The sequence below is a fragment of the Noviluteimonas lactosilytica genome, from assembly GCF_020866925.1.
Classification (GTDB): Bacteria; Pseudomonadota; Gammaproteobacteria; order Xanthomonadales; family Xanthomonadaceae; genus Noviluteimonas; species Noviluteimonas lactosilytica.
Genome location: NZ_JAJGAK010000001.1, coordinates 1,649,592 through 1,762,358 on the forward strand (window position 1 = coordinate 1,649,592; position 112,767 = coordinate 1,762,358).

The 112,767-nt window shown below is 68.2% G+C and carries 106 protein-coding genes, 1 tRNA gene and 1 pseudogene (2 of these 108 running past the window's edge); 59 read left to right on the forward strand and 49 right to left on the reverse strand.

Translation table 11 applies throughout. The features are described 5' to 3' along the window. A protein-coding gene (gene xth, locus LK996_RS07925; RefSeq protein ID WP_230526570.1) for an exodeoxyribonuclease III crosses the window boundary here: on the forward strand, nt 1–369 show its 3' end. It extends 399 nt beyond the left edge of the window; only the last 369 of its 768 coding nucleotides appear in the window; its start codon lies off the left edge, out of view; the stop codon is at nt 367–369. 102 nt (nt 370–471) lie between these two features. Here xth and LK996_RS07930 read toward each other — a convergent pair whose 3' ends face one another. Both LK996_RS07930 and LK996_RS07935 read right to left on the reverse strand, forming a co-directional pair. Continuing rightward, nucleotides 472–741, reverse strand: a complete 270-nt coding sequence (locus LK996_RS07930; RefSeq protein ID WP_230526571.1) for a GlsB/YeaQ/YmgE family stress response membrane protein — start codon at nt 739–741, stop codon at nt 472–474. Nucleotides 742–897: 156 nt separating this feature from the next. Further along, nucleotides 898–2,262, reverse strand: coding sequence for an AMP-binding protein (locus LK996_RS07935; protein ID WP_230526572.1), 1,365 nt, complete (start codon nt 2,260–2,262; stop codon nt 898–900). Between the two features lie 91 nt (nt 2,263–2,353). Here LK996_RS07935 and LK996_RS07940 point away from each other — a divergent pair, with 91 nt between their 5' ends. The 9 genes from LK996_RS07940 to rpmG all read left to right on the forward strand — a co-directional run bounded on the left by LK996_RS07940 (nt 2,354) and on the right by rpmG (nt 8,118). Then, nucleotides 2,354–2,926 (forward strand): 4'-phosphopantetheinyl transferase family protein, encoded by a 573-nt coding sequence (locus LK996_RS07940; protein WP_230526573.1) that lies wholly within the window; start codon nt 2,354–2,356, stop codon nt 2,924–2,926. A 12-nt stretch (nt 2,927–2,938) separates the two neighbouring features. Continuing rightward, entirely contained in the window at nt 2,939–3,595 is a 657-nt protein-coding gene (gene rsmG, locus LK996_RS07945; protein ID WP_230526574.1) for a 16S rRNA (guanine(527)-N(7))-methyltransferase RsmG, read from the forward strand. 62 nt (nt 3,596–3,657) lie between these two features. Beyond that, nucleotides 3,658–4,476: a ParA family protein gene (locus LK996_RS07950; protein ID WP_230526575.1), complete on the forward strand. Its 819-nt coding sequence runs from the start codon at nt 3,658–3,660 to the stop codon at nt 4,474–4,476. Further along, nucleotides 4,473–5,396: a ParB/RepB/Spo0J family partition protein gene (locus LK996_RS07955; protein ID WP_230526576.1), complete on the forward strand. Its 924-nt coding sequence runs from the start codon at nt 4,473–4,475 to the stop codon at nt 5,394–5,396. Before LK996_RS07950 ends, LK996_RS07955 begins: the two co-directional genes overlap by 4 nt. Nucleotides 5,397–5,494: 98 nt before the next feature. Further along, nucleotides 5,495–6,487, forward strand: a complete 993-nt coding sequence (locus tag LK996_RS07960; RefSeq protein ID WP_230526577.1) for an NAD-dependent epimerase/dehydratase family protein — start codon at nt 5,495–5,497, stop codon at nt 6,485–6,487. After that, nucleotides 6,484–7,209 (forward strand): glycosyltransferase family 2 protein, encoded by a 726-nt coding sequence (locus LK996_RS07965; protein ID WP_230526578.1) that lies wholly within the window; start codon nt 6,484–6,486, stop codon nt 7,207–7,209. The genes LK996_RS07960 and LK996_RS07965 overlap by 4 nt, the downstream gene beginning before the upstream one ends. A 2-nt stretch (nt 7,210–7,211) precedes the next feature. Next, nucleotides 7,212–7,571 (forward strand): lipid-A-disaccharide synthase N-terminal domain-containing protein, encoded by a 360-nt coding sequence (locus LK996_RS07970; RefSeq protein ID WP_230526579.1) that lies wholly within the window; start codon nt 7,212–7,214, stop codon nt 7,569–7,571. A 132-nt stretch (nt 7,572–7,703) separates the two neighbouring features. After that, on the forward strand, nt 7,704–7,940 hold the full coding sequence (rpmB, locus tag LK996_RS07975; RefSeq protein ID WP_230526580.1) for a 50S ribosomal protein L28: 237 nt from the start codon (nt 7,704–7,706) through the stop codon (nt 7,938–7,940). A gap of 13 nt (nt 7,941–7,953) precedes the next feature. Then, nucleotides 7,954–8,118: a 50S ribosomal protein L33 gene (gene rpmG / locus LK996_RS07980; protein ID WP_036168663.1), complete on the forward strand. Its 165-nt coding sequence runs from the start codon at nt 7,954–7,956 to the stop codon at nt 8,116–8,118. Nucleotides 8,119–8,199: 81 nt separating this feature from the next. Here the strand turns inward: rpmG and acs are convergent. The 3 genes and pseudogenes from acs to LK996_RS07995 all read right to left on the reverse strand — a co-directional run. After that, nucleotides 8,200–10,077, reverse strand: a pseudogene (gene acs / locus LK996_RS07985) (acetate--CoA ligase); the annotation flags it as partial. A gap of 47 nt (nt 10,078–10,124) precedes the next feature. After that, nucleotides 10,125–10,502 (reverse strand): hypothetical protein, encoded by a 378-nt coding sequence (locus LK996_RS07990; protein ID WP_230526582.1) that lies wholly within the window; start codon nt 10,500–10,502, stop codon nt 10,125–10,127. Beyond that, complete coding sequence (locus LK996_RS07995) at nt 10,502–11,695, reverse strand: DesA family fatty acid desaturase (protein ID WP_230526583.1); 1,194 nt, start codon at nt 11,693–11,695, stop codon at nt 10,502–10,504. The genes LK996_RS07990 and LK996_RS07995 overlap by 1 nt, the downstream gene beginning before the upstream one ends. A gap of 151 nt (nt 11,696–11,846) precedes the next feature. Between LK996_RS07995 and mutM the strand changes: the two genes are divergently transcribed. The 3 genes from mutM (at nt 11,847) to LK996_RS08010 (ending at nt 16,158) form a co-directional block, all read left to right on the forward strand. After that, nucleotides 11,847–12,674: a bifunctional DNA-formamidopyrimidine glycosylase/DNA-(apurinic or apyrimidinic site) lyase gene (mutM, locus tag LK996_RS08000; RefSeq protein WP_230526873.1), complete on the forward strand. Its 828-nt coding sequence runs from the start codon at nt 11,847–11,849 to the stop codon at nt 12,672–12,674. A gap of 73 nt (nt 12,675–12,747) precedes the next feature. Further along, nucleotides 12,748–13,311: an ECF-type sigma factor gene (locus LK996_RS08005; RefSeq protein ID WP_036168671.1), complete on the forward strand. Its 564-nt coding sequence runs from the start codon at nt 12,748–12,750 to the stop codon at nt 13,309–13,311. A gap of 12 nt (nt 13,312–13,323) precedes the next feature. Beyond that, the gene (locus LK996_RS08010) at nt 13,324–16,158 is read left to right on the forward strand and encodes a serine/threonine-protein kinase (RefSeq protein ID WP_230526584.1); all 2,835 of its coding nucleotides are present in this window, start codon (nt 13,324–13,326) and stop codon (nt 16,156–16,158) included. Here LK996_RS08010 and LK996_RS08015 read toward each other — a convergent pair. After that, a complete protein-coding gene (locus LK996_RS08015) occupies nt 16,155–16,778 on the reverse strand; it encodes a thymidine kinase (protein ID WP_230526585.1) in 624 nt (207 codons plus the stop codon). The two genes, LK996_RS08010 and LK996_RS08015, sit on opposite strands and share 4 nt — an antisense overlap. 67 nt (nt 16,779–16,845) lie before the next feature. Here LK996_RS08015 and LK996_RS08020 point away from each other — a divergent pair, with 67 nt between their 5' ends. The 5 genes from LK996_RS08020 to plsB all read left to right on the forward strand — a co-directional run bounded on the left by LK996_RS08020 (nt 16,846) and on the right by plsB (nt 24,237). Further along, entirely contained in the window at nt 16,846–18,825 is a 1,980-nt protein-coding gene (locus LK996_RS08020; protein WP_230526586.1) for a UvrD-helicase domain-containing protein, read from the forward strand. Next, nucleotides 18,822–19,310 (forward strand): GNAT family N-acetyltransferase, encoded by a 489-nt coding sequence (locus tag LK996_RS08025; RefSeq protein WP_230526587.1) that lies wholly within the window; start codon nt 18,822–18,824, stop codon nt 19,308–19,310. The genes LK996_RS08020 and LK996_RS08025 overlap by 4 nt, the downstream gene beginning before the upstream one ends. A 69-nt stretch (nt 19,311–19,379) precedes the next feature. Further along, nucleotides 19,380–20,288 (forward strand): 5'-nucleotidase, lipoprotein e(P4) family, encoded by a 909-nt coding sequence (locus LK996_RS08030; RefSeq protein WP_425493717.1) that lies wholly within the window; start codon nt 19,380–19,382, stop codon nt 20,286–20,288. Between the two features lie 179 nt (nt 20,289–20,467). After that, a complete protein-coding gene (locus LK996_RS08035) occupies nt 20,468–21,415 on the forward strand; it encodes a hypothetical protein (RefSeq protein WP_230526589.1) in 948 nt (315 codons plus the stop codon). An 8-nt stretch (nt 21,416–21,423) separates the two neighbouring features. Next, nucleotides 21,424–24,237 (forward strand): glycerol-3-phosphate 1-O-acyltransferase PlsB, encoded by a 2,814-nt coding sequence (plsB, locus tag LK996_RS08040; RefSeq protein WP_343225856.1) that lies wholly within the window; start codon nt 21,424–21,426, stop codon nt 24,235–24,237. A 6-nt stretch (nt 24,238–24,243) separates the two neighbouring features. On the opposite strand, the gene LK996_RS08045 is transcribed toward plsB, so the two are convergent. Then, complete coding sequence (locus LK996_RS08045) at nt 24,244–24,462, reverse strand: YdcH family protein (RefSeq protein WP_425493718.1); 219 nt, start codon at nt 24,460–24,462, stop codon at nt 24,244–24,246. Nucleotides 24,463–24,661: 199 nt separating this feature from the next. Here LK996_RS08045 and LK996_RS08050 point away from each other — a divergent pair, with 199 nt between their 5' ends. The 5 genes from LK996_RS08050 (at nt 24,662) to LK996_RS08070 (ending at nt 28,703) form a co-directional block, all read left to right on the forward strand. After that, nucleotides 24,662–25,366: an NYN domain-containing protein gene (locus LK996_RS08050; RefSeq protein ID WP_230526590.1), complete on the forward strand. Its 705-nt coding sequence runs from the start codon at nt 24,662–24,664 to the stop codon at nt 25,364–25,366. A 61-nt stretch (nt 25,367–25,427) separates the two neighbouring features. Beyond that, nucleotides 25,428–26,327, forward strand: a complete 900-nt coding sequence (gene ttcA, locus LK996_RS08055; protein WP_230526591.1) for a tRNA 2-thiocytidine(32) synthetase TtcA — start codon at nt 25,428–25,430, stop codon at nt 26,325–26,327. A gap of 61 nt (nt 26,328–26,388) precedes the next feature. Then, entirely contained in the window at nt 26,389–27,294 is a 906-nt protein-coding gene (locus tag LK996_RS08060) for a recombination-associated protein RdgC (protein WP_230526592.1), read from the forward strand. 64 nt (nt 27,295–27,358) lie between these two features. Continuing rightward, nucleotides 27,359–28,147: a M48 family metallopeptidase gene (locus tag LK996_RS08065; protein ID WP_230526593.1), complete on the forward strand. Its 789-nt coding sequence runs from the start codon at nt 27,359–27,361 to the stop codon at nt 28,145–28,147. Nucleotides 28,148–28,196: 49 nt separating this feature from the next. Then, nucleotides 28,197–28,703: a hypothetical protein gene (locus LK996_RS08070; protein ID WP_230526594.1), complete on the forward strand. Its 507-nt coding sequence runs from the start codon at nt 28,197–28,199 to the stop codon at nt 28,701–28,703. Between the two features lie 18 nt (nt 28,704–28,721). On the opposite strand, the gene LK996_RS08075 is transcribed toward LK996_RS08070, so the two are convergent. Beyond that, nucleotides 28,722–29,579 (reverse strand): alpha/beta fold hydrolase, encoded by an 858-nt coding sequence (locus LK996_RS08075; protein ID WP_425493719.1) that lies wholly within the window; start codon nt 29,577–29,579, stop codon nt 28,722–28,724. Beyond that, on the reverse strand, nt 29,576–30,532 hold the full coding sequence (gene hemH / locus LK996_RS08080) for a ferrochelatase (RefSeq protein ID WP_230526595.1): 957 nt from the start codon (nt 30,530–30,532) through the stop codon (nt 29,576–29,578). Before hemH ends, LK996_RS08075 begins: the two co-directional genes overlap by 4 nt. A gap of 110 nt (nt 30,533–30,642) precedes the next feature. Here hemH and LK996_RS08085 point away from each other — a divergent pair, with 110 nt between their 5' ends. The 4 genes from LK996_RS08085 to tatC all read left to right on the forward strand — a co-directional run bounded on the left by LK996_RS08085 (nt 30,643) and on the right by tatC (nt 33,214). After that, nucleotides 30,643–31,521, forward strand: coding sequence for a lipid-binding SYLF domain-containing protein (locus LK996_RS08085; protein WP_343225857.1), 879 nt, complete (start codon nt 30,643–30,645; stop codon nt 31,519–31,521). Nucleotides 31,522–31,620: 99 nt separating this feature from the next. Then, entirely contained in the window at nt 31,621–31,860 is a 240-nt protein-coding gene (gene tatA / locus LK996_RS08090) for a Sec-independent protein translocase subunit TatA (protein WP_230526596.1), read from the forward strand. 12 nt (nt 31,861–31,872) lie between these two features. Next, nucleotides 31,873–32,463: a Sec-independent protein translocase protein TatB gene (tatB, locus tag LK996_RS08095; protein ID WP_230526597.1), complete on the forward strand. Its 591-nt coding sequence runs from the start codon at nt 31,873–31,875 to the stop codon at nt 32,461–32,463. Beyond that, nucleotides 32,450–33,214: a twin-arginine translocase subunit TatC gene (gene tatC / locus LK996_RS08100; RefSeq protein ID WP_230526598.1), complete on the forward strand. Its 765-nt coding sequence runs from the start codon at nt 32,450–32,452 to the stop codon at nt 33,212–33,214. The genes tatB and tatC overlap by 14 nt, the downstream gene beginning before the upstream one ends. Nucleotide 33,215: 1 nt before the next feature. Here tatC and LK996_RS08105 read toward each other — a convergent pair whose 3' ends face one another. Next, nucleotides 33,216–34,130, reverse strand: coding sequence for a BPSS1780 family membrane protein (locus tag LK996_RS08105; protein ID WP_230526599.1), 915 nt, complete (start codon nt 34,128–34,130; stop codon nt 33,216–33,218). A 62-nt stretch (nt 34,131–34,192) separates the two neighbouring features. After that, nucleotides 34,193–34,927 carry a glutamine amidotransferase gene (locus tag LK996_RS08110; protein WP_230526600.1) on the reverse strand — a complete coding sequence of 245 codons (735 nt, stop codon included), beginning with the start codon at nt 34,925–34,927 and terminating at the stop codon, nt 34,193–34,195. A gap of 51 nt (nt 34,928–34,978) precedes the next feature. Between LK996_RS08110 and glyQ the strand changes: the two genes are divergently transcribed. The 5 genes from glyQ to LK996_RS08135 all read left to right on the forward strand — a co-directional run bounded on the left by glyQ (nt 34,979) and on the right by LK996_RS08135 (nt 44,235). Beyond that, on the forward strand, nt 34,979–35,902 hold the full coding sequence (gene glyQ, locus LK996_RS08115; RefSeq protein WP_230526601.1) for a glycine--tRNA ligase subunit alpha: 924 nt from the start codon (nt 34,979–34,981) through the stop codon (nt 35,900–35,902). Further along, nucleotides 35,902–37,995 (forward strand): glycine--tRNA ligase subunit beta, encoded by a 2,094-nt coding sequence (gene glyS / locus LK996_RS08120; RefSeq protein WP_230526602.1) that lies wholly within the window; start codon nt 35,902–35,904, stop codon nt 37,993–37,995. The genes glyQ and glyS overlap by 1 nt, the downstream gene beginning before the upstream one ends. A 102-nt stretch (nt 37,996–38,097) precedes the next feature. Further along, entirely contained in the window at nt 38,098–39,831 is a 1,734-nt protein-coding gene (locus tag LK996_RS08125; protein ID WP_230526603.1) for an autotransporter assembly complex protein TamA, read from the forward strand. A 5-nt stretch (nt 39,832–39,836) separates the two neighbouring features. Continuing rightward, entirely contained in the window at nt 39,837–43,646 is a 3,810-nt protein-coding gene (locus tag LK996_RS16675) for a translocation/assembly module TamB domain-containing protein (RefSeq protein ID WP_230526604.1), read from the forward strand. An 82-nt stretch (nt 43,647–43,728) separates the two neighbouring features. After that, complete coding sequence (locus LK996_RS08135; RefSeq protein WP_230526605.1) at nt 43,729–44,235, forward strand: RICIN domain-containing protein; 507 nt, start codon at nt 43,729–43,731, stop codon at nt 44,233–44,235. Nucleotides 44,236–44,349: 114 nt separating this feature from the next. Here LK996_RS08135 and LK996_RS08140 read toward each other — a convergent pair whose 3' ends face one another. The 4 genes from LK996_RS08140 to LK996_RS16755 all read right to left on the reverse strand — a co-directional run bounded on the left by LK996_RS08140 (nt 44,350) and on the right by LK996_RS16755 (nt 51,461). Then, on the reverse strand, nt 44,350–46,599 hold the full coding sequence (locus LK996_RS08140) for a M4 family metallopeptidase (protein ID WP_343225858.1): 2,250 nt from the start codon (nt 46,597–46,599) through the stop codon (nt 44,350–44,352). Between the two features lie 404 nt (nt 46,600–47,003). Then, a complete protein-coding gene (locus LK996_RS08145) occupies nt 47,004–48,383 on the reverse strand; it encodes a hypothetical protein (protein WP_230526606.1) in 1,380 nt (459 codons plus the stop codon). 51 nt (nt 48,384–48,434) lie between these two features. Continuing rightward, entirely contained in the window at nt 48,435–50,321 is a 1,887-nt protein-coding gene (mnmG, locus tag LK996_RS08150; protein ID WP_230526607.1) for a tRNA uridine-5-carboxymethylaminomethyl(34) synthesis enzyme MnmG, read from the reverse strand. A gap of 423 nt (nt 50,322–50,744) precedes the next feature. After that, complete coding sequence (locus LK996_RS16755) at nt 50,745–51,461, reverse strand: hypothetical protein (protein ID WP_425493720.1); 717 nt, start codon at nt 51,459–51,461, stop codon at nt 50,745–50,747. Between the two features lie 114 nt (nt 51,462–51,575). Here LK996_RS16755 and LK996_RS08160 point away from each other — a divergent pair, with 114 nt between their 5' ends. From LK996_RS08160 to LK996_RS08175, 4 genes are read left to right on the forward strand one after another with little or no spacing between them, the layout of a single operon-like run. Then, the gene (locus LK996_RS08160) at nt 51,576–52,559 is read left to right on the forward strand and encodes a pyridoxal-phosphate dependent enzyme (protein ID WP_230526608.1); all 984 of its coding nucleotides are present in this window, start codon (nt 51,576–51,578) and stop codon (nt 52,557–52,559) included. After that, the gene (locus tag LK996_RS08165) at nt 52,556–52,993 is read left to right on the forward strand and encodes a ketosteroid isomerase-related protein (RefSeq protein ID WP_230526609.1); all 438 of its coding nucleotides are present in this window, start codon (nt 52,556–52,558) and stop codon (nt 52,991–52,993) included. The genes LK996_RS08160 and LK996_RS08165 overlap by 4 nt, the downstream gene beginning before the upstream one ends. 36 nt (nt 52,994–53,029) lie before the next feature. Beyond that, the gene (locus LK996_RS08170) at nt 53,030–54,508 is read left to right on the forward strand and encodes an ArnT family glycosyltransferase (RefSeq protein ID WP_230526610.1); all 1,479 of its coding nucleotides are present in this window, start codon (nt 53,030–53,032) and stop codon (nt 54,506–54,508) included. Between the two features lie 59 nt (nt 54,509–54,567). Further along, the gene (locus LK996_RS08175; protein WP_230526611.1) at nt 54,568–55,614 is read left to right on the forward strand and encodes a class 1 fructose-bisphosphatase; all 1,047 of its coding nucleotides are present in this window, start codon (nt 54,568–54,570) and stop codon (nt 55,612–55,614) included. A gap of 1 nt (nt 55,615) precedes the next feature. Here the strand turns inward: LK996_RS08175 and LK996_RS08180 are convergent, their stop codons facing one another. The 3 genes from LK996_RS08180 to LK996_RS08190 form a co-directional block, all read right to left on the reverse strand. Next, nucleotides 55,616–56,035 (reverse strand): response regulator, encoded by a 420-nt coding sequence (locus LK996_RS08180; RefSeq protein WP_230526612.1) that lies wholly within the window; start codon nt 56,033–56,035, stop codon nt 55,616–55,618. Continuing rightward, a complete protein-coding gene (locus tag LK996_RS08185) occupies nt 56,032–56,754 on the reverse strand; it encodes a sensor histidine kinase (protein ID WP_230526613.1) in 723 nt (240 codons plus the stop codon). Before LK996_RS08185 ends, LK996_RS08180 begins: the two co-directional genes overlap by 4 nt. A 128-nt stretch (nt 56,755–56,882) precedes the next feature. Beyond that, a complete protein-coding gene (locus LK996_RS08190) occupies nt 56,883–57,989 on the reverse strand; it encodes a PA0069 family radical SAM protein (protein ID WP_230526614.1) in 1,107 nt (368 codons plus the stop codon). A 52-nt stretch (nt 57,990–58,041) separates the two neighbouring features. Between LK996_RS08190 and cls the strand changes: the two genes are divergently transcribed. The 3 genes from cls to LK996_RS08205 all read left to right on the forward strand — a co-directional run bounded on the left by cls (nt 58,042) and on the right by LK996_RS08205 (nt 60,631). Continuing rightward, nucleotides 58,042–59,475: a cardiolipin synthase gene (gene cls / locus LK996_RS08195; RefSeq protein WP_230526615.1), complete on the forward strand. Its 1,434-nt coding sequence runs from the start codon at nt 58,042–58,044 to the stop codon at nt 59,473–59,475. 113 nt (nt 59,476–59,588) lie between these two features. Further along, nucleotides 59,589–59,846 (forward strand): hypothetical protein, encoded by a 258-nt coding sequence (locus LK996_RS08200; RefSeq protein ID WP_425493721.1) that lies wholly within the window; start codon nt 59,589–59,591, stop codon nt 59,844–59,846. Between the two features lie 29 nt (nt 59,847–59,875). After that, nucleotides 59,876–60,631, forward strand: coding sequence for a pyridoxine 5'-phosphate synthase (locus LK996_RS08205; RefSeq protein ID WP_230526617.1), 756 nt, complete (start codon nt 59,876–59,878; stop codon nt 60,629–60,631). Between the two features lie 69 nt (nt 60,632–60,700). Here the strand turns inward: LK996_RS08205 and LK996_RS08210 are convergent, their stop codons facing one another. The 10 genes from LK996_RS08210 to dnaA all read right to left on the reverse strand — a co-directional run bounded on the left by LK996_RS08210 (nt 60,701) and on the right by dnaA (nt 71,874). Beyond that, nucleotides 60,701–61,120, reverse strand: a complete 420-nt coding sequence (locus LK996_RS08210; protein ID WP_230526618.1) for an ExbD/TolR family protein — start codon at nt 61,118–61,120, stop codon at nt 60,701–60,703. A gap of 20 nt (nt 61,121–61,140) precedes the next feature. Beyond that, nucleotides 61,141–61,566, reverse strand: a complete 426-nt coding sequence (locus tag LK996_RS08215; protein ID WP_230526619.1) for an ExbD/TolR family protein — start codon at nt 61,564–61,566, stop codon at nt 61,141–61,143. 29 nt (nt 61,567–61,595) lie between these two features. Then, nucleotides 61,596–62,366 carry a MotA/TolQ/ExbB proton channel family protein gene (locus tag LK996_RS08220; RefSeq protein ID WP_230526620.1) on the reverse strand — a complete coding sequence of 257 codons (771 nt, stop codon included), beginning with the start codon at nt 62,364–62,366 and terminating at the stop codon, nt 61,596–61,598. Between the two features lie 51 nt (nt 62,367–62,417). Beyond that, nucleotides 62,418–63,071 carry an energy transducer TonB family protein gene (locus tag LK996_RS16635; protein WP_305068722.1) on the reverse strand — a complete coding sequence of 218 codons (654 nt, stop codon included), beginning with the start codon at nt 63,069–63,071 and terminating at the stop codon, nt 62,418–62,420. 149 nt (nt 63,072–63,220) lie between these two features. Further along, on the reverse strand, nt 63,221–64,351 hold the full coding sequence (locus LK996_RS08230) for a tetratricopeptide repeat protein (RefSeq protein WP_230526621.1): 1,131 nt from the start codon (nt 64,349–64,351) through the stop codon (nt 63,221–63,223). Between the two features lie 115 nt (nt 64,352–64,466). Then, on the reverse strand, nt 64,467–65,261 hold the full coding sequence (locus tag LK996_RS08235; protein WP_230526879.1) for a M48 family metallopeptidase: 795 nt from the start codon (nt 65,259–65,261) through the stop codon (nt 64,467–64,469). 211 nt (nt 65,262–65,472) lie between these two features. Next, a complete protein-coding gene (gyrB, locus tag LK996_RS08240; protein WP_230526622.1) occupies nt 65,473–67,947 on the reverse strand; it encodes a DNA topoisomerase (ATP-hydrolyzing) subunit B in 2,475 nt (824 codons plus the stop codon). Between the two features lie 104 nt (nt 67,948–68,051). Then, complete coding sequence (recF, locus tag LK996_RS08245) at nt 68,052–69,146, reverse strand: DNA replication/repair protein RecF (RefSeq protein ID WP_230526623.1); 1,095 nt, start codon at nt 69,144–69,146, stop codon at nt 68,052–68,054. A 73-nt stretch (nt 69,147–69,219) separates the two neighbouring features. After that, complete coding sequence (dnaN, locus tag LK996_RS08250; protein ID WP_230526624.1) at nt 69,220–70,320, reverse strand: DNA polymerase III subunit beta; 1,101 nt, start codon at nt 70,318–70,320, stop codon at nt 69,220–69,222. A gap of 225 nt (nt 70,321–70,545) precedes the next feature. Continuing rightward, entirely contained in the window at nt 70,546–71,874 is a 1,329-nt protein-coding gene (dnaA, locus tag LK996_RS08255) for a chromosomal replication initiator protein DnaA (RefSeq protein WP_230526625.1), read from the reverse strand. Nucleotides 71,875–72,094: 220 nt separating this feature from the next. Here dnaA and rpmH point away from each other — a divergent pair, with 220 nt between their 5' ends. The 5 genes from rpmH to LK996_RS08280 all read left to right on the forward strand — a co-directional run bounded on the left by rpmH (nt 72,095) and on the right by LK996_RS08280 (nt 77,090). Further along, the gene (rpmH, locus tag LK996_RS08260) at nt 72,095–72,235 is read left to right on the forward strand and encodes a 50S ribosomal protein L34 (protein ID WP_028840469.1); all 141 of its coding nucleotides are present in this window, start codon (nt 72,095–72,097) and stop codon (nt 72,233–72,235) included. Between the two features lie 47 nt (nt 72,236–72,282). Beyond that, a complete protein-coding gene (rnpA, locus tag LK996_RS08265) occupies nt 72,283–72,690 on the forward strand; it encodes a ribonuclease P protein component (protein WP_230526626.1) in 408 nt (135 codons plus the stop codon). A 52-nt stretch (nt 72,691–72,742) separates the two neighbouring features. Next, nucleotides 72,743–74,455, forward strand: coding sequence for a membrane protein insertase YidC (gene yidC / locus LK996_RS08270; protein ID WP_230526627.1), 1,713 nt, complete (start codon nt 72,743–72,745; stop codon nt 74,453–74,455). Nucleotides 74,456–74,562: 107 nt separating this feature from the next. After that, on the forward strand, nt 74,563–75,963 hold the full coding sequence (mnmE, locus tag LK996_RS08275) for a tRNA uridine-5-carboxymethylaminomethyl(34) synthesis GTPase MnmE (RefSeq protein WP_230526628.1): 1,401 nt from the start codon (nt 74,563–74,565) through the stop codon (nt 75,961–75,963). A 158-nt stretch (nt 75,964–76,121) separates the two neighbouring features. After that, nucleotides 76,122–77,090 carry an energy transducer TonB gene (locus LK996_RS08280; protein WP_230526880.1) on the forward strand — a complete coding sequence of 323 codons (969 nt, stop codon included), beginning with the start codon at nt 76,122–76,124 and terminating at the stop codon, nt 77,088–77,090. A gap of 88 nt (nt 77,091–77,178) precedes the next feature. Here LK996_RS08280 and LK996_RS08285 read toward each other — a convergent pair whose 3' ends face one another. The 4 genes from LK996_RS08285 to LK996_RS08300 form a co-directional block, all read right to left on the reverse strand. Continuing rightward, complete coding sequence (locus tag LK996_RS08285; protein ID WP_230526629.1) at nt 77,179–78,357, reverse strand: ABC transporter permease; 1,179 nt, start codon at nt 78,355–78,357, stop codon at nt 77,179–77,181. Further along, nucleotides 78,354–79,109 carry an ABC transporter ATP-binding protein gene (locus LK996_RS08290; RefSeq protein WP_230526630.1) on the reverse strand — a complete coding sequence of 252 codons (756 nt, stop codon included), beginning with the start codon at nt 79,107–79,109 and terminating at the stop codon, nt 78,354–78,356. The genes LK996_RS08285 and LK996_RS08290 overlap by 4 nt, the downstream gene beginning before the upstream one ends. Then, a complete protein-coding gene (locus tag LK996_RS08295; protein ID WP_230526631.1) occupies nt 79,109–80,653 on the reverse strand; it encodes an alpha/beta hydrolase in 1,545 nt (514 codons plus the stop codon). The genes LK996_RS08290 and LK996_RS08295 overlap by 1 nt, the downstream gene beginning before the upstream one ends. Nucleotides 80,654–80,729: 76 nt before the next feature. Then, nucleotides 80,730–81,497 carry an FAD-binding oxidoreductase gene (locus LK996_RS08300; protein WP_255656528.1) on the reverse strand — a complete coding sequence of 256 codons (768 nt, stop codon included), beginning with the start codon at nt 81,495–81,497 and terminating at the stop codon, nt 80,730–80,732. Nucleotides 81,498–81,603: 106 nt separating this feature from the next. On the opposite strand from LK996_RS08300, the gene LK996_RS08305 reads away from it, so the two are divergent. The 3 genes from LK996_RS08305 to LK996_RS08315 are packed head-to-tail and all read left to right on the forward strand — an operon-like array spanning nt 81,604 to nt 84,318. Further along, a complete protein-coding gene (locus LK996_RS08305; RefSeq protein ID WP_230526632.1) occupies nt 81,604–82,554 on the forward strand; it encodes an ABC transporter ATP-binding protein in 951 nt (316 codons plus the stop codon). After that, complete coding sequence (locus tag LK996_RS08310) at nt 82,551–83,357, forward strand: ABC transporter permease (RefSeq protein WP_230526633.1); 807 nt, start codon at nt 82,551–82,553, stop codon at nt 83,355–83,357. Before LK996_RS08305 ends, LK996_RS08310 begins: the two co-directional genes overlap by 4 nt. A gap of 46 nt (nt 83,358–83,403) precedes the next feature. Next, on the forward strand, nt 83,404–84,318 hold the full coding sequence (locus tag LK996_RS08315) for a DUF2167 domain-containing protein (protein ID WP_230526634.1): 915 nt from the start codon (nt 83,404–83,406) through the stop codon (nt 84,316–84,318). Nucleotide 84,319: 1 nt separating this feature from the next. Here LK996_RS08315 and LK996_RS08320 read toward each other — a convergent pair whose 3' ends face one another. Next, on the reverse strand, nt 84,320–85,105 hold the full coding sequence (locus LK996_RS08320; protein WP_230526635.1) for a TatD family hydrolase: 786 nt from the start codon (nt 85,103–85,105) through the stop codon (nt 84,320–84,322). Nucleotides 85,106–85,146: 41 nt separating this feature from the next. Here LK996_RS08320 and hrpB point away from each other — a divergent pair, with 41 nt between their 5' ends. Together hrpB and LK996_RS08330 are read left to right on the forward strand one after the other, a co-directional pair. Beyond that, nucleotides 85,147–87,639: an ATP-dependent helicase HrpB gene (gene hrpB / locus LK996_RS08325; protein WP_230526636.1), complete on the forward strand. Its 2,493-nt coding sequence runs from the start codon at nt 85,147–85,149 to the stop codon at nt 87,637–87,639. 104 nt (nt 87,640–87,743) lie between these two features. Then, entirely contained in the window at nt 87,744–88,127 is a 384-nt protein-coding gene (locus LK996_RS08330) for a hypothetical protein (protein ID WP_230526637.1), read from the forward strand. Nucleotides 88,128–88,159: 32 nt separating this feature from the next. Here LK996_RS08330 and LK996_RS08335 read toward each other — a convergent pair whose 3' ends face one another. From LK996_RS08335 to LK996_RS08350, 4 genes are all read right to left on the reverse strand, one after another. Next, on the reverse strand, nt 88,160–89,272 hold the full coding sequence (locus LK996_RS08335; protein ID WP_230526638.1) for a hybrid sensor histidine kinase/response regulator: 1,113 nt from the start codon (nt 89,270–89,272) through the stop codon (nt 88,160–88,162). Between the two features lie 119 nt (nt 89,273–89,391). Next, a complete protein-coding gene (locus LK996_RS08340) occupies nt 89,392–89,931 on the reverse strand; it encodes a pseudouridine synthase (RefSeq protein ID WP_230526639.1) in 540 nt (179 codons plus the stop codon). Between the two features lie 33 nt (nt 89,932–89,964). Further along, entirely contained in the window at nt 89,965–90,879 is a 915-nt protein-coding gene (locus LK996_RS08345) for a class I SAM-dependent methyltransferase (RefSeq protein ID WP_230526640.1), read from the reverse strand. Nucleotides 90,880–90,918: 39 nt separating this feature from the next. Further along, on the reverse strand, nt 90,919–91,803 hold the full coding sequence (locus tag LK996_RS08350) for a LysR substrate-binding domain-containing protein (RefSeq protein WP_230526641.1): 885 nt from the start codon (nt 91,801–91,803) through the stop codon (nt 90,919–90,921). Between the two features lie 108 nt (nt 91,804–91,911). Between LK996_RS08350 and LK996_RS08355 the strand changes: the two genes are divergently transcribed. Further along, the gene (locus tag LK996_RS08355; RefSeq protein ID WP_230526642.1) at nt 91,912–92,160 is read left to right on the forward strand and encodes a hypothetical protein; all 249 of its coding nucleotides are present in this window, start codon (nt 91,912–91,914) and stop codon (nt 92,158–92,160) included. A 60-nt stretch (nt 92,161–92,220) separates the two neighbouring features. Here the strand turns inward: LK996_RS08355 and LK996_RS08360 are convergent, their stop codons facing one another. From LK996_RS08360 to queF, 7 genes are all read right to left on the reverse strand, one after another. Then, nucleotides 92,221–94,449, reverse strand: a complete 2,229-nt coding sequence (locus LK996_RS08360; protein ID WP_230526643.1) for an NADP-dependent isocitrate dehydrogenase — start codon at nt 94,447–94,449, stop codon at nt 92,221–92,223. Nucleotides 94,450–94,516: 67 nt separating this feature from the next. Next, a complete protein-coding gene (locus LK996_RS08365; RefSeq protein WP_230526644.1) occupies nt 94,517–96,625 on the reverse strand; it encodes a hypothetical protein in 2,109 nt (702 codons plus the stop codon). Further along, nucleotides 96,622–97,377 (reverse strand): PP2C family serine/threonine-protein phosphatase, encoded by a 756-nt coding sequence (locus tag LK996_RS08370; RefSeq protein WP_230526645.1) that lies wholly within the window; start codon nt 97,375–97,377, stop codon nt 96,622–96,624. Before LK996_RS08370 ends, LK996_RS08365 begins: the two co-directional genes overlap by 4 nt. A 3-nt stretch (nt 97,378–97,380) precedes the next feature. Further along, nucleotides 97,381–98,064 carry a vWA domain-containing protein gene (locus LK996_RS08375; protein WP_230526646.1) on the reverse strand — a complete coding sequence of 228 codons (684 nt, stop codon included), beginning with the start codon at nt 98,062–98,064 and terminating at the stop codon, nt 97,381–97,383. Between the two features lie 113 nt (nt 98,065–98,177). Further along, nucleotides 98,178–98,687, reverse strand: coding sequence for a hypothetical protein (locus LK996_RS08380; RefSeq protein ID WP_230526647.1), 510 nt, complete (start codon nt 98,685–98,687; stop codon nt 98,178–98,180). Nucleotides 98,688–98,712: 25 nt separating this feature from the next. Continuing rightward, nucleotides 98,713–99,054: a LysM peptidoglycan-binding domain-containing protein gene (locus LK996_RS08385; RefSeq protein ID WP_230526648.1), complete on the reverse strand. Its 342-nt coding sequence runs from the start codon at nt 99,052–99,054 to the stop codon at nt 98,713–98,715. 96 nt (nt 99,055–99,150) lie between these two features. After that, the gene (queF, locus tag LK996_RS08390; protein WP_230526649.1) at nt 99,151–99,966 is read right to left on the reverse strand and encodes an NADPH-dependent 7-cyano-7-deazaguanine reductase QueF; all 816 of its coding nucleotides are present in this window, start codon (nt 99,964–99,966) and stop codon (nt 99,151–99,153) included. Between the two features lie 79 nt (nt 99,967–100,045). On the opposite strand from queF, the gene LK996_RS08395 reads away from it, so the two are divergent. Continuing rightward, nucleotides 100,046–101,383: an APC family permease gene (locus LK996_RS08395; RefSeq protein WP_230526650.1), complete on the forward strand. Its 1,338-nt coding sequence runs from the start codon at nt 100,046–100,048 to the stop codon at nt 101,381–101,383. A gap of 13 nt (nt 101,384–101,396) precedes the next feature. On the opposite strand, the gene zapE is transcribed toward LK996_RS08395, so the two are convergent. The 4 genes from zapE to LK996_RS08415 all read right to left on the reverse strand — a co-directional run bounded on the left by zapE (nt 101,397) and on the right by LK996_RS08415 (nt 104,022). After that, nucleotides 101,397–102,494, reverse strand: coding sequence for a cell division protein ZapE (gene zapE, locus LK996_RS08400; protein WP_230526651.1), 1,098 nt, complete (start codon nt 102,492–102,494; stop codon nt 101,397–101,399). Continuing rightward, complete coding sequence (locus LK996_RS08405; protein ID WP_230526652.1) at nt 102,491–103,213, reverse strand: alpha/beta hydrolase; 723 nt, start codon at nt 103,211–103,213, stop codon at nt 102,491–102,493. The genes zapE and LK996_RS08405 overlap by 4 nt, the downstream gene beginning before the upstream one ends. Before the next feature lie 113 nt (nt 103,214–103,326). Further along, complete coding sequence (locus LK996_RS08410; RefSeq protein ID WP_230526653.1) at nt 103,327–103,842, reverse strand: c-type cytochrome; 516 nt, start codon at nt 103,840–103,842, stop codon at nt 103,327–103,329. 103 nt (nt 103,843–103,945) lie between these two features. Beyond that, a tRNA-Arg gene (locus tag LK996_RS08415) sits at nt 103,946–104,022 on the reverse strand. A 60-nt stretch (nt 104,023–104,082) separates the two neighbouring features. Here LK996_RS08415 and ubiA point away from each other — a divergent pair. Together ubiA and LK996_RS08425 are read left to right on the forward strand one after the other, a co-directional pair. Further along, nucleotides 104,083–104,994 carry a 4-hydroxybenzoate octaprenyltransferase gene (gene ubiA, locus LK996_RS08420; protein ID WP_230526654.1) on the forward strand — a complete coding sequence of 304 codons (912 nt, stop codon included), beginning with the start codon at nt 104,083–104,085 and terminating at the stop codon, nt 104,992–104,994. Then, a complete protein-coding gene (locus LK996_RS08425) occupies nt 104,995–106,434 on the forward strand; it encodes a short-chain fatty acid transporter (protein ID WP_230526655.1) in 1,440 nt (479 codons plus the stop codon). A gap of 32 nt (nt 106,435–106,466) precedes the next feature. Here the strand turns inward: LK996_RS08425 and LK996_RS08430 are convergent, their stop codons facing one another. Then, nucleotides 106,467–107,216, reverse strand: a complete 750-nt coding sequence (locus LK996_RS08430; RefSeq protein ID WP_255656535.1) for a ComF family protein — start codon at nt 107,214–107,216, stop codon at nt 106,467–106,469. A gap of 49 nt (nt 107,217–107,265) precedes the next feature. Between LK996_RS08430 and bioB the strand changes: the two genes are divergently transcribed. The 6 genes from bioB to LK996_RS08460 form a co-directional block, all read left to right on the forward strand. Then, entirely contained in the window at nt 107,266–108,291 is a 1,026-nt protein-coding gene (gene bioB, locus LK996_RS08435; protein ID WP_230526656.1) for a biotin synthase BioB, read from the forward strand. A 2-nt stretch (nt 108,292–108,293) separates the two neighbouring features. Continuing rightward, nucleotides 108,294–109,511 carry an 8-amino-7-oxononanoate synthase gene (bioF, locus tag LK996_RS08440; protein ID WP_230526657.1) on the forward strand — a complete coding sequence of 406 codons (1,218 nt, stop codon included), beginning with the start codon at nt 108,294–108,296 and terminating at the stop codon, nt 109,509–109,511. Then, nucleotides 109,508–110,506 carry a multidrug resistance efflux transporter family protein gene (locus LK996_RS08445; RefSeq protein ID WP_230526658.1) on the forward strand — a complete coding sequence of 333 codons (999 nt, stop codon included), beginning with the start codon at nt 109,508–109,510 and terminating at the stop codon, nt 110,504–110,506. The genes bioF and LK996_RS08445 overlap by 4 nt, the downstream gene beginning before the upstream one ends. Nucleotides 110,507–110,511: 5 nt before the next feature. Further along, nucleotides 110,512–111,288 (forward strand): pimeloyl-ACP methyl ester esterase BioH, encoded by a 777-nt coding sequence (gene bioH / locus LK996_RS08450; RefSeq protein ID WP_230526883.1) that lies wholly within the window; start codon nt 110,512–110,514, stop codon nt 111,286–111,288. Next, nucleotides 111,285–112,187, forward strand: coding sequence for a malonyl-ACP O-methyltransferase BioC (gene bioC, locus LK996_RS08455; protein ID WP_230526659.1), 903 nt, complete (start codon nt 111,285–111,287; stop codon nt 112,185–112,187). Before bioH ends, bioC begins: the two co-directional genes overlap by 4 nt. 72 nt (nt 112,188–112,259) lie before the next feature. Further along, a protein-coding gene (locus tag LK996_RS08460) for a hypothetical protein (RefSeq protein ID WP_230526660.1) crosses the window boundary here: on the forward strand, nt 112,260–112,767 show its 5' portion. Its footprint extends 320 nt past the window's final position; the window shows 508 of its 828 coding nt (coding positions 1–508); its start codon is at nt 112,260–112,262; its stop codon lies beyond the right edge, outside the window.

Below are 112,767 nucleotides of genomic sequence, written 5' to 3' on the forward strand. Positions count from 1 at the left end.
GAATTGATCACGCATCCGAACATGGTCGTGCTCGGCGACTTCAACATCGCGCCCGACGATCGCGACGTGCACGACCCGAAACGCTGGCGCGAAAAGATCCTGTGCTCGACGCCGGAACGCGACGCGCTGCGTTCGCTGCTCGACCTCGGCCTGCACGACAGCTTCCGCCTGTTCAACGACGAGCCCGGCCACCACAGCTGGTGGGACTATCGCCTCGCCGCGTTCCAGCGCAACTGGGGCCTGCGCATCGACCTCGCGCTCGTCAGCGACGCGCTGCGCCCGCGCATCACCGCCGCCGGCATCGACAAGGCGCCGCGCACCTGGGAGCGGCCGAGCGACCACACGCCGGTGTGGTTGCAGACCGACTGACGACAAAGAAAAAGCCCGGCGATCGCCGGGCTTTCTGCTCCATCCCTGTCGCGGAGCCTCGGCCTTCCATGACCGGGCTCCGCATCCCGTGTGTGCGCTGTCTTAGCGCACGCGTCCGCGGCGGAACAGGTTGACGATCGCGAGCAATACCACTGCGCCGATGAGCGAGATGATGAAGCCCGTGACGCTGAAGCCTTCGTTGATGTTGGCGCCGCTGATGCCGAGCATGTTGCCCAGCCAGCCACCGAGGAAGGCGCCGACGATGCCGACGATGACGTTCAGGATGATGCCCTGCTGCGCGTCCGTCCGCATGATCAGGCTGGCGAGCCAACCCACGATGCCGCCCACGATCAACCAGATGATGATGTTCATGCACCCACTCCTTTGATTGGTCAGCTAATCCGATCGACCCCCCAGGGGAGGGGGTTCGGCGGCAGTGTCAACAGGCACGCGTGAAGGTGGAGTCAGAACTCCACAACGCCGGCAAAACGCGGTTTTTGCAGGGGTTTTTCGCTCGTGAAGAGCGTGTCAGAGACCGTGCAGAAGCGCTGCAAGAAGCTCGCGCGGCAGCTTGCCGGTTTCGTTGCGCGGCAATGCTGCAACGCATCGCAACGGCCGCGGAAGGAACACGGGATCGATCGTGCGACGCAACGCCGCGAGGATCGCGGCCTCGTCGAGCGACGGTGCGACGGCGAGTGCGGCGATGCGTCGGACGTTGCGTTCGCCGTCGCTTCCGGGGTGCGTACCGTCGAGTTGGAACACGATCCCGTCCTCGACACCGGGAATCGCGAGCAGCTTGCGTGTCATGTCGCCGAGCGACGCGCGCTTGCCGGCGATTTCGAGCAGGTCGGCGTTGCGGCCGCGCAGCAGGAAGCGGCCGTCGGCGTGGACTTCGACGAGGTCGGCGAGCACGACCGGCGTCGCGAGATGCGGCGCATGCACCGCGGTCCCGTCGGGTTGCGGCACGACGCGCACGCCGGGCAGCGGCGTCCATTCGGATTCGCATGCGGTGCGGCGGCGCGCGATGACGCAGGTTTCGGTGGAGCCGAACACTTCGCGCACTTCGCAGCCGAAGCGCGCTTCGGCGTCGCGCGCGAGTTCGGGCGACAGCGGCGCGGTCGCGGAGACGATCGCGCGCAGCGGCGGCAGTGCGCAGCCCGACACGAGCAGCGCGCGCAGGTGCACGGGCGTCGTCACCAGGATGCGCGGGCCGTGCGCATGCGCGAGCGCGCGCGCGATGTCTTCGGGGAAAAATGGTTTGGCCGCGTGCACCGCGACTTCGCACAGCAACGGCAGCAACACCGACATCTCCATGCCGTACATGTGTTGCGGCGGCACGGTGGCGACGATGTGCGCGTCGCCCTCGGGCCACAGGTCCGCGAGCGCGGCGAGGTTCTGCGCGGTGCTGCGGCGGAAGCTGCCCCACGTTTTTTCGTTCGCCTGCGGGCGGCCGGTGCTGCCGGAGGTGTAGCCGATCGCGACGAGTGCATCGTCGTCGAGCATCGGCGTGACGCCGACGCGCTGCGGCAATTCGTCGGGCAGGCGCAGGTAGCGCGCGGGTGCGGGGGCGAGGGCCGCGTCGCCGATGCAATAACTGTCGGGGTGTTGCGCGATCGCTTCGTCGACCGCGGCCGGCGCGCGCGAAGGCGGCAGCAGGTTCACCTGGCCGCGCATCGCGACGGCGCAGAAGGCGACGAGGAAGCGATAGCGGTCTTCGCACAGGTTGATCGCGTGCATCGACGCGGGAAGCATCGCGGCCACGCCGCGCACCTGGGCGAGGAAGACGTCGAGCGGCACGTCGCCGTGTTCGTCGAACACGATCGGACGCGCGGCGGCGCCCACCGCGATGGGCGTGGTCGGCGCTTGCGCGCCCGGCTCGATGACGGCGGACATGTGACCTGGCGTGTTTTCCGTTCGCGGCCGAGGCCGCCCCCCGTCGCATACTTTACGCCGGGTTCGTTCCGTCCATTCTTCTCCGTCCCGCATGCCGCCCTCCTTCACATCACCGGAACCGCGCTGGCACTGGCGCGATCACCGACGCGGCGATCCGGCCGAGCCGGTGGTGCGGGCGTGGATGACCGACGCGCTCGCCGTGCCGGCCGAGGCCATCGAACTGCGCCGCGACGAATACGGCCGGCCGCGCCTGGCCGGTGCACTGCAGGGCTTCGACGTGAGCTGGAGCCACAGCGGCGACGGCCTGCTGATGGCGCTCGGCGAAGGCGTCGACGTCGGCGTCGACCTCGAACGCGCCCGCCCGCGACCGCGCGCGCTCGAACTCGCCCAGCGCTTCTTCCACGCGAGCGAACACGACTGGCTGCGCGGCCTGCCCGAACCCGACCGCAGCGAAGCCTTCCTCCGCCTGTGGTGCGCGAAGGAAGCCGTGGTCAAGGCGCACGGGCGCGGCATCGCGTTCGGGCTCGACAAGTTCGGCCTGGCCGACGTCGACGGCGGACTCGGCATCGCGCATCCGCACGTGCTGCTCGGCGGGCCGTGGCGCGTGCATGAATGGGCCCCGCGTCCCGGCTACCGCGCGGCGCTCGCGTGGCGACGCCGCTAAGATGCGCGGCCCATGTCGACCACGCCCCCCGACCTGTCGTCCCTGCGCCCCGAACTCGAAGCGGGCCTGCGCGCGCTCGGCCTCGATGCCGCGCTCGCCGCACCGCTGCTCGAATACGTCGCGTTGCTCGCGCGCTGGAACGCCACCTACAACCTGACCGCGATCCGCGACCCGCGCGAGATGGTCGCCAAGCACCTGCTCGATTCGCTGGCGATGCATTCGCATGTCGACGCCATCGCGGCGGCCGGCGGGCGGCTGGCCGACCTCGGCACCGGTCCCGGCCTGCCGGGCATTCCGCTCGCCATCGCGAAACCCGGGCTGCAGGTCACGCTGGTGGAAAGCAACGGCAAGAAGACGCGCTTCCTCCGCGAGGCGGTGCGCAAGCTCGCGTTGGGGAATGTCGAGGTCGTCGAATCGCGGATCGAGGCGTACGACGCGCCCGGTCGTTTCGATGCGATCACCGCGCGCGCGCTTGCCACGCTTCCGCTGATTCTCGAATCCGGCGGGCATCTCCTGCGACCCGGCGGCGTTCTGCTCGCAATGAAGGGCGTCGTGCCCGCCGAGGAGATCGCGGCGCTGCCGCCCGGATGGGAGGTTCGTGAGATGCATCCGATGCGTGTCCCCGGTCTCGATGCCGAGCGGCACCTCATCGTCGTCGCTGCGGCATAATCGGGTTCCGGCGCCCGCGACCCATAGCAGAGCCGATCCATTCCCCGGGGGGATTTCGCGCCGTGACGGCCCGCATCATCGCTGTTGCCAACCAGAAGGGCGGCGTCGGCAAGACCACCACTTCCGTGAACCTCGCGGCTGCGCTCGCGCGCACGCCGAAGCGCGTGCTGCTCGTCGATCTCGACCCGCAGGGCAACGCGACGATGGGAAGCGGCGTCGACAAGCGCGAACTGCGCGCGTCGACCACCGACGTGTTGCTCGAGGAAATGCACGCGCCCTCGGCGATCGTGAAGACGCCCGAGGGGTTCGACATCCTCCCGGGCAACATCGACCTCACCGCCGCCGAAATCGAACTGATGGACGAGGAAGGACGCGAGCAGCGCCTCAAGCGCGCGCTCGAACCGATTCGCGACCAGTACGACTTCATCATCATCGACTGCCCGCCCGCGCTGTCGCTGCTCACGCTCAACGCGCTGACCGCGGCGGACTCGGTGCTGGTGCCGATGCAGTGCGAGTACTACGCGCTGGAAGGCCTTTCCGCGCTGATCGACACGATCGAAGCGCTGAAGCGCAAGCTCAACCCCGCGCTCGAAATCGAAGGCGTGCTGCGCACCATGTTCGACGTGCGCAACAACCTCGCCAACGCGGTGTCGGCCGAACTCACGACGCATTTCGGCGATCGCGTGTTCCGCACCATCGTGCCGCGCAACGTGCGCCTGGCCGAAGCGCCGAGCCACGGGCAGAGCATCGTCGCCTACGATCGCGCCTCGCGCGGCAGCGTGGCGTACCTCGGCCTCGCCGGCGAAGTGTTGCGCCGTCAGCGGGAACGCGAGCAGGCCGCGAAGGCCGCGCCGCAGGAACAGAAGGAAGTGCAAGCATGACCGTCGCGAAGAAGCGCGGGCTCGGACGCGGACTCGAAGCCCTCCTCGGGCCCAAGGCCGCCGCCGAAACCGCGCCGCTGGAAGCGCAGCCGGGCGAAGCCCTGCGCCAGTTGCCCGTCACCCAGCTGCAACCGGGCCGCTACCAGCCGCGCACCGGCATGGACCAGGCGAAGCTCGCCGAGCTCGCCGAATCGATCCGCGCGCAGGGCGTGATCCAGCCGATCGTCGTGCGCGAGATCGAAGGCGCCGCGGCCGGCAAGGGCGCGCGCTACGAGATCATCGCGGGCGAACGCCGCTGGCGCGCTTCGCAGCTTGCGGGCCTGGCCGAAATCCCGGCGGTCGTTCGCGTGGTCGACGACCACGCGGTCATCGCGATGGCGCTGATCGAGAACATCCAGCGCGAAGACCTCAATCCGCTGGAAGAAGCGCTCGCGCTTCAGCGCCTGATCGACGAATTCGACCTCACCCACGCGCAGGCCGCCGACGCGGTCGGCCGTTCGCGCGCGGCGGTGTCCAACCTGTTGCGCCTGCTCGAGTTGCCGTCGGAGATCCGCGTGCTGGTGGAAACGCGCGCGATCGAAATGGGCCACGCGCGCGCGCTGCTGACGCTCGCGCCGCCGGCCGCGGTCGCGCTCGCGCGCCAGGCCGCCGAGCACGAGTGGTCGGTGCGCGAAGTCGAACATCGCGTGCAGCAGCTCACTTCCGGCCAGGTCGCCGGTGCGCCGCTGCGCAAGGCCAAGGCCGCGAAGGCGAAGCCGCAGGCCGACATCGCGACCCTGGAACGCGAGCTCTCCGAGTCGCTCGGCACCCGCGTCAACGTGCTGCACGGCCGCGCGGGCAAGGGCCGGCTGGTGATCCACTATTCCGACCTCGATTCGCTGGACGGCGTGCTGGAACGCCTGCGCGGCAAGGCCGAGTAGGTTGAAACAATTCCGTTGGAGAATGCGGCGGGCGTGAGCCTGCCTGCACGGCCGCGCGGCTAGGCTGCGCGTCTTTTCGCAACCGGAGTCCGACTGCCATGACGGCCACCACCCTCGTTACCGGCGCCGCCGGCTTCATCGGCGCCCATGTCTGCCGCGAGTTGCAGGCGCGCGGCGCGCCGGTCGTCGGCCTCGACAACTTCAACGACTACTACGACCCGCGGATGAAGCGCGACCGCGTCGCGGCGTTGTGCCCCGACGTCGAGATCGCGGAAGTCGACCTCACCGACGGCGCCGGCCTGGCCGCGTTGTTCGACAAGCATGGGTTCACCCGCGTGATCCACCTCGCCGCGCAGGCAGGCGTGCGTTATTCGCTGGAGAACCCGCACGCCTACGTCGACAGCAACCTGATCGGCTTCGTCAACATGCTGGAGCTGTGCCGGCATCGCTTTGTGGAACACCTGGTGTACGCGAGTTCGTCGTCGGTCTACGGCGACTCGGCGACGCCGCCGTTCTCCGAGGAACAACGCATCGATCGGCCGCGTTCGCTGTACGCGGCGACCAAGGCGGCGAACGAATTGATGGCGCATACCTACGCGCATCTCTACGGGCTGCGTTCGACCGGGCTGCGCTTCTTCACCGTCTACGGTCCGTGGGGCCGGCCCGACATGGCGCCGCTGCTGTTCTCGCGCGCGGTCCTCGCCGGGCGGCCGATCCAGGTGTTCAACCACGGCCGCATGCGCCGCGACTTCACCCACATCGGCGACATCGTCGCCGGCGTGCTCGGCGCGATGGACGCACCACCGCGCCCCGCGGGCGAGGACGCCGCGGAAAACGGGCCGCATCGCATCTACAACCTCGGCAACCACACCCCGGTCGAGCTCGAGCACTTCATCGGGGTCATCGAGGAAGCTGCCGGCCGGCCCGCGGAAAAGGTCTACCTGCCCATGCAGGCAGGCGACATGGTCGAGACCATGGCCGATACTGCGCGCGCCCACGCGGACTTCGGTTTCGATCCCGCGACCCCCATCGAGGCGGGCATGCCGCAAGTCGTGCGGTGGTGCCGCGAGTATTTCGGAGACAACGCTTGACCCAGGCCCCGCAGCTTTCCGTCGTCGTGCCGGTCTTCAACGAGCAGGACAACGTCGGTCCCTTGCTGCGGGAAGTCGTGGCCGCGCTGCGCGGCCGCGTGGAGTTCGAAGCGGTGTTCGTCGACGACGATTCGAAGGACGGCACCCTCGCGGCGCTGCGTGCGCTCAAGGCCGAAGTGCCGGAGCTGCGCGTGCTGCACCACACGAAGCAGAGCGGCCAGAGCACCGCGATCCGCACCGGCGTGCGCCACGCGCGCGCGCCGTGGATCGCAACGCTCGACGGCGACGGGCAGAACGATCCGGCCGACATCCCCAAGCTGCTCGCCGCGCGCGCGACCGCGGAGCCGTCGATCCGCCTGTTCGCCGGCTGGCGCGTCAATCGCCAGGATTCCGGCAGCAAGCGCTGGGCCTCGAAGTGGGCCAACAAGATCCGCTCGAACATGCTGCGCGACGACACGCCCGACACCGGCTGCGGCATCAAGCTGTTCGAGCGCGATGCGTTCCTCGACCTGCCCTATTTCGACCACATGCACCGCTACCTGCCCGCGCTGATGCAGCGCGCGGGGTGGAAGACGGTCAGCGTGCCGGTCAACCATCGCCCACGCTCGGCGGGCGTGTCGAAGTACAACAACCTCAATCGCGCACTGGTCGGCATCCGCGACCTGATGGGCGTGGCGTGGCTGATCGTGCGCAGCAAGCGCACCGGGGTCGAGGAGGCCTGAGGATGCTGGAAGCCGCGCCGGTCGCAGCCGACTTCATGAACAGCCCGATCCCGTGGCTCGACTGGACCGGGCTCCACATGTCCCCGTGGAAGGTCATCGGCCTGACCGGGGCGCTGATGTTCGGCGGGCGGTGGCTGGTGCAGTTCGTCGCCTCGCGGCGCCACGGCAAGCCGGTGATCCCGCGGCTGTTCTGGTACATGAGCCTGGTCGGGTCGGCCATGACCCTGGCCTACTTCCTGTTCTCGGCCAAGCAGGACTCGGTGGGCGTGGTCCAGAACCTCTTCCCCGCCTTCACGGCCGCCTACAGCCTGTATCTCGATATCCGCTACCGCGGCTGGCACCGGGACAAGGCGACCCACTGAGTTGTCCGGCCCGGCCCGGGCGGGCATAATGCGCGGCTCGCTGCGGCAGTCCCGGGCCCAAGGCCCCCTTTGCAGCGTGGCCGTCGTACCCCAGGCCATGGGGTGCATCACAGACACCAATCGAGGTGCGCTATGTCCCGCGTTTGCCAAGTTTCCGGCAAGGCCGTGCTGACGGGTAACAACGTCTCCCACGCCAACAACAAGACCCGCCGTCGCTTCCTGCCCAACCTGCACGAGCGTCGTTTCTGGGTCGCCAGCGAAAACCGCTGGGTGAAGCTGAAGGTTTCCGCGCACGCGCTGCGCACCATCGACAAGAACGGTATCGACTCGGTCCTGGCGCAGCTTCGCGCCCGTGGCGAGAAGGTCTGAGGAGTAAACGACCATGGCAAGCAAGCGCGACAAGATCCGCCTGATCTCCTCGGCCAACACCGGCCACTTCTACACGACCGACAAGAACAAGAAGAACACGCCGAACAAGATGGAGGTCAAGAAGTACGACCCCGTCGTCCGGAAGCACGTGATCTACAAGGAAGGCAAGATCAAGTAAGCCTTCCGATCCGTTCGGAATGTTTCGAAGGAACCCGCCGCAAGGCGGGTTTCTTTTTGCCTGCGCGATCTGGCTGACGCGCTACTGCCCGCGTCGGTGCTTCACCAGCGATTCGACCACCGTGGGATCCGCGAGCGTCGACGTGTCGCCCAACTGCTCCGGCGCGCCCTCGGCGATCTTGCGCAGGATGCGGCGCATGATCTTGCCCGAGCGCGTCTTCGGCAGGCCGGGCGCCCATTGCAGGTGGTCGGGCGTGGCGATCGGACCGATTTCCTTGCGCACGTGCGCGATCAGTTCGGCGCGCAACGCATCGTCTTCGGCTTCGCCGTCCATCAGCGTCACGTATGCGTAGATGCCCTGGCCCTTGATGTCGTGCGGGAAGCCGACGACCGCGGCTTCGGCGACTTTCGGGTGCGAGACGAACGCGCTTTCGACTTCCGCCGAGCCGATGCGATGGCCGCTGACGATGATGACGTCGTCGACGCGGCCGGTGATCCAGTAGTCGCCGTCGGCATCGCGGTGGGAACCGTCGCCGGTGAAGTACTTGCCCGGGAACGTCGAGAAGTAGGTCTCGAAGAAACGCTTTTGATCGCCGTACACCGTGCGCATCTGGCCAGGCCAGGAATCCAGCAGCACGAGGTTGCCTTCCGTTTCGCCTTCGAGCACGTTCCCCTTGCCGTCGACGATCGCGGGCAGGATGCCGGGCAGCGGTTTCATCGCCGAACCGGGTTTCTGCGGTCGATCGAGCGGCGGGGCGATGAGCGTGCCGCCGGTTTCCGTCTGCCACCACGTGTCGGTGATCGGGCAGCGCGCGTCGCCCACGACGTCGTGGTACCAGCGCCAGGCTTCCGGGTTGATCGGCTCGCCGACGGTGCCGAGCACGCGGATCGACTTGCGCGAAGTCGCCTTCACCGGTGCATCGCCTTCGCGCATCAGCGCGCGGATCGCGGTCGGCGCGGTGTAGAAGATCGTGACCTGGTACTTGTCGACGATGTTCCAGAAGCGCGAGTAGTCGGGGTAATTAGGCACGCCTTCGAACATCACGCAGGTCGCGCCATTCGCCAGCGGCCCGTACACGACGTAGCTGTGCCCGGTCACCCAGCCGACATCGGCCGTGCACCAGAACACGTCGTCGTCGCGCAGGTCGAACACGCGTTCGTGCGTCCAGCTCGCATAGACGATGTAGCCGCCGGTCGTGTGCAGCACGCCCTTGGGTTTGCCGGTCGAGCCGGACGTGTAGAGGATGAAGAGCGGGTCTTCCGCGTTCATCGGCTCGGGGTCGCACGTGTCGGGCTGGCCTTCGACGACCGCGTCGACCCAGCGATCGCGCGGCATCTGCATGGGGACGGCGGCGCCGGTGTGGCGCACGACGAGGACGGTTTCGACCGAGTTCGTTCCGGGCAGCGCAAGCGCGGCGTCGACGTTCGCCTTCAGCGGAATGCGCTTGCCGCCGCGCAGGCCTTCGTCGGCGGTGATGACGAGCTTGCTCCTGCAATCGGCGATGCGGTCGGCGATCGAGTGCGGTGCGAAGCCGCCGAACACCACCGAGTGGATCGCGCCGATGCGCGCGCAGGCGAGCATTGCGACGGCCGCGTCGGGGATCATCGGCAGGTACAGCGTGACGCGGTCGCCCTTCGCGACGCCCAGGTTGCGCAACGCGTTGGCGAGGCGGCAGACGCGCGCGTGCAGTTCGCGATAGGGGATGCGTTGCGTTTCGCCGTTCGGATCGTCGGGCTCGAAGATCAGCGCGGTGCGGTCGCCGCGCGTCGCAAGGTGGCGATCCAGGCAACTGACGGTGGCGTTGAGCGTGCCGTCGGCGTACCAGCGGATGCGGAAGTCCTTCGCATCGAAGCTGACGTCGCGGATCTGCGTCGGGGCCTGCATCCAATCGATGCGTTGGGCGACCTTGCGCCAGAAACCGTCGGGATCGCGCGCCGCTTCGGCGTAGTCGCGTTCGTAGTCGTAGGCCATGCCGGCAACCTCGCGATGGAAGCCGACAGTGTGCCTCAGCGCGGCGGCGCCGCGAGTTCCTTCGCGCTCAACGCGCCGTCGCGATTGGCGTCCTGGCGCGCGAATGCGGCGGCCAGGCGCGCGCGGTGCGCCTCGCGCGTGATCGCCTTGCCGCGACCGCCGGGTTGTTCGGCCGGAGCGAGGACGCCGTCGTGGTCGGCGTCCATCGCGTCGAAGGCGTAGCTCAGCCAATCCTGGTATTCGACGAGCGAGATGCGGCCGTCGCGGTCGACGTCCATGCGGTCGAGGTAGTCGGCGCTGGCGACGACCTGCGCATGCACCGCCGGGAGCACGCCTGCGAACGCCAACACCAGAACCGAAAAACCCGCACGCGAGCGTGCGGGTTTTCGCGAATCGGGCAGCGCAGCGGACATCAGGCCTGCAGCTGGTAACCCTTCAGGCGCGCCGAGAAGTCCTGCAGCCCGCGAATGCCGCTGGCTTCGGCTTCCTTGCACCACGCCTGCAGGTTCTGCAGCGTCGCCGCAGCGTCGTTGCCGCGCGCTTCGAGCACGGCCGCCAGGCGGGCGCGGTGTTCGACCAGCGCGCGGATGCGCGGACGCTGCGCGACCCACTCCTGCATCTGCTTGCGCGCATCCGGCTTGAGCCAGCGACCGTCGTCGTTCAGGCCCTTGCGCAGCGCGCGCGGCAGCAGCGACTGCTTGCCGCCGGCTTCCGCGGCTTCCTCGCGCAGCGCAGGCTTCAGCACGTTGCGCTGGAAGTCGGTCATCGCCTGGAAGCGATGGGCGAGCAGCGCCTTGATCGTTTCCATGTCCGGCACGTTGATGTTCGGGCGCACGTCGAGCGACGGCGCGACGCGCAGGACCTTCGCCAGGCCCATCGCTTCGAACAGCTTGATCGCCGACCAGCCGATGTCGAACTCGAACTTGCGCAGCGCGAACTTCGCCGAGCTCGGGAACGCGTGGTGGTTGTTGTGCAGTTCTTCGCCGCCGATCCAGACGCCCCACGGCGTGAGGTTGGTCGCCGTGTCGGTGGTTTCGAAGTTGCGATAGCCCCACCAGTGGCCGAGGCCGTTGACGACGCCCGCGGCCCAGAACGGGATCCACGCCATCTGGATCGCCCAGACCGCGACGCCCGGCAGGCCGAACAGCGCGAAGCTGATGAACAGCAACAGCGTCGGGCCCATCGTGGCGTGCGGCGTATAGAGCTTGCGTTCGATGAAGTCGTCCGGGCAGCCCTTGCCGTACTTCTCGATCGACTCGCGATCCGTGCGCGCTTCGCGATACAGCTCGACGCCGCGCCAGAACACCATCTTGATGCCCTTGTGCATCGGGCTGTGCGGATCTTCCTCGGTCTCGCACTTCGCGTGGTGCTTGCGATGGATCGCGGCCCATTCCTTCGTGATCATCGACGTGGTGAGCCACGTCCAGAAGCGGAAGAAGTGCGCGATCACCGGATGGAAGTCGACGCCGCGGTGCGCCTGGCTGCGGTGCAGGTAGAGCGTGACCGAGAAGATCGTCAACTGGGTGGCGACGAGCAGGTAGACCAGCAGGCCGACCCAGCCGAACTGCATGAGTCCGCCGCCGAGGAAATCGAGAAAAGCGTGCATCGTGACTCCGAAGGGGAAACCGGGGGTATTTCGCCCCGAACGCGATCATGCCACCCGGAACGGGCCATGCGCCCAGGTACGGCATGGATCCGTGATGGGGATGTTCAGTCCTGATAACAACTTGCGGCCGCTTTCACACGACACTGCGCGCATGCCCGAGTTGCCCGAAGTCGAAACCACCCGGCGCGGCCTGGCGCCGCACGTCGAAGGACGCACCGTCGCCGGCGTCGTGCTCCGGCGCCCGGACCTGCGCTGGCCGATTCCGCCGGAGGTTTCGGCGCTTCTCCCCGGTCGGACGATCGAATCCGTTCGTCGGCGCGCCAAGTACCTGCTCCTCGACACGGAAGCAGGGAGCGCGCTGCTCCACCTGGGCATGTCGGGGAGCCTGCGCGTGTTGCCCGCCGCGACGCCTGTCGAAGCCCACGACCACGTCGACATCGTGCTCGCCGACCGCGGCCGATCGAAGGACCGCGTCCTGCGCTTCAACGACCCCCGGCGATTCGGCTGCCTGCTCTGGCAGGCGCCAGGCGAAGTCCACGAACTCCTGCGCGGCCTCGGCCCCGAGCCGCTGTCCGACGATTTCGACGGCGACTACCTGTTCGCCCGCAGCCGCGGCCGCAAGGCGCCGATCAAGACCTTCCTGATGGACCAGGGCGTCGTCGTGGGCGTCGGCAACATCTATGCGGCCGAAGCGCTCTTCGAGGCCGGCATCTCCCCCCTGCGCGAGGCGGGCCGGGTGTCGCGCGAGCGCTACCAGGCCCTCGCCGCAGCGGTGAAGCGCATCCTGGCCTACGCGATCGAGCGCGGGGGCACGACCCTGCGCGACTTCATCAGCCCCGACGGCCTCCCCGGGTATTTCGAGCTCGAACTTGCCGCTTACGGCAGAGGCGGCGAGCCCTGCCCGCGATGCGGAAAGCCGATGAAGGAGGCCTCGATCGGTCAGCGCACGACGGTCTGGTGCACGCGCTGCCAGCGCTGAATCATTCACCCCGGACGTTCGATACAGGGCGCAATGCGTCCAACGCGGGTATATTTCGCGGCCGAGGGGGACCATGTCCGAAACCGCCGACATCACGGAGTTGCTGGACGCCGCTCGCGACGGAGACCGTGGCGCGCTCGACCGTGTCCTGGCGACCCTGTACCAGGAACTCCACGCGATGGCCCGCCGCCAGCTCGCCGGCCAGCACGGGCACACGCTCGATGCGACCGCGCTGGTCCACGAGGCCTACCTGAAACTCGTCGGGCGCAATTCCGCGCAGTTCGACGATCGCGCGCACTTCTTCGCCTATGCCGCGTCCGCGATGCGCAGCGTCGTGGTCGACTACGCGCGCCAGCGCCTCGCGCAGAAGCGCGGCGGCGACCTGCACCGCGTCACCGAACTGCCCGAGGAAGTCGAAGGCGGGTTGCGACTGGACGAGGAAACCCTCGGCCTCGATACCGCCCTCACGCGCCTGGCCGCGGTCGACGCGCGCCTCGCGCAAGTGGTGGAGCTGCGTTACTTCGCCGGCCTGTCGGAACTGGAGATCGCCGCGCTGCTCAAGCGCTCCGAGCGCAGTATCCGCCGCGATTGGCAGAAGGCGCGCCTGTTCCTCCTCGCGTCCTTGAAGGACAGCTGACGGGGCACGACGATGGACCCCGAGCGCTGGCAACGGTTGTCCCCGCTGCTCGACGCGCTGTTCGAGCTCGACGACGACGAACGCGAACGCAGCCTGCGCCTGATGCGCGAGGAAGATCCGCAGACCGCGGACGATCTCGAAGCACTGCTCAAGCTCGAAACCGATCGCGAGGATTTCCTCAGCGAACCGCTCGTTGCACCACTGCCGGGCCCGCGCCCGGGCGTCGAGGTCGGTCCGTATCGGCTCGAACGCATGCTCGGCGAAGGCGGCATGGGCCAGGTGTGGCTCGCCGCGCGCAACGACGGCCTGTACCAGCGCCGCGTCGCGCTGAAGCTGCTGCGTCCGGGCCTCGTCGATCCGAACCTGCGCCTGCGCTTCACCCGCGAACGGCAGATCCTCGCGCGCCTCGCGCATCCGCACATCGCGCGTCTCCTCGACGCGGGCGTGAGCAGCGACCATCAACCGTATCTCGCGCTCGAATACATCGAAGGCGAGCCGATCACCGATTACTGCCGCGTGCACCGGCTCTCGCTCGAGTCGCGCCTGGACCTGTTCCACCAGGTCTGCGACGCGGTGTCGCACGCGCACGCGAACCTGATCGTCCATCGCGACCTCAAGCCGTCGAACATCCTCGTCACGCCCGCCGGCGACGTGCGCCTGCTCGACTTCGGCATCGCGAAGCTGATCGACGCCGACGTCGCCGCGCCGGAACAGACGCGCACCGGCGTGCGCGCGTTCACGCTGCACTACGCGGCGCCCGAACAGGTGCGCGGCGAGCCCGTGTCGACGATGACCGACGTGTATTCGCTCGGCGTCGTGCTGTACGAACTGCTCGCCGACGCCAAGCCCTACCGCCTGAAGCGCCAGACCGACGCCGAGTGGGAAGAAGCGATCCTGCAGGGCGATCCGACCAAGCCGTCGTCCGCACTGCAGCGCCAGGCCGACATCGGCGAGGCCGACAGCGCGATGCTCCGCCGCCGTGCGCGCATCGTCACCGGCGATCTCGACAACATCGTGCTCAAGGCGCTCGCGAAGAAGCCGGAGCAGCGCTATCCCTCGGTCGAAGCGATGTCGCTCGATCTCGAGCGTTACCTCGCCGGCAAGCCGGTGCTCGCGCGGCCGCAAAGCGTCGGCTATCGCCTGCGCAAGTACGTCGTCCGCCATCGCTGGGCGATCGCGACGAGCGTGATGGTGTCCGGCGTGCTCGCCGCGGCGCTGACCATCGTCGCGTGGCAGGGCCAGCAGGCCGTGCGCGAAACCGCGCGTGCGCAGGCGTTGCAGGACTTCGTCATCGGCTTGTTCGAAGGAACGGGCGCTGCACCGCGCGACGATGCGGTCGACATGCGCTCGCTGCTCGACAACGGCATCGTGCGCGCCAACCGCGAACTCGCACGCCAGCCGCTCGCACGCGCCGAAGTGTTCGGCATCATCGCGCGCCTGCGCCTGGGGCTCGGCGATTACCCGGAGGCGATGGCGCTGCTCGCGCGGCAATCGGAAATCCTCGCGTCGGTCGGCGACGACGCGCCCGCGAGCCTGCAGTTCGAAGCGGCGACGCAGCTCGGCTTCGCGCATCGCCAGCTCGACGATCCGCGCCAGTGCATCCGCGCGATGGAGCCGTGGATGGAACGCGCGCGCCGCGAACAGTCCCAACTGCCCGCGCAGGTCGCCGAGTTCTACTCGCAACTCGCGCGCTGCCGCAGCGCCGTGGGCGAGTTCAACCAGGCGCGGCAGTTGCTCGAATACGCGATCACGGTGCGCCGCGAAACGCTCGACGACGAAGCCGGCGTCGCGGAGAACCTGTTCGATCTCGCCGACGTCGACGCAGACGCGGGCAAGACCGAGGTCGCGCTGGCCGGCCTCCGCAACGCGCTCGCCTTCCTGCAGCAGAACGTGGGCGAACGGCATCCGCTCGCGATCCAGATCCACCGCCGCACCGCGATCCTGCTGCGCGAGATGGGGCGGCCCGACGAAGCGGCGAAGTCGGTCGACGCCGCGCTCGCGCTGTCGGGCGAACTGCTCGGCGAACGCCATCCCACCACGCTCGCGCTGCATCGCCAGCGCGCGTCGGTGTACATGGAGCAGGGCTGGCTCGACGTGGCCGAGCGCGACCTGCGCGACACCACGCCGCTGTTGATCGAACGCGTCGGCGACCGCCACGTCGACGTCGGCGCGAGCTTCTACACGCTGGGCATGCTCGCCTGGGAACAGGACCGCCTCGCCGAAGCCGAGCGCGATCTCGGCCAGGCCGTCGAGATCTGGCGCACGTCATCGTCGCGCACGCGCATGGTGCGCGCGATGGCCGACCACGCGCAGGTGCTGCAGGCGCTCGGCCGGGGCGACGAAGCGCGCCGGCAGATCGAGCAGGCGATGCAACTCGCCGTCGCGCAACTCGGCCTCAAGCATCCGCACGTCGCCGACATCGAATACGCGCACGGCCTGATGCTCGCGGCCGACGGCGATCATCCGGGCGCGAAGCAGCGGCTGGAACGCGCGGCCTCGTTGTCGCGCAATGCGGACGGCCAGCCGGCGATGGACACGCAATCGATCGAACTCTCGCTGGCGCGCGAACGCGCGCGCGACGGCGACGCCGCGGCCATCGCCACGCTCGGACAGATCGCCACCGCATCGGCCAAGGGCGCGGGCAGCGAACCCCGCAACCTGCGCTGGCGTGCGCGCGCTTACCTCGGTGAAGCGCAGTGCCGCGGCGCGGGCGCGGTGCAGGCGCGCGCCGAACTCGATGTGCTGTCGCTCGAAGTGCACGCCGGCCTGCCGCAGGGCGGGCGCCTCGTGCGCGAAATCGATGCGATCACGCACGAGTGCACGCCGGTCGCGCTGCTTGATCGCTAGTCGATCAGGGGCGGCTGCACCGGTTCGATCGTGCCGTCGCCGCGCATGATCTTCTTGAACTCCGCGCGCGACACCGACACGTAACGGTCGTTGCCGCCGATCTGCACCTGCGGACCGGCATGCACCGCGCGCCCCTGTTCGTCGACGCGCACGGTCATCGTCGCCTTCTTGCCGGTGTGGCAGATGGTCTTGATCTCGGTGAGTTCGTCCGCCCACGCGAGCAGGTACTGGCTGCCTTCGAACAACTCGCCGCGGAAGTCCGTGCGCAGGCCGTAGGTGAGCACGGGGATGCGCAGGCGGTCGACGATCTCGCTCAACTGCCAGACCTGCGATTTCGTGAGGAACTGCGCTTCGTCCACGAGCACGCAATCGAGCTTGCCGCTGGCGGCGGTGTCGGCGAACACGCGGGCGAGCAGGTCGTCGTCGCGACCGAACGCCATCCCCTCCGAACGCAGCCCGATGCGCGAGGCGACGACCCCCGCCTTGCCGGCGCGATCGTCCAGCGCGGGCGTGAGGACGAGCACGCGCATGCCCCGTTCGCGGTAGTTGTGCGCGGACTGGAGCAGGGTCGTGGTCTTCCCCGCATTCATCGCGGAATAGTAGAAATAAAGCTTGGCCATGCCGCGCATTATGCGGGAGCGGACCGGCTACACTGCGCCGCCCCGCGCGCGAATCACGGAGCGTCCCTTGCACGGCCTCAATCCTCCCCAACGCCAGGCCGTCGCGCTCGTCGACGGGCCGTTGCTGGTGCTGGCAGGCGCGGGGAGCGGCAAGACGCGCGTGATCGTGGAGAAGATCGCGCACCTGATCTCGTCCGGCCGCATGCCGGCGCGACGCATCGCCGCGATCACCTTCACCAACAAGTCCGCGCGCGAAATGAAGGAGCGCGTGGCCAGGCGCATCAAGGGCGACGCGGCCGAAGGCCTCACGATCTGCACCTTCCACGCGCTCGGCCTGAAGCTGCTGCAGATCGAGCACGCGAAACTCGGCCTGCGCCGCGGCTTCTCGATCTTCGATTCCGACGACAGCAACGCGCAGCTGAAGGACCTGCTGCCGCCGGGCAGCAAGCCCGACGTCGTCGACGCTGCGCGCAACCTGATTTCGCGCGCGAAGAACGCGGGCCTGTCGCCGGAGCAGGCGATGGAAGCCGCGCAGACCGTGCGCGAACGCGAAGCCGCCGCGTTGTACGCGCGCTACCAGCAGCGCCTGTCCGCGTTCAACGCGGTCGACTTCGACGACCTGATCCGCCTGCCGGTGCAGTTACTGGAATCCGACGAAGACGCCGTGCTCGCATGGCGCGAGCGCATCGGGTACCTGCTCGTCGACGAGTGCCAGGACACCAACGACGCGCAATATCGCCTGCTCAAGGCGATCGCCGGACCGAAGGGCCTGTTCACCTGCGTGGGCGACGACGACCAGTCGATCTATGCCTGGCGCGGCGCGAATCCCGACAATCTGCTATCGCTCGGCGTCGACTATCCCGCGCTGCAGATCGTCAAGCTCGAACAGAATTACCGCTGCAGCAATCGCGTGCTGCGTGCGGCCAACGCGCTGATCGCGAACAACCCGCACGAACATCCCAAGACGCTGTGGAGCGACCAGGCCGACGGCGAACGCATCCGCGTGTGGGAGTGCCGCGATTCGGCGCACGAGGCGGAGAAGGTCGCCGACCAGATCCACTTCCTCAACCAGTCGCGCGGTGCGCCGTGGAGCGACTTCTGCATCCTGTTCCGCGGCAACCACCAGTCGCGCGTGCTCGAGAAGTCGCTGCAGATGTTGCGCGTGCCCTACCACCTCACCGGCGGCACGGCGTTCCTCGACCGCGGCGAAGTGAAGGATGCGATGGCGTGGCTGCGCTGCATCGCCAATCCCGACGACGACGCGGCGTTCCTGCGCGCGGTGCAGTCGCCCAAGCGCGAGGTCGGCGCGACGACGCTCGCCAAGCTCGCCGAACTCGCGCAGCACGCGCACCTGCCGTTGTCGCGCGCCGCCGAATCGGTCGGGCTGCTGAAGCAGTTGCAGCCGCGCGCGGCGAACGCGTTGCAGGGCTTCGCCGACCTGTTGAACGGCCTGCGTCGCGATGCGTCGCACATGCCGCCGGCCGAACTCGTGCGCAAGCTCAACGAACGCTCGGGCCTGCTCGCGATGGTGCGCGCGCAGTGCAAGGACGAGGCGACGTTCCAGCGCCGCCGGCAGAACCTCGACGAACTCGCGGATTGGTTCGACGGCCCGAAGACCTCCGGTCCCGGCGAACTCGCCGCCGCGCTCGCGTTGCTCTCGCACGCGGACAAGGGCGATGCAGGCAACCAGGTGCGCCTGATGTCGCTGCACGCGGCGAAGGGCCTGGAGTTCCGTTACGTCTTCATCGTCGGCGTGGAAGACGGCAACCTGCCGCACGAAGCGTCGATCGAGGAAGGCCGGCTCGATGAAGAGCGCCGCCTGATGTACGTGGGCATCACGCGTGCGAAGGAGCAGCTGTGGCTCTCGCATTCGCGCGAAGCGCAGCGCTGGGGCGAGAAGCTGCGCCTGCTGCCGAGCCGTTTCATCGACGAACTGCCCGCCGACGAAGTGCAACGCGACGGCGCCGACCCGGTGGCCGACGCGACCGAGAAGAAGGAACGCGCGACCGCGGGTTTCGCCGCGATCCGCGCGTTGCTCGACGCATGACCGCGCGCGTGCGCGACATCGTCGATGCGGATGCGCCGGCGATCCTGGCGTTGAACCTCGAATCCGAAGCGGTGCTGAGCCCGATGGATGCGGCGCGTTACGCGCACCTGCGATCGCAGGCGGCGTATGCGCGCGTGATCGAGGAGGACGGCGCGGTCGTCGCGTTCCTGCTCGCGTTCCGCGAAGGCGCGGACTACGACAGCGTCAACTATCGCTGGTTCGATGCGGCGTACGACGCGTTCCTGTACGTCGATCGCGTCGTCGTCGCGCGTTCGCACCAGGGCCGCAGGCTCGGGGCGTTGCTGTACGACGATCTGTTCGCGTTCGCGCGCGCTGCGCGGTTGCCGCGCGTGACCTGCGAGTTCGACATCGAGCCGCCGAACGAAGCGTCGCGCCGGTTCCATGCGCGCCATGGGTTCGCCGAAGTCGGCACGCAGGCATTGCCGGGCGGCAAGCGCGTTTCGTTGCAGGCCGCCGTGCCCTGACACGTCGCGCCGCCTGGCACATCGCGTGCGGGCGGCCTCCGCTACACTCGCCGCCTCCTGATTCGCCGGATGTGTCGCATGCGCTTCGCCGTCCTCGCCGCCGCCCTGACGCTCGCCCTCGCCGGGTGCGTGACCTCCGCCGACACGATCGGCCCCGCGGAACAAGCCAACCAGGCTGCCGCGGTCATCGCGCAGGAAGATCCGCCCGCCGACGACAGGCTCAACGCCGTCGTGTGGTACCAGACGTCCGAAGAGCGCGATCTCGTGTTTCGCATCGTCTACCGCGCTGCTTCGGAAAAGCTGAAGGCCGCGCTCGCCGACAAGACGTGGGACGCGCTGCCGAAGGAAGACCGCACGACGCCCGTGAAGGGCCTGCCGCCCGCGATCATCGTCGACGTCGACGAGACCGTCCTCGACAACGCGCCGTCTTCCGCGCGCCAGATCGTCGAGCGCGGCGACTTCGACGACGCGCAGTGGGGCGCATGGGTCGAGGAGCGGAAGGCGAAGGCACTGCCGGGTGCGGCGGCGTTCCTCGACACGGCCGCGAAGCAGGGCGTCACCGTCTTCTACATCTCCAACCGCGATGCGGGCCAGGCCGAAGCGACGATCGCGAACCTGCGCGCCACGGGGTTCCCGATCGCGAGCGACGCGCAGTTCCTCGGCCTCGGCACCGTCGTCGACGGTTGCGAACAGGAAGGCTCGAGCAAATCGTGCCGTCGCCAGCTCGTCGGTCGCACGCATCGCGTGCTGATGCAGTTCGGCGACCAGGTCGGCGATCTCGTGCACATCGTGGCGAACACGACAGAGGGTCGCCGCGCGGCGGTCGCGCCCTACGAGGCGTGGATCGGCGAGCGCTGGTTCGTGCTGCCGAACCCGATGTACGGGTCGTGGGAGCCGGCGTTGTTCGACAACGATTGGCGCCAGCCGGCCTCGCAGCGTCGCGCGAAGAAGCAATCCGCGCTCGACCTCGCCAAATAAAATCAATGCGTTGTGACCGAATAGCTCAGGTATTGCATCAGCTACGGCCGCTGGGCTAGCCTGCTCGCATCCGGGTTCGCCCGGGGCCATGCCACAACCGATGTCTTCCGGCTCGTCCGGACCTTTGAAGGAGGCTTCGGCCTCCTTTTTCTTTGCCGGGTTCGGCGATGATCGGCGCCATGCCGAATCCGTCGCGTCCCGCTTCCCGCCTCGCACCCGCGCTCGCCGCTCCGCCGCTCGTCGCTGCGGTGCTCGTCGCCGCGTTGCTCGCCGCGTGCGCGCGTCCGCCGCCGCCGAAGCCCGGGGCGGAGCGTCCCGTCGATGCCGTGCGCGTGGTCGTCGATCGACTGCGCGACAACGATCCGGCGGGCTTCGCGATCGTCGCGATTCCCGCGTCGTTGCACGACCGGCTCGAGACGGCCTGGCGCACCGGGCGCAGCCAGTGGCCGCTCGACGAACTCCCGCTCGAGGATCGCCTGCCCGCGATGCTCGCCGCGCTCGCCCAGCCCGATGCGCGCAAGTCGCTGCAGGCGACGTTCGATCGACAGTTCGCGAATTCGTCGCGGGAACTGCGCTCGGCCGCGACCTCGCTCGGTGTGTTCGGCGTGCAATACATCCGCAACGAAGGCGTGTACAGCGATGCCGAGCGCGAGCATTACGCACAGGCCGTGTCGGCGGTCAGCCGGTGGGCCGCCCAGGCGCCGCTGTCGGATCCGCGGCGCGCGCGCGGTGCGATCGCATTGCTCGCGACCGCGGCGTCGCACACCCGCATCGACGCACCCGAGGACTTCGCGAACCTCGGCATGGACGAGTCGCTGCAACGCCTCGGTCCGTTCTTCTCGGCGGTGAAGCAGACCTTCGCTTCGTACGGGCTCGACCTCGACGCCACGTTCGATGGCCTGGAAGCCACGCTCGTGCAGCAGGCCGGCGACGACGCGCGCGTTCGCGTGCGCTACCGGCTGGGTTCGGAATGGGTCGATGCGGTGCTCGACGTGCGCCGCGTCGATGGCCGCTGGTACCTCGACGATTACCTGCGCAACGCGGAGGCCTCGCTGGAAGGCCCGGTGCCCCGCGTTCCGACCCTGCCGGCCGGTGCGACGTCCGTCCTCGGCCCCGCTTCGCCATAATGGCGGCGATGCCGAACCAGCCGAACCTTTTCGAAGAAGATCCCGCCCGCCCGGCCGCGACCCCGTCGCCCCCGGCGTCGCCCTCGCACGAGCCGCGCGCGCACGAGTTGCCCGCGAACCCGGTGCCGGAAGACGCGACCGCCGCGCACGACGCGCCGGAGTTGCCGCTCGACCTGCCGCCGCAGCCGGAGCCCGCGGATGCGGAAGCGCAGCACGCGCCGCCTCCGCTTCCCGCGCCGTCGAACCCGCTCAACGCGCGCCCGCCGATGTGGGCGCGCCTGATGGGCAAGCTGCTCGAACCCTGGATCCAGCTCGAGCTCGAACCCAAGACGCCCGCCGATTACGCCGACGGCCGCCCGATCTGCTACGTGCTCGAAGACTACGGGATGTCGAACGCGCTGATCCTCGAGCGCGCGTGCCGCGAAGCGGGCCTGCCATCGCCGCTGCAACCGATGCCCGGCGATCCGCTCGGCCGCAAGCGTTCGTACGTCGCGCTGTCGCGCCGCAACCGCAACACGCTGAAGGTGCTCGGCCTCGCGCCGGGTCCGGAACACAAGACGCACTCCGGTTCGCTCGCGCGCCTGCTGCAGGCGCATCGCGACGATCCGGCGCTCGACGTGCAGCTCGTGCCCGTGTCGATCTTCGTCGGCCGCGCGCCGGACAAGCACAGCGGCTGGTTCTCCGTGCTGTTCTCGGAGAACTGGACGATCGTCGGTCGCTTCCGCCGCCTGCTCGCGATCCTGCTCAACGGGCGTTCGACGACGGTGCAGTTCGCGCCGCCGGTCGCGGTGCGCGGCACGGTGGAGGAAAACCTCGATCCCGAACGCACGGTGCGCAAGCTCTCGCGCGTGCTGCGTGCGCACTTCCGTCGCATCCGCGCGGCGGTGATCGGCCCGGATCTCTCGACGCGCCGCCTGCTCGCCGACCAGGTGCTGTCCGCCGATTCGGTGAAGGAAGCGATCGCCGACCAGGCGCGCCGCGAAAATCCTTCGAACCCCGAGAAGGGCAAGGCCGAAGCCTGGAAGAAGGCGCACGCCTACATCTACGAGATCGCCGCCGACTACTCGCACCCGGTCGTGCGTTCGGCGAGTTTCCTGCTCAGCACGGTGTGGAACCGCATCTATCGCGGCGTGCTGGTGCACCACCTGGATTCGCTCAAGCAGAACGCGCCCGGCCACGAAGTCGTCTACGTGCCCTGCCACCGCAGCCACATGGACTACCTGCTGCTGAGCTATTTGCTCTACACGAAGGGCATCGTGCCGCCGCACATCGCGGCCGGCATCAACCTCAACCTGCCGGTGATCGGGCCGCTCCTGCGTCGCGGCGGCGCGTTCTTCCTGCGCCGCAGCTTCCGCGGCAACGCGCTGTATTCGGCGGTGTTCACCGAGTACGTGTCGCAGCTGGTCGCGGGCGGTTATTCGATCGAGTACTTCATCGAAGGCGGGCGCTCGCGCACCGGCCGTCTGCTTCCGCCGAAGGGCGGCATGGTCGCGATGACGGTGCGCGCGTTCGTACGCCAGCCCACGCGGCCGGTGCTGTTCCAGCCGGTCTACATCGGCTACGAAAAGATGCTCGAGGGCGACAGCTACCTCGACGAATTGATCGGCAAGCCGAAGCAGAAGGAATCGATCTGGCACCTGCTCATGAGCATCCCGCGGGTGCTGCGCAGCAATTACGGCCAGGTCGTGGTGAATTTCGGCGAGCCCATTCGCCTCAACGACATGCTGGCCGAACACGCGCCTTCGTGGGACGGCACGCCGCTCGACGAAGACGATCGCCCGGACTGGTTGTCCGACACCGTCGATGCCACCGCGCAGCGCATCCAGGTCAACATCAACCGCGCCGCCGACGTGAACCCGATCAACCTGCTCGCGATGGCGCTGCTGTCCACGCCGAAACACGCGATGGGCGAGGCCGACCTGATCGCGCAGATCACGTTGTCGAAGTCGCTGCTCGCCGAGCTGCCGTACTCCGAGCTGGTGACGGTCACGCCGCACACGCCGGAGCAGATCATCGCGCACGGCGAAGAGATCTCGATGCTGTCGCGCACCGCGCATCCGCTCGGCGACGTGCTCAGCGTCGACGACGACACCGCGGGCCTGCTCAGCTACTACCGCAACAACGTGCTGCACCTGTTCACGGCGTCGGCGTGGATCGCGGTGTGCTTCCTGCACAACCGCCGCCTGTCGCGCACGCAGTTGCAGCGACTGGGGCGCACGGTCTACCCGTTCCTCAAGTCCGAACTGTTCCTGCCGTGGGACGAGGCCGGCTTCGCCGAACGCATCGACCGCACGATCGACGTCTTCATCCGCGAAGGCCTGCTGACGCAGGTCAACGAGGACGAGGGCGGCATGCTCGCGCGCAGCGGCGGCCAGACCGACGAGGTGTTCCGCCTGCGTGCGATCGGGCATTCGCTGCAGCAGGCGTTCGAGCGCTATTACATCGCGATCTCGGTGCTGGTGAAGAACGGCCCGGGCACGCTGTCGTCGGGCGAACTCGAAAGCCTGTGCCAGCTCGCCGCGCAGCGCCTGTCGCTGCTCTACGCGCCGGCCGCGCCGGAGTTCTTCGACCGCACGCTGTTCCGCGGCTTCATCCAGAAGCTGCGCGAATTGCGCATGGTGTGGCCGAACGAAGCGGGCAAGCTGATGTTCGACGAACGCCTCGACGCCTGGGCGAAGGACGCGCGCATCATCCTCGGCCGCGAACTGCGCCACACGATCGAGAAGGTCAGCCCGGAAGCGGCGAAGCCGAAGGCGATCGAACCGCCCGCGCCCGTCGCGCAGGAACCGAGCGAACCGACGGAGCCTCCCGCCGGCGCGTGACGCGCGTCAGGCGGGCTCGTCGGGGATCAGCGACGACTCCATCTTCGCAATGCAGTCCTTGAGCTGCAGCTTGCGCTTCTTCAGGCGCTTGACGGCGAGTTCGTCGGCGTCGGGATCGAGTTGAAGGCGCACGATCGCCGCATCGAGGTCGCGGTGCTCGAGCTTGAGCTCGACCACGCGCTGCGCGAGGCGGGCAAGTTCGCCGGGATCGGTCGGCTGGGTCACGCGGCAGACTTTAACCCTGTCGGCGATGGCTGGCGAAATGTGCCCCGGAGGGTTGCGTCCGGATCCACTTGATGCGGGCATTTTTGGGGGATAGCATTCTTTCCACGACTTCTCCCTTGTCGCCGCCAACCCATCGGCGCCCCGGCTCGGGACGAGAAAACCGCCGCAAGGCGGTTTTTTCATGCCCGGAGGAAAGTCGATGGCGAGTCTGCCGACAGCGGTCTACGTGGATGGGTACAACCTGTATTACGGGCGATTGCGCGGCACTTGCTGCAAGTGGCTGGATCTCGTGGCGCTGTTCGAACGCCTCCTGCATGAGCAATCTCCGGCGGCCACGCTGGACAGGCTCCGTTACTTCAGCGCGCCGGCTTTGGCGCGTTTTGCGACGCACGGACAAGCGTCCGTCGAAGCGCAGCAGGATTACCACCGCGCGCTTCTCAAGCTTCATGCGCACCGCCTCTCGATCACGCTCGGCACCCACAGCTTCGATCGCACTGGCACGCTGCTCCCGAGATTCGTCGATCGGATGACATACGACCGCAGGGATCGCATACGCGTCTGGAAGATCGAAGAGAAGATGACCGACGTGAACCTGGCCTTGGCCATGTATCGCGATGCGTGCTCGGGCGAGTTCGAACAGTTGGTCCTGTGCTCGAACGACCGCGATGCCGCACCCGCCCTCCAGTCCGTGCGCGCCGACTTTCCCAACATCACGCTCGGCGTGGTTGCGCCGCGCTGGCCGAGCGAATCCGGCACCGAGGCGCTTCGCAAGGTGGCTGGCCCGCTTGCACGAAGCGCCGATTGGACCCGACACCACCTGCTCGATCAGGAGCTAAGCAACGCTCTGCTCCCATCCATCATCCACACCGGCCGAAAGCCCATCCGACGCCCTCCGCATTGGTGAACTTCGCCCCGCCCCCCGCACGATAGAATGCCCCTCCGCTCCACTCGCTTCGCTCTTCCCGATGTCCATCGTCCTTCCCTTGCTCGAGCCCCAGCCGCCGCGCGCGCGTCGCGTGGCGCACGAGCGGGTGCGCCTGGCCAAGCGCCTGCGCCACCAGGTCGGGCGGGCGATCGCGGACTTCGGGATGATCGAGGAAGGCGACAAGGTGATGGTGTGCCTGTCCGGCGGCAAGGACAGTTACACGATGCTCGACATCCTGCTGCAGCTGCGCGAGAAGGCGCCGGTGCGGTTCGAACTGCACGCCGTGAACCTCGACCAGAAGCAGCCCGATTTTCCGGAGCACGTGCTGCCGAACTATCTCGCATCGGTCGGCGTGCCGTACACGATCCTCGAGCAGGACACGTATTCGGTGGTCAAGCGCGTCGTGCCGGAAGGCAAGACGATGTGCTCGCTGTGTTCGCGGCTGCGGCGTGGTGCGCTGTATGCGCACGCCGAGGCGGAAGGCTTCACCAAGATCGCGCTCGGCCACCATCGCGACGACCTCGTCGCGACGTTCTTCCTCAACCTGTTCTTCCACGCGAAGATGGCCGGCATGCCGCCGAAGCTGCGCTCGGACGACGGCAAGCACGTCGTCATCCGGCCGCTCGCCTACGTGCGCGAGGCGGATATCGCGGAGTATGCGCAGGCACGCGGCTTCCCCATCATCCCGTGCACCCTGTGCGGCTCGCAGGAAAACCTGCAGCGCAAGCAGGTCGCGAAGATGATGGCGCAATGGGAGAAGGAGTCGCCCGGGCGCATCGAGAACATCGCGCGCGCGCTCGGCGATGTGCGCCCGTCGCAGTTGAGCGATCCGAAGCTGTTCGATTTCCTGGCGCTGGGTGCGCGCGGCGATGCGCCGCTGCCCGATGCGCATGCCTGGTTGTCCGGCGAAGCGCACAACGCCGACGACGACGCCGAGTAAGCTAGCCCCTTCCCCTTTTCATCGATTCCCGCCTGCGCGGGAATGACGGACGCCCTTTTCGATGTTCTTTCGCAACCTGACGCTATTCCGCTTCCCCACCTCCCTCGACCTCACCGAAATCGAAGCCCGCCTCGCCGAATGCGCGCTCAAGCCCGTCGGCGCGCTCGAGTTGTCTTCGCGCGGGTTCATCTCGCCGTTCGGCCGCGACGGCGAAGCGATGTCGCATCGCATCGCCGATGCGATCTGGCTCAGCGTCGGCAGCGAGGACAAGCTGCTGCCGGGTGCGGTCGTCAACGACCTGCTCCAGCGCAGGCTCGAGGAAGCCGAGCGCAAGGAAGGCCGCAGGCCCGGCGGCCGCGCACGCAAGCGGATGAAGGAAGACCTCGTGCACGAGTTGCTGCCGCGCGCGTTCGTGCGTCCGGGCCGTACCGATGCGCTGCTCGATCTCGGGCACGGGCTTTGCATCGTCGACTCCTCGTCGCGCAAGTCCGCCGAGAACGTCGTGAGCGAGATCCGCACCGCGCTCGGCAGCTTCCCCGCATTGCCGGTGAACGCCGAAGTCGCGCCGCGCAGCATCCTCACCGGCTGGATCGCGGGCGAGCCGCTGCCCGAAGGCCTGTCGATCGGCGACGAATGCGAACTGAAGGACGCCGCCGACAAGGGCGCCGTCGTGAAGTGCCAGCGGCAGGAGCTGCAAGGCGACGAGATCGCCAAGCACCTGGAATCCGGCAAGCAGGTCACGCGCCTGGCGCTGACGCTCGACGACCACGTGTCGTTCGTGCTCGGCGAAGACCTCATCGTGCGCAAGTTCAAGCTGCTCGACGGCGCGGTGGATTCGCTGGAATCGACCGAGCGCGACGACGTGCGCGCCGAACTCGATGCGCGCTTCGCGCTGATGGCGGCCGAAGCCAAGCGGCTGTTCAACGTGCTCGAACCCGCACTGAAAATCTCACGCGTCGAAGATTGATCATTCGGCGCGCGCGCGGCCTACAATCGTCGCGACTCCCCCGAAGTCATTCCCCGACGACCGCATGCCGCACCCGCTCCGTCGCCTGCTGGCGCCGCGTCCTCCCGTCATCGAACGCGACGTCACGTCGCTCGTTCTCGACGACGGGCGACGGATCGAGATCCAGCGCGTGCGCAATCCGCGCGCACGCCGCCTGCGCCTGTCAGTCGACGAACGCGGCGCGCGCCTGACGCTGCCGGCGCGCGCGAGCCTGGTGTCGGGCGAACGCTTCCTCTCCGAACATCGCACGTGGCTAGCCGAACAACTCGAGCGCTACACGCTCGAAGGCCTGCCGACGTTGCAGCGCGGCATCACCGCGGCGTTGCCCCTGCGCGGCACGGACATTCCATTGCGCTGGGAAGAAGGCCGTTTCACCGCGCTGGAGTACGACGCGCTCGCAGGCGTTGCGGTCTTCCGCATGCCGTCGCGCGCGGGCGACGCGGCGATGCGTCGCGCGCTGCGCGACTTCTACGAAGGCCAGGCGCGTGCCGACATCGGCCGCTGGCTGCCGCACTACCTGCCCTCCTTGCCGCGACCGCCGCGTCGCGTGCAGTTCAAGGTGATGTCGTCGCAGTGGGGCTCGCTCGCCCCGAACGGCGTGGTCGCACTCGATCTCGCGCTGGTGCTCGCGCGTCCTTCGGCGTTCGAATACGTGCTCGTGCACGAGCTGTGCCACCTGCTGCGCGCCGATCATTCGCGCGCGTTCTGGCACGAGGTTGAAATCCGGTTCCCGACGTGGCGCGAAGAACGCGACTATTTCCACGCCGACGGCCGCCGCCTGAAGGCGACGTTGCGCGCGCTGCTGGCCGGTTGATCCGCGCGCGCACGTTCTTCCTGTGTCCAGCCACGGGGGTTTTCGTCCAATGCGCAACCGCAATCTCATCCTTGTCGCCTGCGTGGCGTCGCTCGCACTCGTCGCGTGCGGCAAATCGCCGGGCGAACGCGCGGCCGAAGCCGCGATCGAACAGGCCACCGGCGGCAAGGCGACGGTCGACGCCGACGGCAACGCCGTCACCATCAAGACCGACGAAGGCGAGATGAAGATGACCGGCGGCGATGCGGCGAAGCTGCCCGCGACGTTCCCGAAGGACGTCTACCAGCCCGCCGGCGCGAAGGTCGAGAGCGTGATGGAGATGCCCGGCACGATGGTCGTGCAGTTCGACGCGGCCGGCGACATCGCGTCGCTCGCCGACGCCTCCGGCAAGATGATGGCCACGCACGGCTGGAAGCAGCGCCTGTCGATGCAGCAGTCGGCCGACCAGCAGGTCACGATGTACGAGAAGGACAAGCGTTCGGCCACGATCTCGCTCGTCGACGACGAAGCGAACGGCGTGAAGGTCAACGTGCAGCTGGTGGAATCGAAGCACTAGGCGCGCGTCGCCGGCGCACTACGCGCCGTTGAAAAACGCACCGATGTCCAGCGCGACGCCCTGCGGATCTTCCATGTGCAGGTGGTGCGTGCCCTTGCGCACCACCACCTCGCCGCGCGGCAGCATCGCCGCGCGTTCGCGGCGCAGCGCTTCCGGGAAGTACGGCGGCGCGGGATCGGCGTAGAGCACGCGCGTCGGGCATTCGATGTGCGCGACGAGGTCGCGCACCTGGCCTTCGGTCATGCGCACCGCGGTGGCGATCGTCAGGCGCGGATCGCTGCTCCACACGTAGCCGCCGTCCACTTCGCGCGTGCCGCGTTCGACGAGCAGGCGCGCGACCGGTTCGCTGAGATCGTTGGCCTGCATGCGCGCGCGGATCGCCGCGTCGCGTTCGGGAAACACGCGCAGCGACTTGCCTGCGAGCGCACGGCGCGCCGCCACCGATTCACGCAGGCGCTGTGCGGTGCGATCTTCGCGGTCGGCGAGCGCGCCGAGGGCTTCGATCGCGAAGAAGCGCGACACGCGCTCCGGCGCGGCGGCCGCGAGGATGCTGCCGATCGCCGCGCCCATCGAATGTCCGAGCACGGCGAAGCGTTCCCATCCGAGTGCATCGGCCGCATCGAGCACGGTCTGCACCGTGCCCGCGATCGAATACTCCGCGCCGGGCGGCAGGTGCGGGCTCGTGCCATGGCCCGGCAGGTCGAGCGCGACGAGATCGATGTCGTGCAGGTGCGCGGCGATCGGCACCCAGCTGGCCGCGTTGTCGAGCCAGCCGTGCAACGCGAGCACCGGCGTGCCGTTGCCGCCGCGCAACGCGGTGAGCCGGCCGTACGGCGTGTCGAGGACGACCTCGCGCAAGGGAACGCAGGCGGTCATTGGCGCAGCGCGCGCTCGGCGAGCGCAGCGAGCGCATCGGCGTGCGCCGGCGCGTCGTTGAGGCACGGGATGTAGCGCAGCGCATGGCCGCCGGCGTGGCGGAACGCGTCGGCGTTCAACTCCGCGATCTCCTCCAGCGTCTCCAGGCAATCGACGGCGAAGCCCGGGCAGACCACGTCGACGCGCTTCACGCCCTGGCGCGCGAGCGCTTCGAGGGTGGGCATCGTCGCCGGTTCCAGCCAGCGCTCCTTGCCGAAACGGGACTGGTAGGTGTGCACGTAGTCGTGCGACGCGAGGCCCAGGTTTTCCACGATCGCCGCGACGCTCGCCGCGCACTGCACGGCGTACGGATCGCCGTTGTCGACCACGCGCTGCGGCAGGCCGTGGAAGGAGAACACGAGGCGTTCGCCGCGGCCGTGTTCGCTCCAGTGCGCACGGATCGAATCGGCGATCGCCCGCACCCAGGCGGGATCGAGATGGTAGTCGGCGACCGAATGGGTCGGCATGTTGCGCGCGCGGCGCACGATGTCGTCGACCGACGCGGTCGTCGTCGTCGAATACTGCGGATACAGCGGCAGCACGACGACGCGGCCGATGCGCTCGCTGCGCAACGCGGCGAAGGCGTCCGGGATCGACGGATTGCCGTAGCGCATCGCATGCATGACCCGCATGTGCGGCAGGCGCTCCTGCACCGCGGCGGCGAGGTTGCGCGTGTGCACGGCGAGCGGCGAACCGCCCGGCATCCAGATGCTCGCGTACTTGCGCGCGACACGGCGGCTGCGCAGCGGCAGGATCACGCCGCGCAGCAACGGCGCCCACAGCCAGCGCGGGAGTTGCACCACGCGCGGGTCCATCAGGAATTGCGCGAGATAACGGCGCACCGCACCGGGCGTGGCCGCGTCGGGCGTGCCGAGATTGACGAGGAGGACTGCGGTTTCGTCTGTCATCCGCATAGGATGTCACGTGCGCGCGGCGGTTCGTTCACGATTCATGCCCGCGCGACCAGACTCATCACACCCGCCTTGCCCGACCCGACGCACCTCGACGATCCCCGGAGTCCCCCATGCCTGCAACGACCCGCCGCGTCCTGACCCTTGCACTGTCCGCCGCGATGCTCGCCGCCAGCCTGCAGTCCGCCGTCGCCGGCGTGCGCGAGGACGAGCGCGCGCGCAACGCGGTGCGCGTACTGACCGACATCCAGGCGATTCCCGAGAACGCGATCCCCGACAAGCTGCTCGACGAAGCGAAGGCGATCGTCATCGTCCCCGACACGATCAAGGCGGGCCTCGTCATCGGCGGTCGCCGCGGACACGGGATCATGGCGGTGAAGTCGCCCGACGGCACGTGGTCGAACCCGAGCTTCGTGACGCTCACCGGCGGCAGCATCGGTTTCCAGGCGGGCGTGCAATCGTCGGACGTCGTGCTCGTCTTCCGCAGCGATCGCGGCGTCGACTCGATCGTCAACGGCAAGTTCACCCTCGGCGCGGATGCGGCCGTGGCCGCAGGCCCGGTGGGACGCAACGCGGCAACGGCGACCGACGGGCAATTCAAGGCCGAGATCTGGTCGTGGTCGCGCGCACGCGGGCTCTTCGCGGGCGTCGCGCTCGACGGCGCCGTGCTGTCGATCGACGACGGCGCCAACCAGGCGACGTACGGCGAAGGCACCACGCCGCGCATGATCTTCGAGAATCGCGCGACGCAGGCGCCGTCGGCCGATGTGGTCGCCCTGCGCGACCAACTGGAAGAGGCCACCGCGCAGGCCCGCGCCAATCGCGGCACCGGTGCAACCGCCGCGGCCGGCGCGACCGCGAATGCATCCCCCGTCGCGGCGACGGCGCCGGTCATCGTCACGCCCGCAACGACGACGACCACGGCGTCGATGCCCGTCGTGCCGGTGGAAGATGCGCCCGCGCGCACCGAAACGCTGCCGCCGGCCCCCTGATCCGCGCATCGGACTTCACGCAACCGCCTGTTCATCTTCGGGCGGTTCTCACATCCGCTGGGGTATCCTGTTCGCCCTTTCCCCCCGCGAGGCATGCACATGGGTGGTTTCAGTCTGTGGCACTGGCTGATCGTGCTGGTGATCGTCGTCCTCGTGTTCGGCACCAAGCGCCTGGGCAACGTCGGCAAGGATCTCGGTGAAGCCGTGAAGGGTTTCAAGAAGGGCATGACCGACGAAGACAAGCCGGCGGCGCGCCTGCCCGATGCGAATCGCGAGGAGCAGGACGTCCGCGACCGCGAGCGCCGGGAGCAGGAACAGCGCAACGAACCGCCGCGCTAAAGGCGCGACGCGATGTTCGACATCGGCTTCGGCGAACTCTTCCTGATCGCGGTCGTCGCGTTGCTGGTGCTCGGCCCCGAGCGCCTGCCCCGCGCCGCGCGGTTCGCCGGGCTGTGGGTGCGCAAGGCGCGCGCCCAGTGGTACGCGGTGAAGTCGGAGTTCGAGAACGACCTCGCCGCCGACGAACTCAAGCGCAGCCTCGCCGAAACGCGCGAATCGCTGCGCCAGGCCGAAGCGCAACTGCGCGACGGCGCGGAGACGGTCCGCAATCGCATGCAGAAGGAATTCGACGAGGTGTCCGCCGCCGCCACGGGCGCGCTGGAACCGGGCGTCGAACCGGGCGCGACCTCCGAAGAACCGGGCGCGGAAGCCGACGCCGACGCGCAGGCGTCGACGCAGCACGCGCACGCCGGGCGCGACGCGAACGAACGCGACGAAAACGAGCGCTCGATGGAATCCGCCAGCCACATGGATTGGGAGCCCCCGCCGCCGAGCGACGAAGACGCCGGCGAAGACGTGGTCGACCCCGAGGCGGAACACCAGCCCGAACACGAACACCCCACGCCGCCGAAACACGCCGACGACGCCCATGCAGGACGCTGAGACCGACGACGCCCCGCAGACCCGCCTGATCGATCACCTGATCGAACTGCGGTCGCGCCTGATGTGGGCGGTCGCGGGCTTGCTGCTCGTGTTCGCCGCGCTCATGCCGTTCGCGGCCCAGATCTACAACAAGCTCGCGCTCCCGCTGATCAGCCAGTTGCCCGAGGGCGGCCGGATGATCGCGATCGATCCCGCCGGCGGCTTCTTCGTTCCGGTGAAACTCGCGTTCTTCACCGCGGTGTTCATTACCGCGCCGTGGTTGCTCTACCAGGCGTGGTCGTTCGTCGCGCCGGGCCTGTACCGGAAAGAGAAGCGCCTGGCCGCGCCGCTGCTCGTGTCGTCGGTGCTGCTGTTCTACGCCGGCTGCGCATTCGCGTACTTCCTCGTGCTGCCTGCGGTGTTCCACTTCCTCACGCAGTTCACGCCCGAAGCAGTGCAGATGGCGCCCGACCTCGGCAAGTACGTCGACTTCGTGCTCGTGCTGTTCCTCGCCTTCGGCGCGAGCTTCGAGTTGCCGATCGCGCTGGTGATCCTGGTGGCGCTGGGCTGGGTGACGCCGAAGCAGCTGCGCGAATGGCGCGGTTACGCGGTCGTCGGCATCTTCGTCATCGCGGCCATCATCACGCCGCCGGACGTCGTCTCCCAGCTGATGCTCGCGATCCCGATGATGGCGCTGTACGAAATCGGGATCATCGCGTCGCGCTTCGTCGCGCCGAAGAAAGTCGAGACCGAAGGCGACGCGGAACCCTGATTCAGACTTCGATGCCGCCGAACGAAGGCGGCGCGGGCGGCACGTCGCCACCGAACGTATCGCGCCACGCGATGTAAGCACCGCCCGCGAGCACGACCAGCAGCGCCGAGACGAACGCCAGCAACACCAGCATCGACAGCAGCGTGCCGACGGCCGGATGCACCAGGCTGCCGATCACGTTCGCGAGCATCGACAGCAGCAGGACCACGATCGCCGCGACGACCGTGCCGGCGACGAACAGGCCGGCCGCGACGAGGTTCGCGCCGACGTTGCGCACCGAGGCGCGCAGCGCGTTGCGCACCGCTTCGACGATGCCCTGCCCCGAGAACAACACCAGCGGCACCGCGAACAGCATCACCGCGTAGGTAAAATAGTTGTAGGCGAGCTGCACGACCATCAGCAGGCCCGGATGGCGCGGCTGCGGCACGACCGGCATTTCGCCGCCCATCGCACCGCGCACGGCGCCGAAGTAGTCCTGCCAGTAATCCGTTCCCGCGATCGCGACCGCCACCACGCCGCCGAGGATCGCGAACGCGATCTGCACCAGCCCGAGCAACGCGAGCGTGCGCAGGCGCGTCGAACGCATCGGCGCGAACAGGTCGCGCGCGCGCACCGGCCGCCCCGCTTCCGCTTCGCGGATCACGTGCATCAGGCCGCCGATCAGCACCGGCATGATCACCATCAGGCCGACGAACAACGGCACGAAGATCGAGGCGAACAGCATCGGGTTCGGCGCCGCGTCGCCGTCGCGCGTGAGCGCCACCGCGACGACGCCCAGCAGGATGGCGAGGCCGTACAGCGTGGCGATGAACAACGTCGCCGCGCCGAACACGGCCTTCGGATTGCGCGCGCCGATGTCGATGGCGGCGCGGAACCAGGCCAAACCCTGGGCGACGGGGATCTTGCGGACTTCCATGGACGCTCCGGTCGCGTGGGGGTCGCGATCAGGTGGGGGGCGCGATCAGTTTAGAGCAGGGATCAGGTATGCCGGGCGTGGTGCACGTGCCGCGCATGTCGCACGAACCGGCGCAGCACGCGGCGCGCATCCGGCGCGGCCGTCACGCCTCGACTCACCTGCTTCGAGCAACGCCCTTCCTTTTCGAGCGCATCGTGGCGCGCGCGTACGTAACCGCGCATGTGCGTGCCGCTGAATTCGGGATGGAACTGCACGCCCCAGACGTGATCGCGCCAGCGGAACGCATGCACCTGGTCCTGCGGGGAGCGCGCGAGCACGCGGGCGTCCTCCGGCACGCGCAACACCGACTGCAGGTGCGTGGCCTGCGCAGGGAACTGCGCGGGCAGCCCGCGGAACAGCGGGTCTTCGCCTGCTTCCGGGTGCAGTTCCAGGCCGATCGTGCCCATCTCGCGGCCGGTCGGGTTGTAGCCCACCTCGCCGCCGAGCGCGTGCGCGATCAACTGGTGGCCGTAGCAGATGCCGAACAGCGGCAGGCCTTCGTGCGCGGCCTCGCGCAACCAGGCGGCGCTGCGCTCGCTCCATTCGTGGCGGTCGGTGACCATCGCGCCCGACCCGGTGACGATGACGCCCGCGAATCCTTCCCGCGCCGGCAGCGGATCGCCCGCTTCGACATTGGCCACGACCGCGTCATCGCGCCGGAGCCCGGCCGCGACGCGGATCCAGTGGGGAAAGGTGCCGTGCCGGCGCATGGAAGCGACCGGCTGGCCTGTTTCGAGGATCAGGAAGGGGCTGTTCATGACGTACCGCACCTATACTAGCCCGCTTTTACGCCACCTCGTTTGCGCACCATGCAGCAGAACGGCAAGCCGGCCCTCCTCACGTTCCAGGAATTGATCCTGCGGCTCAACGCTTATTGGGCGGCGCAGGGCTGCGTGCTGATCCAGCCGCTCGACCTCGAGGTCGGCGCCGGCACGTTCCACCCGGCCACCTTCCTGCGCGCGCTCGGCCCCGAGCCGTGGAATGCCGCCTACGTGCAGCCCTGCCGCCGTCCCGCCGACGGCCGCTACGGCGAGAACCCGAACCGCCTGCAGCGTTACTACCAGTACCAGGTGGTGATGAAGCCCAACCCCGACAACATCCAGGCGCTGTATCTCGGCTCGCTGGTCGCGCTCGGCCTGGACCCGCTGGTCCACGACCTGCGCTTCGTCGAGGACAACTGGGAATCGCCGACGCTCGGCGCGTGGGGCCTGGGCTGGGAGGTCTGGCTCAACGGCATGGAAGTCACGCAGTTCACCTACTTCCAGCAAGCCGGCGGCCTCGAATGCCGCCCGGTGCTCGGCGAGATCACGTACGGCCTCGAGCGCCTGGCAATGTACCTGCAGAACGTCGACAACGTGTTCGACCTCGTGTGGACCGTCGGTCCGCAGGGGCCGGTGTACTACCGCGACGTGTACCACCAGAACGAAGTCGAGCAGTCGGCCTACAACTTCGAACACGCCGATGTCGCCGAGTTGTTCCACCGCTTCGATGCGTGCGAACGCGAAGCGATGAAGCTCGTCGACCTCGGCCTGCCCCTGCCGGCGTACGACCAGGTCTGCAAGGCCTCGCATTCGTTCAACCTGCTCGACGCGCGCCGCGCGATCTCGGTGACCGAACGCCAGCGCTACATCCTGCGCGTGCGCAAGCTCTCGCAGTCGGTGGCGGAGGCGTATTACGCGCAGCGCGAGAAGCTCGGCTTCCCGGGGCTGAAGTCTTCGGCGGAGATGGCCTGATGTCGAACGGAACGACGACGACGCACATGGAACCGCTGCTGATCGAACTCGGCACCGAGGAACTGCCGGTCAAGGCGTTGCCGGGGCTGGCGCAGGCGCTGTTCGACAACGTGATCGACGGGCTCGCGCGTCGCGGCATCGCGTTCGATCGCGGCGAAGCGAAACCGTTGTACACGCCGCGCCGCATCGCGGTGCTGCTGCCGGGCGTCGCGGTCGAACAGGACGAGCAGCGCAGCGAAGTGCTCGGCCCGTATCTCAATGTCGCGCTCGACGCCGACGGCCAGGCCACGCGCGCGCTGCAAGGCTTCGCGCAGAAAGCCGGCGTCGAATGGACCGCGCTGGAACGCACCAGCGATGCGAAGGGCGAACGTTTCGTCCATCGCGCGGTGAAGCCGGGCGCGAAGACCGCCTCGCTGCTGCAGGACCTCGTGCGCGAAGCGATCGCCGCGATGCCCATTCCCAAGCCGATGCGCTGGGGCGCGCACGAACATGCGTTCGCGCGACCGGCGCACTGGCTCGTGCTGCTGCTCGGCAATACGGTGGTCGAAGGCGACGTGCTCGGCGTGCGCGCCGGCCGCAACTCGCGTGGCCATCGCTTCATGCACGACAAGCAGGTATGGATCAACGCGCCCGCCGATTACGTCGACGCGCTGCGCGGCGCGAAGGTGCTCGCCGATCCGGACGAACGCCGCGCGATGATCGTCCGCGAAGTCGAAGCGGCCGCGGCGCAGGCCGGCGGCGTCGCGCGCATCGCCGACGACAATCTCGCCCAGGTCGAATGCCTGGTCGAATGGCCGAGCGCGATCCTGTGCGGCTTCGAGGCGGACTTCCTCGCGGTGCCGCAGGAAGCGCTGATCGCGACGATGGAAGACAACCAGAAGTTCTTCCCGGTGCTCGACGCGCAGGGCAAGCTCACTTCCGCGTTCGTCGGCATCGCCAACATCGTGTCGAAGGACGCGGCGGAAGTGCGCAAGGGCTACGAGCGCGTGATCCGCCCGCGCTTCGCCGACGCGAAGTTCTTCTTCGTCGAAGACATGAAGCAGGGCCTCGCCTCGATGCAGGCGGGCCTGGCCAACGTCACTTACCAGGCCAAGCTGGGCACGCTCGCCGACAAGGTGCATCGCGTCGCCGGCCTCGCCGAATCGATCGCGCGCGAACTCGGCTTCGATCCCGCGCTCGCACGCCGTGCGGCGGAACTGTCGAAGGCCGATCTGCAATCGCGCCTGGTCAACGAATTCCCCGAACTGCAGGGCATCGCCGGCCGTTACTACGCCGCCGTCGAGCTTGCCCCGGTCGAAGTCGCGAACGCGATCGACGAGGCGTACATGCCGCGTTTCGCGGGCGACGACGTCGCGCCGTCGCAGCTCGGCCAGGTCGTCGCGATCGCCGAACGCCTCGACACGCTCGCCGGCGGTTTCGCCGCGGGCCTGAAGCCGACCGGCAACAAGGACGCCTTCGCCCTGCGCCGCAACGCGCTCGGCCTTGCGCGCACGATCATCGAACGCGACCTCGACCTCGACCTGCCGCGCCTGCTCGACACCGCGCGCACGACGCTCGGTGCGGTCGGCGCGAATGCATCGAGCGAAGAGTTGTACGACTTCATCATCGATCGCCTGCGCGCGTACTACGCCGACAAGGGCGTGCCGCCGCAGCAGTTCGAAGCGGTGGCCGCGCTGCGCCCGGCGTCGCTGCTCGACTTCGATCGCCGCATCGCCGCGATCGGCACGTTCGCCACGCTGCCGGAAGCCGAAGCGCTCGCCGCCGCGAACAAGCGCATCCGCAACATCCTGAAGAAGGCCGAGGGCGACGTCGCTGCGACCGTCGACGCGGCGCGCTTCACCGAAGGCGCGGAACGCGACCTCGGCGATGCGGTGGACGCGGCCGTCGGCGAGACCGATGCGTCGCTGAAGTCGCGCGATTACGTCGCGGTGCTGGGCCGACTGGCACGGCTGCGTCCGCAGGTCGATGCCTTTTTCGACCAGGTGATGGTCAACGTGGACGACGCGGCCGTGCGCAACAATCGCCTCGCGCTGCTCAAGCGGCTAGCGGATCGACTCGGTTCCGTTGCGGCCATCGAGCACCTCTCTACGTAACTTTACGTAGAGGTACGTAGCCCCGTTCACGGTCGGGGCTTGTATCCTCGCCGCATGCGTCCGGTCCTCCCCCGCCCGGTCTTCCAATTTGCCTGCCTTGCCGTGCTCCTCGCGAGCGCGGCGCCGGCGTTCGCCGCGCAGGTGGCGGCCGTGGAAGTGCGCGGGCTCGACCCGGTGATGACGGACAACGTGAAGCGCTCGCTGTCGCTGGTCGATTCGATCGGCCGCGATGTGTCCGGTCGACGCCTCGCCTTCCTCGTGCGCGAGGCCGAAGCGGAAACGCGCGAAGCGCTCGAGCCGTTCGGCTACTACTCGCCCACGATCCAGGTCGAACGCACGCGCACGCCCGATGCGCCGGTCACGGTGACGATCGACGTGTCGCTCGGCGATCCGGTGCGCGTGCGCAACTTCGATGTCGGCATCGACGGCGAAGGCGCGGGCGATCGTTACCTGCAGGAGGAGATCACGGCGTTCGAACCGACGCACGGCGACGTGTTCGATCACGCGGTGTACGAGGCGTCGAAGGCGCAGGTGACGCGGCGACTCGCAGAGCGCGGCTACTTCGATGCGGACTTCGTGTCGCGGCGCGTCGAAGTCACGCGCGCCGACTTCGCCGCCGATGTCTCGCTGCGCTGGAACAGCGGCATGCGTTACGACATGGGCGTGATCACGTTCAACCAGACGCCGAAGCGCATCGTGCGCGACGCGCTGCTCGGCAAGCTCGTGTACTGGAACGAGGGCGAGTACTACCACCAGGGCCGCCTGGATCGCCTGCGCAAATCGCTCACCGCGCTCGATTATTTCTCGCGCATCGACATCACGCCGCAGCCGGAGAACGCGGTCGACGGGCAGGTGCCGGTCGTCGTGACGCTCACGCCGGCCAAGCGCGACATCTACACCGCGGGCGTGAGCTACGGCACCGACAGCGGCGCGGGCGTGCGGTTCGGGCTCGAGCGGCGCTACGTCAACGATCGCGGGCACAAGGCGCTCGCGCAACTCGATTACGCGCAGAACAGGAAGACGCTCACGTTGCAGTACCGCGTGCCTGCGTTCCTGTGGCTCGATGGCTGGTATACGGCGAGCCTGCAAGGCGCTGACGAACAGACCGAATTCGCCGACACGAGCCGCATCGAACTGGTGGGCAGCCGCAGCGGCGAGATCAATCGTCACCTCACCGCCATCGTGTCGATGCATCTGCTGCGCGAGCGCTGGCGGTTCCCGTCGGGGAATCCGGATGATCCGGTCGTGCCGTATCAATACGCGTCGCTGCTGTATCCGGCGTTGCGCGCGGAATACATCGACGCGGACGATCGCCTGTATCCGCGCAAGGCGATCGGCGGCACGGTGACGTTGCGTGGCGGCATCGAAGGCGTCGGTTCGGATGCGACGTTCCTGCAGGTGCATACGACCGCGCGCTGGATCCGCGGGATGGGGCCGGACAATCGCTTGTTGCTGCGCGGCGAGTACGGGCGCACGTTCACCAACGACCTGTTCCAGATGCCGCTGAGCCTGCGCTTCTTCGCGGGCGGCGATCGCAGCGTGCGCGGTTATGGCTGGCGCGAGATCGGGCCGCGCAACGGCGATTACGCGGAGGGCGCGAAGAACGTCGTCACCGGCAGCGTCGAGTTCGAACGTTACTTCACGCGCGACTATGGCGCGGCGGCGTTCGTCGACTTCGGCGATGCCTACGACGGCACGCCCAACCTGCATTACGGCGTCGGCATCGGTGCGCGCTGGCGTTCGCCGGTCGGCCCGGTGCGCATCGACATCGCGCGCGGCCTCACCGGCGACGAAGCGGGCTGGACCATCGGCTTCAACATCGGGGCGGACCTGTGAGGGGCGTGCCGCTCACGCCGGAACAGCGCGCGGAGCGCAGCAAGGCGCGGCGTGCGTTCGCGCGCAAGGTCGCGATCCGTTCGACGCTCGCGGCCCTGGCGCTCGCGGTGCTCGCCTTCGCGCTGCTGTACTGGTTGCTGACGTCGATCGGGGGTCGCGATGTGTTGCTCGCGCAAGTGGTCGCGCGCTTGCCGCCCGGCGCGACGCTGACCTGGGAGCGCGCGGAAGGTCCGGTGTCGGGGCCACTGACGATGCACGGCGTGCGCTTCGACTACGCATCGGATCCGGCGCGGCCGACGCGACGCATCACGTTCACGGCGCGCTCGATCCATGTCGATCCCGCGTTGCGGCCGTTGCTCGGTCGCACGTTGCGGCTCGATGCGCTCGACATTCGCGGCGCCACACTGGAGATCCCCGAGAGCGAGGAACCGTTCGAGTTCCCGCGCTGGCCCGAGTCGTTGCCGGCGATCGAGCCGCCGCTTGCGTTGCAGGCCGACACGATTCGCATCGATGGCCTGCGCGTCACGCAATCGGGTGCGCCGATGGTGGCGATCCGCAGCGCGAGCGGCGGCTTGCGTGCGTCGCGCGGGGCGCTGCACGTGGAGCACGTGTCGGTCGACAGCGATCTCGGCCGCTTCGCGATGCACGGCGACTACGTGCCGCGCGCGCGGTATCGCACCGACTTCACGGCGACGGCGGTGTTGCCGGTGCAAGGCGGGCGCACGGCGCCGCGGTTCGGCATCGTCGCGCGCGGTGATGTGTCGAAGCTCGATGTCTCGATCGCGGGACGCGTGCCCGCGCCGGCGCGCGCGACGCTGACGCTGCGCGGCGAACCCGATCCGACCTGGCACGTGCGCGTCGACGCGCCCGCCGTCGACTTCGCGTTGTTGAGCGGCGACGAACCCAGCGACACGCCGATGTCGATCAACCTGCGCGCCGACGGCCTGGGCGGACGCGCGACGATCCGCGGTTCGGTGCGGCAGGGCGATCTCGCCGCGGTGATCCAGCCGTCGCAGGTCCGCCTGGACGACAAGGTGCTGACGGTCGAGCCGCTGATCGTCGATGCACTCGATGGCCGCACGACGCTGCGCGGCTTCGCCGACTTGCGCGATCCGGCGCAACGCCGCCTTCGTTTCGCGATCAATGCGCGCGGGCTGCGTTGGGGCGGCACGCCCGATGCGCCGGCCGTGGTCGCGAATGCGGACTTCGGTATTGCCGGCAAACCGGAAGCGTGGGCGGCCAAGGGCGATGCGAATTTCGAACGCGAGGATCGGCGCGCGACGTTGTCGTTCGATGCACGTGGCGATACCGAACAGGCCACGATCCAGTCGATGCAGGCGCGCATGCCGTCGGGCACGCTCGATGCAAAGGGCAACGTGCGCTGGGCGCCGGTACTCGAGTGGAACGCGGACACGACCCTTGCGGGCTTCGACCCGGGGTATTTCGCACCCGAGTTTCCCGGACGCATCGAGGGGCGCATCGCGACGCGCGGCAAGGCGCGCCCCGACGGCGGCGTCGACGCATCGTTCGATGCACCTTCCCTGCGCGGCACGTTGCGCGGACGCGCACTCGATGCGCGTGCGAAGGTCGACCTGCACGGCAGCGACATCGACGGCGACGTGGCGATTGCGATCGGCGGCAGTCGCGCATCGGCGAAGGGCCGCGTCGGCGCGACGCTTTCGGTCGATGCGCGCTTCGAGCCTCTGCGCCTCGACGACCTGCTGCCGGGTGCGGGCGGCGTGTTGCGCGGCACCGCCACGTTGCGCGGACCGCGCACGACGCCGGACATCGCCGCCGACCTCACCGGCGACGGCCTGCACTGGGGCGAATGGCGCGCGGCATCGCTGCGCGCGAACGGCACGCTGCCCTGGCGCACCGGCAACGGCACGTTGCACGTGGATGCGAGTGGCATCGAGGCCGGCCTCGCCATCGACCGACTCGTCGTCGATGCACGCGGTGCGATGGAGAACCTCTCGCTCGATGCCGATGCACGCACGCCCTTCGGCGGCGCGACGTTGTCCGGCAACGCGGTGAAGCGCGGCGCGCAGTGGAGCGGCACGCTCGCGACGCTGCGACTCGTGCCGCAGAAGGGTTCGCCGTGGACGCTCGATCGCCCGGCCACGTGGCGTTGGGACGGCACGAGCGGCGCGTTGTCGAATGCGTGCCTGTCGACGACCGGCAGCGGCGCGGTGTGCGCGAATGCCGACTGGCCGCGTCGCGGCCTCGACGTGCGCGCCGATCGCCTGCCGCTGGAACTCGCGACGCCGTGGTTGCCGCCGCGCGAGGACGGCCGCCCGTGGTTGCTGCGCGGCGACCTGCAACTGGTCGGCGAACTGCGTCCGGTAGGCAACGCGTGGCGCGGCAACGTGCGCGTCGCGTCGGCGAGCGGCGGCATGCGCAACAGCGAACGCTCGCGTCGCGACCTGTTGTCGTACAACGGGCTGCAGCTCGAGGCGCTGTTCGATCCGCAACGCGTGTCGGTCGTGTTCGGTTCGACGTTCAACGAAGACGGCCGCATCGATGCGCGCATCGCGACCGGTTGGGACGACTACGCACCGCTGTCCGGCGACGTGTCGCTGCGCACCGATTCGCTCACGTGGATGGAGTTGCTCTCGCCGGACATCGTCGAGCCGACCGGCCTGCTCGAAGGCCGCGTCGCCCTGTCGGGCACGCGTGCGCAACCTTCGCTCGGCGGCCAGGCGCACCTGACGAACTTCCAGACCGAGTTGCCCGCGCTCGGCATCGAACTGCGCGAGGGCGACGTGCGGCTGGATGCGTTGGCGGATGGCAGCGCGCGCATCGCGGGCACGGTGCGTTCGGGCGAAGGCACGCTGCGCGTGAATGGCACGCTGGGCTGGCGCGGCGACGACACGCCGCTCGTGCTCAACGTCACCGGCGAGAACGTGCTCGCGTCCGATACGCGCGACGTGCGCGCGGTGATCGCGCCCGATGTCGTCGTGCGTTACGCGGCGGGGCAACCGATCAACGTGACGGGTCGGGTCGTCGTCGAATCCGGTCGCATGGCGCTCGAAGGACTCGAAGGCGGCGCGGTGCGTTCGCCCGATGTCGTGGTGCTCGATCCGGTCGATCCGGAGCGCGCGGTCGAAACACCGTTGGCGCTCGATCTCACGCTGTTGCTTCCCGAGGATGCGGTCGCGCTGAGCGGCTTCGGCCTCGAAGGCGCGCTCGACGGCGAGTTGCGCGTGCGCCAGCGGCCGGGCACCGAGATGATCGGCACCGGCACGCTGGAAATCGCGGGCACGTACAAGGCATACGGGCAGGAGTTGACGATCTCGCGCGGCGCGTTGATCTGGAGCAACGATCCGGTCGCCAATCCGACCCTCGACGTGCGCGCGCAGCGCGTCGTCGGCGACGTCACGGCCGGCATCCAGGTGCGCGGCCGCGCGACTGCACCGCAAGCCGAAGTGTGGGCGGATCCGCCGATGGATCAGTCCGAAGCGTTGTCGTATCTCGCGCTCGGCCGACCGTTGAGCAGCGCGAGCAACGAAGAAGGCCGCCAGCTCGACGCGGCGTCGGCCGCATTGCAGGCGGGCGGCGGCCTGCTCGCGTCGCAACTCGCGACGCGCCTGGGCTTCGACGACGCGGGCGTGATGGATTCGCGCACGCTCGGCGGCAACGTGTTCGGCGTGGGCAAGTACCTCTCGCCGAACTTGTACGTCGGCTACGGCGTCTCGCTGCTCGGCACCGGGCAGGTGCTCACGTTGAAGTACCTGTTGCGCGCGGGCTTCGACATCCAGATCGAGTCGAGCACGGTGGAGAACCGCGCGTCGGTCAACTGGCGGAAGGAGAAGTAGCGCAGCGGATCGGGGGTGTTTCGCTCGGCCCAGTGATGCGAGTCCGCGCGATGTTGGCTCCCCCTCTGGATGGAGCGCCGCCATGCGTTCGCTACTGCTTGCGTTATCCGCCCTGTTCTTCCTCGCGCCGGACGTGCAGGCCCAGGCTCGAGCCGCCTACACCATCCGCAACGTCCAGACCAACGAGTGCCTGACCGCCCTGGGAGAGACTTCGTCGTTCGTGTGGCGCAACGAACCCGTGCGGTTGATGCCCTGTGACGCGAAGTTGCCGCGCACGCAGTTGTGGCACCTGGATGAGGTTGCCGGATACCACTACTACAGCTACCGCGTCGTCAGCGCGGCCGGCGGTCGCGTGCTCGACATCCATCCTTCGACCCGGCGCGCCACGACGTACCCAGTGCTCCCGTGGTACCAGTCCAACCAGGTCTACGATCTGACGGGGTGGGCGCAGTGGACGTTCGAGTCGCACCAGGGCGGATGCCTCGATGCGTATTACCTCGCGTATCGCTACGGGCCCGAGGTCGGCACGTGGAACTGCCACCGGGGCAACAACCAGCAGTGGATGGTGCACTGGGCTGCCGAGCTCTGAACACGGGCGCTGGTGGCGCAAAAGAAAACCCCGGCCGTCGCCGGCCGGGGTGAAGTTGCGGACCCTTGCGGATCCGCAGGAGTTTCATCCGTGGCGTTCTTCGATCCGATCAGATCAGAACGTCACGCTCCAGCGGCGCAACGTGCCCGTGTCGCCGGCGGCGTTGTCGTTCACGCGGAGTTTCCACGTGCCGTTCAACAGCTCGGTCGACAGGTTCACGGTGTAGGTCTGGATGATGTTGTCGGTGCTGCTGCCCGTGCGGTTGTGCAGCGTGTAGAGGCTGCCGTCCGGCGCCACCAGGTCCACCTTCAGGTCGCCCTTGTAGGTGTGCAGGATGTCCACGGCGACCTGCGCGGTGCTCGGTGCGTTGCCACTGCGACCGGATACCGTGATCGGGCTTTCGATCGTGGTGTTGTCGCCGATCGCGAAGTCCGTTTCGTTGGCGTAGGTCTGCGTGCCGCCGCCGCCACCCGTCGAATAGTTGCCGACGAGCGTGACGCCGCTGAAGCTCGAGTAGGCCTTCAGTCGCACGTAGTACGTGCCCGCCGACGGCGCGGCGATCGTGCACGTTTCGTTGTTGCCGCTCAGGTACGGACGGCAGGTGTACGTGGTGTCGGTCGGCGCGCTGCCGAACCGCACGTACATGTCCGCATCGCCCGTGCCGCCCGAGATGGTGAACGTCAGGTTGGTCGCACCGGCCGGCACGACGAGCGTGTAGTTCGCCGAGTTGCCCGTGGTCGCGGAGATGCCGGTCACCGGCACGCCCTTCGTCAGCGCGATCGGCGTCCCGCCGCCGCCGCCACCTGCGCACGACACGCCGACGGCGGTGAACGCCGCGGTGACGTCGGCCTTGGTGAAGCCGAGGTCGGTCGCCGCGGTTTCGACGCCGCACGCACCCGAGTTGAACGTGCTGCTCGGGGTCCAGTACAGCGCATTCGCGCGCGCGAACACCTGGAAGGCCTTCGGCGTGGTCCAGCCCGCGGTCTTCGCCAGGGTGCAGAACGCCTTGTTGTAGACGCCCGACGAGTAATGCACGTCGAGGCCGCTGGTGTACTGGCTGGCGTTGTCGATCGAGCCGCCGTCCGCGCTCGGCGTGCACATGTAACGCAGCGCGCCGTTCGGGTTCTTGAAGATCTCGCGGCCGATGTCGAAGTCGTTCGAGCCCTTCCAGTAGTACTCGGTCGCCTCGCCGCCCATGTCGGAGAAGGCTTCGTTCATGCCGCCCGACTGGCCCGAGTACGTCAGGTTCGAATGCTGCTCGGTGTAACCGTGCGACACCTCGTGGCCCGACACGTCGGCGTTGACGAGCGGATAGAACGTGCTCGCGCCATCGCCGAACGACATGTACGAGCCGTTCCAGAACGCGTTCTCGTACGACGATCCGTAGTGCACGCGCATGATCAGCTGGAACGTCAGCGCATTGCCGCCGGTGTAGGCGTTGTACATCTTCTGGATCACGCCGCCGAAGTGGTGCGCGTCGTTGAGCGGCGAGTACGCGCCGTTGATGGACTTCGTCGTGTTGCGCGGGCAGGTGTACGCCCATGCGGTGGTGCTGGTGCCGGTGCTGCCGTTGAGGTTCACCGTCTTCACGGTGGCGTTGTTCATCGTGCACGTCGAGCCCGACTGGGTGACGTCGAGGAACGGATACAGGCCGCCCGAGCCGAATTCGTACTGGCCCGTCTTCGTGTTGCCGCCGGGGCCGGTACCGACCAGCGCATGCGTCAGGCCATCCCACTGCTTGAGGATGCGGCCGCTGTTCGCGTCGATGATGACGAACGGACGCGTCGGCGAACCGCCGCGCGCGGTGTCGGCGAAGTACGACACGACGTACGCGAGGTGCGCGCGATCGTTGTCGTCGACGTAGACGAACTGCTCCGCCTTCTCGTTCTCCGTGCGCATGAAGCCGACGCGATTGCCGAGGCCCGCGCTCTTGCCGAGCGCCAGCGCATTGGCGGCGGTGAGCTTCGCGGCGCGCGCGGGCAATTCGGACGCCAGGCCGTCGACCATGCGGCCGAACAGATTGCGAACGTTGCCGTCCTTGCCTTCGCTGACCACCACATGCTCGCCCCACACGGGGACGCCGCGGAAGGTCTGCTGGTAGCGAACGTGCTTCGTGCCGTTCTTGTCGACGACGGTGCGCAGCTCGCGCAGCGACGAGTCGACATCCATGCCGAGCATCTCGGCGTGGCGGTCGCGGCCTTGCGCGGCGACGCCCATGCGCGCGGCGGCGGCCTTGTACTGCTGGTTGACGCGCGTGGCGTCGAGACGCTGCAGATCGACACGCTGCGCTGCGAACGCGCCTTGCGCGCACAGTGCCAGCGTGGTGGCAGCCGCGAGCGCTGCCAGTCGGTGTTGACGATTCACTAGGTGGTACCCCCGAAAGTGGATGAAATGAGCCGCGGTCCGTTGCGGCTTGCGTTCCTTGCACGACAACTGCATCCGGCCCCTGTCTTCGATCCACGTCTGTCGGTGGACCTGCGTCGCTCGGATCCCGCTCGTCATGGACAAGCGGTCGGCGGACGCTAGGGGCAGTGCGCGGGGGCGTCAAAACGAAAACGGTTTCGTCGTTGCGTCGTCACGCGCGGCGCGGTGCCGCGCCACAACAACCGGAATCGGTTCCAGCGTTGTTTTTTGCGGAGTTTGTGCGCATTGCGGCGCATCAAGCGCGGTGCTGGTTCACGCGGCTTGCACAAGCCTGTTGCTGCGACGCAGCAGGCCGATGCGCAAAAATTGTCACGCAGAAGCGCGCGTCACGCTTCGCGCGCAACTCATCCGTGGGGCGCGACCTTCATGCCGGCCAGTCGCGGTTGTCCGTCGACGATGTCGGTCCACACGACGAAGGCGACGCCGTTGCGCACCGCGATCTTCGGAAACCCCGTGCCGCGACCGCGGCCCGAGATGGCGGCGAGCTGGGTCTGCTGCTTCGCTTCGCCCTTCGTCGTGTAACGCGCGAGCTGCACGGTCTGGCCCTTCACGTCTTCGCGTAGCCACACGAGCCACGTGGAGTCGCCATCCATCGCGACATCGACGCGGCCTTGCAATGCGGCGCCCTGGTCGACGTCGATCGGCGCGGCGAAGGTGTTGCCGCCGTCGGTGCTGCGCGCCAGGCGGAGCATCGGCTTGTCGTTCGGCGCGGTGTACCAGACAACCGACACGTCCTTGCCCCACGCTGCGACCGACGGACCGTTGAGCGGGCAGCCTTCCATCTTCCAGCCGTCTTCGTGCACGGGCCTCGGCGTATCCCACTTGCCGGCGCGCAGGTGCGTGGCGGAGATGTCGCGGATTTCGGCTTCGGTGCGATCGCGATAGACGAGCAGCGGGCCGGAAGCGGTGAGCGCGGCATCGGTGCCGCAGCAATCGCAGGTGGATGCGTCGATCTCGGCGTCGCCGCTGCGCGCGAGGTCGCCGTCGAAGCGCGCGCCGCGCACGGTCATGGTGGCGGCGGCGCGTTCGTCTTTCGCGGCGCCCTTGGTTGCGTGCGTCGCGTGTTCGTCCTTCACTGCGTTCGCGCCGTGCTCGTGTTCCGCGCCCGCGGTCTTGCGACCGTCGAGCCACGCGATGCCGATCGTGTCTTGCGTTGCGGGCCACATCGAAACGAAACCGTGTTCGGTGGCGGTGCCGTCGTCGTTCACCGCGACGGGCGGCGCCCAGTGCACGCCGTTGTCGGGCGAGCGCGTGAGCATGATGTCGGACGCGTGCGGCGACGCGGGATTGGCGGGCGTCTGCAGCCAGTGCGCCCACAGCGCGCGGTCGTCGGTCATCACGACGTGCGGCGTGTTCGCCCAGTTGGCGGTGAGGCTGCGGCCGACGACGATGGTCTTCGGCGCCGATTCCCAGGTGTCGTTGCCGAGGTAGGTCGCGTACTGCATCGCGTTGCGGTCGCCCATGCGACTCACCCAGCTGATGAGGATGCGACCGTCGGGACCGACCGACAGGTCCGGCTGCGCGGCGCCGCCGGGCGTGGGCAGGCCCCACGGTTCGCGCGCCAGGCCCGAGTGGTCGTCGGGTGCGGCGGCGCCCTGTGCGGCGGGCGCGGTCGCGGATTCGCGCGAGCACGCGGCGAGCGCGAGCAGCGTGGCGACGACCATCGCGGCCGGGAGCGGCGCGAGCAGGACCGGTGCGGAGCGGAGCGTGGGGGTCTTTTTCATGGCGCGCAGGGTACTCCTGTCGCGCTTACGCCGGTGTTTGCGTGGCGCCGATCAGGCGACGCGCGTCGCGCGGGCGCGCGCCAGGTGCACGAGCAAGAGCGAGATTGCCGCGGGCGTCATGCCGGGGATGCGTTGCGCCTGCCCGATGGTCTGCGGCCGCGTGCGCGCGAGCTTCTGCTGCACTTCCGCCGACAGGCCGCGCACGACGGCATAGTCGAACGCCTCCGGGATCGGCGTCGTTTCGTGGCGTTGCTGGCGCGCGATCTCGTCCTTCTGGCGATCGAGGTAACCGGCGTACTTCACGCCGATCTCGACCTGCTCGGCGACCTTCGCGTCGTCGACGCCCGGCGCTAGCGACGGCAGCTGCATCAGCTTCGCGTAATCGAGTTCGGGGCGCTTCATCAGGTCGAGCGCGCTGGCTTCGCGCGTGAGCACGACGCCCAGCGTGTCGGCGAGTTCGCGGCCGAGCGTGTTGTTCGGCGAGGCCCATGCGTTGCGCAGGCGCGCTTCTTCGCGCACGATCGCTTCGCGCTTGGCGTCGAAGCGCGACCAGCGCGCGTCGTCGACCAGGCCGAGTTCGCGACCGACCGGCGTCAGGCGCAGGTCCGCGTTGTCTTCGCGCAATTGCAGGCGGTATTCGGCGCGCGAGGTGAACATGCGATACGGCTCGTTGGTGCCGTGCGTGATCAGGTCGTCGACCAGCACGCCGAGGTACGCCTCGTCGCGTCGCGGCGACCATGCGTCGCGCTGCTGCACGAAGCAAGCGGCGTTGAGGCCGGCGAGCAGGCCCTGCGCAGCGGCTTCCTCGTAACCGGTGGTGCCGTTGATCTGGCCGGCGAAGAACAGGCCGGCGACGCTCTTGGTTTCCAGCGAGGCCTTCAGGCCACGCGGATCGAAGAAGTCGTATTCGATGGCGTAGCCCGCGCGGGTGATGTGCGCGTGCTCGAAACCGCGGATCGATCGCACGAGGTCGAGCTGCACGTCGAACGGCAGCGACGTCGAGATGCCGTTCGGATAGATCTCGGCGACGTCGAGGCCTTCGGGTTCGACGAAGATCTGGTGCGAGGCCTTCTCGGCGAAGCGCACGACCTTGTCTTCGATCGACGGGCAGTAGCGCGGGCCGATGCCTTCGATCTGGCCGGTGTACAGCGGCGAGCGATCGAGCGCGCCGCGGATGATGTCGTGCGTGCGTTCGCTGGTGTGCGTGATCCAGCACGACACCTGGCGCGGGTGGTCGTCGCGCGAGCCGATGAAGGACATCACCGGGCGAGGATCGTCGCCGGGCTGTTCTTCCATCACCGCATAGTCGAGCGAGCGGCCGTCGATGCGCGGCGGCGTGCCGGTCTTCAGGCGATCGACCGCGAACGGACGTTCGCGCAGGCGCGCGGCAAGCGTGGTCGCGGGCGGATCGCCCGCGCGGCCCGCGGCGTATTGGGTCGGGCCGACGTGGATCTTGCCGGCGAGGAACGTGCCGGCGGTGAGCACGACGGCGGGCGCTTCGAAGCGCAATCCGGTTTGCGTGATCGCGCCGCGCACCGCGTCGCCTTCGATGATCAGGTCGTCGACGGCGGCCTGGAAGATCGCGAGGTTGGGTTGCGCTTCGACCATGCGGCGGATCGCGGCGCGATACAGCGCGCGATCGGCCTGGCAGCGCGTCGCGCGCACCGCGGGGCCCTTCGACGCGTTGAGCGTGCGCCACTGGATGCCGGCGGCGTCGGCCGCGCGCGCCATCGCGCCGCCGAGGGCGTCGATCTCCTTCACGAGATGGCCCTTGCCGATGCCTCCGATCGCGGGATTGCAGCTCATCGCGCCGACGGTCTCGACGTTGTGCGTGAGCAAAAGCGTGCGCGCGCCGGAACGCGCGGCCGCAAGCGCGGCTTCGGTGCCGGCGTGGCCGCCGCCGATCACGATCACGTCGTGGCGGTAGAAAGAGGTCATCGCGACATTTTAATCGTGCGTGGTTCGGGGACCTGAACCCTGCATGCGGAAGGTTGGCACGGTTCCTGCGATATCTCCCATGCACCCGGAAGTGGCAGGCGCTCAACGCGCCGCCAGATTGGAACAGGGGCTGGCGAGTACACGCCGGGGAAGCGCAGGGGCCGAATGTCGGGGGACGTTCGGCCCCTTTTTTTGTCTTCGATTTGGTCGGCGTGCAGGCGATCCGCGATGCCGTGTGTGGCGCGGGCGGCGTGGCCTCCGTTTGCGGAGGGTGGCCGACGCCCCGCGAGGTGCGGAACAGGGGGGATCCGTGGGTTCCCCGGGGGCGTCGACATGGTCGGCCTGCCGCAGGTTGCGTCGAAAAGCGACGCAACCCGTCACTCGCGACCTACTCTGCGCCCGGCCACGGCCGAGTGCAACCCCTTACGGTGTGTCGTCGGCCCCAGTTCGGGCGCGCGCGCGTTCGATGGCGCGATCGGTCGCGCCGGGCGACGTCGTGGTGCGCGGCAACGATGCGGGCGCGGGCGGGCGATACGTCGGCGGCGGCGGACGCACGACCGCGGGCGGAGGCGTGCGCACGTACGTCGGCGGTCGCACCTGCGCCGGCGGATTCGTTTGACCCTGCGTCGATCCACGCACCTGCGACGGCGGCAAGCCGCCCGGCGTGCGCATGCGATGCACGACGGGGCGTTCGATCGGCAGCGGATTACCGTAGCGGCGGCCCGGGCGTTCCAGTCCGTTGTCGTCGGGCAGCGGACCCGGCGGCACGTGCACGTTTCCGCCACCACCAGGCCCCACGACCGGGGGCGGGGTGTACGTCGGGGGCGGCGGGGGTCGATGTCCCGGATGGCGCGGCTTGTAGGGACCCCGGTAGTAGTAGCCGTACCAAGGGTCGTACCACCCGTGGCCGTACCCGCCATAGCCACCGTAACCCCCGTAGTAGCCGCGATACCCGCCCCAGTAACCGTAGGGATACGGGCTGTAGCCGTAGCCGATGTAACCCGGCCCGATATAGCGGTATTCCACGCGCGCGTCGCCGGAGTAGTAATCCCCGCCGTTGCCCGAGTGGTAGGTGTAGCCGGTCACGCAACCGCCGAGCAGTGCGGCGGCGGCGATCGGGATCAAGCGCAGCATGGACATGGTCGTCCCCCGTGGATGCGACGAGATTCCACCCGTCGCATTGAATTGCCGCTTAATTGTCCGGCGAGTCGGTTGTACTCGCCGGACCGTTGGCGCTGCGTTTAGCATGCCTGCATGAATCCGCCAGCCCAAGCCTTGCCGGCGTTCGCCGACGTCCTCGCCGCCGCCGCGCGCATCGCGCCGCACGCCCACGCCACGCCGGTGTTGCGATCGCGAGCGCTCGACGCGCTCGCCGGCGCTACCGTCGCCTTCAAGGCCGAACACCTGCAGCGTGCGGGCGCGTTCAAGTTCCGCGGCGCGTGCAATGCAGTGTGGTCGCTCCCGGAAGACCAGGCCGCGCGCGGCGTGGTCACGCATTCGTCGGGCAACCATGGCGCCGCGCTCGCGCTTGCGGCGCGCACGCGCGGCATTGCGTGCCACGTCGTCGTGCCCGAAGGCGCGGTGAAGTCGAAGCTCGCGGCCATCGAAGCCTACGGCGCGACGCTGCACCACTGCGCACCCACCATTGCCGCGCGCGAAGCCGCGTGCGCACAGGTGCAACGCGACACCGGTGCGATCCTCGTGCATCCCTATACCGATGCGCGCGTGATCGCGGGCCAGGGCACCGCCGTGCTCGAACTGCTCAACCAGTGCGACGGTGCGCTCGACGCGGTGATCGTGCCCGTCGGTGGCGGCGGTCTCGCCTCGGGCACCGCGCTCGCCGTCGCCGCGATGGCGCCCAATGCGCGCCTGTTCCTCGCCGAGCCCGCGGGCGCCGCGGAAACCGCCGCGTCGCTCGAACAAGGCAGGCGCGTCACCGACTTCGTGCCCGACACGATCTGCGACGGCCTGCGCGGCACGCTCGGCGAACCCAACTTCGAACTGCTGCGCGCGCACGATGTGCAGACGCTCGTCGTGGACGACGCCGACACGATCGAAGCGATGCGCCTGCTGTGGTCGCGCCTGAAGCAGGTCATCGAACCCTCGTCCGCGACCGTCCTCGCTGCGCTGCTGCGCCATCGCGAACGTTTCGCCGGGCTGCGCGTCGGCGCGATCCTCTCCGGCGGCAACGTCGATCTCGACGCGATCGCCGCGCTGTTCGCGCAAGGCCGCGCGTGAGCGGACCCGGCGGTCCGCAGTCGCCGCAGGCGCGTGCGCTCGCGACGCTGCGCGCTTACTACGAAGCGCTCAATCGCCACGATCCCGCCGCCGCGGTCGCGCTCCTGACCGAGGACGTGGTGCACGAGCTCAACCAGGGGCCGCGCGAAGTCGGCAAGGCGGCGTTCCGCGAGTTCCTGCAGCGCATGGAGTACTGCTACAGCGAGCGACTGCACGACATCTTCATCCTGTGCTCGACCGACGGCACGCACGCCGCGGCCGAGTACATGGTCGAAGGCGAGTACATCGCCGACGACATCGGCATGCCGCCGTCCCACAATCAGAAATACCGCATGCCGGGCGCGGCATTCTTCGCCCTGCGGGACGGGCGCATCCAACGCGTCAGCGACCACTACAATCTGCAGGAGTGGTTCTCCCAGGTCGCCCAGGCCTGACCATCGCGCGGGGCGCGCGAGCGCAACGGAGTATTGATGGACCTCTTCCGCAAGCCCGCGACCTGGATCGCGATCCTCGCGCTGTTCCTCGGCCTGGCGTTGCTGGGGCATCGGGGCATCTGGGATCCGGACGAAGGGCGCTACACCAACGTCGCGCTCAACATGCTCGACAGCGGCGACTGGTTGAACCCGCGCCGCAACGAGGAAGTCGGGCACTGGACCAAGCCGCCGATGACGTACTGGACGATCGCCGCCGGCGTCGCGGTCTTCGGCGCGAATCCCTGGGCCGCGCGCCTGCCGTCGGCGCTGTCGTACCTGTTGTGCGTGTGGCTCGTGTGGCGCATGGCGAAACGCATGTCGCCGGGCGCCGAAGCGCCGGCCGCGCTCGCGTACGCGACGATGTTGCTGCCCGTCGGCACGGCGCACCTGATCACTGCCGATTACGTGCTCACCGCGTTTTCGACGCTCGCGATGCACGGCTTCGTGCAGGCGCGCTTCGGCGCCGAGCGACCGCGGTTGTGGATCGCGACGGTGTGGATCGGTTTCGCGCTCGCGTTCCTGACGAAGGGGCCGCCGGCGCTGCTGCCGATGCTCGCACTGGTCGCGTTCGACATCGCGTTGCGCGGACGCGGGCAGCATCGCGTGTTCGGACTGACGGGCGTCGTGTTGTTCGCGTTGCTCGCGTTGCCCTGGTACGTCGCGGTGATCCTGGATCACCCGGGCTTGTTCGAGTACTACATCGGCGACGAAGTCGTGAATCGCGTGACGACCAACGAGTTCGGTCGCCACGGCGAGTGGTACGGGTGGCTGCAGGTGTATGTGCCGACGCTGCTCATCGGCACGTTGCCGTGGACGCCGGCGCTGTTGCGCTGGGCGCGGCGCCTGCCGTCCGACCTGCGTCGCTGGTGGCGCGATCGCGCGCAACGCGACGCCGATGCGCCGTGGCTGATGCTCGCGTTGTGGGTGCTGCTGCCGCTGATCGTGTTCTGCCTCGCGCGTTCGCGCATGCCGCTGTACCTGTTGCCGTTGTTCGCGCCGCTGGCGTTGCTCATCGCGCTGCAGCGCCAGCGCGAAGGCAAGGGCCTGCCGAAGTGGCCGTGGCTCGCCGCGTGGGCAGTGTTCGTGGTCGGCCTGCAGGTCGCCGTCGGCTTCTGGCCGACGCACAAGGACGCGTCGAAGTGGGCCGACGAGATCCGCAGGCGCACCGGGGGCCGGCCGGTCCCCGAGGTCGTGTTCGTCGAGGACATGACGCGCTACGGCCTGCACGTGCACATGGGCACCGGCACGCACATCGAGAAGATCGCGCTGGAACCGCTGCCGCAGTCGCCGTTCGACCGGATCTACGACGAGCTGCTCGAGCAGGAGCTGGAGGAGCACGAGGACGGCGCGGTGTGGGTCGCGAAGGCCGCCAAGTTCCCGGAAATCCAGGCCCGTATCGAACGGCAGGGCTTCCACGTGCAGCCGCTTGGCGCGCCTTATGAGGGGCGGATGCTGTTTCGCGTGGTTCGCCCCTGAGCCCGCATGCCGCCCGGGTGGGCGACAATAGGCGACTTTCCCGCCTCTCGCCGCCCGCCATGCACGAGCCTGACAAGAACGGTTCCATCTCCCTCACCCGCTACCTCATCGAGGAGCAGCGCGCCGACCGCATCGGCGCCGACCTGCGCCTGCTGATCGAGGTCGTCGCGCGCGCATGCAAGTCGATCTCGGTGTCCGTCGGCAAGGGCGCGCTCGGCGGCGTGCTCGGCGAAGCGGGCAGCGGCAACATCCAGGGCGAAGCGCAGAAGAAGCTCGACGTCATCGCCAACGACGTGCTGCTCGAAGCCAACGCGTGGGGCGGCCATCTCGCCGCGTGCGCGTCGGAGGAAATGGATCACTCGATGCCGATCCCCGACGTGTATCCGCGCGGCAACTACCTGCTCCTGTTCGATCCCCTCGACGGCAGCAGCAACATCGACGTCAACGTGTCTGTCGGTACCATCTTCTCGGTGCTGCGTTGCCCCGACGGCGTGACGAACGCGCAGGACGAACACTTCCTGCAACCGGGCACCGCCCAGGTCGCCGCGGGCTACTGCATCTACGGGCCGAGCACGATGCTCGTGCTGACGATCGGCAATGGCACGCACGCGTTCACGCTCGATCGCGAGATGGGTTCGTTCGTCCTCACGCAGCGCGACATGCGCGTGCCGGCGTCGACCAAGGAATTCGCGATCAACATGTCGAACCAGCGCCACTGGGAACAGCCGATGCAGGACTACGTGCGCGACCTGCTCGCGGGCGAGACCGGTCCGCGCGGCAAGAACTTCAACATGCGCTGGATCGCGAGCATGGTGGCCGACGTGCATCGCATCCTCACCCGCGGCGGCATCTTCATCTATCCGTGGGACAAGAAGGACCCGACCAAGGTCGGCAAGCTGCGCCTGATGTACGAGGCCAATCCGATGAGCTATCTCATCGAACAGGCCGGCGGCGCATCGACCAACGGACGCATGCGCATGCTCGACGTCGCGCCGACGCAGCTGCACCAGCGCGTGCCGGTGTTCCTCGGTTCGCGCGAGGAAGTCGCCGCGGCAACCGAATACCACCTCAAGCACGACGCGCAGGCCAAGCCCGCGGTCGCATGAGTCAGTCGTCGCTTCGCGCGTCCAGCCACTGGGCGCGCAGGCGGCGCACGTCTTCGATGAAACGCACGAAGTCGACGGGCTTCTGCAGGTAGCTGTCGGCACCCGACGCGAAGCTCGCGTCGATGTCGGCGGGCTGGCCGCTGCTGCTCAGCGCGACGACGGGGAGATGGCGCGTCGCGGGGTTGGCGCGAATCGCGCGCATCACTTCGCGGCCGTCGAGTTTCGGCAGGTTGAGATCGATCAGGACGAGCGCGGGCAAGGTGCCCGCGTCGTTGCCGTGCGTGCGCAGCCAATCGAGCGCGAACGCACCATCGGGCGCGACGACGAGCGGATGGTCGATGCCGGCTTCGGCGAACGCGAGCCGCGTGAGCTCGACGTCGTCGAGGTTGTCTTCGATCAGCAGGACGGGGGCGAGCGTCATCGCGCCGTGTCTTCGTCGGGAAGCGTGAGCGATGCGACCGCGCCCTCGCCCGGTTGGCCTTCGATGCGCAGCGAACCGCCGTGGCGTTCGGCGATGCGCCGCGCGATCGCCAGGCCCATGCCGCAGCCGTCGACGTTCGTGCCCGCATGCAGGCGTTGGTAGGGTTCGCCGATCCGCGATGCGTGCGCGGGATCGAAGCCTTCGCCGCGGTCGTGGATGCGCACGGTGAGCCCTTCGGGCGTGCGTTGCGCGTCCACGCGGATCTCCACGGGGCGATCGGTTGGCGTGAAGTGCCACGCGTTGTGCAGCAATTCCTGCAACGCGGACTTCAGGAGGCGTTCGTCGCCGCGCGCATGCAGGTCGGGGGCGATGTCGACCCGGGCTTCGCGCTCGGGGTGGGCGTCGCGCAATTCGGCGATGCACCAGTCGGCAAGCAGCGAGAGATCGACGGGCTCGATGCGCATCGTCGCGCTGCCCGCCTGCAGCCAGGCCTGCATGCGCGACAGCAGGCGCGCCATGCGGGCGCTGGCGTCGCGGATGCGGCGCAGGTGGTCGCGGCCCTGTTCGTCGAGTTGCTCGCCGTGCTGGTCGAGCAGGTACGAGAAGCTTTCGATCGCGCGCAGCGGCGCGCGCAGGTCGTGCGAGAGGCCGAACGCGAGGACGGCGTGGTCGCGGCGCAGCGCGGCGCATTCTCGTTCGAGGTCTTCGGTGTCGTGCACGTTGGGGGACCGGGCGGCGACGATGGACGCAGTGTACGCAACCGGCCGCGCGTTGCGTGGCGACGCAGTCCGCAGGAACGCATCCGGGTTCGCGCGCCTTTGCGCGCGTTCTTCACGCCGCTTCGACGTCAGAACAACTCCGCCTGCGGCGACGGCTTGCGCGGCGGAACGAACCTGCTCGCATCCAGCGGCGGAAGCCGGCCGAAGCCCAGGCGCGCATGCACCTTGCGGAAGCGCTGCTGGAGCAGTTGCGCGAACGGACCTTCGCCGCGCATGCGCGTGCCGAATCGGCTGTCGTAGTCCTTGCCGCCACGCATCTGGCGGATCAGGCTCATCACGTGCGCGGCGCGCTCGGGGTAGTGCAGCTCCAGCCATTCCCGCCAGACTTCCTTCAACTCGTGCGGCAGGCGCAGCAGCGTGTAGCCGGCGGCGCGCGCGCCGTGGTCGTGCGCGGCTTCCAGGATGTGTTCGAGTTCGTGGTCGGTGATCATCGGGATCACCGGCGCGACCATCACGCCGACCGGCACGCCTGCGTCGGCCAGCGTGCGCATCGCACGCAGCTTGCCGTGCGGCGCGGTGGCGCGTGGTTCGAGCTTCGACGCGAGCCGGTTGTCGAGCGTGGTGACCGAGAAGTAGACCGTAACCAGATTGTCCTTCGCCATGCTTGCGAGCAGGTCGACGTCGCGCTCGATCAGGCCGCCCTTGGTGACGAAGCTCACCGGGTGCTTCGTCTCGGCGAGCACTTCGAGGATGTCGCGGGTGATGCGGTAGCGGCGTTCGATCGGCTGGTAGGCGTCGGTGTTGATGCCCAGCGCCATCGCTTCGGGAACGTAGCCGGGCTTCGCGAGTTCTTCGCGCAAGCGCTCGACCGCGTTGGTCTTCGCGAACAGGCGGGTTTCGAAATCGAGGCCGGGCGAGAGATCGAGGTACGCGTGCGACGGGCGCGCGAAGCAATAGACGCAACCGTGTTCGCAGCCGCGATAGGGATTGAGCGAGAGGTTGAAGCCGACGTCGGGCGAGTCGTTGCGCGTGAGGATGCTGCGCGCGCGCTCCTCGGTGACCTGGGTGTCGGGATGGGACGGCGTGGTTTCCATCGAGCCGTCGAGGCTCGCGTCGTAGACCGAGCCCCAGCCGTCGTCCTCGCCGTGGCGCACGGTCTTCTCGAACCGCCCCGTCACGCGCGAAGCGGCGCCTCGTCCCTTGATCGGTGCTGTTGCCTTGCGCGCGTCGTCCACGCGGCTAGGTTACGCTCCGCCGTCGCATGGCGTGCTACGGAACCTGAACTGCATGTTCGCTCCCCTGCTCGATGCCTGGCACGCGTTGTCGCAGATCCACGGCATCGGCCTGTGGTTGACGCTCGGGTGGCTGGCGTATCTGTTCGGCCTGGGCGGCTGGATCGTGTTGCAGAAGCGCGAGCCGGTGGCGACGCTGAGCTGGCTGCTCGGCCTCGCGTTGCTGCCGTACGTCGGTTTCATCATCTACCACTATCTCGGGCCGCAACGCATCGTGCGCCACCGCCTGCGGCGTGCGCGCACGAAGGCGCCGCAGTTGCCGGCCGCGACCGCGGACGACGTCATCGCGCGCGAGCTCTCGCGCATGGGCGTGTCGACCACGGGCCTGCCGCCGACCACCGCGCGCGACGTGCGCATGCTGATCGACGGCGGCGCGAAGTACACCGCGCTGCTGGAAGACATCGCCGCGGCGCGCGATTCGATCGACATGGAGTACTACATCTTCCTCGGCGATCGCACGGGCACGGCCGTGCGCGATGCGCTCATAGAACGTGCGCGTGCCGGCGTGCGCATCCGCCTGCTGGTGGATGCGGTGGGCTCGGGCAAGACGCCGCGTCGCTTCTTCGCGCCGCTGGTCGAAGCGGGCGGTCATGTCGCCTGGTTCCATCCGATGCGCTTCGGCCGCATCTGGCGACGGCCGTGGCTCAACCTGCGCACGCATCGCAAGATCGTCGTGATCGACGGGCACATCGCGTACACCGGGGGCATCAACGTCACCGACGAAGAGGACGAGCGCCTGCGGTCGGATGCGTATCGCGACCTGCACCTGCGGCTCGAGGGCCGCGTCGCGCGTTCGCTGCAACTCGTGTTCGCGGAAGACTGGGCGTATGCGACGGGGCAGCCGCCGGTGTTGCCGCCCGTGCCAGAAGAAGTCGAACCCGGCACGTGGGCGGTGCAGGTCGTGTCGTCTGGACCGGATTCGCATTGGGAGGCGATCCACCGCATGCATGTCGCGGCGATCCATTCCGCAACGCGACGCGTGTGGCTGACCACGCCCTATTTCGTGCCCGGCGAAGCGGCGATGCAGGCGCTGACCTCGGCCGCGCTCGGCGGGCTCGACGTTCGCCTGCTGGTGCCGAAGGTCAGCGACTCGCGCGTGGTCACGCTCGCGGCGCGTTCGTATTTCGACGAGTTGCTGGCTGCGGGCGTGCGCGTCTACGAATACATGCCGCGGTTGCTGCACAGCAAGACGCTGCTGGTCGACGACCACCTCGCGATCATCGGCAGCGCGAACTTCGACCATCGCAGCTTCCGCCTGAACTTCGAGGTCTCGCTGCTGTTCCACGACGCACGCCTGGCCAGCGAACTGGAACGCGTGATCGAGCTCGACCTCGCCCACTCGCCGCGTGTCCGCGAGGACCGGCCGAAGCCGTTGTGGAGTTGCCGGCTCCCCGAGGCGATCGCCCGCCTCGTCTCCCCGGTGCTTTGATTCGTCCGAGTGTGCGCGGCGTCCCGCCCGGCGGGGCGCGCGGCCGCCGGGCTTCGGCGTACACTCCGCCGCAACCAGTCGAAGTTCACCGGGGAACGCAGATGCATTGGCTGATGTTGGCGCTGGCGATCGGGGCATTCGCGATCGCATGGAACACCACCAACGCCCTGCTGATGGGCCTGTTCCTGGTGGTCGCCCTGATCCTCCTGCTGGGCTGGATCCTGGGCCTGTATTCGGCTCGCGTCGGCGCGCGTGCGCGCGACGAAACGGCGATGATCGATCCGATCGAGCTGCGCCGCATGCGCGAGCAGGCCGAGGCGCGCAAGGTCGCCGCGCAGCAGCAACAGTCCGGCGAGCCGCCCGCGCCGTGAGCGCGGTGCGCGCGCGGTAAGCTGCGCGCATGGCCACGGTCCTCAGCGTCAACGTCAACAAGATCGCGGTGCTGCGCAATTCGCGCGGCGGCACCGAACCCGATGTCGTGCAGGCCGCAAGCACCTGCCTCGACGCAGGCGCGCACGGGATCACCGTGCATCCGCGGCCCGACGCACGCCATATCCGCGCCGAAGACGTGTATGCGCTCGCGGTGCTGACGCAATCGCGCGGCGTGGAGTTCAATCTCGAAGGCAATCCGTTTGCGCCGCCGCGTGCGGGGTACCCGGGGTTCGCCGCGCTGTGTGCGGAAACGCGGCCTGCGCAGGCCACGCTCGTGCCGGATTCGGATGCACAGATCACGTCGGACCATGGGTTCGATTTCTCCGGCGATCTCGGCTTGCTGCGCGAGCGCATCGCGGAGCTGCGTGCGTTGGGCTGTCGCGTGAGCCTGTTCGTCGATGCGGGCTGTCCCGATGTCGAGCGCGCCGCCGAGGTCGGGGCGCAGCGCATCGAGTTGTATACCGGGCCTTACGCGGAAGCGTTTGCGCAGGGCGATCCGAGCGCTGCGATCGCGGCCTGTGCGGACACTGCGCGTCGCGCGCACGCCGTCGGAATGGGCGTCAACGCGGGACACGATCTGAGTGATGCGAACCTGCCGGCGTTCCTGCGCGGTGTGCCGGACGTGCTCGAAGTGTCGATCGGCCACGCGTTGATCGGCGATGCGTTGTATCGCGGGCTCGATGCGACGGTGAAGCGCTACCTCGACGCGATCGCGCGCGCATAAAAAAACGCCGCCCGGAGGCGGCGTTTCAACAGACGTTGGTAAGCGTGTTGCGTAATGCTTGGTATTGCGTCAGCCCTGCTTCTGGACGAAACCGATCTTGATCATGCCTGCGTTCTTCGCGGAGGCGAGGACCTTGGCCAGGATGCCGTAATCGGCGTCCGGGCTCGTGTCGATTTCCAGCTGCGGCTGGTTGGTCGGGTCGCGCTGGACTTCGACTTCCATCAGGTTCTGCAGCGCCGAGACCGGCTGCGCGGCTTCGTTCCAGTAGACCTGGCCCGAGGCGTCGATGCGCAGCGAGATCGGCGGCGGCGGTTCCTTCGTCTGCGGCGGAGGATTGAGCGACTTCTGCGGCAGGTCGATGTCGATCGGATAGGAGAGGGTCGGTGCCGTCACCATGAAGATGATCAGCAGCACCAGCATCACGTCGACGAGCGGCGTGACGTTGATGTCGGCCATCGGGCCGCTACCGCCACCGGAACTGAATGCCATGGTTCTTTACTCCTAAGGGCTCAGGGCCGTTCTTTCTCGGCCACGAAGCCGACCTTGCGCATGCCCTGGTTCTGGGCGACCTGCACCACTTCCTGGACGACGCGGTACTTGGTCGTCCGGTCCCCGCGCACATTGATGGCCGGTTGCGGGGTCTTCTGGGCTTCGACCGAGAGGCGGCTCTCGATCTGGTCCTTGGTGATGGGCTGGTCGTTCCAGAACAGGTTGCCCTCTTCCGTGACCGCGATCGTGATGGGCTGCACCACGATCGGCTTGTCTCGGTCGAGATGTTCGAGCGTCGCCTGCGGAAGGTCGACCTTGACCTTATGGGACATCAGCGGCGCGGTGATCATGAAGATGATCAGCAGGACGAGCATGACGTCGACGAGCGGCGTCACGTTGATCTCGGCCATGGGGCCGCCACTGTCATTGCCGGTACTGAAGGCCATGGGGGAACTCCGTCAGGTGGTTCGACTGCTTAGCGCTTCGACGGGATTTCGCCGACGCGCGAACCCGTGGCGAAGAAGTCGTGCAGGTCGTGCGCGAAGGTGTCGAACTTGCTGTTCGTGACGCGGTTCAGGCGGACGAAGAAGTTGTACGCCAGCACCGCCGGGATCGCGACGAACAGACCGACCGCGGTCATGATCAGCGCTTCACCCACCGGGCCCGCGACCGCGTCGATCGACGCCTGGCCGGTGGCACCGATCTTGATCAGCGCGCCGTAGATGCCCCAAACGGTACCGAGCAGGCCGACGAACGGCGCGGTCGAACCGACGGTGGCGAGCACGGTCAGGCCGTTCTCGAGGCGCGAGGATTCGCGGGTCACGCCCTGGCGCAGCGCGCGGTCGACGAACTCCGAGCGATTCAGCGACTCGACGAGGCGCGAGCCTTCGTGACGCTGGTGGTGCGCGGCGGCCTGGGCGGCGTCGAGCGCGATCTTCGAGAACGGCTCGGCCTTGTTCTGCTCTTCCATGAAGCGGATCGCGTCCTGCGCGTTCGGGGTTTCCCAGAACGTGGTGACGACGCGGTCGGCGCTGCCACGGATACGGACGTTCTTGATCAGGTTGATCACGATCCAGTACCACGACATGGCCGACATGATGATCAGCGTGGCGGCGACGACGAGCTGGACGATGTAATCGCCCGGGTTGCTCAGCATTTCGCGCGCCAGGTGGTCGACGCCCATTTGCTTCAGCGCGTCGGCGTTGCTCCCGGTCGCGGCAACGGCGTTGGTGGTTTCCTGCAGCATGACGCTTACCTTCTGTCTGGAAAGAATGGAGTAGCTAAGGGAAGAAAAAAGTTATTGCTTGAGGTCGAGCGGCAAGATGCCGGCACCGGGCTGGCCCGGACACATCTTGATGCGCTTGGCCCAGTTCACGGCCGCACGGTCTACGTTGCGGTCGCGGCTCGACTGGGCGACGGAAACGTCAGTGACGGAACCGTCCGCGGTGAAGGTGATGTTCAGGCGCATCTGGCCGGTAATGCGGGCGCGGCCAACGGCGCTCGCGAGCTGGCCCTGCGGCGGCATGACGCAGATGCTGGCACGGAGGTCGTTCATGTCGCGCGCCGGACCCTGCGGGGCGGCGGGCGGTGCCGGCGGCGCCGGAGGCGGTGCCTGCACGTCGACCGGCGACGGTTCGTCGAAGACGACCGGCGGTTCTTCCGGCGGCGGCGGCAGCGGGCTCGGCTTCGGCACGGTCTGCGGCTTCAGCACGATCTGCTTGGGCGGTTCCGGCGGCGGCGGCGGCGGCGGCGGCGGGGGCGGCGGCGGCTTGATGAAGTTGACCAGGGTCACTTCTTCTTCTTCCACCTGTGCGCCCGGGGGCGCCACCGGCATGAGCAGCAGCATGAGTGCCGCGACATGCAGGGCGATCACGAAGGAGATACCGACAATGCGAGGCCAGTTCAAGGACTGGCGCAGGGTGCTGTCGGGATGCGGCAGTGTTTCCGTCATGCGCAAGGCTCGGGGGGTGGGACACCCGACGCTTTCAACGCGCCGGAGCTGCAATGCAGGCCGCTCTTGTTAAGCGGCCGCGGGAATTTCCAAGCATATACCAATCCCGCGGCCGTACACCAATGTCTTGGCCGCGGGATGTGATGGCGTTAGTCGGCGAGGATTTCTTTCGCTTCCTGCGGCTTCTTGATGCCCTTGTCGAGCGCCTTCTGGGCGGCGGCCTTCGCTTCGGCCGTCTTGCCCTGCGCGCGCAGGATCTTCGCGACGTTGAGGTAGGGCTCGCCGTCGGCGGACATCGGAGCGGCCTTTTCGTACCAGCCGATGGCGTCCATGTCGCTGCCGTTGTAGTAGGCGTTCTGGCCCAGCAGTGAGTACGCGCGGGCGAGGTCCGGGCCCTGCTTCAGGATGCCCTTCTGCGCGCCTTCGGTGATCACCTTCTCCGCGTCCTTGAAGCGCTCGGCGTTGAGGTAGTTCGAATACAGCACGCGCAGCTCTTTTTCTTCCGTGAGCATGCCGCGGTTGTAGCCGTCTTCGAGCAGCTTGGTCGCCTTGTCGTCTTCGCCGGCCGCCTGGTAGGAGGAGACGGCGTTGAGCAGCGCGCTCTTGTCGTTCGGGTTCTTCGCGAGCTGCGCTTCGAACGTCTTGGCCGCTTCGTCGCCCTTGCCGGTGCTGGCGAGCAACTGTGCGCGCAACTGCTGGTATTCCGGCTTGTCGGCCTTGGTTTCGTTGAGGAAGCGATCGAGCGTGGCGAGCGCCTGCTCGTTCTGCTTCAGCGTGTACTGGATGGCGGCGAGGTTGTACATCGCCGTGTAGTGGTTGTTGTTGTCCAGGCCGTCGGCGGCGATGGCCTTGGAGAAGAAATCGGCGGCCTTGGCGTCGTCGTTCATTTCGTTCGCCGAAGCGCCGGCGAGCTGGTAGGCGAACGACTTCTCGTACGCGCTGGCGTCGGACGCGGCGGCGACCTGGTCGGCGCGCGCGATCACGCTCGCGTAGTCCTGCTTCTCGTACGAGGCCTGCATTTCCTGCAGGGCCTTGAGGTTCTTGCCCTTCGCTTCGGCGTCCGGCGACTTGCGCGTGGCGTTCGGCCACATCGTCTGCGCGTCTTCCTGCTTCGCCTTCGCGTCGTCCTTTTCCTTGCCGAGTTCCTTCATGCGCTTCGCGCGCTGTTCTCGCATCGAGGTCGATCCAACTTCCTGCGCGAACGACGGCGCGACGACGGAGAAACCGATGATGGCGCACACCGCGAGGGCGAGCGGGGACAGCTTGGTCGTGATGTTCATGGGGGTGTTCCTCATCGGAGGCGAATCGTGGGCGAATTGGATGCCCGGGGGGCGGTCAAGCTAGCAGAAAGCGTGGCGGCTGTTGCATGGGACCAACGTCGGATTGTCGGCCGGTTCACCCGCAGGACGGCCGCCGTCCGGCGGCGCGGGCTTGCGCGTATACAGGCTCCAGCGAGGCCGCACGTTGCTGCAGTTCACGGATCCGGCTCTCGGGATTGGGATGGGTCGACAGCCATTGCGGCGGACGGCTGCTGTTCTGGCTCGCGGCGATCATGTTGGACCACAGGTTGACCGCGCCCCTCGGGTCGAAACCCGCCTGCGCCATCAGCTGCTGGCCGACGATGTCGGCTTCCGATTCCTGCTCGCGCGAACCCGGCAGCAGGAACCCCGCCTGCGCGATCGCACCGCCGCCCTGGACCGCCGCGTTCGCCGCGCCGCTGCCGTAGCGCGAACCCAGCAGTGCGCCGACGAGTTCGACCGCGCCCTGCGCGCCCATCTGGCGCGTGATGCGTTCGTCGTGGTGGCGCGAGATGACGTGGCCGATCTCATGCGCGATCACGCCGGCGAGTTCGTCCTGGTTGCGCGCGACACTGAAAATGCCGGTGTAGACGCCGACCTTGCCGCCCGGCAACGCGAACGCGTTGGGTTCGTTGTCGACGAACACCGCGCTTTCCCATCCCGTTTGCCAACCCTGCGGTAGCTGCGCGGTGATCGCGGACACGATGCATTGCACCTTGCGCACCTGGCGCGCGTCTTTCGATTGCGGTTTTTGCGCCTTCAATTCCGCGAAGGACTGCGCGCCCAGCTGGTTGAGCTGTTCCTGCGAGACGCCGCCGACGACCTGCGTGCGGCCGGTGGGCGATGTCGTCGTGGCGCAAGCGGCCGCGACCGCGGCGATCGCGCAGGCCATCGCGAGGGGGCGGAGCGTTCGGGGGAGGATTGGGCGCATGGCCGGATTTTCCGAATTCAGGTTGGATCCCGTATAGGGCAGTGGTCCTGAATTCTTCGTCAAGCGGAACGCCCGCGCGAAGCGGGCGTTGGCTTGTCGGTCATGTTTGCGTGCCGCGCGTGTGCGTCGCGCGGCGGGACGTTATACGGCCGCGTGCTCGCGGCCGCGTGCGTCAGACGTCGAGGTTGGCGACCTTGAGGGCGTTGTCCTCGATGAACTCGCGGCGCGGTTCGACCACATCGCCCATCAGCGTCGAGAAGATCTGGTCGGCGGCGACGGCGTCCTCGATGCGCACCTGGAGCAGGCGGCGCGTCTCCGGGTTGACCGTGGTTTCCCACAGCTGCTCCGGGTTCATTTCGCCGAGGCCCTTGAAGCGCTGGATCTGGCGGCCCTTCTTCGCTTCGTCCATCAGCCATGCGTGCGCATCGGCGAAACGCGCGACGGCTTGCGCGCGGTTGCCGCGGAGGATCTGCGCGCCTTCGCGCACGAGACCGTGCAGCAACACGGCGGCTTCGCGCACCGCGCGCAGTTCGCCGGTTTCGAACGCGGCGATCGGCAGGATCTGCACGATCTCCTCGCCCATGTGCATGCGGTGGACGGCGATCGCGGCGGGGCGCGATTCGGTCGCCGCGTGCAGCTCGAGGCGATAGCGCGGCTTGCCGAGGCCGCCTTGGTTGAGGCGTTTTTCGAGGGCATCGAATTGCGGGCGCAATGCGTCGCCGTCCTGCGCGTGGGCGTTGTCGAGCGGCACGAAATCGATCAGCGCTTCCAGCAACGCCGGGTCGTAACGATGCGCGTTGCGTGCAATCGCGTCGCGCGCGGAGGCGAAGGCGAGCAGGAGCTTTTCGATGTTCGCCGCTTCGATCGGCGGTTCGCCCTCTGCGGGGATGAGCGTCGCGCCTTCTACCGCGTTGTTCGCGAGATACACGTCGAGTGCTGCGTCGTCCTTCAGGTACAGCTCGTTCTTGCCTTGCTTGATCTTGTACAGCGGCGGCAGGCCGATGTAGATGTGGCCGCGCTCGATCAGCTCCGGCATCTGCCGATAGAAGAACGTGAGCAGCAGCGTACGGATGTGCGAGCCGTCCACGTCGGCGTCGGTCATCAGGATGATGCGGTGGTAGCGCAGCTTGTCCGGGTTGTATTCGTCCTTGCCGATGCCGGTGCCGAGCGCGGTGATCAGCGTGCCGACTTCCGCGCTGCCGAGCATGCGGTCGAAGCGCGCGCGTTCCACGTTGAGGATCTTGCCCTTCAGCGGGAGGATCGCCTGCGTCTTGCGGTTGCGGCCCTGCTTCGCCGAGCCACCCGCCGAGTCACCCTCGACGATGAAGAGTTCGGAAAGCGCCGGATCCTTTTCCTGGCAGTCGGCGAGCTTGCCGGGCAGGCCGGCGATGTCGAGCGCGCCCTTGCGGCGGGTCAGGTCGCGCGCCTTGCGCGCGGCTTCGCGGGCGCGGGCGGCATCGACGATCTTGGAGGTGATGGCACGGGCTTCGTTGGGGTGTTCTTGCAGGAACTCCTCCAAACGTGCACCGAACGTGCTCTCAACGACCGGTCTCACCTCAGACGAGACCAACTTTTCCTTGGTCTGCGAGGAGAAGCTCGGGTCCGGCACCTTCACCGACAGCACGGCGATCATGCCTTCACGCATGTCGTCGCCGGCCAGCGTGATCTTCGCCTGCTTGGCGATGCCGTTCTGTTCGATGTAGTTCGTCAGCGTGCGCGTGAGCGCGGCGCGGAAACCCTGAAGGTGCGTGCCGCCATCCTTCTGCGGGATGTTGTTGGTGAAGCAGAACATCGTTTCCTGGTACGAGTCCGTCCACTGCAGCGCGACGTCGACGGTGATGCCGTTCATTTCGCCGGAGACGGCGATGACGTTCGAATGCAGCGGCGTCTTGACCTGCGCCAGGTGCTCGACGAACGAGCGGATGCCGCCTTCGTACTCGAAGACGTCGCGCTTGCCTTCGCTGCCGTCCTCCTGCACGCGCAGGTCGGTCAGCGTGATGCGCACGCCGGAGTTGAGGAACGACAGCTCGCGCAGGCGTTTGGCCAGGATGTCGTAGTGGAACTCGACGTCGGAGAAGATCTCCTTCGCCGGCTTGAAGCGCAGCAGCGTGCCGCGGCGGTTCGAGGCTTCCAGCTGCTTGAGTGGATACAGCGATTCGCCCAGCGAGTATTCCTGCTGGTAGTGGTTGCCGTCGCGCCAGATGTCGAGCCACAGGTGCTCGGACAGCGCGTTCACCACCGACACGCCCACGCCATGCAAGCCACCGGAAACCTTGTAGCTGTTGTCGTCGAACTTGCCGCCCGCATGCAGCACGGTGAGGATCACTTCCGCTGCGGAAATGCCCTCTTCCTTGTGGATGTCGACCGGGATGCCGCGGCCGTTGTCGCCAACGGACACCGAGCCGTCTTCGTGCAGCGTGACGCTGACTTCGTTGGCGTGGCCGGCCAGCGCTTCGTCGATCGAGTTGTCGACGACTTCGAACACCATGTGGTGCAGACCGGTGCCGTCGTGCACGTCGCCGATATACATGCCGGGACGCTTGCGGACGGCCTCGAGGCCGCGCAGGACGGTGATCTTGCTGGAGTCGTAAGTGCTGGCGTTCTGGGCGACGGGCTGTTCGCCTTCGAGGTGTTCTTGCTGCGACATGCGGCTAGGGGCTCCCGCGACGCGTGGGTGCGCGTCGAGACACATTAGCTATGGATGCGTGCAGTCTACCAAACGCAGGTGGCCAAGGCCCGTCGCACGCGGGCTCAGGAGGCCTGTCCTTCAGGGCGGAGCCGGCCTTCCTCGACGCGGACGTGGGCGAGGCGCTCGGCGTGCGCCAGGAGCGCTGGCGGAGCTTCGGTGCCGGTGACGAACACCTGGGCGCCGGTGGCGACGAGGCCGTCGACCACGCGCGCCTGATGGTCGCGATCCAGCTCGGAGGCCAGGTCGTCGAAGGCGATGACGGGCCACTCGCCGGCCAGTTCGGCGTGCAGCCGGGCCTGCGACAGAAGCAGCGACAGTGCGGTGAGCTTTGCCTGACCGCGGGACAGCGCCTCTCGACCGGGAATGCCGGCGTAACCAATGCGCCAGTCGGCGCGATGCGGGCCAACGCTGGTGAATCCGGTGGCCAGGTCGCGGGAACGCGCCAAGAGGAGCGCATCGGCGAGGCTGAGCTCGTCACGGCGCCAGCCGGGCTGCAGGTCGAGGCGGTCGATGCCGAGAGACGGCGCGAGGTCGGCAGCCTCGCTGGCGAATCTCGGCATCCAATGGCCGAGATAGGCCTCGCGGCTGTGGGTGATGGCCTCCCCGCTTTCCGCCAACTCCCGTTCCCATACGTCGAGTTCCTCCGCTCGGCCGCCCGCCTTGAGCAGTGCATTGCGTTGTTTCAGTGCCCTGGCGTAACGACGCCAGACGACCAGAAATTCCTGTTCCACGTGGAACAGCCCCCAATCGATGAGCCTGCGCCGGTTCTCCGCCCCGCCAGTGACCAGGTCATGGCTGCCGGGTTCGAAGGTGACGACGGTGAGCGCGGCGCAAAGCTCGCCGAGATGGGCCACGTCAGCGCCGTCGAGGCGTCCCTGCCAAGCCTGACCGGTGTGCCTCAGCCCCGCCTTGCGGGTACGGCCGGTGGCCTCTTCCCACTCGATGAAGATCTCCACGGCCTGGGCGCCCTGCCGAATGAGGCCATCCCGTACCCGGCCGCGGAAACTGCGTCCGTAGGCCATGAGATGCATTGCCTCGAGGACGGACGTCTTGCCCGCTCCATTCGCCCCCGTCAGCAGGTTCAGCGATGGGCCCGGGGCCAGCGACACCCCGTCAAACCGGCGCAACCCCGCGATGTCGAGTCGGGTCAGGCGCATCGCGCCGCGCCAAAGCAGAACGCCCGGACCAAGCCGGGCGTTCGTGCGGGTTCCACGTGGAACAGACGCGTCATCACAGGCGAAGCGGCATCACCACGTGGCGGCACTTCTCGTTCCCGGCTTCGCGAACAAGCGCCGAGGAGTTGGCATCGCGCAGCTGCAGGACAACATGCTCGTCGCGCAGTGCGGAGAGGGCGTCCAGCAGATAGTTGACGTTGAAGCCGATCGCCAGGCCGTCGACGCGCGTATCGGCCTCGATCTCTTCCTGGGCTTCTTCCTGTTCCGGGTTATGCGCGTTGATCTTCAGCTGGCCGGGCGAGACCTCGATGCGGACGCCGCGGTACTTCTCGTTCGACAGGATCGCCGCGCGCTGCAGGGCAGCCCGCAGCACTTCGCGATCGACCTTGACCTCGCGGTCGGCGCCGATCGGGATCACCGCTTCATAGTCGGGGAAACGCCCGTCGATCAGCTTGCTGGTGAACGTCACATCGTCGCGCTTCACGCGGATGTGGTTGCGGCCGACTTCGAGCTCGAGTTCGCGATCGCCGCCTTCGAGCAAACGCTGCAATTCCTGCACGCCCTTGCGCGGCACGATGATCTGGCGCTTGGCCTGGGCACCGCCGTCGAGCGGCGATTCGCACAGCGCCAGGCGATGTCCGTCGGTGGCCACGCAGCGCAGCGCCTTGTCGCGCAGATCGAACAGCAGACCGTTGAGGTAGTAACGGACGTCCTGCTGCGCCATCGCAAACGCGGTGCGCTCGATCAGTTCCTTCAGGCCCGCCTCCGGCACACGCACGCGCTCGGTGGCTTCAACCTCGTCGACTGACGGGAAGTCGTTCGCGGGAAGGCTCGCCAGAGTGAAGCGGCTGCGTCCGGCCTGGACGGTGATCTTGTCGCCCGACTGCGAGACCGTGACCTTGCTGCCATCGGGCAGGGCGCGAACGATCTCGAAGAGCTTGCGGGCGGGAATCGTCGTCTCGCCGTCCTGCGCGTCATCGACGGCATGGCGCGCGACCATCTCGACTTCCAGGTCCGTGCCCGTCAGCGAGAGCTGCCCACCACGCACCTGTACCAGCAGGTTGGCGAGGACCGGGAGGGTCTGTCGGCGTTCGACCACGTTGACGACTTGCGCCAACGGCTTCAGGAAGACTTCGCGTTGCAGGCTGAAACGCATGCTGTCTGGTTCCCCGGATCCAAGCTCTGGAAGGATGGATAAATCAAAAGAGTGGTGGTGCTGGTGTAGCGAAAATCTGGGTGTTTCGGGTTTAACTGTTTGATCTTGAAACGTTTATTGTCGTGAGCAAAGCGTGTACAAACCGCCCTGCTGCACCGGGAAAAGTTGTGGATAACAAATCGGCCCCCTGGTCGGCGGACGGCTTATCCACAACTTGCCCCGCACTCATTCACTGAGTTTGCGGATGAGCTTGTCCCAGTCCTCCCGCAACTTGCCGTCGGTCTCCATCAGCCCCTTGATCTGGCGGCAGGCGTGCAGGACGGTCGTGTGGTCCCGACCGGCGAACGCGTCGCCGATCTCGGGCAGGCTGTGTTCGGTCAGCTCCTTCGCCAATGCCATTGCAACCTGGCGTGGCCGGGCCAGCGAACGCGTCCGCCGTTTGGACAGCAAATCCTTGACCTGCAAGCCGTAGTAGTCTGCCACGGTCTTCTGGATGTTGGGGATGCCGATCGCCTGCTGCTGCGCGCGCAACAGGTCGCGCAGCGTCTCCTGTGCGAACTCCGGCGTGATCGCGCGGCCGGTGAAGTTCGCGCGCGCCGACAGCGTGTTGAGCGCGCCTTCGAGATCGCGCACGTTCGAGCGCATCTTCTTCGCGATCAGGAACGCCACGTCCTCCGGCAGGCTCGCACCGCGTTCGCGCGCCTTCGACAGCACGATCTGCGCGCGGGTCTCGAAATCCGGCGGTTCGATGGCCACCGACAGGCCCCACGCGAGCCGCGACTTCAGCCGCGGCTCGAGACCCTCGACTTCGCGCGGATAGCGATCGCACGTCAGGATGATCTGCTGCTTGCCGTCGAACAGCGCATTGAAAGTGTGGAAGAACTCTTCCTGCGTGCGGTCCTTGCCGGCGAAAAACTGGATGTCGTCGATCAGCAGCGCGTCCACCTGCTGGAACTGGCGCTTGAACGCGTCCATCGTCTTGTCCTGCAGCGCCTTCATCATCGCGCTGAAGAACTGTTCGCTGCGCAGGTACATCACGCGCACGCCCGGGTTGTTCTCGCGCATCGCATTGCCGGCGGCGAACATCAGGTGCGTCTTGCCCAGTCCCGTGCCGCCGTACAGCAGCAGCGGGTTATGCGCGCGATCGCCCGGCTTCTGCGCGGCCTGCCATGCGGCGGCGCGTCCGAGCTGGTTGCTGCGGCCTTCGACGAAGTTGTCGAAGGTGTAGTGCGTATCGAGGTTGCCCTGGAAAGGTTCGACCGGAATCGGACGCGACGGCGCAAACGACGTGGCGCCCGCGACCGGCGCCGCCGGTTCGCGGCGCAGCGCACCGATCTCCAGGCTCACGTCCATGCTGCCCGCGTAATGCGCGACGAGCTCGCGGATGCGCTCCAGGTAGCGGGATCGCACCTCGTCCATCACGAAGGCGTTGGGCGCGTAGAGCACCAGCGCATCGTCGCGCAGCCTCGCCTGCAGCGGCTTGAGCCAGGTGTGCACATCCTCGGCCGGATATTCGGCTTCGAGGCGCTCGAGACAGCGGGGCCAGGCTTCCATCGGGGCTTTCTTGGGTCCGTCGACATGCCAGCACGCGAACGGGGCGAGCCCGCACGATGCTGTGGATAAGTGGGAGAGGGGCAGACTATCACCCGTACCCGGAAGCGCCAACGGAATCCGCGTCGTCGTTCCCTTATCGTCCCTTGGGTTGACCGAGTGCTCCGTGGCCCGCTAGACTTTCCAGTCTTTTCCGCCTCAAACACGCACCCGAGCCGCACTCATGGCCACCAAGCGCACTTACCAGCCCAGCAACTTGAAGCGCAAGCGCGACCACGGCTTCCGTGCCCGCATGGCGACCGCCGACGGCCGCAAGGTCCTCGCCCGTCGTCGTGCCAAGGGCCGTCGTCGCCTGACGGTCTGACCCGTTCGGCCTTCGCGGCCGAGCAGATCGCCTTCGCTTCGCATCCAATGGACGCCGGCCTGCCGCGCAGTGCCCGCGTCCGACAGCGGGCGGAATTCGACCGGGTGTTCGCCGACGGTCGACGCAACGCAGATCCCCTCCTGAGCCTGCACTGGCTGCGCAGCGACGTGCCTGCGCGGCTCGGCCTTGCCGTGTCGCGCAAGGTCGATCCGCGCGCCGTGGGTCGCAATCGCATCAAGCGCGTCCTCCGCGCCGAATTCCGCGCAATCCGCAACCAGCTGGCAGGCGGCGACTTCGTGTTCGTCGCCCGCGCCGCCGCGCGCGGCTGCGACGCGAATGCGCTGCGCGCCGCACTGGCATCGTTGTTGCGACGCGCCGGCGCGTTGCCCCCCGCCGGACCCGGCGGCACAATGCCCGGCGCTTGCCACCCGGGCGATCCGCCCCCATCCCCTTGAACTTTCGCGCGCCGCATTCGGCCGCGCGCGTCCTGCCGCCCGAGCCCTTCGAATGAACCAGACCCGCGTCTTCCTCCTGTTCGCCTGGATCGCCGTGGCGACGCTGCTCTGGATGGAGTGGAACAAGGAACAGACCGCCGCGCACCAACCCGCGCCGGTCGCGACGCAGGCCACGACGACGACGGGAGGCGCAGCCCCGGGCGCCGTGCCGAACGCACCGACCGCAACGGTCGCCGGCGTTCCCGCCGCACCCGCGCAGCCCGGCGCAGCGGCGACCGCCGCGACGAACGCCAATGCGAACAACGCCGTCACCGTCACCACCGACACGCTGCGCGTGACGCTCGACGGCGGCAACGTACGCAACGCCGAACTCCTCCGTTTCCCGCTCGACGCGAAGTCCGGCGAAGCCGGCAACGTCAAACTCTTCGATGCCGATCCCGCGCACTTCTACGAAGCGCAGAGCGGTTGGGTCAGCAACACCGGTGCGGCGCCCGACCATCTCTCGAACTTCGTGCCCGAAGGCGCCGAGCGCAACGTGACGCTCGCCAGCGGCGCCGACGCGGTGCGCGTGCCCTTCATCTGGACGGGCGCGAATGGCGTCACCATCCGTCGCACGTACACGTTCCCGCGCGGCGGCTACGCGATCGAAGTGCGCGACGAAGTCGTCAACAACGGCGCCGCGAACTGGCAGGGCTACGTTTACCGCCAGCTCGTGCGCAACCCGCCGCCGCAGAAGACCGGCTACACGAACCCCGAAGCGTTCGCCTTCCACGGCGCCACCTGGTACACGCCGGACGAGAAGTACGATCGCCGCAAGTACGAAGACTTCGTCGACGACGGCACGCTCGACAAGGAATCGACCGGCGGCTGGATCGCGCTGCTGCAGCACTACTTCTTCAGCGCGTGGATCCCGGGCGACAAGGACAAGTCGAAGTTCACGCTGACGACGACGCAGCAGAACGGCGTCACCCACTACGTCGTGCGCGCGCTCGGTCCTGGCGTCAATGTCGCGCCCGGCCAGAAGGCGGAAACGCACGCGCGCCTGTGGGTCGGACCGAAGCTCGTGAGCGCGATCGAAGCGCAGAACGTGCCGGGCCTGACGCGCGCCGTCGACTTCTCGCGCTTCTCGATCATGGCCACGCTCGCCGGCTGGTTGTTCTTCGTGCTGTCGGCGATCCACTCGGTCGTCGGCAACTGGGGCTGGTCGATCATCGGCCTGGTGATCCTGGTGCGCGCGCTGCTGTATCCGATCGCCGCGAAGCAGTTCCAGTCGATGGCGAAGATGCGCAAGCTCCAACCGCGCATGCAGCAGCTGAAGGAACGCTACGGCGACGATCGCCAGAAGCTGCAGCTCGCGACGATGGAGTTGTACAAGAAGGAGAAGGTGAATCCGGCGACGGGCTGCCTGCCGCTCTTCATCCAGATGCCGATTTTCCTCGCGCTTTACTGGATGCTTTCGGAGTCGGTCGAACTTCGCCACGCACCGTGGGCCTTCTGGATCGACAACCTCTCCGCGCGCGATCCGTACTTCATCCTGCCGATTCTCAACGTCGCGATCATGTGGGCCACGCAGCGCCTTTCGCCGATGACCGGCATGGATCCGACGCAGCAGAAGATGATGCAGCTGATGCCAGTCGTCATCGGTGTCACGATGATCTTCTTCCCCGCGGGCCTGGTGCTGTACTGGGTGACCAACGGTGCGCTGGGTCTGCTTCAGCAATGGTGGATGTTGAAGCGCGAGAACGCGCTGCCGGCGAAGGCGTAAGCAATCGCCGCATCATCGAACAAACAGCGTTGACCAGGAGCGAGCCGAATGGCTCGCTTCTGCTTTGCGAGCCCTGACGTAAGATGCGGCATCGCCTGGAGTCCAACGTGACCGACCACGACGCCGACACCATCGTCGCCATCGCCACCGCGCCCGGTGCCGGTGGCGTCGGAGCGGTGCGGTTGTCCGGTCCACGCAGCCGCGCGATCGCGGAAGCGATCTGCGCGTGCGAACTCGTTCCCCGCCATGCGCATTACGTGCGCATGCGCGCAAATGGCGAAACGCTCGACGACGGCATCGCGTTGTACTTCAAAGCGCCGGCAAGCTTCACCGGCGAACACGTCGTCGAACTCCAGGCGCACGGCAGCCCGGTCGTGCTGCAGAGCATCGTCGCTGCATGCCGCGCGCTCGGCGCACGCGATGCGCGTCCCGGCGAGTTCAGCGAACGCGCCTTCCTCAACGGCAAGCTCGATCTCGCGCAGGCCGAAGCCGTCGCCGACCTGATCGCGGCGGCCGACACACGCGCCGCACGCGCCGCGCGTCGTGCGCTCGATGGCGTGTTCTCCGATCGCGTCGATGCGGTGGCCACCGAACTGCTGCACCTGCGCATCCACGTCGAAGCGGCGATCGACTTCGCCGACGAGTCGATCGACACGCTCGGCGGCGAACAAGTGCGCGAAGGCCTCGCGCGCGCATCGCAACAGATCGCGCAACTGCTCGCCGACGCCGAGCGCGGACGCAAGCTGCGCGATGGCCTGCATGCCGTGATCGTCGGCCCGCCGAACGCAGGCAAGAGTTCGCTGCTCAACGCACTCGCTGGCAGCGATCGCGCGATCGTCACCGACATCGCCGGCACCACGCGCGACCTGCTGCACGAAACCGTGCGCCTGGATGGTGCGGAGCTCACGCTCGTCGACACCGCGGGCCTGCGCGAAGGCGGCGATGCGATCGAACGCGAAGGCATGCGCCGTGCGCGCGAGGAACTGCGTCGCGCGGACCTGGCGATCGTCGTGCTCGACGCGCGCGATCCCGCCGCGGGCAAGGCCGCCGTTGCCGATGCGATCGCCGACGTGCCGCGTCGCCTGTGGATTCACAACAAGGCCGACCTGCTGCACGCACCGGCAAGCGGCAACGCCGCGCGAGCAGCGGCAGCTCACCTCGGCGACGCCGATCGCGTCGAAGACGCACCCCTCGCCGACACCGTCCTCGTCTCCGCCCGCACCGGCGATGGCCTCGACACGCTCCATGCCCGCCTTCGCAGCCTCTCCGGCGCCGAAGCCGCGGACGCCAGCGAAGGCACCTTCACCGCCCGCGCCCGCCACGTCGATGCGCTCGCGCGGGCCGGGATCCACGTGGAAGAGGCCAGCGCACAACTGGGCCACGAAGCCCTGGAACTGGCCGCCGAGTCGTTGCGCGCCGGCCACGACGCACTCGGCGAAATCACCGGCCGGGTCGCCCCGGACGCCCTGCTGGGTCACATCTTCGGCAGCTTCTGCATCGGCAAATAAGAGGAGTTGGCCTGCCGGAGGCGTGAAATCCGTGGCGGGTCCTTGACAAACGACCCGCGCTGTCGCGTCCTACGCGGTACGTGCCCGCAATGGCGCACAGACAGGGGAGTGGTTCCGTTATGTACGCAAGATCCAAGTCGCAGCCGCGCGTGACGCGGATGCATCTTTTCGTGCTCGTCGCGATGGGCGTCGCCCTCGCCGCGTGCAGCAAGTCCGAAGGCCCGGAGACCGCCGGTACCGCCGCCACCGCGACCGCCGCCGCGGCCAAGCCGGTCGAAGCCGTGTCCGCCACCGTCGCCGCGATGAGCGCCGACCAGTTGCGTGAATCGGCCAGTTCGGCGCTGCGGGAACAGCGCCTGTACGCGCCGGCCGGCAACAACGCGATGGAGTACTACCTCGCACTGCGCGACAAGGCGCCGAGCGATCCGGCGGTCGCCAGCGCGCTGACCGACCTGATGCCCTACGCGCTCATCGCGACCGAGCAGAGCATCCAGCGCGAAGACTTCACCGAAGCGCAGCGCCTCTACGCGCTGATGGAAAAGACCGACAAGACCGCGCCCGCGCTGCCCCGCCTGAAGCAGACCATCGCCCAGCAGCAGCAGGCCGTCGCCGCCCGCGCCGAGCAGGAAAAGGTGCAGGGCGAGGAAGACGCCAAGCGCAAGGCCGAGCTCGAGAAGACGCGTGCCGCGCAGCAGCTCGCCTCGCAGCAGGCCGCCGCCAAGCAGCTCGCCGACCAGCAGGCCGCGCAGCAGGAAGCCGACCGCAAGGCCGCCGCCGACAAGGAAGCCGCCGCCCAGCGTGAAGCCGCGCAGCGCGCCGCCGCCGCCTCGGCGCCCGCCGAATCGGCCCCGGCGCGGCCCGCACCGTCCGCTGGTGGCCTGCGTGCCGTGTCGACGCCCGCGCCGCGCTATCCGGCTGAAGCCGCGCGCCGCCAGCTGAGCGGCGAAGTGCGCCTGGAGATCACCGTCGGCACCGACGGTTCGGTCACCGCCGCGCGCGTCGTCGACGCCAACCCGCCGCGCGTCTTCGATCGCGAAGCGCTCACCGCGGTGAAGCGCTGGAAGTTCGCACCGCTCGACGCGCCGGTCACCACGACGCGCACGATCAGCTTCCGCCCCGGCACCTGATCCACCGCGACACGCAGTCCATCGCGAAGCAAAAGAAAAAGCCCGGCAATCGCCGGGCTTTTTTGTTGAACGCCACGTTGCTCGCGCGTCACGCCGAGATCGCGAGTCGCTCCTGGTGGTAACGCCGCGTCGCGGCGAGCCACAACACCAACGCAAGGCCGAAGCCCGCGACGAGATACACGACCCACTGCATCGGTTCGATGCCTTCGCCGCGCACGACCTTCAGCAACATCTGGTTCTGCGCGAGGAACGGCACGGTGAACATCCACAACTGATTCTTCACCGGGCTCACCATCAACGCGATGGTCGGGATCATCGGCAGCAGCATGAGCACGCTCATGTAGCTCTGCGCTTCCTTCACCGACTTCGCGCCCGCCGCGATGAACGTCAGCAGCGACGTGCCGATGAACAACATCGGCAGCAGGATCAGCAGCATCTTGCCGACCGCGGGCAGGCTCACGTCCATGTTGCGGCCGATGCCCGGCGAGAACGCCGCGCCGATCTTGAACGCGATCAGCGTGAGCAACAGCGACGTCGCACCCACCGCACACGCCGCCGCGATCTTGCCCGTCACCACCGCACCGCGATGCGCGGGCGTTGCGAGCAACGGTTCGAGCGACTGGCGTTCGCGTTCGCCCGCGGTCGTGTCGATGATCAGGTACGCACCACCGATGAACGCGCTGAGGATCAGCAGGTATGGCAGGAACGCCATCACCATGCCGCGCCGCGCTTCCGGCGTCGACAGATCCTTGTGCGCGACCGCGAGCGGCGCACCGACACTCGGATTCATGCCGCGCGCAAGCAGGCGCAACGCGCCGACCTGCGACCCGTACTGCGTCAACGCCGCCTCGATGCGACGTACCGGGATCTCCGAATCCTGGCGCGTGCTGTCGTGCACGATCTCCACCAGCGCCGGCGAACCCGCGTGCCAATCCTTCGAGAAGTCGTCGCCGATGCGCAGGTACACATCCTCCACCTGCGTGCGGATCGCGGTATCGAGGTCGCCGTCGAACTGCTTGCGATGGATGCCCTGGCCCGCGAGCCACGCGACGAGGTTCGGCGCGCGCTCCACGCCCACCATCGGCACTTCGAGCGGCTTCTCGATCTGGCTCTTCGCGCGCGTCTCGGCGAGCGTGAGGATGCCGAGCATGATCGCCGGCGTCAGCAACGGACCGAGCACCAGCGCGAGCATCAACGTCCGCCGGTCGCGCACGAACTCGAGCAGCTCCTTCATCACGATCGTTCTGATCGAATGCATGGACTTCATGCGTGCAGCCCCTCTTCCGAACCGATCAGGCGAACGAACGCGTCTTCCAGGTTCGACTCCCCCGTCTGCGTGCGCAGGTCATCCGCGGTGCCCTGCGCGACGACGCGACCATGCGCGATCACCACGATGCGATCGCATAACGCCGCGACCTCCTGCATGATGTGGCTGGAGAAGATCACGCAACGTCCTTCCGCGCGAAGCTGGCGCAGGAAGTCGCGCAGGCCGCGCGTGGTCATCACGTCGAGCCCGTTGGTCGGCTCGTCGAGGATCACGTTGCGCGGATCGTGCACGAGTGCGCGCGCGATCGCGGTCTTGGTGCGCTGGCCCTGCGAGAAGCCTTCGGTCTGGCGATCGAGGAAGTCGTCCATCTGCAACGCCGTCGACAACGCGCGCGTGCGCGCTTCGATCGTCGCCGCATCCAGCCCGTGCAACTCGCCGAAGTAACGGATGTTCTCGCGCGCGGTGAGGCGCTTGTACACGCCGCGCGCATCCGGCAACACGCCGAGCGCGCGACGCGCGGCTTCGGCATCGGCGGCGACATCCTTGCCGTCGACCAACACGCGCCCGCTCTCGGGCTGCATCAGCGTGTACAGCATGCGCAGCGTCGTGGTCTTGCCCGCGCCATTGGGGCCGAGCAGGCCGGTGATTTCACCGTCGCGCGCTTCGAAGCCCACGTCGTCGACCGCGACGACCGGCGCCTTGTCCTTGCCCTTGCCGGGGAAGGTCTTGCGGAGATGTTCGGCAGCGATCATCAGGGTTCCCATCCATTGAACGAAGTGAACGGCGGCGTGTAGACGAGGCTGTCGAGGCACTTCGCATCGAGCGCCTTCGCGTCCGCCGTTTCCAGGAATTGCGCGAACAGTTTCGGCATGCAGCCCACCGCGATCACGTTGTGGCCCTGCCCGCGCAGCACGAGCGCGCGACCCTTCGGCAGGTGCTTGACCACCGCGTCCGCGTAGCTCGGCGGCGTCACCGGATCGAGTTCGCCCGACAGCAGCAGCGCAGGCACCTGCGTCGCGAGCGGCGCATGGAAATCCTTCGGCATCGTGCCGCGCGGCCACACCGCGCACTGCGCCTGCATCAGATCGACCAGCGAGTTGCCCAGGATCGACGACGCCATCGATTCATCGACGCGCAACCCTGCCGCATCTTCCGTGCACACGACCGACAACTGCATGCCGTACATCATCGAGTCGGCCATCGATCCGCTGAGCATCTTCGACAGCGACATCAGGCCTTCGTAACGACCTTCGTCCGCTTCGTGCAGCAGCAGCGGCAGGATCGACGATGCGATCGGCGCATACGCATACATGCGCGCAAGGCCCGCGACGTGGCCCGGACGCAGGTACTCTTCCTGCATCTGCCCCGTGGCGGCATCGCGGAAGCGCACCAGCGGCGACTCCGCGCGCAGCTTCGCCATCAACGCATCGAGGCGCTTGCGCGGATCGCCGAGCGCCTTCGTGCAACCCGGCGTCTTGGCGCAACGACCGAACTGCAGGTCGAGCGCGGTCTCGAGGTTCCGCGCGAAATCGTTGCCGAGGAAGATCGCGTTGGGCGCGACCGAATCGAGCACGATCGTGCGCGTGTGCTGCGGGTAGCGCATCGCGTATTGCTGCGCGACACGCGTGCCGTACGACACGCCCATCAGGTTCACGTGCTGCGCACCGATGGCTTCGCGCACTTCGTCGAGATCGCGGATCGCATCGGTCGTCGTGTAGAAACGCAGGTCGGCGCGCTTCGCGAGCTGGTCGCGGCAGCGTTCCGCCATCCGACGCGCGGCGTCGGGCGACTCGTCCGGATCTTCCGACGGCTTGCCTTCGTCGTCGGCATCGCACTGCAACGGATTCGACCGCCCCGTGCCGCGCTGGTCGACGAGGAGCAGGTCGCGGTTCTTGCGCACGTCCTTGAACGCCGGCACCAGCGCCGCGAAGCTTTCCGTCGCCGACTGCCCCGGCCCGCCCGCGATCAGGAAAACCGGATCGGGGTCGTGGTTGCCGGATTCGTCGGCGGGCAGCCAGGCGATGTTGAGCGCGATGCGGCGGCCATTCGGCGCCGCGGGATTCTCCAGCACCGACAACGTGCCGCACTGCGCTTCCACGCTCGCCGCGCCCATCGGCGGCGACAGCGTGCAAGGCCTGAACGCGATGCGACCGAGCCTGCGTTCGGGTGCGGGTTGCGCGGCCACCGGCTTCGGTGGTCCCGCGGTTTTCTCGGGCTGCCGCTGCTGCAAGGCGCGGTAGCCGAACAGGCCGGCCACGACGGCCAGCGCCAGGATGAAGCGTGTCTTCCGGGACATCGGTGCGTTACCCCTCCACTCGTTGCTTCCAGCATGACAGGACGCAACGGCGGGCGGAACGTGACCGAAGGGACGGCTACTTGCTGCTGACGTACTTCTCGCGTCGGATCTGCTGGACGGGCAGGCCGTCGGCCTTCAGCGCCTCGAAGCACGCGTCGACCATGTTCGGGTTGCCGCACAGGTACGCGATGTCCTTCACGGCGTCGGGCGCGAACTCGCCGAGGAACTGCTGCACGTAACCATGGCGCACATCGGCGTGCGCGTGCGGCGAATCGGCGGCCGGCAATTCGCGCGAGAAGCACGGCACGAAGCGGAAGTGCGCCGGATGCTTGCTCGCGAACGCGCGGAACTCTTCGCCGTACAGCAATTCGACCGGCGTGCGCGCACCGAACAACAGCACGACTTCGATCCCGCGCTCGGCGATGAGCTGTTCGATCTGCGGCAGCATCGCGCGATACGGCGTCACGCCCGTGCCCGTGCCGATCAGCAGGTAACGCTGGTTCGCGTCGGCGGGCATCAGGCAGAAGCGGCCATACGGACCGCTCGCATCGACCAGGCCGCCTTCGTCGAGGCCTTCGAACAACGCGGTCGCCGCGCCGCCGGACACGTAGCTCACCGCGATCTCGACCGCTTCGCCCGGACCGAGCGCGTGGTCGTGGATGGTCGCGAGCGAATAGCTGCGCTTGGTCGCCGTGCCGTCCGCGTAATGGAAGTGCACCTGCAGGAACTGGCCGGGGATGAAGTCGAGCGGCTGGCCGTCGTCGCGCTGGAAGGTCAGGTGCGCGACGGTCGGCGCCAGCATGCGGCGCGCGGTGAGCTTGAGCGGGAAGTGGACGATGGCCAAGGCGTTGGGATTCTTTGTGCAACGGACCGTGGCGCCGGGCGCCACACGGGGCCGCCTATACTACCGGCTTCGCCGCAGGGCCTGCGGCCGGACCCCGTCTTCACGCATGTCCCCCGACGCAACGCCCCATGCCCTCGCGCCCGCGCTCAGCGTGCGCGACCTCCGCAAGACCTACGACAACGGCGTCCAGGCGCTCAAGGGCGTTTCGCTCGACGTGCGCCCCGGCGACTTCTTCGCCCTGCTCGGCCCCAACGGCGCGGGCAAGTCCACGCTCATCGGCATCGTCAGCTCGCTGGTGAACAAGAGCGCGGGCGACGTCGAGATCTTCGGCGTGGACATCAACCGCCAGCGCGGCGAAGCGATGCGCCTGGTCGGCCTGGTGCCGCAGGAAATCAACTTCAACCTGTTCGAGAAGCCCTTCGACATCCTGTGCAACTACGCGGGCTTCTACGGGATTCCGCGCGAAGAGGCCGCCGCACGGGCCGAAGAAGAACTCCGCCGCGCGCACCTGTGGGAGAAGGCGCAGGTCATGTCGCGCACGCTGTCGGGCGGCATGAAGCGTCGCCTGATGATCGCGCGCGCGATGATGACGCGGCCGCGCCTGCTGATCCTCGACGAACCCACCGCGGGCGTCGACATCGAGATCCGCCGCGGCATGTGGAAGACGCTGCGCGAGATCAACGGCGCGGGCACGACGATCATCCTCACCACGCACTACCTCGAAGAAGCCGAGAGCCTGTGCCGGCACCTGGCGATCATCGACAAGGGCACGATCATCCAGCAGGGGTCGATGAAGAAGCTGCTCTCGCAGCTCGACGTCGAAGGCTTCCTGTTCGACATCGATGGCGACGTGCCGCACGCGCTGCCCGACATCACGGGCACGAAGCTCGAACGCGTCGACGACCACACGATCGATCTCGAGATGCCGCGCGCGATGGATCTCAACCGCGTATTCGATGCGCTGAACGCCGCCGGCATCCGCGTGCGTTCGATGCGCACCAAGTCCAACCGACTCGAAGAGCTCTTCGTGCGAATGACGTCGAGGGAAGGCCAGTGAACACCACCGTCGCCGCACCCGAAAACGCATCGAATGCGCGCCGCCACTGGGTCGCGCTGGGCACCATCGTGCGCCGCGAAGTGACGCGCATCCTGCGCATCTGGGCGCAGACGCTGGTGCCGCCGGCGATCACGATGACGCTGTATTTCCTGATCTTCGGCGGGCTGATCGGTTCGCGCGTCGGCGAGATGGACGGCATCCGCTACATGGATTTCATCGTGCCGGGCCTGGTGATGATGAGCGTCATCCAGAACAGCTACGGCAACATTTCCTCGTCGTTCTTCGGCGCGAAGTTCGGTCGCCACGTCGAGGAGCTGTTGGTGAGCCCGATGCCGAACGCGGTGATCCTCGGCGGCTACGTCGCCGGCGCCGTGCTGCGCGGCCTGATGGTCGGCGTCATCGTGCTCGCGATCGCGATGCTGTTCACCCGCGTCAGCATCCCGCATCCGCTGGTCACGCTCACCACGGTGATCCTCGGCGCGACGATCTTCTCGCTCGCCGGCTTCGTCAACGCGGTGTACGCGAAGAAGTTCGACGACATCGCGATCGTGCCGACCTTCATCCTCACCCCGCTCACCTACCTCGGCGGCGTGTTCTATTCGGTGAAGCTGCTGCCGGGCTGGGCCGAGACGCTCACCCACCTCAACCCGATCTTCTACATGGTCAACGCCTTCCGCTACGGCCTGCTGGGCGTGAGCGACGTGCCGCTGTGGGTCGCGTATGCGTTGATGCTCGGGTTCGTCGCCGCGCTGTCGGCGCTCGGGCTGTGGCTGCTCAAGCGCGGCATCGGCCTGCGCAGCTGAGCTAGACTTGGCCACCGGCGTGGGGACGCCGAGGGGAACCAACGCAATGAAATGGAGCAGCATCGTGCTGCCCGGCCTGCTGGCCGTGGCAGGGGGCGCGTTCGCGCAGGACGCATCGCAGGAAGAAGCCGCCAAGCGCCAGGCGGAACAACTGGTCGCATCGCTGCATTGGAAGGAAGGCGAGATCGCCGTGCCTTCGGCCGACGCGAAGTTCAGGCTCGGGTCGCAGTTCCACTATCTCGAAGCGAGCGACGCGCAGAAGGTCCTCGAAGACCTGTGGGGCAATCCGCCCGACGACACCGTGCTCGGCATGGTCGTGCCGAAATCGCACGGGTTGATGGACGACGCCAGCTGGGCGGTGGTCGTGACGTATTCCGACGACGGTTACGTGTCGGATGAAGACGCCAAGTCGATCGACTACGCCGAACTGCTCAGCGACATGCAGGAAGAGATCAAGGACGAGAACGAAGCGCGCAAGGACGCCGGCTACGAAGGCCTCACGCTGCACCGCTGGGCCGAGCAACCGCATTACGACGCATCGAACAAGAAGTTGTACTGGGCGAAGGACCTCGAGTTCGAAGGCAGCGAAGGCCACACGCTCAACTACGACATCCGCGTGCTCGGTCGCGGCGGTTATCTCAGCCTCAACGCGGTCGCCAACATGGAATCGCTGCCGGAAGTGCGCGCCGACATGCAGCAACTGCTGCCGATGGTCGAGTTCGATCCGGGCGCGCGCTATGCCGACTACAACGCGAAGACCGACAAGGTCGCGGCCTACGGCATCGCGGCGCTCGTCGGCGGCGGGGTCGCGGCGAAGGCCGGCCTGTTCGGCAAGCTCGGCGTGCTGCTGCTCGGCCTCAAGAAGCTGCTGATCCCGATCGGCCTCGTGCTCGCGGCGTTCGGCAAGAAGATCGTCGGCTTCTTCACCGGCGACAAGGACCGGTCGAAGACCGTCCGCTGAGTCAGGGCAGGCGGAAGAAAGCGTTCGCCGCCGCGGTCGTCGCGGCGGCGACGCTCTCCACCGACTCGCCGCGATCGCGCGCGAGTTCTTCCACGATGTGCGCGAGGTACATCGGCTCGTTGCGTCGATGCGAAGGCTGCGGACGCACCGTGCGCGGCAGCAGGTACGGCGCGTCGGTTTCGATCATCAAACGATTCGCGGGAATGTGCTTCACCAGTTCGCGCAGGTGCAGGCCGCGGCGTTCGTCGCACAGCCAGCCCGTGATGCCGACGCGCCAATCCTGGTCGAGGTAGTCGAACAACTCCTCGCGCGTCCCCGTGAAGCAATGCACGACAGACGGCGCGAGCTTGCCGTCGAACTGCTTCATGATCGCCATGAAATCCGCGTGCGCGTCACGCTGGTGGAGGAACAACGGCTTGCCCGTGTCGACGGCGATCTGCAACTGCAATTCGAAGGCGCGGCGCTGCGCCGGACGCGGCGAGAAATCGCGGAAGTAATCGAGCCCGCATTCGCCGACCGCGACGACTTCGGGCAGCGCCTGCAACGCGCGCATCTCCGCGTCGCACTCGGCCGTGTATTCGGTCGCGTGATGCGGATGCACGCCCGCGGTGGCGAACAGCTCGCCCGGGTGTGTGCGTGCGAGTTCGGCCGCCTTCGGCGAGTGCTCGCGGCTCGCGCCGGTGACGATCATGCGCGACACGCCGGCCGCACGCGCGCGTTGCATCACGGCGTCGCGGTCGTGGTCGAAGCTGTCGTGGGTGAGGTTGGCGCCGATGTCGATGAGCATATGGGCGGCAAGTTTACCGGCCGGCACCGTAGACTTCGTGCGTGCGCGCCCCCGACTTTCCCATCGCCCCGCTGCTGCCCGAGGTGCGCGCGAGCCTCGCCGCGCACCCGCGGCTGGTGCTGGAAGCCCCGCCGGGCGCGGGCAAGACCACGCAGGTGCCGCTGGCGCTGCTCGACGAAGCCTGGCTCGGCGGCCGGAAGATCCTGATGCTCGAACCGCGCCGCGTCGCCGCGCGCGCCGCGGCCGGGTTCATGGCGAAACAACTCGGCGAGGCGCCCGGCGACACCGTCGGTTACCGCATTCGCTTCGAGAGCAAGGTCTCCGCGCGCACGCGCATCGAAGTGGTGACCGAGGGCATCCTCACGCGCATGCTGCAGGACGATCCGGTGCTCGAAGGCGTCGGCGCGTTGCTGTTCGACGAATTCCACGAACGCCACCTGGCCGGCGACCTCGGCCTCGCACTCGCGCTCGACGTGCAGGCAGGCCTGCGCGACGACCTGCGCATCGTGGTGATGTCGGCGACGCTCGACGGCGAGCGGCTCGCGCGTTTCCTCGATGCGCCGCGACTCACCAGCGCGGGCCGCGCATATCCCGTCGACATCGCGCACTTCCCCGCGCGACGCGATGAAGCGCTCGCACCGCAAGCAAGGCGCGCGATCGAACATGCACTCGCGCAACACCAGGGCGACGTGCTCGTTTTCCTTCCCGGCCAGCGCGAGATCGCGCAGGTCGATGCGGCGCTCGCCAACAGCGATGCGGTGCGCGCCATCGACGTGCTTGCGCTGCACGGTGAACTGCCCGTCGAACAGCAGGCGCGCGTACTCGCACCGGGCGAACGACGTCGCGTCGTGCTCGCCACCAACGTCGCCGAAAGCAGCGTGACATTGCCGGGCGTGCGTGTGGTCATCGACAGCGGCCTCGCGCGCGAACCGCGTTACGACCCCAACTCCGGGTTCTCGCGCCTGGACATCGTGTCGATCGCCCAGGCATCGGCGGACCAGCGCGCGGGCCGCGCGGGCCGCGTCGCCGAAGGCTGGGCGTATCGCCTGTGGCCGCAATCGCAACGGCTCGAACCGCAACGCCGCCCCGAGATCGCGCAGGTCGAACTCGCCGCGCTCGCGTTGGAACTCGCCGCGTGGGGCAGCGCCGACCTGCAGTTCGTCGACGCGCCGCCGGCCGGCGCGCTCGGTGCTGCTCGCGACCTGTTGCGTCGCCTCGGTGCGATGGAAGGCGACGCGCTGACAACGCTCGGCCGCCGCATGTTGTCGCTCGGCACGCATCCGCGGTTCGCGGCGATGCTGCTTGCATCGCGCGACGACGTCGGCCGTGCACTCGCGTGCGACCTCGCCGCGTTGATCGAAGCACGCGACCCGCTGCGTTCGCGCAGCGACGCGCTCGCCGAACGCTGGCGCGCGTTGTCCGCGTTCCGCAGCGGCCATGATCCGGGCGGCAGCCGCGCCGCGTTCGCCGCCATCGACGCGGCCGCGAAACAATGGCGCCGTCGCCTCAAGGTCGACGCATCGCCGCCCCGCGCCATCGACGCGCACCATCTCGGCGACCTCCTCGCGCACGCCTTCCCAGATCGCATCGCGCGCCAGCATCCGACGCAACCGCGGCGCTACCAACTCGCGAACGGGCGCATGGCGACGTTGTTCGACGACAGCGCGTTGTTCGGCGAGCCGTGGCTCGTCGCGAGCGAGTTGCGCCACGAAGCGAAGGATGCGCTGCTGTTGCGCGGCGCGCCGGTCGACGAAGCGGCGTTGCGTCGCGATTTTCCCAAACGCTTCGTCGAAGAAGACACGGTGCGTTGGGACGAAGCGCGCCGCGCACTCGTCGCGCAACGCGAGCGTCGCTTCGACGGCATCGTGCTCGAGTCGAAACCCGCTGGCCGCGTCGATCCCGCGCACGCCGCGCAGGCGCTGACCAACGCCGTGCGCGAACTCGGCCTCGACGCCCTGCCCTGGAGCGAAACGTTGCAGCAATGGCGCGCACGCGTGCGTGCATTGCGCGAATGGGCGCCGGACGAAGGCTTCCCCGATCTCTCCGACGCCGCATTGCTAGACACGCTCGACGCCTGGCTGCGCCCCGCGTTCGAAGGCAAGACGCGCCTCGATGCGCTCGATGCCGCCGAGTTGTCGCACGCGTTGCACGAAATGGTCGACTGGAACCTGCGTCGTCGCATCGATGCCTTGGCGCCCACGCGCATCGTCGTGCCGTCGGGCATGGAGCGCCGAATCGAATACGCATTCGACGACATCGACGGCGTGCGCCCGCCGGTCCTCGCGGTGAAACTGCAGGAATTGTTCGGCCTGGCCGACACGCCGCGGATCGTCGACGGCCGCGTGCCGCTCACCCTGCACCTGCTCTCGCCCGCCGGCCGGCCGCTGCAGGTGACGCAGGACCTCAAGGGCTTCTGGGAACGCACCTATCCAGACGTGCGCAAGGAAATGAAGGGACGCTATCCGCGCCACCCGTGGCCCGACGACCCGTGGTCGGCCGCGGCGACGCATCGCGCGAAACCGCGCGGCACCTGAAGCGACGGTCGCTGAACACCGCGCGCACCGATCACATGCGCTCAACACCGCCGCTCCGACACTGCCCAGCCAGACCCCTGCATTCGTCCCCGAGGGAGCAGACGATGAACACCAAGCTGATCGCGTTGCCCGAGAAAGCCATCGACCTCGCCGGCAGGTGGGGCGGACAGGCGATGGAACTCGTCCCGCGTGCGGGCCAGTGGCTCGATGCAGGCGTCAAGATCGGCGCGGTCAAGACGGGATCGAAAGTGGCGATGAAGTTCGTGCGCAAGCATCCGATCGCGACCGTCGCGACCGTCGTCGGTGCGGGCGCGCTCTGGTACATCGCGCATCGCAAGGCGAAGCAGGCGCGCAACGGCGCGAACGGCGACGCGATCGAAGGCAGTTCGCGCCGCGTCGAAGCCAAGCGTGCGACGAAGACGACGCGCGCGCCGCGCAAGACCGCGCGCAAGTCGACGCGCGCTTCGGCGCAATCTTCGGAGAGCTGAGTCGCGGGCTTCCCGTTGCGCGTGGAGCGTGATTACTCGGAGAGCATCGACGCCGGCAGTTCGATCACGAACACGGCGCCGCCGCCTTCGCGATCCTCGTACCACAGGTCGCCGCCGGCGCCGACGATGATCTGCCGCGCGAGCGAAAGGCCGAGGCCGCTCGACATCCCGTCGTCGCGTCCGCTCAGGCGCATGAAAGGCTTGAACAGATCGCGGCGTTTCTCCACCGGCACGCCGCCGCCGCGATCGAGCACGCGCAACTGCCAGAACCCCGTGTTGCCCGAACGCGCCACCTCGAGCGTCAGTTCGCCGCCGTCGGGCGCGTACTTCATCGCGTTGGTGATCAGGTTCTCGGCGACCTGGCGCAATACGCGACGATCGATCGCCACCGTGCCGCAGGGATCGGGCACGATCGCGTGCAAGTGCATGCCGCGGCTTTCGAGTTGCAGTTCGTAGCGCTGCGCCAACCACTCGACGGTTTCGCGCAACGCGGCGGGATGCGTGTGCGCTTCGACGCCGCCCGCGGCCGCGATGCGTTCCTGCCCTTCCAGGTAACGGCGGATGTAACCGATCGCGTCGTGCGCGCTCTCGTGGATCATCTGCAGGTAACGCGGCACGCGTTCGGGCTTGCAGCCGTCCTGCATGAGGATGTCGCTCGCGAACAGCACGCTGCTCAGCGGATTCTTGAGGTCGTGCGCGACGAGGTTGACGAGTTCCTGGCGTTCGCGCGCGACGCGTTCGAGCCGATCGCGCGCCTGCTTCAGCGCGACGTGCGCGCCGACGCGCGCGAGCAGCTCTTCGGGAATGAAAGGCTTGGTGACGTAATCGACGGCGCCGCTGTCGAACGCGCGCAGCAACAGTTCGCGATCCTGCGCGGCGGTGAGGAAGATCACCGGCATGTCCTGCAACGGCGCATGGCGGCGCATCTCTTCGAGCAACTGGAAGCCGTCCATGCCGGGCATCAGCATGTCGAGCAGCACCAGGTCCGGCGTGCGCGCGAGGGCTTGTTCCAGCGCTTCGTTGCCGGTCCCCGCGGGCACGACGTCGTACCCGTTGCGCGACAGCAACGTGCTGACGACGCGCAGATTGGCGGGTTGATCGTCGACGACGAGGATCCGACCCGGAACGGTTGCCGACTCTGGCATGTGCTTCCTTGTCCGAAGGTCCGCAACGATCTCCCTTCGTTGCGATACCTGAACGGGCTGATCAAGTTAACAGAACTACCCGGTGGCCGCTCTGCGCACGGCCGCCTGGACTGAACAGTTCAGCGGGACACCTCGCGCCACGCCCCCGGTTGCAGGCCCTCGATCCCGTGCGGACCGATCCCGACCCGCACCAGACGTAACGTGGGGAGGCCCACCGCGGCGGTCATCCTGCGCACCTGCCGGTTGCGACCTTCGACGATGACCAGCTCGATCCACGCGTCGGGCACCGTCTTGCGGAAGCGGACCGGCGGGTCGCGCGGCCACAGGACGGGGTCCGGGATCGCGCGGGCCTGCGCCGGCAAGGTGGGCCCGTCGCTGAGCACGACGCCGTCGCGCAACCGCGCCAACGCGTCCTCGGTGGGCGTCCCTTCCACCTGCGCCCAGTACGTCTTCGGCTGCTTGTGGCGCGGGTCGCTCAGGCGATGCGCGAGCGGGCCGTCGTCGGTGAGCAGCAGCAGGCCTTCGGAATCCGCGTCGAGCCGGCCCGCCGCATACACGCCCGCCGGCAGGCCGAAGCCGGCGAGCGTCGGCCGCGGCGGCACGCTGCGATCGGTGAACTGCGACAAGACCCCGTAGGGCTTGTTGAACGCGATCAGCATGCCGCGCGGCCTGCGCGCATCAACGCGCGCGCCTCAACCCGGCTTCTTGAAGCGCAGCGTCATGCGATCGCTTTCGCCGATCGCCTGGTACTTCGCGTCGTCCTTCGGGTCGTGCTGGTTGGTCGGCGGCAGCGTCCACACGCCGTTCGGATGGTCCTTCGTGTCGCGCGGATTCGCGTTCACTTCGCTCTGTCCGTCGAGCACGAAGCCCGCCTTCGTCGCGTAGCCGAGCACGAGCGCTTCGGTGAGGTAACCGCTGTCGATCTGCTTCTTCAGATCGGTGCCGGCATTCGCGCGATGGTCGACGAAGCCCAGCGTGCCGCCCGGCTTGAGCACCTTGAAGAACGCGTCGAAGTATTCCTGCGCGTTGCTGTCTTCCACCCAGTTGTGCGCGTTGCGGAAGGTCAGCACGACGTCGGCCGAACCCGCGGGACCGAAGTCGGGATCGCGCGCGTCGAAGATCCGCAGTTCGGCCTTGCCGTACAGCGCGCCGTTGCCGTCGATCTTGTCGCGCAGGCGCTTGTTGAGGTCGTAGCGATACTTCGGCTGGCCCGGGATCGCGTCGTCCCACACCGCGGCGACGTACTGTCCGCCGTCGCGCAGGAAGGGCGCGAGGATCTCGGTGTACCAGCCACCGCCCGGGGTGATCTCGATGACGGTCTGGTCCGGCTTGAGCAGGAAGAAGGACAGCGTTTCCTTCGGATGGCGGTACTGGTCGCGCTTCACCCAGGCCGGCGTGCGCCAGCTGCCGGCGATCGCGGTGTCGAGCGACGCGCCGGTCGCGTTGGTAACCATCGACGAATCGGAAGCGCTGGCCGCGGCCGCGCCGTCCTCGGCGGATGCGGAGGCGGAGGCCGACGATCCTTGCGTCGAAGCACAACCGACGAGCGCGGCAAGCAACAAACCGGACAGCAGGGGACGAACGGCGGGGCGAGTGCGGCGATCCATCGTGGCGACTCCGTCGAAGGGAGGGGAAGCGTAGCGCGTTCAGGTTTGCGCGGAAGTGTAGGCCTCGGCCTCCTCCAGCACCCAGGCCTGGAATCGCGCCAGCCCCTGGTGCGAGCGCGAACGTGGCGGCACGACCAGGTAATGGCTGAAGTCGGACTTCAGCTTCTCGTCGAACAGGCGCGTCAGCCGCTGCGAATCGATCAACGGCCACGCGAGCGTGAGCCTGCCCAGCACGATGCCCATGCCCTCGACCGCCGCGCGGTGCAGCGTTTCGGAGTCGTCGAAGTTCGCGACGTAACGCTTCGGCGCCTGCCCGCCGAAACGCGCGAACCAATTGCTCCAGCGTCCGCCCGGCGCGCCGAGCAACGGAAAATCGCCGAGCGTTTCGAGCGTCGGATGACCGAGGCGTTCGACCAGCGCGGGGCTCGCCATCGGCGTCAGCCAATCGTCGAACAGATGCACCGCATCGAGGCCGGGCCAATGGCCCGGGCCGTAGCGCAGGCCCGCATCCAGCTCCGTGTCGCGCTCGAAGTCGACGACGTTGATCGTCGACGACAGATGGATCTCGATCTGCGGATTGGCGGCGACGAACTTCGGCAACCGCGGCACCAGCCAGCTCGTCGCGAACGACGGCATCAGCGTCAGCGTCAGCACGTCGTCGCGCCGCGCGCCGAAGGGACGCAGCGCCTGGTCGATCGCATCGAGATGGTCGGCCACGCGATCGAACAGGCGTTGCCCGTCGGCGGTGAGTTCGACGCCGCGCGGATTGCGGATGAACAAGCGTTGCCCGAGGCGTTCCTCGAGCCCGCGGATCTGGTGGCTGAGCGCGCTGATCGTCAGGTGCATCGACTCCGCCGCCCGCGACAGATTGCCGAGGCGGGCCGTGGCGACGAAGCCCTGGAGGGCGTGGAGCGGTGGGCGCATCGGACCTCCCAGACTTGAATGAAATCGAAGGCTGGATACCAAAACCCGCGATTTTCAGCGGCCAAGGATGCGCCTATCTTTCATCCCACTCAAGAACGGAGCACGCCCATGCGCACCGAAACCGCCCGTCTCTACAAGGATCTGCTGTCGCTGCAGGGTCACCCGATCGACTCGGGGATCGAGGACGAACTGACCGGCGCCACGCCGGAATCCGAGCGCCGCGCGAGCGGCCGCCTGGACCGCGGCACGACCTGGTTCGAATCGTTCCTGCTGCTCGGTGGACACGACCCGATCGATCCGCACCAGGCCAACGATGCGATCGTTTCCCCCGAACGCATCGGGGTCGGCCACTGCTGAGTCGACGCTGTTCCCGCAAGTCGCCCTCCCCTGTATCGCAGGGGAGGGTCGTGATCGGCGTCAGGCCAGCGCGTCGATCGCCGAATTGAACGTCGCGCTCGGTCGCATCGCCTTCGCGAGCTTCGCGACATCCGGCCGGTAGTAACCGCCGATGTCGACCGCCGAGCCCTGCACACCGTTGAGCTCGCCGACGATCTTCGCTTCGTTGTCCGCGAGCGTCTTCGCGAGCGGCGCGAACGTCGCCTTCAGTGCCGCATCGCTGTCCTGCGCAGCGAGCGCCTGCGCCCAGTACATCGCGAGATAGAAGTGGCTGCCGCGATTGTCGAGCGTGCCGAGCTTGCGCCCCGGCGACTTGTTCTCATCGAGGAACTTCGCATTCGCCGCGTCGAGCGCGTCGGCCAGCACCTGCGCCTTCGCGTTGTCGTGGCGGTTGGCGAGATGTTCCAGCGATGCCGCGAGCGCGAGGAATTCGCCCAGCGAATCCCAGCGCAGGTAGTTCTCCGCGACGAACTGCTGCACGTGCTTCGGCGCCGAACCGCCCGCGCCCGTCTCGAACAGGCCACCGCCCGCCATCAGCGGCACGACCGACAGCATCTTCGCGCTCGTGCCGAGTTCCATGATCGGGAACAGGTCGGTCAGGTAATCGCGCAGCACGTTGCCGGTGACGGAGATCGTGTCCTCGCCGCGGCGGATGCGCGCGAGCGAATGCGTCATCGCATCGACCGGCGCGAGCACGCGGATGTCGAGACCGCTGGTGTCGTGATCCTTGAGGTAGGCCTCGACCTTCTTCAGCACCTGCGCATCGTGCGCGCGGTTCGCGTCGAGCCAGAACACCGCCGGCGTGTGCGACAGCGACGCGCGCGACACCGCGAGCTTCACCCAGTCGCGGATCGGTGCGTCCTTGGTCTGGCACATGCGCCAGATGTCGCCGGCTTCGACGTTGTGTTCGAGCACGACATTGCCCTTCGCATCGATCACGCGCACGACGCCGTCGTGTTCCATGTGGAAGGTCTTGTCGTGCGAGCCGTATTCCTCGGCCTTCTGCGCCATCAGGCCGACGTTGGGCACGCTGCCCATCGTCGCCGGATCGAACGCGCCGTTGACCTTGCAGTCGTCGATGACCGCCTGGTAAATGCCCGCGTAGCAGCGATCGGGAATGACGGCCTTGGTGTCCTGCAGCTCGCCCTTCGCGTTCCACATCTGGCCGGAGTCGCGGATCATCGCCGGCATCGAGGCGTCGACGATCACGTCGCTCGGCACGTGCAGGTTGGTGATGCCCTTGTCGGAGTTGACCATCGCGATCCCGGGGCGCGACGCGTATTCCTTCGCGATGTCGGCTTCGATCATTGCGCGCAGGTCTTCCGGCAGCGACGGCAGGCGCGCGTACAGATCGCCGATGCCGTTGTTGGGATCGAAGCCGGCGTCGATCAGCGCAGCCTCGTGGCGCGCGAGCACGTCGCGATAGAAGCGCTCGACCACGACGCCGAACATGATCGGGTCGGAGACCTTCATCATCGTCGCCTTCAGGTGCAGCGAGAACAGCACGCCGCGGGCCTTCGCGTCCTCGATCTGCGCATCGACGAAGCGCGACAGCGCCTTGGTGTTCATCGTCGCGGCGTCGACGATCTCGCCCGCCTTCACCTTCACCGCGTCCTTCAACACGAGCTTCGCGCCGTCGGTACCGGTGAACTCGATGCGCAGCGCGCCGGCGTCACCGATCGTCGCCGACTTCTCGCTGCCGTAGAAGTCGCCGCCGTCCATGTGCGCGACGTGCGACTTCGAATCCTTCGACCACGCCCCCATGCGATGCGGATGCTTGCGCGCGTACTGCTTCACCGACAGCGGCGCGCGGCGATCGGAGTTGCCTTCGCGCAGCACCGGGTTCACCGCGCTGCCCTTGACGCGGTCGTAGCGCGCCTTGATGTCCTGCTCGCGCTCGTCCTTCGGTTCGTCCGGATAGTTCGGCAGCGCGAAGCCCTGCGCCTGCAATTCCTTGATCGCGGCCTTGAGCTGCGGCACGGAAGCGCTGATGTTCGGCAGCTTGATGATGTTCGCGTCGGGCGTGGTCGCGAGCGCGCCGAGCTCGGCGAGGTCGTCGTTCACGCGATGCGCGGCGTCGAGCATGTCGGCGAACTGCGACACGATGCGGCCGGCGAGCGAGATGTCGCGCGTTTCGACGTTGATGCCCGCCGGCTTCGCGTACGCAGCGACGATGGGCAGGAACGACTGCGTCGCCAGGAACGGCGCTTCATCGGTGAGGGTGTAGAGGATCGTAGGCGTGTTCGACATGCGCGCGCTCGCGTGGCGTGGGTGGGGCGCGCGACGAACGCCGGCGCTGGGTCCGCCATTCTAGGGCTTATCGCGGCACGGGTCGGGCGGCGAGGGCCTTGATGTCAGCGGGCACGGCTGCGTTCGTGAGGGCCGCTCCGCGAACGCGCGCACGTGCCGAGACGACGGCGAAGCGATCTTCGTCGAGGCCGATGATCGGCATCATCGCCACCGGGAAGCGCGTGCGGAGCTCGTGCATCCGTGCTTCGTCCGTCGCCAGGGCTTCGGCAAGCGACAGTGCGCCGTACGCGTCCTCGACGCGCGGCGCGATCACGCCCCATCCATACCAGCCCGAAGGGTCGGCCGGCGCCACTGCGATCGCGTGCTTGAAGTAGCCCGACGCCAACGCGATGTTGTCGTCGAGCATCGCCATCCAGCCGAGTTCGAACGCGACGGATGCGGTGTACGGGGATTCGCGCAGCAGGTGCTCGAGGCCGCGTCGCAGTTGTTCGCGCGCTTCGTTGTGCACGGTCATGTTCGCGCCCCGCGCGTCGATGCCGCGCGCGTAGGTGTCGATCAGCGCTTTCGCCGAGGCGCCCGCACGATCGTCCGGCGCCGGCTGGCCCGCCCCGCGCGCGCGCAGGAACTCGACCTGGCGCGCGAGATCGCCGTCGTAGTCGGCCGCCGCGACGACATACGCATAGATCCAATCGGTCGAACCGACGATGGATTCGAACGGTGGCGTGTATGGCGTGTCTTCGACCGGCGGCGCGTGCGCGCGTGCACGCTGCACCGGCGCGGGTCGCGCGGGCACCGTCGCCGTGCGTGTGCCGCCGACCGCGGGCACCTGCGTCCACGGGTTGTAGCTGCCTGTCTGGCAGGCTTTCAGCGAGATCGCGATCACGATCCCCAGTGCTCCCAAGATCAGCATTTCGCCGAGTTTCCTCAGCGCGCGCGCGAACGGACCCGGCGGCGGTGGCCACGGGGTGTACGGCAGCGGCTGATAGCGACGAGGGAAATTCGGCTTCGGGATCGCCGAGTGCTTGCGCGCCTGGTAGGTCGCGCGGTTGGGTGCGGTCGGCCGCACGTTGGGTCGCGCGGTCGGCCGTCGCGTGTGCGGGGTCGTCGCCGTCGGCGAACGCGCGGGTTGCGCCGCGCGCGCCCTGCGCAACAGCTGCACGCGCTCGCAATGCGCGCATTCCATGCCCGCGTAATGCTGGTGCACCGCGTCGCGCGAGCACACCACCATGCGGCCGGTCGAGCGTCGCGCGAAGGATTCGAGCAACGCCTGCCACTCGTGCGCCGCGGGCCGCCCGAAGCCGCGCGACTCGAATGCGCGATCGAACATCGCGCGCAACTCCGACGGCATGCGTGCGTGCCCGCTGCCCGGATTCGGCGCGATGCTCGCGTTCGACCGCACGCCGTAGGCATACCAGCGACCGGCGATGCGCGAAGGAATGTCGGTCGGCACGTTCGTCGCGATCGGTCGGCCGGTGAACGGATGGATGCCGAAGTTGAGCAACTGGAAGATCACCACCGCGAGCGCGAAGCGATCCTGCGCCTGCTCGCCGTCCGTCGTGATGCCGCCGCGCTGGAATTCCGGCGCGAGGTAATCGGGCGTGAACTGCGGCGCGGGGAAGCGTTCGCCTTCGCCCTGGATGCTGAAGCCGTCGCAATCGAGCATCGCCATGTGCAGCGACTGCCGATGGAAGCGCAGGTTCACCGGCTTGAGGTCGACGATGTAGTGATGTTGCGCGTGCAGCGCGGCGACGACGGCGGCGAGGTTCGCGGCGAGCGTGATCTTCGGCCCCAGCCCCGTCGGCAACTGTTCCGCGCGCGCCTGCTTCTCCTGCAGGATGAGTTCGAGTTCGCACGTCGCCTGCACGTCGACCGCGGGCATCAGGAACCCGACGAAGCGCCCGTGCCGATCGTGCAACAGCGATGTCGGCCAAGCGATCTGCACGCGGCGCGACGCGCCCTCGACGATATCCGGCAAGTCGGGCGACAAGCGCAGCATCGCCGCGACCTTCCGCGCGTACGTCGCGTGGTCGATCGCGGGGTGATAAAGCTTGGCGACCAGGTGCGGCGATTCGCGCAGCAGGTAGACCGAACCGGCGCCGCCGCTCTTCACGAGTTTCGCCAGCGTGTGCCGCCGGCGCGCGTCGTCGAACAGCGCTTCGCCGGTGCGGTCGTTCATTCGCGCTGCAATGCGACCAGCAGGGTCTTGTCGTCGCTGGTGATGGTGTCGGTGCGCGGATCGGAGAGCGTGCCGAGCAGGGCCTGCGAACCCGTGCCGGCGTCGACGCTCACGAGATAGCGCGTGACCGGATCGAAGAACGCGCGATACGGCGCCGCGAGGTCCTTCGTCATCGCGAACGGCATCGCGCCGTCGGACATCAGCAACACGCTCGCGACCGGCCCCGCGATCGGCGACACGCGCAGGTGCGCTTCCCACTCGTCGCCGGTGACGAAGTAGGTTTCGTTGGCGTACTCGCCGTTCTCCGGCAGCGACACGGTGCACGCACCCGCTTCGTCGAGCGCGGCGCCGACGCCGTCGCCGATGTGGAAGAACCAGCCGCCATCGCGATCGGCGACAACGCCGACCAGCGTCGCGGCGAAATGCGCGAGTTCGGCGCCGTCGCGCGTCGCACGTTCGGCCAATGCAGCGCGCGCGGACGCGATCGCATCGCGCGCGCATACCGTCATCGCATCGAGCGATGCGGACGGCGCGATCGCGCCATCGCGCACGCGCGCAGCGACGAACGCAACGACCTCCGCCGACAACGCTTGCGCGCCTTCATGGCTGCGCGGCTGCGACCCCGCGCCATCGCACACGACCGCGATCAGCACCTCGCCTTCGCACGTGCGTGCGAAGGCATCCTGGCAGGGAAGGCCGCCGTCGACATGCGATCGTCCGATCGCCGCCGCGGCGCAGACATGCCACGGCATCGATCAGGTCGGCGCCGCCGACCACGTGTCGGCGGAAGGCAGCTGCGCCTGGCCGCCCGGGCGCGCTTGCGAGACGACCTTCATGCTCGCGCTCAACCACAGGAAGAGTTCGCGGAACTTCAGGCCGTCGAGCTGCTTCACCGCGGCCACACCCTTGCTGCTGAACTCGCCCATCGTCGCGGCATCCGCGCCGGCGCCGACGGCGAGCGGGAACACCGCGACCTTGTTCGCGCCTTCGGCCTGGCGGCAACGGTCCGCGGCCTGCTGCCACGCGTCGGTCGGATTGCCGTCGGACATCAGGAACAGCCACGGACGCGTGTACGCGACGCCCGCCGACTTGAACTGCAGCTTCTGCTCTTCGATCTTGTCGAGCGCGAGTTCGACGGCCTGCCCGGTGGGCGTCGTGCCGTTGGCTTCGAGCACCGGCGCGGTGAAGTCCATCGCGTCCTGCCAATCGCCGACGACGCTCACGCCGTCGTTGCCGCCGAACTCGACGAGCAGCAGGCGCACGCGCTTGGCGGCGATCGCGTCGGCCTTGAGTTCCTCTTCCAGCAACTTCAGGCCCGCGTTCAACTGGTCCATCGGTGCGCCCGCCATGCTGCCGGAGCAATCGAGCACGAGCACGAGCGGCGTGCGCTGTTCGGTGTTGTCGACGAGCGCGACGTCGGGGATGACGGGCTGGTTCATGGTGTTCCCGGATGCAAGGCCTGCGGCAGTGTGCATGGACGCGGCCTGCAAGAAAATGGGCGCGCCCCCGAGGACGCGCCCATGCGCTGTGCGCTTCCGGTAGCGGCCCCGCGTTACTTCACGTCGAACTCGCGCGTCTGCGCGACGTTGCCGTCGAGCATCACTTCGACCTTGTACTTGCCCGCCGGCCACGGGTTGCTGTTGGTGATCTCGAAGTCGAACACCTGGTCGCCCTGCAGCGACACGTCGCGCGCTTCTTCGTTGACCACCTGGTTGCTGTCGAGGTGCGACCACTTCGCGGCGAGCTTCGACGGCACCGCGACGGCGGCGTCGGCCGTGCGCGTCGTGACCGCGGCGATGATCTTGTCCTTCGTGCCGAACGTGGTCTTCGGCGCGGTGATTTTCATGTCGGTGCCGGCGGCGGAGCCGAGATCGACGCTGACGACCTGCGCGCCGGCGGGGGCGGGCGTCGCCGGCGGCAACGGCGCGGGCGCCGGCATCGTGGCGGTGGTCGACGGCGTGGTGGTCGCCGGCACTTCGGCTTCGCGCTTCTTGCAGCCGGCGATGGCGATGACCGCGACCAGCGCGATCGCGGAGACCTGGATCAGTCGAACAGGCTTCATGTCGGGGGTCCTTCTGATGGGGGGATCAATGCGGCGTGTCGGGCGAGCCGTCGCCATCGAGGTCGATGGCCGGGATCTTCAGCACCTGTCCGGGCTGGATCCGGTCGGGATCGTCGAGCTGGTCGCGGTTGGCGTCGAAGATCGCCTTCCATTTGCTCGCGCGGCCGTAGTGGTCCTTCGCGATGTGCGACAGCGTGTCGCCCTTCTTCACGGTGTAGGTGGTTTCTTCCGGCGCGATGCCTTCGCCGCGCACGGTGCCGGTCACGCCGCTGAAGTCGGGCTTCTCCGGGATCTCGCCTTCGTTGCCGCGAACAGTGCCCTTCACGCCACTGAAGTCGGGGACGCCAGGCTTGCGTTCGTTGGTCATTGCACGGTGCTCCCCCCGGCGTGGGGAATGCCGGGGACGGAACGCAGGGAAGCACGCGGCGCGTTAAGGCCGCCTCACCGCGTCGTGCTGACCGCGTCACTGGCGCAGCGCGCGAACCTCGACGGGCGGCGCGAGGCCGGGCGTGCCGCGCCACGGATTGATGTCGAGGCCGCCGCGGCGCGTGTACAGCGCTTCGACCGACAGGCGTTCGGGACGGCAGCGCGCGAGGAGATCGACGTAGATGCGTTCGACGCATTGCTCGTGGAACTCGGCGTGGTCGCGGAAGCTCACGAGATATCGCAGCAAGCCGGCGGCATCGATGCGCGGACCGCGATAGTCGATGCGTACTTCCGCCCAGTCGGGCTGGCCGGTGACGGGACAGTTGGATTTCAGCAGGCCCGAACGCAGGCGCTGTTCGACGATGTCTTCGCCGCACGACAGGTAAGCAGCATTCGGCGGACCGTAATCGTCGATCGCGACATCGAGCGCATCGACATCGATCACGTCGTTCGCCTCCGTCGCCATCGGCGGCAATCCGAAGCGCACGTCGACCGGCGCGCCCGCGGCTTCCGACAGATCCGCCGCGATGCGCACGCGCACGTCGTCGGCGCTGTCGAAGCGCGTCGCGTTGAATGAGTTCAGATAGAGCTTCAGCGACTTGGATTCGACCAGGTTCGGCGAATCGGCCGGCACGCTGAAGGTCGCGACGTCGACCACGGGCTTGCCGCGCGCATCCAGCCACGAGAGTTCGTACGCGTGCCAGCGATCGCGGCCGGCGAACGGCAGCGTGCCGTCGGCGGCGATGCCGAGCGCCGTGCGCCCAAGCGTGCGCGCGATGGGGAACAGGAGGCCGGCATCGTAGTGCCGCGGATAGTCGACCGGGCGGCCGAGGGGGAGCTCATGGGACGTCATCCCCGCATTCTACGAAGGGGACTCGCACTCCGCGCGTAACCGTGCGACGCTCGGCCGTCACCCGGGGGATAGACACACGATGGACCAGCGTTCGCAACCCGCGCTCGGCGCAGTCCACGGCGAGGCCGCGCTCATCCGTGCGGTCGGCACGTTCGCGCTGACCGCCGCGGTCATCAACGTGATCATCGGCGGCGGGATCTTCCGCATGCCCGCTTCGCTGTCGTCGCAGGTCGGCCTCGCGGCGCCGCTCGCGCTCATCGCCGGTGCGATCGCGATCATCCCGATCGCGCTGTGCTTCTCCGCCGTCGGCAGCCGCGTCTCCGCGACCGGCGGCCCGTACACGTACCTCACCGCGACCTTCGGCCAGTTCGCCGGATTCATCGCGGGCGCGCTGATGTGGATCAGCAACATCACCTCGAGCGCGGGCGTGGCCGCCGCGTTGTCGGAGCAGGTCGCGAACCTCGTGCCTTCGCTCGCCGGCCCGGTGCCGCGCGCGATGGTGATCACCGGCGTGTACGCGGTGCTGTTCGCGCTGAATGCGTTCGGCGTGAAGCTCGGCGCGCGTGCGATCGTCGCGCTCGCGACGCTCAAGCTCACGCCGCTGTTCCTGCTCGCGGCGATCGGCATCTGGTTCGTCGACTGGAGCCAGGTCAGTTTCTCGCTCGGCGCCGTGCCGTCATGGACCGCGCTCGGCGCATCGATGGCGCTGGTGATGTTCGCGTACTCGGGCATGGAAACCGCGCTCGTGCCGTCCGGCGAACTGCGCGATCCCTCGCGCAACGTGCCGCGCGCGACGGTCGCGGCGATTCTGCTCGTCGTGCTGCTCTACCTCGGGTTGCAGATCGTCGGACAGGGCGTGCTGGGCCTCGGCCTCGGCAAGAGCCCGGTGCCGGTCGCCGATACGGCGGCTGCGTTGTGGGAACCGGCGCGCGTCGTGTTCCTGGTCACCGCGTGCATCTCGATGACGGGCTTCCTGATGGGCAACCTGCTCGGCACGTCGCGCCTGGTCTACGCGCTGGGTCGCGACGGTTACCTGCCGCGCGTCTTCGGTCGCGTGTCCGAATCGCACCGCGTGCCGATCAACGCGCTGATCGCGCACGCGGTGCCGGCCTGGATCCTCGCGATCGCGGGCAGCTTCGACACCCTCGCGCTGATTTCCGGCGGCGCGATCTGCCTGGTCTACGGCCTCGTGAGCCTCTCGGCGTGGCGCGCGCAGCGCACCGACATGCGCGAACGAGAGAACGTCACGCCGTTCCTGCTGCCGGGCGGCGCGTTCATTCCCGCGCTCGCGGTCGTGTCGATGGTGCTGATCGTCTTCACGCTGACGAAGAAGGAATTCGCGGCGATCGGCATCGCGCTGGCGGTGCTCGTCGCGATCTACGCGGGGCTGCACTGGCATCGGCGCGGAAGGGCGTAACGCAAAGCCCGCCTTACGGCCGATGTTCCTGGGCGAGGTATTCCGCCGACTGCATTTCGATCAACCGCGACGCCGTGCGTTCGAACGCATGCTTCAGCCGGTCGCCCGAGTACAGGTCGATCGGCGCGGCATCGGCGGTGCAGACGAGGTTGACGTGGCGGTCGTACACCTCGTCGATGAGGTGCACGAAGCGACGCGCCGCGTCGTCCTTCTCGTTCGTCAATCGCGGGATGCCGCCGAGCAACACCGTGTGGCACTCGCGCGCGAGCTCGATGTAATCCGACGTGCCGCGCGGACCTTCGCAGAGCGCGGCGAAGTCGAACCACGCCATGCCTTCGGCGCGCGCACGCGCGGGAATCTCGCGGCCGTCGACCACGAATGGCCCGTCTTCGCGCGGGCAGCCGTGGCTCAACTCCTCCCAGCGCTCGCGCAACCACGCATTCGACTGCGGCTCCAGCGGCGCGCAATACACGGGTGACCGCGTCAACGCACGCAAGCGATAGTCGCGCGGACTGTCGAGGTGCACGACAACGCAGTGTTTTTCGATCAGCGCGATCGCGGGCAGGAAGCGCGCGCGCTGCAGGCCGTCCTTGTACAGCTCCGGGGGCGCTGCGTTCGACGAGGTCACCAGCACCACGCCTTCGGCGAACAGCCGATCGAGCAGGCGCGCGAGCAGCATCGCGTCGCCGATGTCGCTGACGAAGAATTCGTCGAGCACCAGTACGCGCAGGGATTCGCGCCATTGCTTCGCGATCGCGGCCAGCGGATCGCGTTCGCCGGTGTGTTCGCGCAGGCGCTCGTGCACTTCGCGCATGAAGCGGTGGAAGTGCGTGCGGCGCTTCTGTTCGATCGGCAATTGATCGAAGAACAGGTCGATCAGGAACGTCTTGCCGCGACCGACGCCGCCCCACAGGTACAGGCCGCGCGGCGCTTCACGCGTGTCTTTGCCGAACAGGCGCGACAGGAAACCGCCGTCGTTCGCCGGCGCGACGAGCGCGGCATGTAGGCGATCGAGTTCGGCGAGTGCGGCGTGCTGCGCCGGATCGTCCTGCCATTCGCCGCGCGCGACGCCGGCGGCATAGGCCGCCGACGGCTGCATCGAAGCACTCATGCGCCCGGCAACCAGGGACGCACGCCGGCCTTGATCGCCCCGCGCAGGTCCATCAACTTGCGATGGAAGAAGTGGCTGGTTTCGGGCATCAGCACGAATTCCGGCGGCGGCTTCAGCGTGTCGACCCACGCCTTCACCGCTTCGGCGTCGACGATTTCGTCTTCGGCGCCCTGGATCACCAGCCACGGGCAGTTCGGATGCGCGATGTCTTCGAAGTCCCAGCTGCGGCCCACGGGCGGCGCGATCGACAGCAACAGGCCGGGCTTCAGTTCCGACGCGAGCTTGTACGAGATGTAGGCGCCGAAGCTGAAACCGCCAAGCCACAACGTCGCATCGGGAAACTTATTGCGCACCCACGCGACCACCGCGCGCAGATCGTCGGCTTCGCCGCGGCCTTCGTCGAACTCGCCCGCGGACTGGCCGACGCTGCGGAAGTTGAAGCGCACGGTGTTCGCGCCGCTTTCGCGCAGGGCGCGCGCGGCCATCGTCACGACCTTGTTGTGCATCGAGCCGCCCTCGGTCGAGAGCGGATGGCAGATCACCGCGACGATCTTCGCGGAACCGGCGTCGGCATCCGCGCCGGGCGCACCGGCGTCGCCGGGCTGCGTATCGGACGCGGGTTCGGCGTCATCGCATGCGGCTTCGATGCGGCCGGCCGGGCCATCGATGAAGAAGGCATGGTCGGCGGGGGCGACGCCAGGGGGCGTTGGAGAGGACATGCGGGAAATGATGCACGAGGAGCGGTTCAGACCGTGCAATGCCGGTCGGGCCGCGGGGTCCGGAAACGAAAACGCCGCCCGGAGGCGGCGTTCGCAGCGTCGCAGGGCGGCGCTTACTTCACGTTGGCCAGCATCCAGTCGACCGTGGCCTTGACCTGCTCATCGGTGAGCGACGGATTGCCGCCCTTCGGGGGCATCACGCCGGCATCGCCGGTGAAGCCTTCGATGGCGTGCTTGTGCAGCGTCTCGGCGCCCTTGGCCGCGCGCGCGCCCATGCCGGCCGCGGTCATCGTCGGCGCACCGCCCGCACCCGAGGTGTGGCAGCCGGTGCAGAGCTGGTTGAAGATCACCGAACCGTCGAGCGTGCCGTCGTAGGCGACGTTCGCGGCCGCCTTCGAGGCAGCGGCGGCGACCGCGGCGGCCTGCGCGGCGGCGCCGGTCTGGCCCGCGTAAACGGCGCCCGCCGGGGCGATGCGGCCGAGCGTGCGCTGGGCGACGCGCGGGTCCGGATCGTGCACCAGCGTGCCCTGCAGGTAATGCGCGAAGAGGATGAGAATGACGGTCAGCGCGGCCAGGAAGCCGATCACCATCGAGAATTTCTTGAGGAAGTCGAGGTCGTAGTTGCGCACGATCCGTCCAGGGGCGCGTTGCCGCGCAGAAGCCAACAAAGAGCGCGGATTATTCCAGAAGGGCGCGCAGGGCGCGAGCCGACGGGGGTTCCGCATCTGGCCATGGCGCGCCCGGAGGGATTCGAACCCCCGACCAATGGCTTCGGAAGCCACTACTCTATCCGGCTGAGCTACGGGCGCATCGCGATGGCATTCCCGCGTTGCCGCGGGGCGCGCATTCTCGCATACAGGCGGAGGACCATGAGCTACGAACGCGACTACGCGCCGATTCCGCCGCCGGTCCCGGCCTGGCGGGAGCGCCTTGCGCAGTACTGGAAGCTGGTGCGCGGCGACCGCCCGATCGGCTGGCTGCTGCTGTTGTGGCCGACCTGGTGGGGCCTGTGGGTGGCCGCCGAAGGCATCCCGCCGCTGTGGATCCTTGTCGTCTTCACCGCCGGCGTCTGGCTGACCCGTTCCGGCGGTTGCGTGATCAACGACTACGCCGACCGCTGGCTCGACCCGCAGGTCGAGCGCACCCGGGACCGCCCGCTCGCCGCGGGCCGGGTGAGCGGGCGCGAAGCCCTCCTCGTGTTCGCGGTGCTGATGCTGGTCGCGTTCGCGCTGGTGCTGACGCTGAATCGCCTCACGATCCTCATGAGCATCGTCGGCGTGCTGCTCGCGGCGAGCTATCCCTACCTCAAGCGCTACACCTACCTCCCGCAGGTTTACCTCGGGCTCGCGTTCGGTTGGGGCATCCCGATGGCGTTCGCCGCGATCCGGGGCGAAGTGCCGCCGATCGCCTGGGTGCTGTACGGCGCCAACATCCTGTGGGCGACCGCGTACGACACCTGGTACGCGATGGTCGACCGCGACGACGACTTGCGTGCGGGTGCGAAGTCGACCGCGATCCTGTTCGGCGACATGGACCTGGTCGCACAGGGCGTGCTCTACGCGGCGACGTTCCTCGCGTTGTGGCTCGTCGGGCGCCAGGCGGGGCTCGGGGTGGCGTACTGGATCGGGCTCGGCGTCGCGGCGCTGCTCGTCGCGTACGAATTCGCGATCGCGCGCCATCGCGATCGCGATGCGTGCTTCCGCGCGTTCCTGCACAACCAGTGGGTCGGCGCGAGCGTGTTCGCGGGCATCGCGATCGCGTACTGGCAGGCGGCGCACTGAGTGGCCACGCCGACGACGACATCGACGCAGGGCGAACCCACGCCGACGGCCTGGCCCGCGCGCCTGGCCCTGCGCTGCGCCGACTGGACGGAGCGCTGGTTCCCCGATGCGTACGTATTCGCCGCACTGGCCGTCGCGATCGTCGCGCTGGCGGCGCTGGCGTTCGGCGCGACGCCGCACGACACGGTGTCCGCGTTCGGCAAGGGCTACTGGAGCCTGATTCCTTTCACCATGCAGATGGTGTTCGTGGTGATCGGCGGCTACGTGCTGGCGAGCGCACCCGTCGTCGCGCGTGCGATCGATCGGCTCGCGCGCGTTCCGCGAACGGGGCGGGGTGCGGTGGCGTTCGTCGCCGCGGTGTCGATGCTGACCTCGTTGCTCAGCTGGGGCTTCTCGCTCGTGTTCGGCGGCTTGCTCGTGCGCGCGCTCGCGCGCCGCGACGAATTGCACATGGACTATCGCGCCGCGGGCGCGGCCGCGTACCTCGGCCTCGGTGCGGTGTGGGCGATGGGCCTGAGCTCGTCGGCCGCGCAATTGCAGGCGAACCCGGCGAGCATGCCGCCCGAACTCGTGGCGATCACGGGCGTGCTGCCGTTCTCGCAGACGATTTTCCTGTGGCAGTCGATCGCGTTGACCGCCGTGCTGATCACCGTGTCGATCCTCGTCGCGTGGTGGACCGCGCCCACCGGCGAGGCCGTGCGCGGCGCTCCCGATGCGGTGCGCGATGCGACACCTCCCAGCCCCGCGCGCCGCACGCGTCCGGGCGAATGGCTCGAATTCAGCCCGCTGCTCACCATCCTCGTGTCGCTGCTGGCGTTCGGATACCTGGTCAGCCAGTTCGCCGCGCGGCCGGTGAGTGCGGCGATCGCCGACCTCAACACCTACAACCTGTTGTTCCTCTCGCTCGGATTGCTGCTGCATTGGCGGCCGCGCAGCTTCCTCGATGCCGTGGCGCGCGCCGTGCCCAGCACCGCAGGCGTGCTGATCCAGTTCCCGCTGTATGGCGGCATCGCGATGTTGCTCACGGCCGCGCCCGGCGCCGGCGACGTCACGCTCGCGCATCGCCTGTCGGCATTGTTCGTGGAGATCGCGAGTCACGACACGTTTGCGCTCGTCATGGGCACGTACTCCGCGGTGCTCGGGTTCTTCGTGCCATCGGGTGGCGGCAAGTGGCTGATCGAAGCGCCGTACGTGATGCAGGCGGCCAACGAACTGGGGTTCCACCTCGGCTGGTCGGTGCAGATCTACAACGCCGCCGAAGCCCTGCCGAACCTCGTCAACCCGTTCTGGATGCTGCCGTTGCTCGGCGTGCTGGGGTTGAAGGCGCGCGACATCGTCGGCTTCACGTTCGTGCAGCTGCTCGTGCACGTGCCGCTCGTGCTCGGGTTGTTGTGGCTGCTCGGCGGGACGCTGGACTACGTGGCGCCCGTGATGCCCTGACTGCACGCGGTGGCCACGCTCGAACGACATGTTCATGGCGCCCGCGCGCAGACCCATGCGTCGACGCGCTGCACGCCCGCACGAAGCAACGCTTCCGCGGCCGCATGCAAGGTCGCGCCGGTCGTCATGACATCGTCGACCAAGGCGATGTGCGAAGGAACGGGCGCGCCCGCGCGCACCGCGAACGCCCGCCGTACGTTGCGTCGCCGCGCCAGTGCATCGCGTTCCGATTGCGGCGCCGTCGCGCGCGTGCGCACCAGCAGCCGCGAGCGCATCGGCACCTGCAACGCACGCGACAACGGCCGCGCCAGCTCGAGCGCCTGGTCGTAACCGCGCGAACGCAACCGGCCCACATGCAGCGGCACCGGCACGAGCGCATCGGGCCTGTCGAGCGACGCGAACGCCTCCGCCATCAGCTGCGACAACAACCGCCCGGCGGCCAGGTCGTCATGGAACTTGAAGCGCGGCAGGAGCCGATCCACCGGCGCCGCATACACGCAGGCCGCATGCACCTCGCGCAGCGGCGGCGGCCGCATGCGGCACGCGGCGCAGGTCCCCGCGACCGGCAACGGCAATCCGCACCTCAGGCAAGCCGACGTCATCCGAGGCAACGCGCACTCGCAGGCCTCGCACAGGTCCATGCCGGGCAGGCCGGGCTCGCGGCACGCCAGGCACCGGCCGGGCCACAACAAGCGGCTGGCATCGTTGCGCAGCCAGAACCCGAGGCGGGCGCGGAGCCCGTCAACCTGGGGCGGGGAAAGTTGGTTGACAGCGACTGACATGGTTTCCAGACTGCCGGGCCTGCCTCGCCATTGCTGTCGGAAAACCCCCATGCCTGCTGTCAGCCAAGTGCGTAACGACTGGACCCGCGAGGAAGTGCTCGCCCTCTTCGCGCTGCCCTTCCCCGAACTGCTGCATCGCGCGGGCACCGTGCATCGCGAGCATTTCGATCCGACCGAAGTCCAGGTCTCGACGCTCCTCTCGGTGAAGACCGGCGGCTGCCCCGAAGACTGCGGCTACTGCCCGCAGGCCGCGCGCTACCAGACGGGCGTGGAAGCCACGAAGCTGATGAGCACCGAGGCCGTCGTCGAAAAGGCGCGCCAGGCGCGCGCGGCCGGCGCGTCGCGCTTCTGCATGGGCGCCGCGTGGCGCTCGCCGAAGGACCGCGACATCCCGAAGGTCGCCGCGATGATCCGCGAAGTGAAAGCCCTCGGCCTCGAAACCTGCGCGACGCTCGGCATGCTCAGCAACGACCAGGCCCACGCACTGCGCGACGCGGGCCTGGACTACTACAACCACAACCTCGACACCGCGCCCGACTTCTACGGCGAAATCATCCACACGCGCGAGTTCCAGGATCGCCTGGACACGCTCTCGCACGTGCGCGACGCGGGCATGAAGACCTGCTGCGGCGGCATCGTGGGCATGGGCGAATCGCGCGAACAGCGCGCCGGCCTGCTGCACACGCTCGCCACGCTCCCCGCGCACCCGGACTCGGTGCCGATCAATCGCCTCGTGCAGGTTGCCGGCACGCCGCTGGCGGGCACGAAGGAACTCGATCCGTTCGAGTTCGTCCGCACGATCGCGGTCGCGCGCATCCTGATGCCGGCCTCGATGGTCCGATTGTCCGCGGGCCGGGAATCGATGAGCGACGAACTGCAGGCGTTGTGCTTCACTGCGGGTGCCAACTCGATCTTCTACGGAGAGAAGTTGCTCACCACCGGCAATCCCGACACCGAGCACGACCAGCGCCTGTTCGAGCGCCTCGGCCTGCGCCCGATGCACGTGGTCTCGACCGAAGCCGCGTCGGACTGCAGCACCACGGTCCACGCCGCGATCACGGGCGCGGCGGCCTGAGCATGCGCCCGCGCCTGCACGAACGTGTCGCCGCCGCCCGCGCCCAGCGCGCGGCGCAGGCGCGCACGCGGGTGCGGCGCAGCGTCACGCGGCGCGACGGCGTCCGGCTGGAAGTCGACGGCCACTGGCTCACCGGCTTCTGCAGCAACGATTACCTCGGCCTCGCGCAGCAGTTCCAGGTGGTCAACGCGCTGCAGGATTCCGCCGCGCGCGACGGCGCGGGCGGTGTCGCGTCGCACCTCGTGTGCGGCCACCATGCGACGCACGACGCGCTCGAGAAAGAACTCGCCGACTGGCTCGGCGTGCCGCGCGCCTTGTTGTTCGGCAGCGGCTACATGGCGAACCTCGCGGTCGTGCAGGCCTTCCTCGGCGACGAGGACGTGTGCGTGCAGGACCGCCTGAACCACGCGAGCCTGATCGACGCCGCGCGCATGGCCGGCTGCAAGTTGCGCCGCTATCCGCACGCCGATCCCGAAGGTGCGCTGCGCCAGTTGCGCAGCGTGCCGGACACCGGCGCGATGCTCGCGACCGACGGCGTCTTCAGCATGGACGGCGACGTCGCGCCCATCCGCGAACTCGCGGTGATCGCGCGCGTGCAGAACGCGATGCTCTATGTCGACGACGCACACGGCGTCGGCGTGCTGGGTCCGGAAGGACGCGGCACCGTCGCGTCCGCGCGGCTGGGCGTGGACGCGGTGCCGCTGCAACTGGTGACGCTCGGCAAGGCGCTCGGCAGCTACGGCGCGGCGGTGGTCGGCGACGCCGACTTCATCGCGCACCTGGAAGAAACCGCGCGTCCCTACATCTACACGACCGCGTTGCCGCCGGCGCAGGCAGCCGCCTCGCTCGCCGCGGTGAAGCTCGCGCGACGCGAACAATGGCGACGCGAGAAGCTCGTCACCGCGATCGCGCGCTTCCGCAACGGCGCGGTCAAGCGCGGCTTCGAACTCATGGCGTCGCACACGCCGATCCAGCCCTTGCTGTGCGGCGAGGAAACGCACGCGCTCGCCTTCGCCGATGCGCTCGAAGCACAGGGCTTCTGGGTTTCGGCGATCCGTCCGCCGACCGTGCCGGAAGGCAAGTCGCGCCTGCGCATCACGATCTCCGCCTTGCATACGCCGCAGGACATCGATGCGCTGCTCGATGCGCTCGCATGGGCGCGCGACGCCGTCGGCCAGGGGTTTGGTGCGTCCGCCGACGCGACCGCGACGCACGCATGACGCACGGTCCGCACGACGCGCGCCGCGCTCTCGCGGCCATCGGCATCGCTTTGTTGTCCGCGCTGTTCTTCACCTTGACCTACGTCCTCAATCGCGCGGCCGCGAACGAGGGCGGCCACTGGCTCTGGACCGCTGCGTTGCGCTATCTCATCACGCTGCCGCTGCTGTTGCCGCTGATGCCGTGGCAGGGCGGCATCGCGCCGGTGTGGCGCGCGATGCGTGCGCATCCGCTCACGTGGTTGAAGTGCAGCACGATCGGTTTTGTCGTGTTCTACCTGCTGCTTTCGTTCGCCGCGTCGAGCGGGCCCTCGTGGCTGGTCGCGGGCAGCTTCCAGTTCACCGTGGTCGCGGGCATGTTGTGCGAGCCACTGCTGTATCGCGATGCGCGCGCGCGGGTGCCGAAGGCCGCGCTCGGCGTCGGGGTGCTGATCATCGCGGGTGTCGTGCTGCTGCAGTTCGGTTACGCGGAAGGCACGCTCAATCGCGCCGCGTGGATCGCGCTGGCGTGCGTGTTGATGTCGGCGGTGCTGTATCCGATCGGCAATCGCCTTCTGTTGCTGCATCTCGAACGCACCGGCGAACATCTCAACGCGACGCAGCGCGTGTTCGGCATGACGCTCGCGAGCCAGCCCGCGTGGCTGGTCGTTGCCGCGCTCGCGTACGCGAACGCCGGCGCGCCGTCGATGGGCCAGGTGTGGCTCGCCGCGGGCGTCGCGCTCGGCGCGGGCATCATCGCGACGATCCTCTTTTTCCAGGCCACCGGTATGGTGCGCGACTTGCCGGCCGCGCTCGGCGCCGCCGAAGCGATGCAGGCCGCGGAATTGTTGTTCGCGATCGGCCTCGGTGCGTTGTTCCTCGGCGAAGCCTGGCCGCGCGGCGTCGCGCTATGGGGCGGGGCGCTGGTGATCGCGGGCATCGGCTTGTTCGCGTGGCTGGTGTCGCGACCGACGCAGGCGCCGGCGCACGTCGTCGCGCCGGAGGAACCGCACGCATGAGCGCGCTGCACATCGACGTCATCGGTAACGGCCCGCCGCTCGTGTTGCTGCACGGTTGGGCGATGCATGGCGGCGTGTTCGCGCCGCTGGTCGCGCGCCTGCGCGATCGCTTCACGCTGCACGTCGTCGACCTGCCCGGCCACGGGTTGTCGCGCGATTGCGGCGTGCCGCTCACGCTCGACAACGTCGTCGACGCGGTGGCCGCGCACGTGCCGGTCGCGCCGTGGTGCGGTTGGTCGCTGGGCGGGTTGTTCGCGCTGCATGCAGCGACCACGCGTCCGCACGCGGTGTCCGCCATCGCGATGCTGTGTGCGAGCGCGCGCTTCGTGCGCGGCGAAGACTGGCGCTTCGGCGTGTCGCCGGAAATCTTCCGCGACTTCGCCAATGGCCTGCGCGAAGACTATCGCGGCACGCTCGATCGTTTCGTCGCGCTCGAAGCCTTCGGTTCCGACCACGCGAAGGAAGAAATCCGCGCGCTGCGCGACGAGCTGTTCACCCGCGGCGAACCGTCCGCGCACGTGCTCGCCGACGGCCTCGACCTGCTGAAGACCGGCGACCTGCGCCACGCACTGCCCGCGCTGCACGCACCGAGCGTGTGGATCGCCGGTCGCCGCGACCGCCTCGTCGATGCGCGCGCGATGCGCGACAGCGCCGCGCTCGCCGCGGGCCCGTCGCAGGTGCACGTGATCGACCACGCGGGGCATGCGCCCTTCCTCACCCACGCGGACGAAGTCGCCACGCACCTCGCGGCGGCCTTCCTCCAGGATTCGTTGCGCGCATGACGACGCCGCTGTTCGACAAGCGCCACGTACGCCGCGCGTTCTCGCGTTCGGCGGCGAGCTACGACGCCGCCGCGCGCCTGCAGCACGAAGTGGAAGCGAACCTGCTCGAGTCGCTCGACTATCTCGACGATCCGAAACTCGAGCGTCCCAAGCCACAGGTCGTGCTCGACCTGGGCGCGGGTCCGGGCCGCGCGAGCGCGGCGATGCGCAAGCGCTGGCCGAAGGCGCGCGTGGTCGCGGTCGATCTCGCGCTGCCGATGTTGCGCGAAGCGGGCAAGCGCAGCGGTTGGTTCCGACCATTCGATCGTGTCAACGCCGACGTACGTGCCCTGCCCTTCGCCGACGGCAGCGTCGACGTGCTGTTCTCCAATCTCTGCCTGCAATGGATCGAGGATCTGCCCGCCGTGTTCGCGGGCTTTCGTCGCGTGCTCAAGCCCAACGGCCTGCTGCTCGTGTCAACCTTCGGCCCGGAAACGCTGCAGGAACTGCGCGACGCCTTCACGCACGCGGATGCGACGCCGCACGTGTCGCCCTTCGCGACCATCGCGCAGTTCGGCGACGCGCTCGTGCATGCGGGCTTCCGCAACCCGGTGCTCGACCGCGATCTGTACACGACGACCTATCCCGACCTGCCGACGCTGATGCGCGAACAACGCGCGATCGGCGCGACCAACGCATTGCGCACGCGCCGCCACACGCTGACCGGTCGCGCGCGCTTCGCCGCGGCCGCGCAGGCCTACGACGCGTTCCGCACCTCCGACGGCATGCTGCCCGCGAGCTGGGAAATCATCACCGCCATGGCCTGGGCGCCCGAACCGGGTGCGCCGATCCGCGAGGGCGGGTTCGAAGTGACCAGCGTGCCCGTGGCCTCGATCCCGGTCCGGCGCCGCCCCCGCTGAGCGATAGCCTGTTCACGGAAGGCCCGCTAAGGTTGGGCGGTTCGGGAACAGGATGCCCAACCCGGGATGCTCATGCGCAAGACCTTCGCGATCGCTGGCCTGGCGCTGGTGCTGGCGAGTTGCGGCGACAAGCCGCAGCCTCCATCCGCACCGCGTGCGAACGCACCGACGGCGCCCGCGACGGACGTCGACGCATCGCGTGCGTGGCTCGTGCGCGCGCTGACCTGCGGCGATCGCGCGTTTCTGCTCACCGACGTGAAGGAACAACGCGCGCGCCTGGGCCATCTCGCAGGCACGACGTGCGAACCCGCATCGACGGGCACGCCGTTGCGCTGCGCGATCACGCCGTCGTTGCGCATCGGCCAGGCGGACATCGCGTGGTTCGTCGTCGGCGGACCGAGCCAGGACCTGGCGACGATCATCCTGCCTGCGCCACCGGAAGCCTTGCGCACCTCGATCTCCGCCGGCGCCGGTGCGTTGTCGCCCAGCACGGACCTCGGCGACACGACCCTCCAATGCGCACTCACCGACAACGCCCTCGCGCCGGGCGCGATCGCGGGCACGGTCAAACGCGACGGTG

Bases quoted from the DNA above. Each gene is read 5' to 3' on its own strand.
- LK996_RS07930 (WP_230526571.1), bottom strand. From the start codon at position 741: ATGAACATCATCATCTGGTTGATCGTGGGCGGCATCGTGGGTTGGCTC.
- LK996_RS07935 (WP_230526572.1), bottom strand. From the start codon at position 2,262: ATGTCCGCCGTCATCGAGCCGGGCGCGCAAGCGCCGACCACGCCCATC.
- LK996_RS07940 (WP_230526573.1), top strand. From the start codon at position 2,354: ATGCCGCCCTCCTTCACATCACCGGAACCGCGCTGGCACTGGCGCGAT.
- rsmG (WP_230526574.1), top strand. From the start codon at position 2,939: ATGTCGACCACGCCCCCCGACCTGTCGTCCCTGCGCCCCGAACTCGAA.
- LK996_RS07955 (WP_230526576.1), top strand. From the start codon at position 4,473: ATGACCGTCGCGAAGAAGCGCGGGCTCGGACGCGGACTCGAAGCCCTC.
- LK996_RS07960 (WP_230526577.1), top strand. From the start codon at position 5,495: ATGACGGCCACCACCCTCGTTACCGGCGCCGCCGGCTTCATCGGCGCC.
- LK996_RS07970 (WP_230526579.1), top strand. From the start codon at position 7,212: ATGCTGGAAGCCGCGCCGGTCGCAGCCGACTTCATGAACAGCCCGATC.
- rpmB (WP_230526580.1), top strand. From the start codon at position 7,704: ATGTCCCGCGTTTGCCAAGTTTCCGGCAAGGCCGTGCTGACGGGTAAC.
- rpmG (WP_036168663.1), top strand. From the start codon at position 7,954: ATGGCAAGCAAGCGCGACAAGATCCGCCTGATCTCCTCGGCCAACACC.
- LK996_RS07990 (WP_230526582.1), bottom strand. From the start codon at position 10,502: ATGTCCGCTGCGCTGCCCGATTCGCGAAAACCCGCACGCTCGCGTGCG.
- LK996_RS07995 (WP_230526583.1), bottom strand. From the start codon at position 11,695: ATGCACGCTTTTCTCGATTTCCTCGGCGGCGGACTCATGCAGTTCGGC.
- mutM (WP_230526873.1), top strand. From the start codon at position 11,847: ATGCCCGAGTTGCCCGAAGTCGAAACCACCCGGCGCGGCCTGGCGCCG.
- LK996_RS08005 (WP_036168671.1), top strand. From the start codon at position 12,748: ATGTCCGAAACCGCCGACATCACGGAGTTGCTGGACGCCGCTCGCGAC.
- LK996_RS08010 (WP_230526584.1), top strand. From the start codon at position 13,324: ATGGACCCCGAGCGCTGGCAACGGTTGTCCCCGCTGCTCGACGCGCTG.
- LK996_RS08015 (WP_230526585.1), bottom strand. From the start codon at position 16,778: ATGGCCAAGCTTTATTTCTACTATTCCGCGATGAATGCGGGGAAGACC.
- LK996_RS08025 (WP_230526587.1), top strand. From the start codon at position 18,822: ATGACCGCGCGCGTGCGCGACATCGTCGATGCGGATGCGCCGGCGATC.
- LK996_RS08030 (WP_425493717.1), top strand. From the start codon at position 19,380: ATGTGTCGCATGCGCTTCGCCGTCCTCGCCGCCGCCCTGACGCTCGCC.
- LK996_RS08035 (WP_230526589.1), top strand. From the start codon at position 20,468: ATGCCGAATCCGTCGCGTCCCGCTTCCCGCCTCGCACCCGCGCTCGCC.
- plsB (WP_343225856.1), top strand. From the start codon at position 21,424: ATGCCGAACCAGCCGAACCTTTTCGAAGAAGATCCCGCCCGCCCGGCC.
- LK996_RS08050 (WP_230526590.1), top strand. From the start codon at position 24,662: ATGGCGAGTCTGCCGACAGCGGTCTACGTGGATGGGTACAACCTGTAT.
- ttcA (WP_230526591.1), top strand. From the start codon at position 25,428: ATGTCCATCGTCCTTCCCTTGCTCGAGCCCCAGCCGCCGCGCGCGCGT.
- LK996_RS08060 (WP_230526592.1), top strand. From the start codon at position 26,389: ATGTTCTTTCGCAACCTGACGCTATTCCGCTTCCCCACCTCCCTCGAC.
- LK996_RS08065 (WP_230526593.1), top strand. From the start codon at position 27,359: ATGCCGCACCCGCTCCGTCGCCTGCTGGCGCCGCGTCCTCCCGTCATC.
- LK996_RS08070 (WP_230526594.1), top strand. From the start codon at position 28,197: ATGCGCAACCGCAATCTCATCCTTGTCGCCTGCGTGGCGTCGCTCGCA.
- LK996_RS08075 (WP_425493719.1), bottom strand. From the start codon at position 29,579: ATGACCGCCTGCGTTCCCTTGCGCGAGGTCGTCCTCGACACGCCGTAC.
- hemH (WP_230526595.1), bottom strand. From the start codon at position 30,532: ATGCGGATGACAGACGAAACCGCAGTCCTCCTCGTCAATCTCGGCACG.
- LK996_RS08085 (WP_343225857.1), top strand. From the start codon at position 30,643: ATGCCTGCAACGACCCGCCGCGTCCTGACCCTTGCACTGTCCGCCGCG.
- tatA (WP_230526596.1), top strand. From the start codon at position 31,621: ATGGGTGGTTTCAGTCTGTGGCACTGGCTGATCGTGCTGGTGATCGTC.
- tatB (WP_230526597.1), top strand. From the start codon at position 31,873: ATGTTCGACATCGGCTTCGGCGAACTCTTCCTGATCGCGGTCGTCGCG.
- tatC (WP_230526598.1), top strand. From the start codon at position 32,450: ATGCAGGACGCTGAGACCGACGACGCCCCGCAGACCCGCCTGATCGAT.
- LK996_RS08105 (WP_230526599.1), bottom strand. From the start codon at position 34,130: ATGGAAGTCCGCAAGATCCCCGTCGCCCAGGGTTTGGCCTGGTTCCGC.
- LK996_RS08110 (WP_230526600.1), bottom strand. From the start codon at position 34,927: ATGAACAGCCCCTTCCTGATCCTCGAAACAGGCCAGCCGGTCGCTTCC.
- glyQ (WP_230526601.1), top strand. From the start codon at position 34,979: ATGCAGCAGAACGGCAAGCCGGCCCTCCTCACGTTCCAGGAATTGATC.
- glyS (WP_230526602.1), top strand. From the start codon at position 35,902: ATGTCGAACGGAACGACGACGACGCACATGGAACCGCTGCTGATCGAA.
- LK996_RS08135 (WP_230526605.1), top strand. From the start codon at position 43,729: ATGCGTTCGCTACTGCTTGCGTTATCCGCCCTGTTCTTCCTCGCGCCG.
- LK996_RS08145 (WP_230526606.1), bottom strand. From the start codon at position 48,383: ATGAAAAAGACCCCCACGCTCCGCTCCGCACCGGTCCTGCTCGCGCCG.
- mnmG (WP_230526607.1), bottom strand. From the start codon at position 50,321: ATGACCTCTTTCTACCGCCACGACGTGATCGTGATCGGCGGCGGCCAC.
- LK996_RS16755 (WP_425493720.1), bottom strand. From the start codon at position 51,461: ATGTCCATGCTGCGCTTGATCCCGATCGCCGCCGCCGCACTGCTCGGC.
- LK996_RS08160 (WP_230526608.1), top strand. From the start codon at position 51,576: ATGAATCCGCCAGCCCAAGCCTTGCCGGCGTTCGCCGACGTCCTCGCC.
- LK996_RS08170 (WP_230526610.1), top strand. From the start codon at position 53,030: ATGGACCTCTTCCGCAAGCCCGCGACCTGGATCGCGATCCTCGCGCTG.
- LK996_RS08175 (WP_230526611.1), top strand. From the start codon at position 54,568: ATGCACGAGCCTGACAAGAACGGTTCCATCTCCCTCACCCGCTACCTC.
- LK996_RS08180 (WP_230526612.1), bottom strand. From the start codon at position 56,035: ATGACGCTCGCCCCCGTCCTGCTGATCGAAGACAACCTCGACGACGTC.
- cls (WP_230526615.1), top strand. From the start codon at position 58,042: ATGTTCGCTCCCCTGCTCGATGCCTGGCACGCGTTGTCGCAGATCCAC.
- LK996_RS08200 (WP_425493721.1), top strand. From the start codon at position 59,589: ATGTTGGCGCTGGCGATCGGGGCATTCGCGATCGCATGGAACACCACC.
- LK996_RS08205 (WP_230526617.1), top strand. From the start codon at position 59,876: ATGGCCACGGTCCTCAGCGTCAACGTCAACAAGATCGCGGTGCTGCGC.
- LK996_RS08210 (WP_230526618.1), bottom strand. From the start codon at position 61,120: ATGGCATTCAGTTCCGGTGGCGGTAGCGGCCCGATGGCCGACATCAAC.
- LK996_RS08215 (WP_230526619.1), bottom strand. From the start codon at position 61,566: ATGGCCTTCAGTACCGGCAATGACAGTGGCGGCCCCATGGCCGAGATC.
- LK996_RS08220 (WP_230526620.1), bottom strand. From the start codon at position 62,366: ATGCTGCAGGAAACCACCAACGCCGTTGCCGCGACCGGGAGCAACGCC.
- LK996_RS16635 (WP_305068722.1), bottom strand. From the start codon at position 63,071: ATGACGGAAACACTGCCGCATCCCGACAGCACCCTGCGCCAGTCCTTG.
- LK996_RS08230 (WP_230526621.1), bottom strand. From the start codon at position 64,351: ATGAACATCACGACCAAGCTGTCCCCGCTCGCCCTCGCGGTGTGCGCC.
- LK996_RS08235 (WP_230526879.1), bottom strand. From the start codon at position 65,261: ATGGCCTGCGCGATCGCCGCGGTCGCGGCCGCTTGCGCCACGACGACA.
- gyrB (WP_230526622.1), bottom strand. From the start codon at position 67,947: ATGTCGCAGCAAGAACACCTCGAAGGCGAACAGCCCGTCGCCCAGAAC.
- recF (WP_230526623.1), bottom strand. From the start codon at position 69,146: ATGCGCCTGACCCGACTCGACATCGCGGGGTTGCGCCGGTTTGACGGG.
- dnaN (WP_230526624.1), bottom strand. From the start codon at position 70,320: ATGCGTTTCAGCCTGCAACGCGAAGTCTTCCTGAAGCCGTTGGCGCAA.
- dnaA (WP_230526625.1), bottom strand. From the start codon at position 71,874: ATGGAAGCCTGGCCCCGCTGTCTCGAGCGCCTCGAAGCCGAATATCCG.
- rpmH (WP_028840469.1), top strand. From the start codon at position 72,095: ATGGCCACCAAGCGCACTTACCAGCCCAGCAACTTGAAGCGCAAGCGC.
- rnpA (WP_230526626.1), top strand. From the start codon at position 72,283: ATGGACGCCGGCCTGCCGCGCAGTGCCCGCGTCCGACAGCGGGCGGAA.
- yidC (WP_230526627.1), top strand. From the start codon at position 72,743: ATGAACCAGACCCGCGTCTTCCTCCTGTTCGCCTGGATCGCCGTGGCG.
- LK996_RS08280 (WP_230526880.1), top strand. From the start codon at position 76,122: ATGCATCTTTTCGTGCTCGTCGCGATGGGCGTCGCCCTCGCCGCGTGC.
- LK996_RS08285 (WP_230526629.1), bottom strand. From the start codon at position 78,357: ATGAAGTCCATGCATTCGATCAGAACGATCGTGATGAAGGAGCTGCTC.
- LK996_RS08290 (WP_230526630.1), bottom strand. From the start codon at position 79,109: ATGATCGCTGCCGAACATCTCCGCAAGACCTTCCCCGGCAAGGGCAAG.
- LK996_RS08295 (WP_230526631.1), bottom strand. From the start codon at position 80,653: ATGTCCCGGAAGACACGCTTCATCCTGGCGCTGGCCGTCGTGGCCGGC.
- LK996_RS08305 (WP_230526632.1), top strand. From the start codon at position 81,604: ATGTCCCCCGACGCAACGCCCCATGCCCTCGCGCCCGCGCTCAGCGTG.
- LK996_RS08315 (WP_230526634.1), top strand. From the start codon at position 83,404: ATGAAATGGAGCAGCATCGTGCTGCCCGGCCTGCTGGCCGTGGCAGGG.
- LK996_RS08320 (WP_230526635.1), bottom strand. From the start codon at position 85,105: ATGCTCATCGACATCGGCGCCAACCTCACCCACGACAGCTTCGACCAC.
- LK996_RS08330 (WP_230526637.1), top strand. From the start codon at position 87,744: ATGAACACCAAGCTGATCGCGTTGCCCGAGAAAGCCATCGACCTCGCC.
- LK996_RS08335 (WP_230526638.1), bottom strand. From the start codon at position 89,272: ATGCCAGAGTCGGCAACCGTTCCGGGTCGGATCCTCGTCGTCGACGAT.
- LK996_RS08340 (WP_230526639.1), bottom strand. From the start codon at position 89,931: ATGCTGATCGCGTTCAACAAGCCCTACGGGGTCTTGTCGCAGTTCACC.
- LK996_RS08345 (WP_230526640.1), bottom strand. From the start codon at position 90,879: ATGGATCGCCGCACTCGCCCCGCCGTTCGTCCCCTGCTGTCCGGTTTG.
- LK996_RS08350 (WP_230526641.1), bottom strand. From the start codon at position 91,803: ATGCGCCCACCGCTCCACGCCCTCCAGGGCTTCGTCGCCACGGCCCGC.
- LK996_RS08355 (WP_230526642.1), top strand. From the start codon at position 91,912: ATGCGCACCGAAACCGCCCGTCTCTACAAGGATCTGCTGTCGCTGCAG.
- LK996_RS08360 (WP_230526643.1), bottom strand. From the start codon at position 94,449: ATGTCGAACACGCCTACGATCCTCTACACCCTCACCGATGAAGCGCCG.
- LK996_RS08365 (WP_230526644.1), bottom strand. From the start codon at position 96,625: ATGAACGACCGCACCGGCGAAGCGCTGTTCGACGACGCGCGCCGGCGG.
- LK996_RS08370 (WP_230526645.1), bottom strand. From the start codon at position 97,377: ATGCCGTGGCATGTCTGCGCCGCGGCGGCGATCGGACGATCGCATGTC.
- LK996_RS08375 (WP_230526646.1), bottom strand. From the start codon at position 98,064: ATGAACCAGCCCGTCATCCCCGACGTCGCGCTCGTCGACAACACCGAA.
- LK996_RS08380 (WP_230526647.1), bottom strand. From the start codon at position 98,687: ATGAAGCCTGTTCGACTGATCCAGGTCTCCGCGATCGCGCTGGTCGCG.
- LK996_RS08385 (WP_230526648.1), bottom strand. From the start codon at position 99,054: ATGACCAACGAACGCAAGCCTGGCGTCCCCGACTTCAGTGGCGTGAAG.
- queF (WP_230526649.1), bottom strand. From the start codon at position 99,966: ATGACGTCCCATGAGCTCCCCCTCGGCCGCCCGGTCGACTATCCGCGG.
- LK996_RS08395 (WP_230526650.1), top strand. From the start codon at position 100,046: ATGGACCAGCGTTCGCAACCCGCGCTCGGCGCAGTCCACGGCGAGGCC.
- zapE (WP_230526651.1), bottom strand. From the start codon at position 102,494: ATGAGTGCTTCGATGCAGCCGTCGGCGGCCTATGCCGCCGGCGTCGCG.
- LK996_RS08405 (WP_230526652.1), bottom strand. From the start codon at position 103,213: ATGTCCTCTCCAACGCCCCCTGGCGTCGCCCCCGCCGACCATGCCTTC.
- ubiA (WP_230526654.1), top strand. From the start codon at position 104,083: ATGAGCTACGAACGCGACTACGCGCCGATTCCGCCGCCGGTCCCGGCC.
- LK996_RS08430 (WP_255656535.1), bottom strand. From the start codon at position 107,216: ATGTCAGTCGCTGTCAACCAACTTTCCCCGCCCCAGGTTGACGGGCTC.
- bioB (WP_230526656.1), top strand. From the start codon at position 107,266: ATGCCTGCTGTCAGCCAAGTGCGTAACGACTGGACCCGCGAGGAAGTG.
- bioF (WP_230526657.1), top strand. From the start codon at position 108,294: ATGCGCCCGCGCCTGCACGAACGTGTCGCCGCCGCCCGCGCCCAGCGC.
- LK996_RS08445 (WP_230526658.1), top strand. From the start codon at position 109,508: ATGACGCACGGTCCGCACGACGCGCGCCGCGCTCTCGCGGCCATCGGC.
- bioC (WP_230526659.1), top strand. From the start codon at position 111,285: ATGACGACGCCGCTGTTCGACAAGCGCCACGTACGCCGCGCGTTCTCG.